This window comes from Kitasatospora sp. NPDC048365, assembly GCF_043200835.1.
GTDB classification, from domain to species: domain Bacteria; phylum Actinomycetota; class Actinomycetes; order Streptomycetales; family Streptomycetaceae; genus Kitasatospora; species Kitasatospora terrestris.
The window spans coordinates 55987-168262 of record NZ_JBICYJ010000010.1 but is presented as its reverse complement, the minus strand read 5'-3'; the positions used below and the strand labels follow the sequence as shown (position 1 = coordinate 168262).

100 protein-coding genes, 1 other RNA gene and 1 riboswitch (1 of these 102 cut by a window edge) are annotated in these 112276 nt (G+C 73.4%); of the genes, 53 read left to right on the top strand and 48 right to left on the bottom strand.

Going from position 1 to position 112276, the window contains the following annotated elements; translation table 11 throughout:
* Positions 1-549, top strand: the end of a protein-coding gene (locus ACGFX4_RS13090) for a serine hydrolase domain-containing protein (RefSeq protein WP_393072681.1). The gene continues 594 nt to the left of window position 1, outside the view; only the last 549 of its 1143 coding nucleotides appear in the window; the start codon falls outside the window, past its left edge; its stop codon occupies positions 547-549.
* A gap of 191 nt (positions 550-740) precedes the next feature.
* Here the strand turns inward: ACGFX4_RS13090 and ACGFX4_RS13085 are convergent, their stop codons facing one another.
* Positions 741-2495: a SpoIIE family protein phosphatase gene (locus ACGFX4_RS13085; protein ID WP_393072679.1), complete on the bottom strand. Its 1755-nt coding sequence runs from the start codon at positions 2493-2495 to the stop codon at positions 741-743.
* A 190-nt stretch (positions 2496-2685) separates the two neighbouring features.
* On the opposite strand from ACGFX4_RS13085, the gene ACGFX4_RS13080 reads away from it, so the two are divergent.
* Entirely contained in the window at positions 2686-3135 is a 450-nt protein-coding gene (locus ACGFX4_RS13080; protein WP_345696812.1) for a hypothetical protein, read from the top strand.
* 71 nt (positions 3136-3206) lie between these two features.
* Here ACGFX4_RS13080 and ACGFX4_RS13075 read toward each other — a convergent pair whose 3' ends face one another.
* A complete protein-coding gene (locus tag ACGFX4_RS13075) occupies positions 3207-3758 on the bottom strand; it encodes a heme-binding protein (RefSeq protein WP_393072677.1) in 552 nt (183 codons plus the stop codon).
* 238 nt (positions 3759-3996) lie between these two features.
* On the opposite strand from ACGFX4_RS13075, the gene ACGFX4_RS13070 reads away from it, so the two are divergent.
* The 3 genes from ACGFX4_RS13070 (at position 3997) to ACGFX4_RS13060 (ending at position 6773) form a co-directional block, all read left to right on the top strand.
* Entirely contained in the window at positions 3997-5415 is a 1419-nt protein-coding gene (locus ACGFX4_RS13070) for a sensor histidine kinase (RefSeq protein ID WP_393072675.1), read from the top strand.
* Complete coding sequence (locus ACGFX4_RS13065) at positions 5412-6041, top strand: response regulator (protein ID WP_393072673.1); 630 nt, start codon at positions 5412-5414, stop codon at positions 6039-6041. Before ACGFX4_RS13070 ends, ACGFX4_RS13065 begins: the two co-directional genes overlap by 4 nt.
* A gap of 228 nt (positions 6042-6269) precedes the next feature.
* Complete coding sequence (locus ACGFX4_RS13060) at positions 6270-6773, top strand: NUDIX domain-containing protein (RefSeq protein WP_393072671.1); 504 nt, start codon at positions 6270-6272, stop codon at positions 6771-6773.
* 302 nt (positions 6774-7075) lie between these two features.
* Here the strand turns inward: ACGFX4_RS13060 and ACGFX4_RS13055 are convergent, their stop codons facing one another.
* The 10 genes from ACGFX4_RS13055 to ACGFX4_RS13010 form a co-directional block, all read right to left on the bottom strand.
* Complete coding sequence (locus ACGFX4_RS13055; protein ID WP_393072669.1) at positions 7076-8194, bottom strand: alpha-hydroxy acid oxidase; 1119 nt, start codon at positions 8192-8194, stop codon at positions 7076-7078.
* Between the two features lie 57 nt (positions 8195-8251).
* The gene (locus ACGFX4_RS13050; RefSeq protein ID WP_393072667.1) at positions 8252-9586 is read right to left on the bottom strand and encodes a PLP-dependent aminotransferase family protein; all 1335 of its coding nucleotides are present in this window, start codon (positions 9584-9586) and stop codon (positions 8252-8254) included.
* A gap of 3 nt (positions 9587-9589) precedes the next feature.
* Positions 9590-10573 carry a prephenate dehydrogenase gene (locus tag ACGFX4_RS13045; protein WP_393072665.1) on the bottom strand — a complete coding sequence of 328 codons (984 nt, stop codon included), beginning with the start codon at positions 10571-10573 and terminating at the stop codon, positions 9590-9592.
* A complete protein-coding gene (locus tag ACGFX4_RS13040; protein ID WP_393072663.1) occupies positions 10573-11490 on the bottom strand; it encodes a phytanoyl-CoA dioxygenase family protein in 918 nt (305 codons plus the stop codon). The genes ACGFX4_RS13045 and ACGFX4_RS13040 overlap by 1 nt, the downstream gene beginning before the upstream one ends.
* Before the next feature lie 66 nt (positions 11491-11556).
* On the bottom strand, positions 11557-12621 hold the full coding sequence (gene hppD, locus ACGFX4_RS13035; protein WP_393072661.1) for a 4-hydroxyphenylpyruvate dioxygenase: 1065 nt from the start codon (positions 12619-12621) through the stop codon (positions 11557-11559).
* A 106-nt stretch (positions 12622-12727) separates the two neighbouring features.
* Positions 12728-13234 (bottom strand): flavin reductase family protein, encoded by a 507-nt coding sequence (locus ACGFX4_RS13030; RefSeq protein ID WP_393072659.1) that lies wholly within the window; start codon positions 13232-13234, stop codon positions 12728-12730.
* Positions 13235-13572: 338 nt separating this feature from the next.
* Entirely contained in the window at positions 13573-14817 is a 1245-nt protein-coding gene (locus ACGFX4_RS13025) for an acetyl-CoA carboxylase biotin carboxylase subunit family protein (protein WP_393072657.1), read from the bottom strand.
* A 142-nt stretch (positions 14818-14959) separates the two neighbouring features.
* Entirely contained in the window at positions 14960-15964 is a 1005-nt protein-coding gene (locus tag ACGFX4_RS13020) for an LLM class flavin-dependent oxidoreductase (RefSeq protein WP_393072655.1), read from the bottom strand.
* A gap of 76 nt (positions 15965-16040) precedes the next feature.
* On the bottom strand, positions 16041-17267 hold the full coding sequence (locus tag ACGFX4_RS13015; protein ID WP_393072653.1) for an ATP-grasp domain-containing protein: 1227 nt from the start codon (positions 17265-17267) through the stop codon (positions 16041-16043).
* A gap of 129 nt (positions 17268-17396) precedes the next feature.
* Positions 17397-17555: a hypothetical protein gene (locus ACGFX4_RS13010; RefSeq protein ID WP_393072651.1), complete on the bottom strand. Its 159-nt coding sequence runs from the start codon at positions 17553-17555 to the stop codon at positions 17397-17399.
* A gap of 501 nt (positions 17556-18056) precedes the next feature.
* On the opposite strand from ACGFX4_RS13010, the gene ACGFX4_RS13005 reads away from it, so the two are divergent.
* Complete coding sequence (locus ACGFX4_RS13005) at positions 18057-18818, top strand: LuxR C-terminal-related transcriptional regulator (protein ID WP_393072649.1); 762 nt, start codon at positions 18057-18059, stop codon at positions 18816-18818.
* A 370-nt stretch (positions 18819-19188) separates the two neighbouring features.
* Here ACGFX4_RS13005 and ACGFX4_RS13000 read toward each other — a convergent pair whose 3' ends face one another.
* Positions 19189-20439, bottom strand: a complete 1251-nt coding sequence (locus tag ACGFX4_RS13000) for an MFS transporter (RefSeq protein WP_393072647.1) — start codon at positions 20437-20439, stop codon at positions 19189-19191.
* Positions 20440-20811: 372 nt separating this feature from the next.
* On the opposite strand from ACGFX4_RS13000, the gene ACGFX4_RS12995 reads away from it, so the two are divergent.
* Positions 20812-21510: an SDR family oxidoreductase gene (locus tag ACGFX4_RS12995; protein ID WP_393072645.1), complete on the top strand. Its 699-nt coding sequence runs from the start codon at positions 20812-20814 to the stop codon at positions 21508-21510.
* A 168-nt stretch (positions 21511-21678) separates the two neighbouring features.
* Here the strand turns inward: ACGFX4_RS12995 and rnpB are convergent.
* The 3 genes from rnpB to ACGFX4_RS12980 all read right to left on the bottom strand — a co-directional run bounded on the left by rnpB (position 21679) and on the right by ACGFX4_RS12980 (position 25071).
* Positions 21679-22080, bottom strand: an RNA gene (gene rnpB / locus ACGFX4_RS12990) — RNase P RNA component class A.
* 13 nt (positions 22081-22093) lie between these two features.
* Positions 22094-23575, bottom strand: a complete 1482-nt coding sequence (locus ACGFX4_RS12985; RefSeq protein WP_393072643.1) for an MFS transporter — start codon at positions 23573-23575, stop codon at positions 22094-22096.
* Positions 23576-23628: 53 nt separating this feature from the next.
* Complete coding sequence (locus ACGFX4_RS12980; RefSeq protein ID WP_393072641.1) at positions 23629-25071, bottom strand: RNB domain-containing ribonuclease; 1443 nt, start codon at positions 25069-25071, stop codon at positions 23629-23631.
* A 204-nt stretch (positions 25072-25275) separates the two neighbouring features.
* Between ACGFX4_RS12980 and yaaA the strand changes: the two genes are divergently transcribed.
* On the top strand, positions 25276-26076 hold the full coding sequence (gene yaaA, locus ACGFX4_RS12975; protein WP_393072639.1) for a peroxide stress protein YaaA: 801 nt from the start codon (positions 25276-25278) through the stop codon (positions 26074-26076).
* Between the two features lie 57 nt (positions 26077-26133).
* Here the strand turns inward: yaaA and ACGFX4_RS12970 are convergent, their stop codons facing one another.
* The 3 genes from ACGFX4_RS12970 to ACGFX4_RS12960 form a co-directional block, all read right to left on the bottom strand.
* Positions 26134-27288: a bifunctional RNase H/acid phosphatase gene (locus ACGFX4_RS12970; RefSeq protein ID WP_393072637.1), complete on the bottom strand. Its 1155-nt coding sequence runs from the start codon at positions 27286-27288 to the stop codon at positions 26134-26136.
* A gap of 4 nt (positions 27289-27292) precedes the next feature.
* Positions 27293-28036 carry a zinc ribbon domain-containing protein gene (locus ACGFX4_RS12965; protein ID WP_393072635.1) on the bottom strand — a complete coding sequence of 248 codons (744 nt, stop codon included), beginning with the start codon at positions 28034-28036 and terminating at the stop codon, positions 27293-27295.
* Positions 28037-28098: 62 nt separating this feature from the next.
* Positions 28099-28965, bottom strand: a complete 867-nt coding sequence (locus ACGFX4_RS12960; RefSeq protein ID WP_393072633.1) for a Nif3-like dinuclear metal center hexameric protein — start codon at positions 28963-28965, stop codon at positions 28099-28101.
* 845 nt (positions 28966-29810) lie between these two features.
* On the opposite strand from ACGFX4_RS12960, the gene ACGFX4_RS12955 reads away from it, so the two are divergent.
* Positions 29811-31043 (top strand): hypothetical protein, encoded by a 1233-nt coding sequence (locus tag ACGFX4_RS12955; protein WP_393072631.1) that lies wholly within the window; start codon positions 29811-29813, stop codon positions 31041-31043.
* Positions 31040-33040 (top strand): alpha/beta hydrolase family protein, encoded by a 2001-nt coding sequence (locus ACGFX4_RS12950; protein WP_393072629.1) that lies wholly within the window; start codon positions 31040-31042, stop codon positions 33038-33040. Before ACGFX4_RS12955 ends, ACGFX4_RS12950 begins: the two co-directional genes overlap by 4 nt.
* 12 nt (positions 33041-33052) lie before the next feature.
* Here ACGFX4_RS12950 and ACGFX4_RS12945 read toward each other — a convergent pair whose 3' ends face one another.
* Entirely contained in the window at positions 33053-34132 is a 1080-nt protein-coding gene (locus ACGFX4_RS12945) for a Zn-dependent alcohol dehydrogenase (RefSeq protein WP_393072627.1), read from the bottom strand.
* Positions 34133-34310: 178 nt separating this feature from the next.
* Between ACGFX4_RS12945 and ACGFX4_RS12940 the strand changes: the two genes are divergently transcribed.
* The 5 genes from ACGFX4_RS12940 to ACGFX4_RS12920 all read left to right on the top strand — a co-directional run bounded on the left by ACGFX4_RS12940 (position 34311) and on the right by ACGFX4_RS12920 (position 41227).
* Positions 34311-35648: a M48 family metallopeptidase gene (locus tag ACGFX4_RS12940; RefSeq protein WP_393072625.1), complete on the top strand. Its 1338-nt coding sequence runs from the start codon at positions 34311-34313 to the stop codon at positions 35646-35648.
* A gap of 136 nt (positions 35649-35784) precedes the next feature.
* A complete protein-coding gene (locus ACGFX4_RS12935; protein ID WP_393072623.1) occupies positions 35785-36444 on the top strand; it encodes a class I SAM-dependent methyltransferase in 660 nt (219 codons plus the stop codon).
* A 703-nt stretch (positions 36445-37147) separates the two neighbouring features.
* On the top strand, positions 37148-39031 hold the full coding sequence (locus ACGFX4_RS12930) for a hypothetical protein (RefSeq protein ID WP_393072621.1): 1884 nt from the start codon (positions 37148-37150) through the stop codon (positions 39029-39031).
* Positions 39032-39038: 7 nt separating this feature from the next.
* On the top strand, positions 39039-40079 hold the full coding sequence (locus ACGFX4_RS12925; RefSeq protein WP_393072619.1) for an N-acetylmuramoyl-L-alanine amidase: 1041 nt from the start codon (positions 39039-39041) through the stop codon (positions 40077-40079).
* Between the two features lie 137 nt (positions 40080-40216).
* Entirely contained in the window at positions 40217-41227 is a 1011-nt protein-coding gene (locus ACGFX4_RS12920) for a hypothetical protein (protein ID WP_393072617.1), read from the top strand.
* A 114-nt stretch (positions 41228-41341) separates the two neighbouring features.
* Here the strand turns inward: ACGFX4_RS12920 and ACGFX4_RS12915 are convergent, their stop codons facing one another.
* The 3 genes from ACGFX4_RS12915 to ACGFX4_RS12905 all read right to left on the bottom strand — a co-directional run bounded on the left by ACGFX4_RS12915 (position 41342) and on the right by ACGFX4_RS12905 (position 44581).
* Positions 41342-42418: a prenyltransferase/squalene oxidase repeat-containing protein gene (locus ACGFX4_RS12915; RefSeq protein WP_345696832.1), complete on the bottom strand. Its 1077-nt coding sequence runs from the start codon at positions 42416-42418 to the stop codon at positions 41342-41344.
* Positions 42415-43146: a class I SAM-dependent methyltransferase gene (locus ACGFX4_RS12910; RefSeq protein WP_393072615.1), complete on the bottom strand. Its 732-nt coding sequence runs from the start codon at positions 43144-43146 to the stop codon at positions 42415-42417. The genes ACGFX4_RS12915 and ACGFX4_RS12910 overlap by 4 nt, the downstream gene beginning before the upstream one ends.
* A gap of 115 nt (positions 43147-43261) precedes the next feature.
* Positions 43262-44581, bottom strand: coding sequence for a glycosyltransferase family 4 protein (locus ACGFX4_RS12905; protein ID WP_393072613.1), 1320 nt, complete (start codon positions 44579-44581; stop codon positions 43262-43264).
* 224 nt (positions 44582-44805) lie between these two features.
* Between ACGFX4_RS12905 and ACGFX4_RS12900 the strand changes: the two genes are divergently transcribed.
* The 6 genes from ACGFX4_RS12900 to ACGFX4_RS12875 all read left to right on the top strand — a co-directional run bounded on the left by ACGFX4_RS12900 (position 44806) and on the right by ACGFX4_RS12875 (position 51545).
* A complete protein-coding gene (locus ACGFX4_RS12900; protein ID WP_393072611.1) occupies positions 44806-45399 on the top strand; it encodes a TetR family transcriptional regulator in 594 nt (197 codons plus the stop codon).
* Between the two features lie 81 nt (positions 45400-45480).
* Positions 45481-45604, top strand: a riboswitch (cobalamin riboswitch).
* Positions 45605-45674: 70 nt separating this feature from the next.
* Positions 45675-47048: a prenyltransferase/squalene oxidase repeat-containing protein gene (locus ACGFX4_RS12895; protein WP_393072609.1), complete on the top strand. Its 1374-nt coding sequence runs from the start codon at positions 45675-45677 to the stop codon at positions 47046-47048.
* Complete coding sequence (locus tag ACGFX4_RS12890; protein WP_393072607.1) at positions 47045-47731, top strand: SCO2322 family protein; 687 nt, start codon at positions 47045-47047, stop codon at positions 47729-47731. The genes ACGFX4_RS12895 and ACGFX4_RS12890 overlap by 4 nt, the downstream gene beginning before the upstream one ends.
* Before the next feature lie 54 nt (positions 47732-47785).
* The gene (locus tag ACGFX4_RS12885) at positions 47786-48886 is read left to right on the top strand and encodes an energy-coupling factor transporter transmembrane protein EcfT (RefSeq protein WP_393072605.1); all 1101 of its coding nucleotides are present in this window, start codon (positions 47786-47788) and stop codon (positions 48884-48886) included.
* Positions 48883-50739 carry an ATP-binding cassette domain-containing protein gene (locus ACGFX4_RS12880; RefSeq protein ID WP_393072603.1) on the top strand — a complete coding sequence of 619 codons (1857 nt, stop codon included), beginning with the start codon at positions 48883-48885 and terminating at the stop codon, positions 50737-50739. The genes ACGFX4_RS12885 and ACGFX4_RS12880 overlap by 4 nt, the downstream gene beginning before the upstream one ends.
* A gap of 5 nt (positions 50740-50744) precedes the next feature.
* Entirely contained in the window at positions 50745-51545 is an 801-nt protein-coding gene (locus ACGFX4_RS12875; protein ID WP_393072810.1) for an ECF transporter S component, read from the top strand.
* A gap of 64 nt (positions 51546-51609) precedes the next feature.
* Here the strand turns inward: ACGFX4_RS12875 and ACGFX4_RS12870 are convergent, their stop codons facing one another.
* Positions 51610-51966 carry an antibiotic biosynthesis monooxygenase family protein gene (locus tag ACGFX4_RS12870; protein WP_393072601.1) on the bottom strand — a complete coding sequence of 119 codons (357 nt, stop codon included), beginning with the start codon at positions 51964-51966 and terminating at the stop codon, positions 51610-51612.
* Positions 51967-51981: 15 nt separating this feature from the next.
* Complete coding sequence (locus tag ACGFX4_RS12865) at positions 51982-52494, bottom strand: DUF1772 domain-containing protein (RefSeq protein ID WP_393072599.1); 513 nt, start codon at positions 52492-52494, stop codon at positions 51982-51984.
* 96 nt (positions 52495-52590) lie between these two features.
* Between ACGFX4_RS12865 and ACGFX4_RS12860 the strand changes: the two genes are divergently transcribed.
* From ACGFX4_RS12860 to ACGFX4_RS12840, 5 genes are all read left to right on the top strand, one after another.
* A complete protein-coding gene (locus tag ACGFX4_RS12860) occupies positions 52591-53529 on the top strand; it encodes an AraC family transcriptional regulator (RefSeq protein ID WP_393072597.1) in 939 nt (312 codons plus the stop codon).
* A gap of 118 nt (positions 53530-53647) precedes the next feature.
* The gene (locus tag ACGFX4_RS12855; RefSeq protein WP_393072595.1) at positions 53648-54538 is read left to right on the top strand and encodes a GNAT family N-acetyltransferase; all 891 of its coding nucleotides are present in this window, start codon (positions 53648-53650) and stop codon (positions 54536-54538) included.
* Positions 54539-54689: 151 nt separating this feature from the next.
* The gene (locus tag ACGFX4_RS12850) at positions 54690-55451 is read left to right on the top strand and encodes a hypothetical protein (RefSeq protein WP_393072593.1); all 762 of its coding nucleotides are present in this window, start codon (positions 54690-54692) and stop codon (positions 55449-55451) included.
* Positions 55452-55542: 91 nt separating this feature from the next.
* Positions 55543-56040: a SigE family RNA polymerase sigma factor gene (locus ACGFX4_RS12845; protein WP_393072591.1), complete on the top strand. Its 498-nt coding sequence runs from the start codon at positions 55543-55545 to the stop codon at positions 56038-56040.
* A gap of 146 nt (positions 56041-56186) precedes the next feature.
* A complete protein-coding gene (locus ACGFX4_RS12840; protein WP_393072589.1) occupies positions 56187-57362 on the top strand; it encodes a peptidoglycan-binding protein in 1176 nt (391 codons plus the stop codon).
* 7 nt (positions 57363-57369) lie between these two features.
* Here ACGFX4_RS12840 and ACGFX4_RS12835 read toward each other — a convergent pair whose 3' ends face one another.
* From ACGFX4_RS12835 to ACGFX4_RS12825, 3 genes are all read right to left on the bottom strand, one after another.
* Positions 57370-57960, bottom strand: coding sequence for a TMEM165/GDT1 family protein (locus ACGFX4_RS12835; protein WP_393072587.1), 591 nt, complete (start codon positions 57958-57960; stop codon positions 57370-57372).
* 214 nt (positions 57961-58174) lie between these two features.
* Positions 58175-58939 carry an ABC transporter permease gene (locus tag ACGFX4_RS12830; RefSeq protein ID WP_393072585.1) on the bottom strand — a complete coding sequence of 255 codons (765 nt, stop codon included), beginning with the start codon at positions 58937-58939 and terminating at the stop codon, positions 58175-58177.
* Between the two features lie 6 nt (positions 58940-58945).
* Positions 58946-60535 (bottom strand): dolichyl-phosphate-mannose--protein mannosyltransferase, encoded by a 1590-nt coding sequence (locus ACGFX4_RS12825; RefSeq protein WP_393072583.1) that lies wholly within the window; start codon positions 60533-60535, stop codon positions 58946-58948.
* Positions 60536-60672: 137 nt separating this feature from the next.
* Between ACGFX4_RS12825 and ACGFX4_RS12820 the strand changes: the two genes are divergently transcribed.
* The gene (locus tag ACGFX4_RS12820) at positions 60673-61659 is read left to right on the top strand and encodes a MerR family transcriptional regulator (protein ID WP_393072581.1); all 987 of its coding nucleotides are present in this window, start codon (positions 60673-60675) and stop codon (positions 61657-61659) included.
* A 12-nt stretch (positions 61660-61671) separates the two neighbouring features.
* Here ACGFX4_RS12820 and ACGFX4_RS12815 read toward each other — a convergent pair whose 3' ends face one another.
* Together ACGFX4_RS12815 and ACGFX4_RS12810 are read right to left on the bottom strand one after the other, a co-directional pair.
* On the bottom strand, positions 61672-63054 hold the full coding sequence (locus ACGFX4_RS12815) for an FAD-binding oxidoreductase (RefSeq protein WP_393072579.1): 1383 nt from the start codon (positions 63052-63054) through the stop codon (positions 61672-61674).
* An 87-nt stretch (positions 63055-63141) separates the two neighbouring features.
* Positions 63142-64419, bottom strand: a complete 1278-nt coding sequence (locus ACGFX4_RS12810; protein WP_393072577.1) for an MFS transporter — start codon at positions 64417-64419, stop codon at positions 63142-63144.
* Positions 64420-64539: 120 nt separating this feature from the next.
* On the opposite strand from ACGFX4_RS12810, the gene ACGFX4_RS12805 reads away from it, so the two are divergent.
* Together ACGFX4_RS12805 and ACGFX4_RS12800 are read left to right on the top strand one after the other, a co-directional pair.
* A complete protein-coding gene (locus ACGFX4_RS12805; protein ID WP_393072575.1) occupies positions 64540-65100 on the top strand; it encodes a MarR family winged helix-turn-helix transcriptional regulator in 561 nt (186 codons plus the stop codon).
* 34 nt (positions 65101-65134) lie between these two features.
* Entirely contained in the window at positions 65135-65659 is a 525-nt protein-coding gene (locus tag ACGFX4_RS12800; RefSeq protein ID WP_393072573.1) for a GNAT family N-acetyltransferase, read from the top strand.
* Here ACGFX4_RS12800 and ACGFX4_RS12795 read toward each other — a convergent pair.
* Genes ACGFX4_RS12795 through ACGFX4_RS12785 form a run of 3 tightly spaced genes read right to left on the bottom strand, consistent with a single transcriptional unit; the run spans position 65625 to position 72618 of the window.
* Positions 65625-66623 carry an ABC transporter ATP-binding protein gene (locus tag ACGFX4_RS12795; RefSeq protein ID WP_393072571.1) on the bottom strand — a complete coding sequence of 333 codons (999 nt, stop codon included), beginning with the start codon at positions 66621-66623 and terminating at the stop codon, positions 65625-65627. The genes ACGFX4_RS12800 and ACGFX4_RS12795 overlap by 35 nt on opposite strands.
* Positions 66620-69343, bottom strand: coding sequence for a hypothetical protein (locus ACGFX4_RS12790; protein ID WP_393072569.1), 2724 nt, complete (start codon positions 69341-69343; stop codon positions 66620-66622). The genes ACGFX4_RS12795 and ACGFX4_RS12790 overlap by 4 nt, the downstream gene beginning before the upstream one ends.
* Positions 69340-72618 (bottom strand): FtsX-like permease family protein, encoded by a 3279-nt coding sequence (locus tag ACGFX4_RS12785; RefSeq protein WP_393072567.1) that lies wholly within the window; start codon positions 72616-72618, stop codon positions 69340-69342. Before ACGFX4_RS12785 ends, ACGFX4_RS12790 begins: the two co-directional genes overlap by 4 nt.
* Positions 72619-72765: 147 nt before the next feature.
* Between ACGFX4_RS12785 and ACGFX4_RS12780 the strand changes: the two genes are divergently transcribed.
* A complete protein-coding gene (locus ACGFX4_RS12780; protein ID WP_393072565.1) occupies positions 72766-73503 on the top strand; it encodes an ABC transporter ATP-binding protein in 738 nt (245 codons plus the stop codon).
* 73 nt (positions 73504-73576) lie between these two features.
* Here the strand turns inward: ACGFX4_RS12780 and ACGFX4_RS12775 are convergent, their stop codons facing one another.
* Both ACGFX4_RS12775 and ACGFX4_RS12770 read right to left on the bottom strand, forming a co-directional pair.
* Positions 73577-75379, bottom strand: a complete 1803-nt coding sequence (locus ACGFX4_RS12775) for a glycosyl hydrolase family 18 protein (protein ID WP_393072563.1) — start codon at positions 75377-75379, stop codon at positions 73577-73579.
* A 267-nt stretch (positions 75380-75646) separates the two neighbouring features.
* Positions 75647-75886, bottom strand: coding sequence for an FxLYD domain-containing protein (locus ACGFX4_RS12770; protein WP_393072561.1), 240 nt, complete (start codon positions 75884-75886; stop codon positions 75647-75649).
* Between ACGFX4_RS12770 and ACGFX4_RS12765 the strand changes: the two genes are divergently transcribed.
* Positions 75879-76208 (top strand): hypothetical protein, encoded by a 330-nt coding sequence (locus tag ACGFX4_RS12765; RefSeq protein WP_393072559.1) that lies wholly within the window; start codon positions 75879-75881, stop codon positions 76206-76208. The genes ACGFX4_RS12770 and ACGFX4_RS12765 overlap by 8 nt on opposite strands.
* A gap of 17 nt (positions 76209-76225) precedes the next feature.
* Here the strand turns inward: ACGFX4_RS12765 and ACGFX4_RS12760 are convergent, their stop codons facing one another.
* Positions 76226-76789 (bottom strand): DoxX family protein, encoded by a 564-nt coding sequence (locus ACGFX4_RS12760; RefSeq protein WP_393072557.1) that lies wholly within the window; start codon positions 76787-76789, stop codon positions 76226-76228.
* A 115-nt stretch (positions 76790-76904) separates the two neighbouring features.
* Here ACGFX4_RS12760 and ACGFX4_RS12755 point away from each other — a divergent pair, with 115 nt between their 5' ends.
* Positions 76905-77234, top strand: coding sequence for a barstar family protein (locus ACGFX4_RS12755; RefSeq protein ID WP_393072555.1), 330 nt, complete (start codon positions 76905-76907; stop codon positions 77232-77234).
* 17 nt (positions 77235-77251) lie between these two features.
* Entirely contained in the window at positions 77252-77884 is a 633-nt protein-coding gene (locus tag ACGFX4_RS12750; RefSeq protein WP_393072553.1) for a MarC family protein, read from the top strand.
* 9 nt (positions 77885-77893) lie between these two features.
* On the opposite strand, the gene ACGFX4_RS12745 is transcribed toward ACGFX4_RS12750, so the two are convergent.
* The gene (locus ACGFX4_RS12745) at positions 77894-78340 is read right to left on the bottom strand and encodes an Lrp/AsnC family transcriptional regulator (protein ID WP_393072551.1); all 447 of its coding nucleotides are present in this window, start codon (positions 78338-78340) and stop codon (positions 77894-77896) included.
* Positions 78341-78501: 161 nt separating this feature from the next.
* Between ACGFX4_RS12745 and ACGFX4_RS12740 the strand changes: the two genes are divergently transcribed.
* Positions 78502-79329: a tryptophan 2,3-dioxygenase gene (locus tag ACGFX4_RS12740; RefSeq protein WP_393072549.1), complete on the top strand. Its 828-nt coding sequence runs from the start codon at positions 78502-78504 to the stop codon at positions 79327-79329.
* Entirely contained in the window at positions 79326-80591 is a 1266-nt protein-coding gene (kynU, locus tag ACGFX4_RS12735) for a kynureninase (RefSeq protein ID WP_393072547.1), read from the top strand. The genes ACGFX4_RS12740 and kynU overlap by 4 nt, the downstream gene beginning before the upstream one ends.
* A gap of 72 nt (positions 80592-80663) precedes the next feature.
* Here the strand turns inward: kynU and ACGFX4_RS12730 are convergent, their stop codons facing one another.
* Positions 80664-81134, bottom strand: coding sequence for a hypothetical protein (locus ACGFX4_RS12730; RefSeq protein WP_393072545.1), 471 nt, complete (start codon positions 81132-81134; stop codon positions 80664-80666).
* A 133-nt stretch (positions 81135-81267) separates the two neighbouring features.
* On the opposite strand from ACGFX4_RS12730, the gene ACGFX4_RS12725 reads away from it, so the two are divergent.
* Positions 81268-81987 carry a 4'-phosphopantetheinyl transferase family protein gene (locus ACGFX4_RS12725; RefSeq protein WP_393072543.1) on the top strand — a complete coding sequence of 240 codons (720 nt, stop codon included), beginning with the start codon at positions 81268-81270 and terminating at the stop codon, positions 81985-81987.
* Between the two features lie 79 nt (positions 81988-82066).
* Complete coding sequence (locus ACGFX4_RS12720) at positions 82067-82555, top strand: DUF2269 family protein (protein ID WP_393072541.1); 489 nt, start codon at positions 82067-82069, stop codon at positions 82553-82555.
* On the opposite strand, the gene ACGFX4_RS12715 is transcribed toward ACGFX4_RS12720, so the two are convergent.
* Both ACGFX4_RS12715 and ACGFX4_RS12710 read right to left on the bottom strand, forming a co-directional pair.
* Complete coding sequence (locus ACGFX4_RS12715) at positions 82524-82763, bottom strand: DUF2277 domain-containing protein (RefSeq protein WP_393072540.1); 240 nt, start codon at positions 82761-82763, stop codon at positions 82524-82526. The two genes, ACGFX4_RS12720 and ACGFX4_RS12715, sit on opposite strands and share 32 nt — an antisense overlap.
* Positions 82727-83746 (bottom strand): Lrp/AsnC family transcriptional regulator, encoded by a 1020-nt coding sequence (locus ACGFX4_RS12710; RefSeq protein WP_393072538.1) that lies wholly within the window; start codon positions 83744-83746, stop codon positions 82727-82729. The genes ACGFX4_RS12715 and ACGFX4_RS12710 overlap by 37 nt, the downstream gene beginning before the upstream one ends.
* Before the next feature lie 95 nt (positions 83747-83841).
* Between ACGFX4_RS12710 and ACGFX4_RS12705 the strand changes: the two genes are divergently transcribed.
* The gene (locus ACGFX4_RS12705) at positions 83842-84627 is read left to right on the top strand and encodes an inositol monophosphatase family protein (RefSeq protein ID WP_393072536.1); all 786 of its coding nucleotides are present in this window, start codon (positions 83842-83844) and stop codon (positions 84625-84627) included.
* On the opposite strand, the gene ACGFX4_RS12700 is transcribed toward ACGFX4_RS12705, so the two are convergent.
* The 4 genes from ACGFX4_RS12700 to ACGFX4_RS12685 all read right to left on the bottom strand — a co-directional run bounded on the left by ACGFX4_RS12700 (position 84556) and on the right by ACGFX4_RS12685 (position 88434).
* Positions 84556-85515, bottom strand: a complete 960-nt coding sequence (locus tag ACGFX4_RS12700) for an amidohydrolase family protein (RefSeq protein ID WP_393072534.1) — start codon at positions 85513-85515, stop codon at positions 84556-84558. The genes ACGFX4_RS12705 and ACGFX4_RS12700 overlap by 72 nt on opposite strands.
* Positions 85512-87137 carry an acyl-CoA dehydrogenase family protein gene (locus ACGFX4_RS12695; protein ID WP_393072532.1) on the bottom strand — a complete coding sequence of 542 codons (1626 nt, stop codon included), beginning with the start codon at positions 87135-87137 and terminating at the stop codon, positions 85512-85514. The genes ACGFX4_RS12700 and ACGFX4_RS12695 overlap by 4 nt, the downstream gene beginning before the upstream one ends.
* Positions 87137-87736, bottom strand: a complete 600-nt coding sequence (locus ACGFX4_RS12690; protein ID WP_393072530.1) for a TetR/AcrR family transcriptional regulator — start codon at positions 87734-87736, stop codon at positions 87137-87139. The genes ACGFX4_RS12695 and ACGFX4_RS12690 overlap by 1 nt, the downstream gene beginning before the upstream one ends.
* Before the next feature lie 65 nt (positions 87737-87801).
* The gene (locus tag ACGFX4_RS12685) at positions 87802-88434 is read right to left on the bottom strand and encodes a TetR family transcriptional regulator (protein WP_393072528.1); all 633 of its coding nucleotides are present in this window, start codon (positions 88432-88434) and stop codon (positions 87802-87804) included.
* A gap of 87 nt (positions 88435-88521) precedes the next feature.
* On the opposite strand from ACGFX4_RS12685, the gene ACGFX4_RS12680 reads away from it, so the two are divergent.
* Both ACGFX4_RS12680 and ACGFX4_RS12675 read left to right on the top strand, forming a co-directional pair.
* A complete protein-coding gene (locus ACGFX4_RS12680; RefSeq protein WP_393072526.1) occupies positions 88522-88668 on the top strand; it encodes a hypothetical protein in 147 nt (48 codons plus the stop codon).
* Between the two features lie 37 nt (positions 88669-88705).
* Positions 88706-88963 carry a DUF4190 domain-containing protein gene (locus ACGFX4_RS12675; protein WP_345696877.1) on the top strand — a complete coding sequence of 86 codons (258 nt, stop codon included), beginning with the start codon at positions 88706-88708 and terminating at the stop codon, positions 88961-88963.
* Positions 88964-88970: 7 nt separating this feature from the next.
* Here the strand turns inward: ACGFX4_RS12675 and ACGFX4_RS12670 are convergent, their stop codons facing one another.
* A complete protein-coding gene (locus tag ACGFX4_RS12670; protein WP_393072524.1) occupies positions 88971-90845 on the bottom strand; it encodes a ricin-type beta-trefoil lectin domain protein in 1875 nt (624 codons plus the stop codon).
* A 153-nt stretch (positions 90846-90998) separates the two neighbouring features.
* On the opposite strand from ACGFX4_RS12670, the gene ACGFX4_RS12665 reads away from it, so the two are divergent.
* The gene (locus tag ACGFX4_RS12665; RefSeq protein WP_393072522.1) at positions 90999-92183 is read left to right on the top strand and encodes an alginate lyase family protein; all 1185 of its coding nucleotides are present in this window, start codon (positions 90999-91001) and stop codon (positions 92181-92183) included.
* Positions 92184-92238: 55 nt separating this feature from the next.
* Here ACGFX4_RS12665 and gcl read toward each other — a convergent pair whose 3' ends face one another.
* Entirely contained in the window at positions 92239-94026 is a 1788-nt protein-coding gene (gene gcl, locus ACGFX4_RS12660; protein WP_393072520.1) for a glyoxylate carboligase, read from the bottom strand.
* 236 nt (positions 94027-94262) lie between these two features.
* Here gcl and ACGFX4_RS12655 point away from each other — a divergent pair, with 236 nt between their 5' ends.
* From ACGFX4_RS12655 to ACGFX4_RS12620, 8 genes are all read left to right on the top strand, one after another.
* On the top strand, positions 94263-94913 hold the full coding sequence (locus tag ACGFX4_RS12655) for an NAD(P)-dependent oxidoreductase (protein ID WP_393072518.1): 651 nt from the start codon (positions 94263-94265) through the stop codon (positions 94911-94913).
* 98 nt (positions 94914-95011) lie between these two features.
* Positions 95012-96880, top strand: a complete 1869-nt coding sequence (gene mutA / locus ACGFX4_RS12650; protein ID WP_393072516.1) for a methylmalonyl-CoA mutase small subunit — start codon at positions 95012-95014, stop codon at positions 96878-96880.
* A complete protein-coding gene (gene scpA / locus ACGFX4_RS12645; protein WP_393072514.1) occupies positions 96877-99078 on the top strand; it encodes a methylmalonyl-CoA mutase in 2202 nt (733 codons plus the stop codon). Before mutA ends, scpA begins: the two co-directional genes overlap by 4 nt.
* Positions 99079-99092: 14 nt before the next feature.
* On the top strand, positions 99093-100094 hold the full coding sequence (meaB, locus tag ACGFX4_RS12640; protein WP_393072512.1) for a methylmalonyl Co-A mutase-associated GTPase MeaB: 1002 nt from the start codon (positions 99093-99095) through the stop codon (positions 100092-100094).
* Between the two features lie 77 nt (positions 100095-100171).
* Complete coding sequence (locus ACGFX4_RS12635; RefSeq protein WP_393072510.1) at positions 100172-100813, top strand: allophanate hydrolase subunit 1; 642 nt, start codon at positions 100172-100174, stop codon at positions 100811-100813.
* A gap of 259 nt (positions 100814-101072) precedes the next feature.
* Positions 101073-101936, top strand: coding sequence for a biotin-dependent carboxyltransferase family protein (locus ACGFX4_RS12630; protein ID WP_393072508.1), 864 nt, complete (start codon positions 101073-101075; stop codon positions 101934-101936).
* 137 nt (positions 101937-102073) lie between these two features.
* Positions 102074-102892 carry a hypothetical protein gene (locus tag ACGFX4_RS12625; RefSeq protein WP_393072506.1) on the top strand — a complete coding sequence of 273 codons (819 nt, stop codon included), beginning with the start codon at positions 102074-102076 and terminating at the stop codon, positions 102890-102892.
* 22 nt (positions 102893-102914) lie between these two features.
* Positions 102915-103658 carry a hypothetical protein gene (locus ACGFX4_RS12620; protein ID WP_393072504.1) on the top strand — a complete coding sequence of 248 codons (744 nt, stop codon included), beginning with the start codon at positions 102915-102917 and terminating at the stop codon, positions 103656-103658.
* Positions 103659-103691: 33 nt separating this feature from the next.
* Here the strand turns inward: ACGFX4_RS12620 and cyaB are convergent, their stop codons facing one another.
* Positions 103692-104255, bottom strand: coding sequence for a class IV adenylate cyclase (gene cyaB, locus ACGFX4_RS12615; protein WP_393072502.1), 564 nt, complete (start codon positions 104253-104255; stop codon positions 103692-103694).
* A 59-nt stretch (positions 104256-104314) separates the two neighbouring features.
* Between cyaB and ACGFX4_RS12610 the strand changes: the two genes are divergently transcribed.
* The 3 genes from ACGFX4_RS12610 (at position 104315) to ACGFX4_RS12600 (ending at position 109437) form a co-directional block, all read left to right on the top strand.
* A complete protein-coding gene (locus tag ACGFX4_RS12610; protein ID WP_393072500.1) occupies positions 104315-105475 on the top strand; it encodes a damage-control phosphatase ARMT1 family protein in 1161 nt (386 codons plus the stop codon).
* Between the two features lie 217 nt (positions 105476-105692).
* Positions 105693-106772, top strand: coding sequence for an ATP-binding protein (locus ACGFX4_RS12605; RefSeq protein WP_393072498.1), 1080 nt, complete (start codon positions 105693-105695; stop codon positions 106770-106772).
* An 85-nt stretch (positions 106773-106857) separates the two neighbouring features.
* Positions 106858-109437 carry a cellulase family glycosylhydrolase gene (locus ACGFX4_RS12600; protein ID WP_393072496.1) on the top strand — a complete coding sequence of 860 codons (2580 nt, stop codon included), beginning with the start codon at positions 106858-106860 and terminating at the stop codon, positions 109435-109437.
* 81 nt (positions 109438-109518) lie between these two features.
* Here ACGFX4_RS12600 and ACGFX4_RS12595 read toward each other — a convergent pair whose 3' ends face one another.
* A complete protein-coding gene (locus tag ACGFX4_RS12595) occupies positions 109519-109821 on the bottom strand; it encodes a dehydrogenase (protein ID WP_393072495.1) in 303 nt (100 codons plus the stop codon).
* A gap of 553 nt (positions 109822-110374) precedes the next feature.
* Between ACGFX4_RS12595 and ACGFX4_RS12590 the strand changes: the two genes are divergently transcribed.
* Positions 110375-112078, top strand: coding sequence for an ATP-dependent endonuclease (locus tag ACGFX4_RS12590; protein ID WP_393072809.1), 1704 nt, complete (start codon positions 110375-110377; stop codon positions 112076-112078).
* Positions 112079-112276: the final 198 nt, after the last annotated feature.

Here is a 112276-nt window from a genome sequence, read left to right as displayed (position 1 = left end):
CGCGGCTTCATCCTGCTCGGACTTCTTCTGCCGATCATCCGCAACCGCCCCCTCCATGAACTCGCCGCCGAGTTCTGGCAGGAACTCGGGCTGGACTCCACCTGCTACGGGCCGCTCGCCCGCTCCGCCCGGGTCGCCCCGACCGAGGCGCGACTGGCGGGCGCCCCCCGCACCTGGGGCATTCCGCACGACCCGTCCGCCGCCCTGCTGGGCGGAGTCGCGGGCCACGCCGGTGTCTTCTCCACCGCCGCCGACCTCGCCACCTTCGCCGAGCACCTCCTGACCCCGGCGAACCCACTGGCGGACTGGTTCGAGTCGAGCCGGCAGCCCGCGATCGCGGTGGAGCCGGGACTCCTCCGTGGACTCGCCTGGATCGTCACCGCCGACGGCACGGCCGCTTACCACCACGGTTACACCGGCACCAGCCTCTACCTGTCACCCCCGACCGGCCGGTACATCGTCCTGTGCACCAACGCCGTCTACCACGGCTGGCAGCGCACCCGCCTGGCCCCCGTCCGCGACCTGGCCCTGCGCACCCTCACGAGCTGAACCGCCCACGCGGCACCTGGCTGCTGTTCAGCACGCTGCGCGCTGCCGTTGCGGTTGCGGTTGCGGTTGCCGCGCGACAGCGCCGGCGGCCGGTGGAGCGGGGGCCGGTCCGCTCCGGCTGGTGGTTTGCGGCCGCGGGGCGGTGGCTGGTGGCCTGCGGTGGCTGGGCGGCGGTCGGCTCGGCTCTCCGCTCAGGGCTGCCGACCACCGTTGCCTGGTATCCGCCCGCCCGCCGTGCCGCCGTGTCCCGGCCCCGGTCGGGCCGCAGCGGTGGTGGCCGCCAGCAGGGCGATGTCGTCCTCCGCCGGACGGGGAGCACCGGCCAGGACCGCGTCCAGCAGGTCGTCCAGCAGGACCGGCGGACCGTCGTCCAGCGGGAGCCGGTGGTCGGTGAGCCGGCTCAGCGAGCGGTCGATGTCCTCTCCGCGGCGCTCCACCAGCCCGTCGGTGAAGAGCAGCAAGGTGTGTCCGTAGGGCAGCTCGGCTGTCCGGGCCCGGTAGCCACCCATGCCGGTGCCGAGCGGTGGCCCCGGCTCCACCGGCATCAGCTCGACCGCGCCGTCCGGCCGCACCACGGCGGGAGGCAGGTGCCCGGCACTCGCGTAGCTGCACTCGCCACGGGCCGGATCCGCGAAGACCACCAGGCAGGTGGCCGGACGGTACTCGTGGACGCGGCTCGCCAGGTCGTCCATCCGTCTGAGCAGGAGGTCGGCGGCAGGCTCCATCAGGGCCATGGCTCTCAACATCGCCTGGTAGTGGCTCATCTCGGCTGCCGCCTCCAGGCCGTGGCCCATCACGTCACCGATCGCCAGTAGCGTCCGCCCGTCGGGCAGCGCCACGGTCTCGTACCAGTCGCCCCCGACCAGGGCGCTGGTACCGGCGGGCCGGTAGCGGAACGACACCGTGAGGTCGGGGTGCGGGGCACCCGGCTCGGCCAGCAGTGCCCGCTGGAGGTCGACCGCCACGGTGTGCTCCCGGGTGTAGCGGCGGGCGTTGTCCAGGCTGATCGCCGCCCGGCGCGCAAGGTCCTCGGCCGCCACCGCGTCGTCCTGCGAGAACATCGGCGACTCGCCGACCCGCATCAGCGTGACCGTGCCGACCCGGTGGCCCCGGGCGGCCAGTGGCACGATCATCCCTGAGTGGATCCCGATCTCCCGGTAGATCGCGACCCGGTCGGTGTTGGGTGCGGAGAGGCCGAGCTCGTCGTCGGACAACCGGTTGTCGATGATCGACTGGCCGCTGGCGAGGCAGCGCGGGATCGCCGAGCTCGGCTGGTAGTCGACGTACTCACCGCGGGTGCCCAGCACCCGGGCCGAATCCAGCAGCTCAGGCCGGGCCGCCATGGCGGCGCGGCGCAGGCGGAGACCGCCGTCGGACCTGCGGCGCGCGTGGGAGCTGTCCGGGTGCGGCAGTACCTCGACGGTCGCGATGTCCGCGAGCTGCGGCACCAGGAAATCCGCGAGCTCGCCGCAGGTGATGTCCATGTCCAGCGTCGTGCCGATCCTGGTGGCGGCGGCGTCGAGCAGGGCGAGGCGGCTCCGGGTCTGCTCCAGCTCGTGCTGCTGCTGGCGCGAGGCGGTGACCTCCAGGACGATCCCGACCAGCCCGATCGGTCGGCCGTCCTGCTCCAGCCGGTGGTAGGCGCCGTGCCAGTAGCGCCGGCTGAGCGGCGAGCTCGCCTGGGTGTGGCCGCTGGAGGTGACCTCGCGCGGACGGCCGTCGGCGATCACCGCTCGCAGAACCTCCTCCCGCGCGTCGATCCCCGGGAGCAGCTCGGCGATGGTGTGGCCGATGTGAGCCTCGGCCGGTACCCCGTTCATCCGGGCCAGCGTCGGGTTCACATAGAGGTAGCGGAGCGAGGTGTCGAGCACGCCGACACCGGCCGGGGTGCCCTCCAACAGCTGGCGGAAGGACATCGGCAGCTGCTCCCACTGGCCGTCGGTCACCGCTGGTTGACCTCCCTGAACCCGTCGGTGCCGTCCGGACCGGCCGGGCTGTGACCAGTAAACACAGCGGTCGGTGGTCCGGCGATCGGGCGAGCCTGAGGGGGTGTCACCCGGATGGCCTCGTCCGATTGCACAGGACCACGCCTGGACCGAGGGTCGAGGGCACAACCGCGATGGTTTAGGAGCGCCCATGAGCACTGCAACAGGCGGCCCGTCCGCACCTCCCCCGTCCGCGAACCGCTCGACCGGCGGAGCCCCGCGCGTCGGGAACAGCGGCTGGGTGACCGGCATGGTGCTGTTCGCCGGTGTGGTCATGATGGTCAACGGAATCCTGGAGATCTTCCAGGGGATCATGGCCATTGCCGAGGACGACGTCTTCGTCAAGACCCCCAAGTACATCTTCCAGTTCGACCTGACAGGCTGGGGCTGGATCCACCTGATCATCGGCGTGCTGGTCGCCGTGACCGGCTTCGGAGTCATCCGCGGCGCATCGTGGGCTCGGATCGTCGGCATCTTCCTGGCCTCCCTCAGCATGATCAGCGCGTTCCTCTCGCTGCCGTACTACCCGCTGTGGTCACTCGTGGTGGTGGCGCTGGACGTGTTCGTGATCTGGGCGCTGTGCATCTACCGGGAGGACTGACCGACCACCGGCTCTCGGCCGGCTGACGTGGCGGGCCCGCTCGACCGAGCGGGCCCGTCCGCGTACCCGCGCTACTTCGCGAGCTCGGCCACACCGGCCTGGGCGAACTGCTCGTCCTGGTCGCCGCTGGGCGCACCGGCGACACCGATGCCCGCGATCGGGGCGCCCTTCAGCTGGACCGGGGCGCCACCGCCGAGGAACAGCGTGCCGGGGATGTCCTTCAGGTTGGGCGCCTGGGCGAGACGCTTGGCCAGCTCCGAGGTCGGGGCGTTCCACGAGACGGCGGTGTAGGCCTTGCGCTGGGCCGACTCGTAGGACTGCGGGCCGGCGCCGTCGCCACGCAGGGTCACGATGGTGTTGCCGTTGCGGTCGACGACCGCCACGGAGACGTGCTGACCGGCCTGCTCCGCGGCGTCCAGCGTGGCCTGGGCCGCCCGGGTGGCGGCGTCGATGGTCAGGTGGCTGGTCTCGGCCGTGTTCTTCTTGGCCGCGTCGACCTTGACCGCCGCAGGCGCCTGGGCCGTCTCGGCGTTGGCCGCGACCGCGCCGAACACGCCCGCACCGACCGCCGCGAGGGTGATACCGCCGGTGAGAACACGGGCCTGGGTGGTCATCTTCTTCATGGGGTGACTCCTGCTCGGATCGAGGGAAGCTCGGCGGCTCCCGCTGTGATTCGATCCTCCGCCCGCCACCGCCACCTGCGGATCGTCGTTCCGGCTGCTCCGCGAAGGCATCATGGATGACAGGCGTGTCAGCCGATCGGTGGATGTGCGCGCCCCGCCGGCGCGTCACCATGCCATCAGAGGCATTGGCGTCACACCGCACCGAAGACGTACGACCCGCAGAGGAGGTGGTGGACGGATGCGTCGCCCCCTGCCCCCAGCCGTCGACCCCGACGCGGGTTGGCTCGCCGCCGTGATGCGGCTGGCCTTCCTGCTGCTCCTCGGTACCGCCCTGCTGCGATACCTCGACCACCACCTGCACAGCGCCCTCACCCCCTGGGTGATCGGCCTGAGCATCGCGCTGGGCATCACCCACCTGTTGGGCCGGGCCGAGCGCCGGCCCGCCTGGCTGGCCGTCCTGCTCGCGCTCTGGGTGGTGCTGGTGCTGATGGCGCCGAGCTTCGCCTGGTGCGCCATCCCCCTGCTCTACACGGTGCTGCGTGCCCTCCCCGCCAAGGCCGCGATCGCCCTGGTCTCCGTCCTCACCGCACTCGTCGTGGTGGCCGAGCTGCGTCTGGCCGACAGCTTCGACCCCACGCTTCCACTCCTCCCACCCGCCGTCGCAGCCCTCGCCACCGCGGTCTTCCTCCACATGGAACGGCAGGGTGCTCGCCAGCGGGCCCTGATCATCGACCTGATCTCCACCCGGCGGGAGCTCGCCGCCACCGAGCGGCGCGAAGGCGCCCTCGCCGAACGGGAGCGGCTGGCCGTGGAGATCCACGACAGCCTGGCGCAGGGTCTCTCCAGCCAGCAGATGCTCCTCCAGGCCGCCGACCGCACCTGGGAGAACGACCCCGGCACCGCCCGCACCCACGTGCGCACCGCCAACTCGATAGCTGCCCGCAACCTCGCCGAGGCCCGCAGGTTCGTCCACGACCTCGCCCCGGCCGACCTCGCCGACCTGGGGACGTTGGACGCCGCGCTCCGAGCGCTGGCCGAGCGCGAGGCCGCCGAGAGCGGCCTGCCCGTCCGCTTCCACCTGGACGGCATGCCCGTCCCGATGTCCACCACCGCCGAGGCCGCACTGCTCCGGATCGCGCAGGGCGCCCTCGCCAACATCCGCGAGCACTCCGACGCCTCCGCCGCCGCGATCACCCTGTCCTACCTCGGTGACCAGGCCGTCCTCGACGTGGCCGACGACGGCCGCGGCTTCAGCCTCGACCAGACCCCAGGGTCCGCGCCCACCTCCTCGTCCTCCGCAGCCCGCGACCTCCGCCATCGCGGCGGCTCCGCCCGCACCGCCCGCATCAGCGGCTCCACCGACTCCGGCCGCTCCAGCGGCCGCTCCGACGATTCCCTCGACCCAAGCGACTCCGGGAGCAACGGCCCGGACGGCGGGCGCGCCTCCACCCGCGCTCGCCGCGAACAGGACAGCCGCGGCCACGGCCTGCCCGCCATGCGGGCCCGGCTGCGCCAGCTCGGCGGCAGCCTGACCATCGAGTCCGTCCAAGGCGAAGGCACCGTCGTCTCGGCCTCGATACCGCTCGCCCCCCGCCCGGGCGTCAACCCACGCCACGTCACGCACCCCACCGCACCGACCACGCTGGAGCGTCGATGAACGACCCGGTTCGCCTGCTCGTCTGTGACGACCACGCCGTGGTCCGCGCCGGGCTGCTGGCGCTGCTCGCCAGCTCCCCGGACATCGAGGTGGTCGGCGAAGCCAGCAGCGGCGAGGAGGCCATCACCCTGACCGACCGCCTCCAGCCCGATGTGGTCCTCATGGATCTCCAGCTCGGCGAGGGCATCGACGGCGTCGAGGCCACCCGCAGGATCGTGGCCGGCCCCGGATCCAGCCACGTCCTCGTCCTGACCACCTACGACACCGACGCCGACATCACGCGGGCGATCGGCGCCGGCGCCACCGGTTACCTGCTCAAGGCCGAGCGGCCGGAGGAGCTGTTCGCCGCGATCCAGGCGGCGGCCCAGGGCCGCTCAGCACTGTCCCCGCCGATCGCGTCCCGGGTGATGGCCCAGATGCGCACCCCGCTCCCCCAGCTGACCGAGCGCGAGCAGGACATCCTCGACCAACTCGGCCAGGGCCTCGGCAACCGGGAGATCGCCCGCGCGCTGTTCATCAGCGAGGCCACGGTGAAAACCCACCTCGGTCGGATCTACGCCAAGCTCGGCGTCGACACCCGCTCCGGCGCCGTCGCCACCGCGAAGGAGCGCCGCCTCCTCCGCTGACCACCTCCGGCTCCGGCTCCACCTCCGCCCCGGCTCCGGCTCCACCCCGGCTCCGACCCCAACGACCACCACCGACCCCAAGAACCGCAGGACGCGGAGCACCGGACACCGACCAGTGAGCACCACCCACTCGTTCGGGTACATTCCGCCCCGAACCCCAGGCCCCCTAACCGAGCTGACGGAGAATGAGGGCGGGTCGGCGGATGCCGTCCCGGAGAGGGGCAGTCCATGACGACCGCAGTTCCGTCGCAGCAGGAGTGGCTGGCCCGGATGGTCCGGGCGTACGCGGGTGCCAGTCTGCTGCTGACGGATCCGGCCGGTCGGGTGCTGCTGCTGAAGCCGACGTACCGGCCCACCTGGCTCTACCCGGGCGGGGTCATCGACCCGGGCGAGAATCCGGCCGAGTGCGCCGTACGGGAACTGCGCGAGGAGACCGGGCTGGAGATCGCCGCCGCCGGCCTCCGGCTGCTGGTGGTCGAGTGGCGCGACCCGATCCCCGAGCAGGGCCACCAGGCGCACCCTGCGGTGTACTTCATGTTCGACGGCGGCACGATCGCCGCCGACAGCACGATCCGACTGCAGGCGGACGAGGTGTCGGAGGCCGGCTTCTTCCCGGTCCAGCAGGCCCTCCCACTGCTCCACGCACAAGCGGCGCACCGCCTGACCCAGGGCCTGCAGGCACGCCGAGACGGCACCACCGCCATGCTCCACACCCCGGGCTACCTGGGCTGACGCGTCCCCGGGCTGACGCGTCACGGGCCGACGACTGACGTGTCCCCGGGCAGCACGACAGGCCAGGTCTGACGACCTGGCCTGTGCAAGGCGGCGGATGAGTCGGCCTGTACGCCGGATTCCGTCCAGCCCTCGAGTCGATCAAGCTCTGACCTGCACGTTTACCGGTGAATGGCCGCGCGGCCGCGCGCCGCCCCTGCCTGCGGCATGAAGTGAGCGGAGGTCCGGGGCGTAGCGGCGGGATCGGAGTGCCCAAGCCATTCGCGAGCGAGACGATCGATCGACTCACCCTGCCCCGAGCATCACGATGCGCAGGTGTGACGGGCCGCAGTCGGAACTGTGCAACAGCCTCGATGGGAGACTCCCGACCGTCCGAAATCGGCGACGGACGGCGCGCCCATCAAGGCCATGACTTCCTCGAACTCGTCAACAAGCAGCCGTAGGACACCTTCGACCCCCTCGGCACCGGAATGTGACAGCCCCCAGAGAGCCGGACGTCCGATCATGACCGCGTCCGCCCCCATGCACAGGGCCTTGGCCACGTCTGCGCCGTGCCGGATCCCCCCGTCGAGGATGACCTGGCATCGTCCGCTCACAGCGTCCACCACCTCGGTGAGGCACTCCGGAGCGCTCCTGGAGAAATCAAGCTGTCGGCCGCCGTGATTGGAGACGACCAGCCCAGAAACGCCGTTCTTGACTGCCAGCTCAGCGTCCTCGCCGGTCAGCACGCCCTTCAGCACCACCGGCAGGGACGTCACTCCGCGCAGCCACGCAAGGTCCTCCCAGGTGATCGAGGCGTCGAACTGCTCCATCGAGTGCCGTGCGACGGCCGATTGCCCGTTCAGGCTCCGGTGGGAAGCGGCCATGACCTCCGGAGCGAGGTTGACCGCTCGCACATCGGGCGATACCACGAACTCGTTGAGGGCATCGCGCGGGCGGAACGCGACTCTGGGTGCGTCGACGGTAAGCACCAGCGCCCGATAGCCGGCGGACTCGGCCCGGCCGATCAGATCCGTCATCGCCCCACGGTTCTTGAGCCAGTAGAGCTGGAGCCACAGGGGGCCGCTGGCCGCCGCGGCGATGTCCTCAAGAGTCCGGCTGGCGAACATGCTCACTGTCAACAGCGCGCCCGCGGCGCCCGCGGCGCGCGCCGTTGCCACCTCGCCCTCAGGGTGGGCGAGCCGATGGTAGGCCATGGGGGCGATACCCAAGGGAGCCGCCAACTCGGCACCCAGGAGGGCGGTCGAGGCGTCGCAGCGGGAGACGTCGACGAGGCAGCGCGGCCGCAACTGAATCCGGTCCAGAGCCTCCCGGCCCGCCGTCAGCATCGACTCGGTGCCGCTGCCGCCTGCAAGGAAGTCCCAGACCGGTCTCGGCAGCCGCTCCTTGGCCGCAGCTTCGTAGGCGTCCAGATTCGGCACCTCGTGTTCTCCATTCTCCGTCCGGTGAGCGGGTCGCTGGCGCGCAGGTGGATGGGCCTAGCCGGCCGTACCGCCTGCCTGCGCGGTGATGAAGTCGGCCAACCTCGCGACGCCCTCGGTGATCTCTTGCGGGCTCTGCGAGCTGCACGACAGACGCAACTGATGTGTGCCCCCGCCGTCCAGATGGAAGTCGCACATCGGGGTCCACAGCACACCGAAGCACCGTGCGGAGAGCTCCAGAGCCCGGTGGTCGGCGACGAAAGGGACGTCGACGACGACGAAGAAGCCGCCGTCGGGGCGATTCCAACGGACTCCGACCTCGGCCCGGCGCTCCGCGGGGAAGTGCCGCTCCAACTCGTCGAGCAGCGTGTCCATGTTGGTGCGGTAGTGGGCGACGGCGCGGGAGTTCGCCGTGCGGAGCCGACAGTCGCTTTCGACCAGCAGTCCGCCGATGACGGCCTGGCTGACGGCCGAGGTGTTCACCGTGGTCATGCTCTTGATCTTCGACAGTTCGTCCGTGAGCATGGTGCGCCGGCCGGATGGGCCCATGACCTCCTGGTCGGCGATGATGTAGCCCACGCGGGCTCCAGGAAGCGCGGTCTTGGCGAAGGAGCCCAAGAAGATCACACGGCGGCTGTGGTCGAGGGCTTTCAGTGTCGGGCGGGCTGATCCGGATCGGACGAAGAACCCGTAGGGGTCGTCCTCTAGGACGAGCAAGTCTTCGTCAGCAGCCAACTCCAGCAGGCGCTTCCGCGCCGCCAGACTCATGCTCGCTCCCGAGGGGTTGCCGAAGTCCGGGACCACGTAGAAGGCCCGGGGGTTTTCGCCCGCCTGCCTGCTGGCGTGGACAGCCGCGAGCAGGGCTTCCGGATCGGGTCCGGCGGGGCCTTCCGGCACGGGGCGCACGCGGATGCCCAGGAGCTGGGCCACGCCGGTGATGCCCACGTAGCAAGGTGAACTGACCAGCAGGGTGTCCTCGGGCCTGGCGAAGAGCGCCCTCAGGGTAAGGAGCAATGCCTCCTGGCAGCCCGTCGTCACCACCATCGCTTCCGGCGGGACCTGGATTCCCTCGTCGTTGGCGACCGTCCTGGCAATCAGTTCTCGGATGATGCCGCTGGTACGGCCGTACTGGAACAACTGGGTCCGCACCTGATCGCGTGACCAGCCGAGTTCCTTCTCGAGGTACGTGGTGTACGTCTGCAGGTGGCGTGCAAGGTCCTCGGGTTCGAAGCCGGCCTCGGTCGGTCGGCCCGGAGCGAAGGAGATCGCGTCCGGGAAACGACCGACGACCTCGTTGAGGAAGGTCATCGCGTCGAGGACCGGGGCTGTGAGCGATCCGTGCAGGTCGGCGAGCAACAGGGCCTGCTCCGGTGGCGCTGCAACGTCAGTCATCTCTCACACCCTTCCCGGTGCGGTCGCATAGTCCGTGCTCAGGCCGGCTCCGCCCGTGCTCAGGCCCGCTCCGTCCGCGTTCAAGCCGGCTCCGCCCGTGCCCAGGCCGGCTCCGCCCGTGCTGCCCGTGCTGCACGCGGGGATCCGAGCCCTTCCCTGCACGCCGCGGAGCAGGACCGACGCGAGCCGGTCCCGGGAGGCACTGCCTTGCTCCGGCTTCCGGGCGGTGCCCATCGTGCGCAACGTGTCGACCATCAGCCCCACGTCGTGGGAGAACTCCGCGAGCACGTCGGCGACGGCCACGGCATTCGTGCCCAGAATGTCGGTCCACAGTTCAGGGCTGCCTCCGGCGAGGCGGGTCACGTCACGGAGTCCCTGTCCCGCGAGCCCGAGCTGGGACTGCTCTCCCTGCAGCAGACGCGCCGCGAGGAGGCTCGACACCAGATGCGGGGTGTGGGAGACCAGCGCGACCGCCTGGTCGTGCTCCGCCTGGGTCATCACGACCGGCCGGGCCCCGCACAGCTCGGCCAGGTTCCGCGCGCGTTCGACCGTCTGCGCCCGGGTCTGCGAGGTCGGAGTGAGTACCCAGGGACGGCCGTGGAACAGGTCGGCGCTCGCGGCCAGCGGACCCGACTGCTCCCGGCCACCCATGGGGTGCCCTCCGACGAAGCGGGTCAGGTCGCAGCCGGCCCGGGCCGCCTCCTGCTGGACCTGTTCCTTGACGCTGGCCACATCGGTGAAGTCATGGGCCAGCACCCGTAGCTGGTGTTCCCTGAGGGTCGCGGCAACGTACCGCGGTGGTACCGCGACGACCGCCAGATCGACCGGTTCACGCGGGCTGCCCGCGATACCGGCCCCGAGTTCGGCGGCCGTGCGCGCCGCCTCCGGATCGATGTCGATCAGGTAGGTGGTCACGCCACGGCCGCGCAGGGCCAGGCCGATCGAGGTGCCGATCAACCCGGTACCGACCACCGCGACACTGCGCATCAGTGTTCGCTCCACAGCAGCGGGAGGTACTCGGGGTCGCTGTAGTCGGGGGTGCCCTCGGCGGTGCGCCGCACCAGCACGTCGTGGTTGTAGCCGACCTGGGTGCCGTCCGAGCGGAAGAAGTCGCGGTACCGGTTCCCGCCGTCCTGCAGGTGGAACGAGATGGCCCGGCGCGGGCGGTCGCTGACGTTGGCACCGCTGCCGTGGTAGGTGCGGCAGTGGTGGAAGTTGACGTGGCCCTTGGGGATGAAGACCGGGATCTTCGTGACCTCGACCCCGTTGAAGGCCGCGTTGTCCTCCAGCATCTGGTCCAGCTCGGAGCGGTCGCGCTCGGCGAAGTGCAGGGAGGTGGCGTCGTTGTCGGCCGTCTCCTTCCACAGGTGGCTGCCGTCGACCATCGTGATGGTGCCCATCTCCTCACCGCAGTCGTGGAAGGGGATGAACGCGGTCAGCATCCGCTCCGAGGTCGACGTGGACCAGTAGTGGCGGTCGAAGTGCCAGGGCACGATGTTCGACTGCTCCTGCGCCGCCGGGGGCTTGTAGATGAGCGTCGACTGGAACACCCGGATCTGCTCGGCCTCGGCCAGGCGCGCGGCGACCGCGCCGAGCAGCGGCTTGCGCAGGATGCGCCCGATGGTGTCGTCCTCGTAGTGGATGTAGTCGTTGTGCCGCTGGACGTCGCCCTTCTCCGGCTCCCAGTAGGCCAGCTTGGGCGGGCGGACCGGCAGGGTGCGGTCGCGGTGGCCGGCGTAGAAGCGCTCGCTGGCGGCCTCCAGCTGCTCGATCTCCGCGTCGGTGAACAGCTTCTTCGACAGGTACCAGCCGTGCTCGGCGTAGAAGGCGACGTCCTCGTCGGTCGGGAGCAGCGCGCGCTCCTCGTCGGTGAGCTCGAAGGTCTGGGCGGCCTCGGTGGTCATGCTCTTCCTTAGAGATCAGTCTTGGAAATCAGTGGTTTCGGTGGAGGAACGGCACACGGAGCCGGGTCAGGAGACGACCTTCTCGCGGGCGACCGCCTCGTAGAGCGCCTTGATGTTGCCGCTGCCGAAGGTGCGGGCGCCGTGCCGGTCGATGACCTCCCAGAAGTACGTCTTCCGCACGTGCTGGGACTGGGTGAAGATCTGGAACACCTGGCCCCAGTGGTCCTGGTCGATGAGGACGTTGGTCCGGCGCAGGTCCTCGACCTGGAGGTCGGGGCTCTCGAAGCGCTCGTTCAGCTGGTCGTAGTAGGCGGCCGGCGTCTGGAGGAAGGTGACGCCCCGCTGCTCCAGGGTCTGCACGGTCTCCACGATGTCCTCGCAGAGCAGGGCCACGTGCTGGACGCCGGCGCCGCCGTGGCGGGCGAGGAAGGTGTCGATCTGGCCCGGCATGCGGTCGGTGACCGGCTCGATCAGGGTGAAGGTCACCTTGCCGGAGGGGCTCTGGACGACCTTGGAGTCCATGGCCTGGGAGCCGACCTCGATGAACTCCTCGAAGATCTGCGAGAAGCCGAAGACGTGCTCGTAGAACGCGACCGTGGGGCGCAGTTGGCCCGCGGGCAGGCAGATCGCCGCGTGGTCCACGGTGTTGAGCAGTTCCTCGCCCGCCTCGGGGTCCGCGGCGATGATGTCCATCACCCCGGGCATGAACTGCTTGCGGTCGCCGGTGCGCTGGACGAACCGGTGGGCGACGTCGCCGAAGCCCAGTACCGCGGCGGTGACCACCTCGGTGCCGTCCTTGCTGTGGACCGTGGGCGGTTCGACGGCGACGGCGCCCCTCTCGACGGCCAGCGCGAAGGCACGGGCCGCGTCGCCGACCTCGAAGGCGATGTTGGCGACGCCGTCACCGTGCTGCATCACGTAGGACGCGGCCGGGTGAGTGGGGTTGAGGGCGGAGGTGAGGACGACCTCGATGCCGCCCTGGCGCAGCAGGAGCGAGCGGTGGTCGGCCTGTCCGGTCTCGGGACCGGCTTGGCCGCAGATACGGAAGCCGAAAGCGGTGCAGAGGTAGAACGCGGACTGCTGGGCGTCTCCGACGTAGAACTCGATGTGGTCCACGGCCCCGATATCCATGTGAAACCCTTCTGCGTCCATGGTCGACAGGAGAAAGTAGAGATGTCGATATATTTCTGGAGAGGCACTGCCCGGCGAACCATGAGGTTCGAGTGCGCACATCGCACTAGACAGTGGAGAACTCGTTCAGCGGCGACCAGACACCGTAGTCGCCCCGACGGTAGAGAAGTGGCTCGCGGGGGAAGGTCTCAGCGCCTTCCACCCGGCCGATGAAGAGCCAATGGTCACTCACCTCGATCGCGTTCTCTACCCTGCATTCCGCGATTCCGAGGGCGATTTCGGTGAGCAGTGGTGCGCCTCCGGCAACGGCCGAGGGGCGCCATTCGACATGCGCGAACTTGTCCGTGGCCTTGCTCGCGAACACCTGCGAGGCGTCACGCCCGGACGAGGAGAGGAAGTTCACCGCAAACGCCTGCGACGACATGATCGCCGGCAGTGTGCGGGACCCCTTGCCGACGGAGACCAGCAGCGTCGACGTCGCCGCCGACACCGAGCAGACGGCGTTGCTGGTGAAGCCGTACGGCTCACCCGCTCCGTCCGTTGCCGTGACGATGGCGATCGGGGTCGGGAACGAGCCAAAGAGTTCGCTGAAGCGTACAGAACCGACGTCCATCAAGTTCCCCCGCAGAGCAGCTCGTGAATGTTTTCTGACAGGCCGAAGCAGCCGACGGCCCGTGATGGTGTGTTGTGACCTCCGCCGCTTCTCGGCGGCGGACGGTCGGCGATCGGTCGACTGTCGGTCGACGGCCGGTCGGCCGGCAGTCGGCTGGCGGTCGGCGGCCGCGCGCACGGCCGAAGGCCCGGATCGACACCGGCAGCACGAGCCCGCCGATGGGCCCGGCCGGCATGGTGAGCAGGTGGAACGGCCCCGTCACCTTCCCGAGGTGCTCCTCGGGAAGGGCCTTGATGCGCTGCGCCCGGTCGGCCGGGCAGGGCCCGGTCCGGGGTTCCTCACTCCGGCAGCGGAGCGGTCTCGATCCGGAACCCGGCGATGATCTTCCGGATGTCCTCCTCCACGGCCGACTCGTCGCCGGTGAGGATGAACCGCCCGCTGTGCACCGCGTCGTAGCTGCCGCCGGGCTGCATCACCTCACCCGGGGTCGGCACCAACTCCCGCCAGACCGTGGCGAAGTGGTCCCGCATCGAGGTCACCGAGACGACCTCGGCCGGCAGTCCGTCGGGCTTCGGGATGATCAGCCAGCCGCCGGACGGGTCGCCCGTCTGCGGCGGGACCGTCGCCCCGCCCTCGCACAGGGCGTCCAGCCAGAGCTCGAAGAGGTTGACCCCGAAGAGCTTGTCCGTGAGGTACGGCACCTCGGCCCCGCCGATGCGGCCCGCGATCTCCAGGAAGACCAGGTCTCCTGCTGCGGTGACGAAGAGTTCGAGGTGGAACGGCATGGAGGCCATGTTCAGGGCCGCGACGCACTTCCGCGCGAACTCCTCCACCCGGCTCCGCAGCGGCGAGGCCTGAACAACGACCGAACCGAGCGGCTGCCCGGCCGCCTCGAAGGACAGGCAGTCATTGATGTAGCGGGACACCGCCATGAACGGGATCTGCGAGTCCTCGCCGACAAACCCGTCCACGTGGTAGATCGGCCCCTCGATGTACTCCTCGAGTTCGTAGTCCCCGGTGTCGATCTGATCCAGCAGCGTCGTGAGCTCGGCTTCGTCCTCGATGCGGTGCACCCCCCTGCTCCCCGCGCCGGACACCGGCTTGAGGATCAGCGGGAACCCGGTCGCCCGCGCGAAGTCCACCGTGGACTCGGCGCTCTCGCAGGACGCGAACCGCGGCGCGCGGATACCGGCCGCCGCCACGGCTTCCTTCATCCGCAGCTTGTTCCGGTAGAGCGCCACGTCCTCGGGTCGCGGACCGGGGATGCCGAGTGCTGCGCGGACTTCGGCCGCGATACCGATCGTGGCCTCCGACACGGCGATGAGCCGGTCGACCGGGCCGACGCGGTCCGTGATCTTCCGAACCGCTCGGCAGAGCGCCTCGAAGTCGTTGAGGTCCTCGACCTCGACCAGGTCGGCGATCTGCTCGGGATCGGCAAGGACTCCGGTGGCGCCGACCGCGTCGACCAGGTAACTGACCTGGTGCCGCTCGTGGTCGATGAGCTCCTCGAAGCGGCCCATCGAGAAGTCCCAGCGCGGCCCCTCCAGGAACCTCGGCCACCGGTTGATGACGACAACGTGCATGGTTACTCCTCCGTAGCTGTTCACGCACCTCGAACGAGCGAACGGCCCAGGTCGGAGCTTGATCGCTGCTGGGGCATTCGTGCACTGAACTGATGGAACCGCGTGACACCGGGCAGCGCGCGCAGGTGGTCGCCCTGCCCGCTCAGGACACCTCTGCTGCCTCAAGGCGACGGATCAGGGGAGCGACGTGGGTGAAGAAGTTCCCCATCTCGTCGCGGGTCGGCCAGCCGGAGAAGATGAACTCGCTGATGCCCGCGGCCTTGTAGCTGTGGAGGTAGCCGGCGACCTCCTCGTGGCTGCCGACCACGCACAGCGCCGGGCCGCCGCGGTAGGCCACGGCACCGGTCCAGATGAAGGGCGAGAGCCACTCGCCCTTGGCCGACTCCGCCAGCCGGAACGAGGACTTGACCGCCTCGGAGTCGGTGCTGTTCACCACCTGGCGGACCCACTCCTTGTGCTCTTCGTTCGGATCGCGCACGAGCTTGGCAAGCTCCGCCACGGCTTCCTCGCGGGTGGGACGGGACAGCACGTGCATGCGGGTGCCCACGCGCCGGCCCGCGTCGAGGAGCGGCTTGGTGGACGCGGCCATGGCCTCGGGGGTGTCGCCGTAGCGCAGCCAGCAGTCGCCGGAGGCGATCGTCGTCTGCTGGGCGACGGCGGAGTTGCCGCTGATGTAGATCTGCGGACGGCCACCGTTCTTGTGGCTGAGGCCGAGCGAGGCGTCCTTGATGGTGTAGTGCCGGCCGTCGTAGCTCAGCGGTGACTCGCCCTCCCAGAAGCCGCGGATGACCTCCAGGAACTCGTTGCACCGGTCGTAGCGCTCGTCGTGGCTGAGGAAGTCGCCGTATCCGGCCTGCTCCGCCGGGGAGATGCCGGAGACGATGTTGAGGGACGTCCGTCCGTCGGTCATCCAGGACAGCGTGTTGACGACCTGCGCGAACAGGGTCGGCGTCATCAGGCCGGGCCGGTAGGCCAGCATGAACTTGATGCGGTCCGTGACCTGCGACAGCGCACCGAGCACCGGCAGCGGGTCGGGAAGGTTCTTGGAGATGCCGAACAGCAGGGTGTCGACGCCGAGTTCCTCGGCCTCCTGGACGAAGTCCTTGACCTCGCCCATGTCGAGCTTGCCGAAGTTGTAGGCATCCATGGGCCTCGCCTGTCCCGTGTCGGGCGGCGAACACCAGTGGAGGCGCAGGGGATTCATCTTCGATCCTTCTTTCGTGTCAGGTGGTGACCACGCGTACGCGGTCACCGATCTCCGACCAGCGGTCGTGCGCCTCTTCCGGGGACTCCGCGGTGAACACGACGGCCGCGATCCGACAGCTGTAGTCCGCCTCGTCGGTCTTGATGGGGGCGTCCGGTTCGATGAGGACGTGGCCCCCCACCACCCACGGCTCGGCCATCAACTCGTCCCAGCCTTCGAGCCGCGCGTACGAACCTGCTCCGCCCGCGGTGAAGAAGCGAATTCCGGCCGCCTTGGCGACCGGCTCGCCGTACACCGCCGCGCTCTCGGGGTCCGCGCCGGTGATGCCCGCGAGAACCATTCCGGGCAACCTGGTGCCGGTGGCCATCTCCATGAGCTCGGTGATCTTTCCGCCGGGCAGGCGTGCGGCCACCTCGATGAGAACGGGGCGCCCCTCGCTGAGGCGCATTTCGCAGTGGAACGGCCCCGTCGTGATCCCCACCGCCTTGACGACATCCACGGCGTACGAGGCCAGTTCGTGGCGGACAACCTCGTCGAGCGGCGCGGGCGTGAGGTGCCCCAGCTCCAGGAACCGCGGCTCGGGACCGAGCAGCTTCCGCGTCACCGCCACAACGGTGACCTCGCCGTTGCCGGCGTAGCCGTCGGCGCTGTACTCCGTTCCGGCCATGTACTGCTCGACCATCGCGTCGGCGGTCAGCGGCCGGTCGAACTCGAGTCCCTGCTCGGCGTGAATCGCCGACAGCGCCCTGCGTGCTTCTTCGAGGGAGTCGACGCGCGACACGTGAACGCTCCCGCCGGAATCGACCGGCTTGACGACCGCGGGGAAGCCCACGTAGGCACATGCCGCATCGAGTTCCGCCGGCTCACGGACCACGGTGAACCTCGGCACGTCCAGGCCGGCCGCAGCCACCGCCTCGCGCATCCTCGCCTTGTGCCGGACCTTGTCGACGGCCGTGCCGGCCAGGCCGGACAGCCCCAGCCGGGCGGACAGCCGGGCGGCCGCCGGAACGTAGTATTCGCCGCCGGCGACAACGGCATGAATGGCGTTCCGCTGGTGGGATCGGACGACGGCAGATTCCAGGACATCGCCGGAGTTGGTATCCGTCGTAATCATCTCGGTCGCGGCAGATCGCACGGATTCGGCGACCTTCCGACCTTCGGCCTCGTGGGAGGCCACCACGACGTCCCAACCGAGAGAACGGGCATGAGTGACATAGGCGATCGCGGAGAAAGCGGGTTGTACCACCAGGACACGATAAGGCACAGAGTTTCCTCGAATTCTAGCTGCGAGCTCGGCCGTGGTGCAGGTGCGAGAAATCAGACTCAGCACATTGAGGACTACCGTCGTTCACGGCCACCACTGATCTCCGCGCCGTCAGGGGGCGGGGACGGGCCCGACGAAGTTCCAGCCGACATCGTCGGTCGCCACCACACTTGAACCGACCTCGGACACCGTGGTGACGGACGGCGAGGACGAACCGAACCCCATGGCTACCGCCACTGCCACACCGGCGATGCCGCCGATGAATGCCACGCGTACGGTGCGGGTCGTACGGGTCAAGATTGAACGAACATGCATGATGGATCTATCCATTCACCGAAGCCCACTGGGCACGAGCGAGAAGGCCGGCCTGGCTCGCGCCGCCTCGACAGCTGTTCACGCACCGGATTCGAGTGAATTGCGCGTCTGACCTGCGGAAAAACTGGCGATCCCGGTCGAGGCAAAACAGCGCATGCCCGTATCGTCCAGCTTTGTCATGTTTCCATCAATTCAGTACACGAATGCCCCGGAAGCGATCAAGCTCCGACCTGGGTCCAATCCTTCCCGCATCACCCCTGCACAGGCCAGGAGCTAAGATGGCTCCGGTTCCTGCATTGCCAATGTTCACGGGGGCTCAATATGGACAAAGACGAAAAATGGGCGGGGCGCACGGCAGAGTCAAACACCGCATGCAACGAGGAGGGCACGAGGAGTCACTGCCCCAGTGCCGCTCCGCCAAACGCTCTGACGGAGTCGGAAGAGTTCGTCCAGGGAATGGCCAAGCACTTGACGGACCTGAGCCGACTCGTCGATGAGCAGGCCAGCCGGCTGCAGGACGTGTCGCTCGCAGCCACCAACAGGAGTTCGGGCATCCGCGAAATTCACGGACTGTCCACCATCGCCCAGGCCATCGATGACGCCCTGTCGGGATCCCGGCGGGAAATTCTCACCGCACAGCCGGACGGTCCTCGCCCGAGGGAAGTTCTTGACGACGCCCTGGAAAGCGTGCGGCGTCACGTAGCCGCAGGCGTCGTCATGCGTACGCTCTATCAGCACACGACGCGTTTCGACGAGGCGACAAAGGAGTACGTCCAGGAGGTGACACGACTCGGAGCTTCGGTCCGTACGCTCGACGAGTTCTTCGACCGCCTGATCATCGTGGACGACGTCGCCTTCATCGCCGCGAACGCAGACCGCACCTCTGCGGTCGCGGTGAGCGAGCCGGCCGTCGTCGGCTTCCTCCGCGACATGTTCAACCGGTCGTGGGATCGGGCAAAGCCCTTCCCGTTCGTCCCGAACTATGCGGCGATGGCGGCAAAGGAGGTCATGCCCGCCATGCGCGACTCGATCAAGCGCCTGCTGGTCAACGGCTACCCGGACAAGCAGATAGCCCGGCGGCTCGGCATCAGCGAGCGGTCGCTGCAGAGCCACATCGCCGGCATGAAGCGAGAGCTCGAGGCACACAACCGGATGCAGATGGGCTACCTCTGGGGCAGAGGCAAAGGTGATGAGGACGGTCCCGGGGCGGCCGGCTGAGCGAACGTCGGGCGTACCCGGGCGACTGCGACCGGCGCCTGCCGGAAGGTGAGTCGAGGCCGGCTCGGCCTGCCGATGACAACGGGTGGCACTACCGCGGTGGTTTGTTCGGTTCCTGGCCGATCCGGCCGGCGACGCTCTGGACCATGGGCACTGCCGGGGGTCCGTCCGCAGATCGACTGGGCGGCCCGGGCGCTGCGGGGACTCCACTCCTCGTCCGGCGATCCGAGGGAGGGCGCCGCGGGAGCGCAGCCATCGCCACAGGCGGTCGTGGTCGTAGCCCTTGCCCCCGTGGAGCCCTCACAGTCGAGCGTGCGCCGCAGCGGGCCACCGCGCAGGAGTTCCTGCCGGCAGGCCCGCTGCCGCGCGGCTACCGGCGGGTCCCGACGTCGATCCAGCGGAGTGAGGTCCCGGCGACGGCGAAGACCCCGCCGAGGGCCAGCCAGCCCCATACCGGGAACGGCAGCACGCCGCTCGTCATCACCACCGGGGCAAGCGATGTCGCTATGGATGTCCCCGATTGGAACAGGCCCTGGTAGGCGCCGGCCTGGCCGTCGGGTGCGAGGTTGTAGCTCAGCGTGGTGCTCGAGGCCGCGAAGTACACCTCGGCGATCGTCATGACCAGGGCCGCGCCCAGGACCAGGACCGTCGCCGCGATCGCCGACCCGAATCGTGACGCGACGAAGACCGCGCAGCCCAGAGCCAACAGCCATCCGGCGCGCTCGCCGACCCGGACCGCGCCGGCATTGTCCTCGCTGCCTCGACTCAGGCGGACCTGGAGCAAGGCGACGAGGGCTGTGTTCATCACGAGCGCGACCGCCACGATCTCCCGCGGTGCGTCCGTGTCGCGGACCACCCACAGCGGGAGGCCGACTTCGAAAATGCCGAACTGCAGCGCCAGGACCGTGCAGATCGCACTGAACAGCACATAACGCCGGTCGCGCAGCACGCCCGTCCGTCGGCGATCCTGCCCGGTGGCCACAGGGGCGGCCGCCACGTCGATCGGCAGGCGGGCCAGCATGGCCGCGGCGACGACGAAGGTCAGGCAGTCGACGACGATGACAGCGAAGTAGGCGGTGGACGTGTTCACCGCGAGCGCAAGGCCGCCGACGCCCGCGCCGAGCCCGACCCCGACATTCGCCAGTGCTCGAAGCTTCGCCCGCGCCTCGACCACACCCTCCTGTGGCAGCGCTGTCGCCAGCAGCGCCCGGTACGCCACCACCGACCCGCGATCCAGCGCGGTGATCGGGCAGATCAGCACGAGGAACAGCCAGAACGAGTGAACTTGCGTATAACCCAGGAGCCCCACGGCCTCCGCGGCCCAGAGGACCATCAGCACACGGCGGGCACCCCAACGGTCGGCAGCCCGGCCGAACGGCACGGACGCGAGGACGCCGAAGACACCGCCGGCAGCCAGTCCGGTGCCGAACTGAGCCGCCGTCATGTCACCGACGTGCGTGAAGAACAACGCACTGTTCACCCGGAACAGGCCGTTGCCGAACGTGTTGACCAGCGTCAGAGGCCAGAGCAGCCTGGCCGCGCGGTTCGCGGGCGCCGCGGGGCCTTCGGCCCGGGGCGCCCGCATCTTGGGTGGCGCAGGCATGAGGGAGCGGATTCCCACAGAGTTTCCTCGAATTTCTAGCTCTGAGCTCGGCTACGGTTCACGTGACGAGAAATCAGACCTCAGTACGTTGAAAAGAACTGGACCCTCGCAGCGATCAAGCTCCGACCCGGGCCGGTTCACTCGGAGAGGCCCTCATGCCCCAGGGCCAATCCTTCCTCCACCACCCCCGCGCAGGCCAGGCCCGAAGACGGCTCCGGTTCCCGCACTTCGCATGCTCGCGGCTCTTCGAACCTGACGGTGCCTCACCTCCGCGACGGTCGCGGCTCGGCGTGGCGGCCGCTTGTCCGGTGCTCTACGGCCCCTCGTACCGCGGTCCGTTGGCCGTTTACGGCCCGGCCGCGACAATCGGCCGTAGTAGCATCAGGCCCCATGGAACGCGTCACGTTGATCACCGGCGGTTCGAGCGGCATCGGCGCAGCAACGGCCAGAGCACTGCTCGAGCAGGGCGACCTGGTGGCGGTCACCGGTCGCGACGCCGGCCGCCTGGCCGCCTTCGCCACCTCGGTCGACGCCGGGAAGCAGCTGCTGACGATCGCCGGTGACGCCGCCGACGAGAACGACGTCGCGTCGGCCGTCCGTCAGGTCGTCGACCGGTGGGGCCGGCTGGACACGGTGATCGCCAACGCCGGCTACTCGCTGCCCGGCACCCTGGAGAACCACGACCCCCAGGCGATGCGCGCGATGGTCCTGACGAACGTCCTCGGCCCGGCGCTGCTGGTGCGCGAGGCGCTGCCGCACCTGCGCGAGTCCAAGGGCCGGATCGTGGTCGTCGGTTCGGTTGCGGGCATCAGGAACACCCCCGGGAACCTGTACTCCGTCACCAAGTGGGCCGCGCACGCGCTGGTCGAGAACGTCCGGCAACTGGTGGCCGAGGACCACGTCGGCGTCACACTGGTCGCGCCGGGCGTGGTGGACACCCCGTTCTGGACCGAGCGTGGCGGCACGCCGCAAGCCGCGCCGACGCTGACCGCCGAGCAGATCGCCACCGTGATCGTGTTCGCCGTCAACCAGCCCGAGGGCGTGGACGTGAACCAGCTCGTCGTACGCCCCTCCGGCCAGGTCGGCTGACAAGGCCCGCCACTGCCGGCTCGGTGACCGTCCGCGTCTCGCGCCTTTCACGCCGCCGAGCTCGGCGAGCACGGCGAGCACGGCGAGCGTCGGTAGGCCCGTGAAAGATCGGAAAGGGCCTCCGACACAGGTCAGAGGCCCTTTCCGGGGCAAAGCCGCTGGTAGCGGCGGACGAGTCGGCCTGTACGCCGGGTTCTGTCTCCCGGGAGCCTTGCGGCGCCCAGGGAGGCGGCCATCCATCTAGGGCTGCCGTTGCCGACAGCCTCGTGCGGTCTACCCGCGAACTCGGGCGAGCAGCCCTCGAACATCCGCGCACGGCGCCCGAGGGCACCGATCTTGACCTTGCTCCGAGTGGGGTTTACCTAGCCGGCCGAGTCACCTCGGTCGCTGGTGGTCTCTTACACCACCGTTTCACCCTTACCTGGTGCCGAAGCCCCAGGCGGTCTGTTTTCTGTGGCACTGTCCCGCGGGTCACCCCGGGTGGGCGTTACCCACCACCCTGCTCTGTGGAGCCCGGACGTTCCTCGGCGAGCTCCCTGGGGAGCCCGACGCGACCGCCCGGCCGGCTCGTCCGCCGTAGTGGTCATCGTAGCCGCTCGGTGGGGGCTCCTTGCACCGCGCCCGCTCCCGCGTCGAAGCGGGCGGCGACCCGGGCGGCGGTGGCGGCGGCCCAGGGGGTGGTGGTGAGCAGGCCGAGGGCGAGGACAGCGAGGCCGAGGGCGGTGATGATCCACCAGCCGATGTGGGTGGCGGTGGTGAAGTCGACCGTTCCGACCACCGCGGTCGTGACGGCGGTGCCGATCACGGCGACGCCGAGGGACTGGCCGATCTGGCGGCTGGTGGAGGCGACGGCCGCGGCGACGCCCGCCTGCGCGAGGGGCATGCCGGAGACGGCGGAGTTGGTGATGGGGGCGTTGACCAGGCCGAAGCCGAGGCCGAAGAGCGCGTAGGCGGCGATCAGCAGGGCAGCGGAGGCGTCGACGGTGAGCCGGGTGAGCAGGAGTCCGCTGGCCGCCATGGCGAGTCCGGCGACGACGAGCGGGAGCCGGGGGCCGCGCAGGCCGACGATCCGGCCGGAGACGGGGGCGGCGACCAGGGTGAGTCCGGCCATCGGGAGGGTCCAGAGTCCGGCTTCGACCGGGCTGTAGTGGCGGACGTTCTGCAGGTAGAGGGTGTTGAGGAAGAGGAATCCGCCCAGGGAGGCGAACGCGCAGACGGCGGTCAGGGTGGCGCCGGTGAACGGCACGCTGTGGAAGAAGCGGGGGTCGATCAGCGGTTCGGCGGTCCGGCGTTCCCAGAACGGGAAGCAGACCAGCGCGGCCCCGGCGAGGGCGGCGAGGGTGAGGATCACCGGGGAGGTCCAGCCGTACCCGGGGCCCTCGATGATCGCGGCGGTTCCGCAGCCGAGCATCACGACCATCAGCAGCTGGCCGACCGGGTCGAGCCGCCGGGGCCGCGGCGCCCGGGACTCGGGGACGTAGCGGAAGGTGAGGGCGAAGGCGCCGAGTCCGACCGGGATGTTGATCAGGAAGACGGCCGGCCATCCCGCGCTGTCGACCAGGAAGCCGCCGATCAGCGGCCCGAGGGCCATGCTGATGCCGATCACACCGCCCCAGACGCCGATCGCCTGGGCGCGTTCGCGCTTGTCGGTGAAGGTGTTGGTGATGATCGACATCGCGACCGGGTTGAGCATCGAGCCGCCGACCGCCTGGAGTGCGCGGAAGGCGATCAGCCAGCCGAGGCCGGGCGCCAGGCTGCACAGCAGCGAGCCGAGCACGAACAGCAGCAGGCCGGCCCGGAAGACGCGGCGGCGGCCGATCCGGTCGGCGACCGAGCCGGAGAGCATCAGCAGGGAGGCGAGCACCAGGGTGTAGGCATCGATGATCCACTGGAGGCCGGACGTGGGGGCGTGCAGGTCCTGCTGGATGGCGGGCAGCGCGACGTTCACCACGGTGTTGTCGAGTCCGACGATGAACAGGCTGAGGCAGCAGATCGCGAGGACCAGCAGCCGGTGGCGACGGTCCGGCGCGGCGGGCGGGGGCGGGACGGTCGGCTGGGTGCTCACCCGATGATCGTCTCAAATGTGATTCGGAGAGTGGATCAGGTGGATCCGGTGGATCAGAGCGAGAAGCGGACCGTGCGGGTGGCCGGGTCGGCGGTGGTGAGCCGGGCGCGGACGCGTTCGCCGAGCGGCAGCGGCTGGGGGCCGTCGCACTTGGCGACCACGGCGGGGTCGGTCAGCTGGACGGTCCCGACGGTGGGCCGGCGGTCGTCCAGGTCGACCACGACCGCGTCGAACTCCTCGCCCTCGCGGCCGCGCAGCAGCTCCGCCTCGACCAGGTCGACCGTGGCGCGTTCGACTTCGTGGGCCCGCCGGTCGCCGCTCTCCATCAGCTCGGGCACGTCGAAGAGCGCCTCCCGGACCCAGTCCGGCACCTCGGTGCCGCCGGCGACCGCCACGCAGATCTCCTGCGCGTACCGGTCGCCGAGCCGGCGCAGCGGCGCGGTGCAGTGGGTGTAGGGGGCGGCGAGCGCCGCGTGGCCGGGGTCGGCGGGCGGGGCGATGCCCCGGGCGGCGTCGAAGGCGTGGTAGCCGGCGCCGCGCAGCAGTCCGGTGCATTCGTTGAGGAAGGCGGCGTGGGCGGTGCGGGCCGGGTCGAGCGAGCGGACCAGTTCGGGGTAGCTCGTCGTCTCCGGCCAGTCCACGTGCAGCGCGGCAGCGACCCGGCGCAGGCGGGCGTACGCGGACTCGGGTGCGGCGGGGAGGGTGCGCAGGATGCCGGTGCCGGCGTCCAGCATCAGTTCGGCGGCGGCCATGCCGGTGAGCAGGGAGATCTGGGCGTTCCAGCCGTCCGCCGGGCGGGGTGCCCGGTAGCCGAGGCGGTAGCCGCCGTCCTCCGCCTCCACTTCCTGCTCCGGGATCGGCAGGCTGATGCCGCCGCGGGCCTGTTCCTGCGCCTCGCGGAGCCTGCCGATCTCGGCGAGCAGTCCGAGCTGCTCGTCGGCGGTGCCGCTGTCGACGGCGTGCTGGACGGTGGCGTAGTCGAGTCGGCGGCGCGAGCGGACCTGGGCGCGGCGGAGGTCGGCGAGGACGACGGCGCCGTCGGCGTCGAGGTCGATCTGCCAGAGCAGGGCGGGGCGGAGTTCGCCGGGGAGCAGGCTGGCGGCGCCCTCGGCGAGCCGGGCGGGGTGCAGGGGGACGTTGCCGTCGGGGAAGTAGAGGGTCTGGACGCGCCGGGCGGCCTCGGCGTCGATCGCACCGCCGGGGGTGACGAAGGCGGCGACGTCGGCGATCGCGTAGTGGACCCGGTAGCCGCCGTCGCGGTGGGCCAGGTGCATCGCCTGGTCGAGGTCGCGGGAGCCGGGCGGGTCGACGGTGAACATCTCGAGGTCGGTGGCGTCGAGGTCGGGGAGGCGCGGCACCGACGCCGCGCGGTCGGCCTCGACCAGCACCTCGGGCGGCCAGTCGGAGCGGATCTCCAGACGGGTGCGCAGGTCCGCGAGCTCGTGGTTGATCCTCGCGGTCTCGGCGGCTCGGACGCTCAGGTGTCGGCGCGGCATGGTCGCAGCGTAAGGCGGGGCGGTGCGGTCGGCGCGTTGGAAGGGGCGCGAAGGGGGGTGTGGCGCACGGCGGTTGACCTGCGTGGCAGCACCGTTGTGGCCGGTGGTGCGGGTGGTGTCCGTGGGGCTGGTGGGACGAGTGGATTCGGTCGGGGGCGGTAGGGTTGGCGAGTCCGCTGCCACAGATTGTTGAGGGGTGTCGCCGTGCTGGTGCTGTTGCCGCCGTCGGAGGGGAAGGCCGCTCCGGAGGCCGGGGCGCCGCTGGAGCCGGACGCGCTGTCGCTGCCCGGGCTGGCCGGCGCGCGGGAGGCGGTGCTGGCCGCGCTGGTCGAGCTGTGCGCGGGCGACGAGGAGCGGGCGGCGGAGGTGCTCGGCCTGAGCAAGGGCCTGCGCGGCGAGGTGGCGAAGAACGCCGCCCTGCGCACCGCGGGTGCCCGCCCGGCGGGCGAGGTGTACACCGGTGTGCTGTTCGACAACCTCGGGCTGGCGAAGCTCGACGAGGCCGCGTACGCGCGGGCGGAGCGTTCGCTGCTGGTCTTCTCGGGTCTGTGGGGCGCGGTGCGGATCGGTGACCGGATCCCGTCGTACCGCTGCTCGATGGGGGTGAAGCTGCCGCCGGTGGGCGCGCTCGGCCCGTACTGGCGCAAGGAGATGGACGCGGTCCTGCCGGAGGCGGCGGGCGACGGGCTGGTGCTGGACCTGCGCAGCTCGGCGTACGCGGCGGCGTGGAAGCCGGCGGGTGCGGTGGTGGCGCGGACGGCGACCGTCCGGGTGCTGCAGGAGCGCGAGGTGGACGGCGTGCTGAAGCGCTCGGTGGTGAGCCACTTCAACAAGGCGACCAAGGGGCGGCTGGTCCGGGACCTGCTGAACGCGGGCGTGGAGCCGGGGTCGCCGGGCGAGCTGGTGGACGCGCTGGCGGGGCTGGGGTACCGGGTCGAGGTCTCGGTGCGGGGCACCGCGCGCAAGGCCTGGCAGCTGGACGTGATCGTGACCGACGTGCACTGAGCCCCGGTGCCGGGCCGCCGAGCCCCGGCAGCGGGCCGGGGGCTCGGCGGACGTCGGCTACCGCAGGTGGCCGGTGTCGTTGAGCAGGCGCAGGGACGCGTTGCCGTCCGCGTAGTACTGGACGGCGCAGAGCGAGGCCGCGGCGAGTTCCATCCGGTGGACGGAGTCCGGCGGGGCGCCGAGCGCGAGCCGGACCAGGGTCTTGATCGGGCTGACGTGCGAGACGACCAGCACGGTCTTGCCGGGGTAGCGGGCGAGGATCTTGTCCCTGGCCACCCCGGCCCGGTGGGTGAGGGTGGTGAAGGACTCGCTGCTGCCGGTGGGCTTGACCTTGGGCGAGCCCAGCCAGGCGGTGAGGTCGTCCGGGTGGCGCTCCATCACCTCGGCGAAGGTGAGCCCCTCCCAGTCGCCGAAGTCGAGCTCGCGCAGGCCCTCCTCGATCCGGACCTCCAGGCCGAGCTTGGTGGCCACGGCCTCGGCGGTCTGCCGGGTGCGGAGCATCGGCGAGGCGACGACGGCCTGGACGGTGCCCCGGGCGGCGAGGGCCTCGGCGGCGCGTTCGGCCTGCCAGCGGCCCTTCTCGGAGAGTCCGGGGTCGCTGCCGCCGCTGCCGGAGAAGCGCTTCTGCGGGGTGAGCGGCGTCTCGCCGTGGCGGAGCAGGACGAGCGTGGTGGGGGTGCCGAGGTCGGCGGGGGCGGCCCAGCCGGCCCGGGGGGCCGGTGCCTCGGGCAGCGGTTCGGTGGCCGGTTCCGCCACCGCGACGGCGGCCGCGCGGGCCTTGGGCTCCCACTGCTTGCCCTGCTTGCCGGCGTCCATCGCCTCGTTGGCGAGCCGGTCGGCGTCCTTGTTCCGCTCGCGGGGGATCCAGCTGTAGCTGACCTGGCCGCGCGGCAGGACGGTGCGGGCCTCGGCGGCGAGCGGCTGCATGTCGGGGTGCTTGATCTTCCAGCGCCCGGACATCTGCTCGACGACCAGCTTGGAGTCCATCCGGACGTCGACCGACGCGTCGGGGTCGAGGTCGCGGGCGGCCTTGAGGCCGGCGATCAGGCCCTTGTACTCGGCGACGTTGTTGGTGGCACGGCCGATGAACTCGGCGGCCTCGGCCAGGATCTGGCCGGTGTCGCCGTCGCGGACCACCGCGCCGTAGCCGGCCGGCCCCGGGTTGCCCCGGGAACCGCCGTCGGCCTCGACGATGAACTTGCGACCGGCCACCGGGTCAGACGCCCGACTCGCCGGTGCGGATCAGGATCCGGCCGCAGTTCTCGCAGCGCAGCACCTTGTCGTTGGGCTCGGCCTTGATGGCGTTGAACTCGGTGATCGAGAACTCGGTGCGGCAGCCCTCGCAGCGGCGCTGGTACAGGCGGGCCGCGCCGACGCCGCCCTGCTGCTCGCGCAGGCGCAGGTAGAGCTTCATCAGGTCGGCGGGGATGACGGCGGCGATGGCCTCGCGGTCGCGCTTGACCTTCTCGGCGTCGGCGTCGAGCTCCGCGAACTGGGCGTCGCGGCGGCCCTCGGCCTCCTTGAGGACGACGGTGGAGTGCTCCAGGCGGGCGGTCAGCTCGGTGACCCGGGTCTCGGCGGACTCCAGGCGCTCCATGACCTCCAGGACGACGTCCTCCAGGTCGGCCTGGCGCTTGGCGAGCGAGCCGATCTCGTGCTGCAGGTTCTCCAGGTCCTTGGGCGAGGTGACCGCGCCGGAGTCCATCCGCTGCTGGTTGCGGGCGGCCCGGGTGCGGACCTGCTCGACGTCCTGCTCGGCCTTGGTCTGCTCGCGCTGGGTGTCGCCGAGCTGGGCCTGGGCGGCGATCACCAGGTCCTTGAGCGCGGTGTGGTCGGCGGCGGCCTTGTCGATCTCGGCGTGCTCGGGCAGGGTGCGGCGCCGGTGGGCCAGCTGGTCCAGGCGGGAGTCGATGGCCTGCAGGTCGAGCAGGCGGATCTGGTCGGCGGGCGCGGCGTTCAAGCGGAAGGCTCCTGTGTGAATCGGAAGGGCGGCGAAGGGTTCGGGGGACGCGCGGCAGCGCGTCAGGGCGCGGACGGCAGCGGCTCGCCCGACGGCGGGGCGTACGGCATCGGGGCGTGCGCCGTCCACGGGTCGGTGACCCGGGTGGACACCCTGGTCTCCAGCTGCCAGCCGCGCTCGGCCGCGACGCCGGTCAGGGCGCGCTCGGCCAGGGGCAGCCAGGGCCACTCGGTGGCCCAGTGGGCGGCGTCGACCAGGGCGACCGGGGCGGCCTCGGTCGCCTCGGAGGCGGGGTGGTGGCGCAGGTCGGCGGTCACGTAGGCGTCGACGCCGGCGGCACGGACCTCGGCGAGGAAGCTGTCGCCGGAGCCGCCGCAGACCGCGACCCGGCTGATCAGGCGGGTCGGGTCGCCGGCCACCCGGACGCCGGTGGCGGTGGCGGGCAGCCCGGCGGCGACCCGGTCGGCGAACGCGGCCAGGATCAGCGGGGGCTCCAGGACGCCGATCCGGCCGGAGCCGCGGCGCCCGGTCGGGTCGGTCGGGTCGGCCACGATCGGACCGGTGACCCGCAGGCCGACCGCCTCGGCGAGGGCGTCGGAGACGCCCGGATCGGCGTGGTCGGCGTTGGTGTGCGCGACGTGCAGGGCGATCCCGGCACGGATCAGCGAGTGCACCACCCGGCCCTTGAAGCCGGTCGCGGCGACGGTGGTGGTGCCGCGCAGGTACAGCGGGTGGTGGGTGACCACGAGGTCGGCGCCCCACTCGGCGGCCTCGTCGACCACCGCCTGCACCGGGTCGACGGCGAACAGCACCCTGGCGACCTCGGCGTCCGGGTCTCCGCAGACCAGGCCGACGGCGTCCCAGGACTCCGCCCACTGCGGCGGGTAGATCTCTTCGAGCGCGGCGATGACGTCGGACAGTTTCGGCACCTGTCGAGACTACCGCGTGGCGTGCCCGGGCCCGTCCCGGGCGGCCCGCGCCCCGACCACCGGGATCCGCACAATTGCACGTCAACCGGCGCGCGGGGTCGCGGAACGGTCTCCGGGGACAGCTCGGGGGCGCCCGGACCGGACGCCGCCCCTCAACGCCCCGGCCACACGCGGGAGGTCGTTCGCATTCGAAAACGAATCGAGATCACCCTTACGGGTGAAGTGACCGGGCGGGTGTTGAGCCACCTCGGATCACGAAAGTAACTTCAGTCCTGCGAACGAGAGTTGCCCGGCCAGGGGGGTCGGATAAAAGGAGCCCGGCCGGTAATCCGGCCGCGGCTCCCGCGATGGGGAAATGGTCCGTTCGGCCCGGGGGAAACCCCGGGCCGAAGGACTGGGGGGCGGCTCTCGTGACTTCCACAGACCGGTAGGCGCAGGCACGCGAGAAGGGGTGTGAGCAGATGGGGACGGGCACACCGCTGCGTCCGGCCCGGGGGTTGGTGCCGGTCGGCGACGGGCCGGGAGCGGACGGCACGTCGGTGGAGGTGGCGGGGGCGGCCGTGGCCGGCAGCAGGGCCCGGGGAGGCGACGGTGGCTGGGGGGTCGCGGTCGAGGGCTTCTGGTGCACGGCCCGGCCGCACGGCCGTGAGGTCCCCGCCCAGGGGCGGAGACTGCATGTCGGCGCCGCCCCCGAAGTGGCGGTGGAGGTCCTCGCGGCGGTTTCCGCGGCGATTGCCGAGGATCCCTGCCCGTTCACGTTCGCCGCCGATCGGGAAAAGCTCCACGCGATCGATTCCCGGAACGGCGACCGCGGCTCGGCCGGGAAATTCATCACCGTTCATCCGGTGGACGACCGGCAATTCCGCCGGCTCGCCGAGGAGCTCGACCGGGCCACCCTCGGCATGCCGGGCCCGGTGGTGCTCTCCGACCGGCCGTACCGTCCGGGCAGCCTGGTGCACTACCGGCGTCCGCCGTGGGCGGTCGACCCCGTCGAGGGGAGGGGGTCGACCGCACCCGCGCCGCCGGGCGGCCGGGGCGCCGGGAGACCGGCCGGGATGCTGATCGGCGGGCGGTACGCGCTGACCGCGACCGTCCGGCACGGCGCCGGGGGCGGGGTCTTTCTGGGGCGGGACACCGACACCGGCTCCGAGGTGGTGGTCAGACAGGCCCGCGCGCACATCGCGGCGGACCGCTCCGGTACCGACGCCCGGGCCGCCCTGCGCCACGAGGCTGCCCTGCGCCACGAGGCCGCCCTGCGCCGGGAGGCGGCGCTGCTGGAGCGGCTCGACGGCCAAGGGCTGACGCCCCGTCCGCTCGACGTGATCGAGCAGCACGGCTCGCTCTTCCTGGTCCAGGAACGGATCGTCGGCCAACCGCTCGGCAGCTGGGTCACCACCCGGCTGCACCGGGACGGCATGCCGGGCGTCGACTGGGCCGAGGCCGGGCCGACGGCGGCCGCCCTGGTGGGGCTGGTCGAGCGGTGCCACCGCCGCGGGCTGGTCCTCCGAGGCCTCTCCCCCGACACCGTCACGGTCCGACCCGACGGAGAACTGCGCCTGGCCGGCCTGGAGTCGGCGGTCGAGGTGGGCACCGTGGCCGGGTCGGCCGGCAGCCCCGGATACCGGGCGCCCGAGCACAGCGGGCCGCACCGGCTCGGCCGGGCCGCCTTCACCACCGACCTCTACGCGCTCGGCGGGCTGCTCTTCCTGCTCGCCACCGGCCACGACCCGCTGCTCCCCGAGGACCTGCCGCAGGCCCGCCCGGTGGCCGAGCGGCTCGGCCGCTGGCTGGCCCTGACCGCCCGCGACGGGGTGACCGCCCGCCGGCTCGCCCCGATCGTCCTCGGGCTGCGCGCCGAGGCGCCCGAGCAGCGCTGGAGCCTCGACCGGGCCCGGGCCGCCCTCACCGTCACCGCAGCGGTCGGCACCGGCCGGGCCGCTGCTCGGGGCGCCGCCCCCGTGGCGCGGCAGCGGACGGGCGGGCCGGACGCAGGCGCGCGCGCAGGGTTGGCGGCGGCGAGCGGTGCGGACGTGCCACACCGGGTGGACGTCGGGCAGCAGGTGGAGGTGGCGCGATGAGTACGGTCACGCGGTCCGGGACGCAGGCGATGCGGCGGCTGAGCTTCACTTTCGCGGCGGACGGCTCGCACGCGGCCTGTCTGGCGGCCGGCACGGACGGCGGCTGGTACGTGGAGAGCTGGCGGCTGGCCGAGGGCGGTCCGGCGGCGCCGACCGGTCTGCGTCCGGCGGCGGGCCGCGCGGCGGAGAGCCTGCGCTCGCAGCTGGTCGCGCTGGCCGACGGCCGGGTGCTGGTCTGTCGGCACGACGGCGACCGGCACGCGCTGGTCCTGCTGGGCCCGGGCGCCGACGGCGGTCCGGTGGAGGAGCTGGCGCTGGCGACGCTCCGGCTGCCGGGTCTGCGCCTGCTGCCGATCCCCCGGGCGGACGGGAGCGGCCCGGGCGGGCCGGTCGCGGTGGCGCTCGGGACGGACACCCGGCCGGTGACCACGGTGTGGCTGGTGACGGCGGAGCCGTCCGAGCCGGTCCGGGTGACGGAGCTGCCCGGGCTGTACGGCGGCGGGGTGTGGCTGGACCGGTCGGGCCGGCTGCTGGCGCTGGACCGGGTGGCCGACGGCGTGGTGAAGACGGTCGTGCTGGACCTCGAACTGGGTTCGGTGACACCGCTGTTGGAGATCGGCGAGCGGAGCAACGACCGGCTGGTGCTGTTCGACCCGGAGACCCGGTTCGGCATGGTGCGCAGTGACGCGCCCGGCACGGACCGGCTCGGCTGGGGCCTGCTGGGCGGCAGCGAGCCGGTGCGTTTCCCCGAGTGCCTGCACATCGCGGGGATGTTCCTGCGGCCGATCGCGCTCGCGCCCGGCGACGGCACGGCGGAGCCGCGGGTCGCGGTGCAGCTCGACCACGGCGCGGGTTCGGCCCTGGCGCTGTGGCAGCCGAGCGGCGGGCGGCTGGATCCGCTGCCCGTCCCGGCCGGGCGGCTGGGTGCGATCGGCCACTGGTCGGCGGCGGGCCTGCGGATGCCGTACTCCGCGCCGGACCGTCCGGCCGCGCTGGCGACGCTGGACGTGGAGGCGTTGCTGGGCCAGGGGCCCGCGAGCGTGCCGAGTGCGGTGCCGTTGCCGCTGCAGCTGGCCCCGCTGGGCGGGGGCGCGGCGGGCGGTCCGGGCCACGGGCCGGCGCCCGCGTGGGCGTCGCCGGCCCGGGCGGTGCGCGGCGTGCCGTCCGGTTGGCGGCTGGACGGCAGTGCGGTGCCCGGCGACGGCGGCAGCTGGCACCCGGCGCAGAGCCTGGAGCTGGCGGGCCCGGCCGGCCCTATCGAGTCGGTGGTGTACGGCGGGGACGCCTGGCTGTCGGCCCCGCACCTGGTGGTGGCACTGCACGGCGGCCCGGCGGACGCCTGGCGACTGGAGTTCGATCCGGCGCTGCAGCGGATGGCGGCCGAGGGGCTGTCGGTGCTGGCGCCGAACCAGCGCGGATCGACCGGCTACGGGCTTGAGCACACGATGGCGATCCGCGGCGCGTGGGGCGGCCCCGACCTGGACGACGTGCTGGCCCTGGTGGAGGGGGTGGCGGGACAGCGGGCGGCGCTCGGCCTGGAGCCGCCGGCCCTGTTCGGGGTGAGCTACGGCGCGTTCCTGGCCCTGCTGGTGGCGGCGCACGCCCCGGTGGAACACGTGGCGCGCTGCGCGGTGGTGGCGCCGTTCCTGTCGGGGGCCCGGCTGGCGGCCGAGGCGTCCGCGCCGGTCCGGGCGCTGACCGATCGGCTCGGCGGCGACCAGCCGATCGAGGACGCCCGGGGCCCGCGGGACGTACTGCAGCTGGCGCACCGCCTGCGGGTGCCGCTGCTGGTGGTGCACGGCGACCGGGACGAGGTGGTGCCGGTGAGTCAGTCGCGGTCGCTGCGGCACGAGTTGATCCGGCTGGGCCGGGTGGAGGGTGAGCACTTCCGGTACGTCGAGGCGTCCGGGGCCGGGCACGAGGTGCTGGCCGAGGAGGGCGCGGCGGTGCTGCACGAACTGCTGGCGGGCTTCCTCCGCACCGGCCGAACCGGCTGACCCGGTCCGGGCTCAGTCCAGGGTCAGCACGGTGCGCAGTGCCTCGCCGCTGCGCATCTGGCCGATCGCCTCGTTGACGCCCTCCAGCGGGAGGCGGTGGGTGATCATCCCGGCGAGGTCGAGCCGCCCGGCCCGCCACAGGTCGACGGCGCGGGCGGCGGTGCGCTGGACGTCGCCGCCGCCGTAGAAGGAGGGCAGCACCCGCTTCTCGTTGAAGAAGAGCTCGGCCATGCTGAACTCGACCTTGTCGTCCTTGGGTCCGGCACCGATCACCACCACCGCGCCGCCGCGCCGGGTGGCGTCGTACGCGGCGCGGACGGTGGCGGACCGGCCGACCGCCTCGAAGACGTAGTCGAAGCCGCCGCCGGCGACACCGCGGGCGGTCGCCTTGAGCTCCTCGGGCGCGACCGCGTCGGTGGCGCCGAAGGCGAGGGCCCGCTCGCGGCGGGAGGCGACCGGGTCGACCACGGTGATCCGGGCGGCGCCGCAGATCCGGGCGCCCTGGACGGCGGCGATGCCGACACCGCCGGCGCCGATCACGGCGACCGAGGAGCCGGGCTCCACCTGTCCGGTGTTGACCGCGGCACCGAGGCCGGTGGTGACGCCGCAGCCGATCAGCGCGGCCAGGTCGTACGGCATGTCGGCGGGCACCTTGAGCACGCTGTCCGCGGCGACCACGACCTCCTCGGCGAAGGTGCCGGTGCTGTAGAAGCCGAACGCGTCGGTGCTGCCGCCGAAGCGGAAGTTCGGGGTGGACAGCCGGCGCAGGCTGGCCACGCACAGGTGGCCCTGGCCGGTGCGGCAGTGCGCGCAGTCGCCGCACGGCGGCATCCAGCAGAGCACCACCCGGTCGCCCTCGGCGACGCCGGTGACGCCCTCGCCGACCGCGACCACGTCGCCCGCGCCCTCGTGGCCGGGGACGAACGGGGCGGGCTGCGGCATGATCCCGGCCATCGCGGACAGGTCCGAGTGGCACAGGCTGGTCGCCCGCAGCCGGACCCGGACCTTTCCGGGGCCGAAGCCGACCGCCTCGACGTCGTCACGGACCTCCAGCTTGTCCTGGCCGGTCTCGTGCAGAATCGCTGCGCGCATGGCTGCTCCCGTGGTCTGGGTCGGATCCGGGCGAGGGCCCCGGATCTAGAACGCGTTCTACTGTCGGGCTGACCCATGTATAGCGCATCCGGCACGCACGGAGAACCCGGCCCCGGAGCAGGTCCGGGATCCGAAATCGCTTCCCCCGCGGCCCGGCGTCCTGGCATCATCCGCCCCCATGATCCCCACCCCGGCCGCGCCGCCGTCCGCCGCCGCGACCACCGCCTGCCCCGAGTGCGCCGCACCGATCGTCGACGACCCGCGCGTCCGCACCTGGTGCCCGGCCTGCGAGTGGAACCTCACCGACCCGTCCCCCGTCGTCGAACACCGCACCGCCCGGGCCCGCCGCCGGGCCGAGCGCGAGGAACGCCGCACCGCGGCCCGCGAACGGGCCGTGCGCGCCCGGGTGGAACACGTCCACGACCTCGTCGCCGCGGACGCCCCCGCCCACCGGGACCTCTCCGCGCTCGGCGCGTACGCACTCGCCGGGCTGGTCCACCTGGTCTCGCTCGGCGTCCTCGCCGGGTCGGTGCTGCTGCTCCTGACCGACGCCTGGCCGGCCCGGGTACTCGGCTCGGTCGGCCTGCTGCTGGCCTTCCTGCTCCGCCCCCGGCTCGGCAGCTTCCGCGCCGAACGGGAGGACGCCGTCACCCGGCCCGAGGCACCCGCGCTGTACGGGCTGGCCGACCGGGTCGCGGTCGCGCTCGGCACCCGGCCGGTGGACGCGATCGTGGTGGACGGCTCGTTCAACGCCTCCTTCGGCAAGCACGGACCGCGCCGGCGCTCCGTCCTCCACCTCGGCCTGCCGCTCTGGTACGCGCTCACCCCGCAGCAGCGGGTCGCCCTGCTCGGCCACGAGTTCGGCCACGGCGTCAACGGGGACAACCGCCGCGGCCTGTGGCTGCACAGCGCCGGGAACGCACTGGTCGAATGGTTCCGGCTCACCCGGCCCGCGCCGCACGACCTCCACCACGAGGGGCTGATGGCCATAGCCATGTGGGTCAGCCGGCTCTTCCTCCGCACGGCCAACCTCGCCGCGTACGGGCTGCTGATCGCTCTGGAGCGGCTCACCGTCCGCGCCGGGCAGGCCGCCGAGTACCGCGCCGACCGGCTCGCCGCCGACACCGCCGGCGCGGGCGCGGCGGCCGGCATGCTGGCGATGCTGCTGAACGGCCCGACCGTGGAGACCGTGGTCCGTCGCCGCCGGGCCGTGCCCCGCCAGGGACGCAACCTGAGCAGCCGCCAGGCCCTCCCCGACCTGGACCTGTGGGCCGAGATCGCCGCCGACTGCTCATCCGTCCCCGCGCAGGAGCGCGAGCGCCGGCTGCGGCTGTCCGCCCGCGAACTCGGCGCCGTCGACAGCACCCACCCGCCCACCCACCTGCGGATCCGACTGCTGGAGCAGCAGCCGGAGGGCGAGCCCACGGTACGGACCGGCGCGGCGGAACTGGACGCGGTCGAGGCCGAGCTGGCCCCGTACCGGAGGCGGATCGAACGCGAGCTGATGGTGGTGTGAGCAGCGCGCGACCGGGCCGGGAACGGTCCGGCGGGGTGCGGGGAAGGACGGAACTACCATCCAGTAGGGTCCGGGCAGGGTACGCCGCACCCCGGGCCGACGGATCGGCCCCGCACCGTGAGCAGGGAGTCTCCCCATGACCGACGCCATCGCGCAGGCCGACGCCCGGCCCGCCCCCGAGGTGCTCGCCGCGTTCGAGGCGGCGACCGGCTTCATGCCGGTCGACGAGGGACTCGCGCTCTACGCGGCCGCCGTCGACGCCGCCACCCGGACCGGCCTGCCCGTCCTGGAGATCGGCACCTACTGCGGACGCTCGGCGATCCTGCTCGCCGACGCCGCCCGGCGCACCGGCACCGTCGCCCTGACCGTCGACCACCACCGCGGCTCCGAGGAGCAGCAGCCCGGCTGGGAGTACCACGACCCGACCCTGGTCGACCCCGCCGTCGGCCTGATGGACACCCTCCCCACCTTCCGCCGCACCCTGCACGCCGCCGGCCTGGAGGACCACCTCGTCGCCCTGGTCGGCCGGTCCCCGCAGGTCGCCGCCGTCTGGGGCGGCCGGCTCGCCCTCGTCTTCATCGACGGCGGGCACACCGACGAGCACGCCACCGGCGACTACGAGGGCTGGGCGCCCCACCTCGCCGAGGACGGGCTGCTCGTCATCCACGACGTCTTCCCCGACCCCGCGGACGGCGGACAGGCCCCGTACCGGGTCCACCAGCGGGCACTGCGTGAGGGCTTCGAGGAGATCTCGGTGACCGGTTCGCTCCGCGTGCTGCGCCGTTCCGGGGGCTGACCGCCCAGTCGCCCCAAGCCTCCTGCGGGCACGATCACCGATGCTCTAACGTCTTCCTCCACGGTGGGGCCGTACGGGTCTGCCGTGGATCGGCATACCCGCGCCCGATACGGTGTCGGCGGCAGCCGAACAGCTGAGCACACCGAGCGGCTCGACCGGGCACGGACGCAGAGGGTCAGTGGGGGCGAGGCAGGACATGACGGAACAGGACAACACCGCCCCGGCGGTCTGGGATCCGACCGCGCGCGGCGGTGCCGGCGGCTGGGTCCGCCGCAAGGCCGAGCCCGCGGGCGGGGCACCCGCCGGCCCGGAGCCCGGCCGGCCGCCGGCCGCGCCGATGCCGCCCGGCGCGACACCGCCCGCCTCACCGTTCGCCCCGCCGAACGCTCCGTCGAGCGCCCAGCCGAACGCCCCGGTGCCGCCGGGCATGACGGCGCCCTCGCCGTTCGCCGCGCCGCCCGCCCCTCCGGGAACCTCCCCGCACGCCCCGGTGCCGCCGGGAGCGACGGCTCCCGGCACGCCCTTCGCCGCTCCTGGCGTCCCCGGGACTCCGGGACCTCCGGGAGCTCCGGGGGCGGCGCCCGCCTCGCCGTTCGGCAGCCGGCCGCCGCAGAGCGGGCCGTGGGCGACGGACGGCGGGCCCGCGACGACGAGCACGCCGGGAGCGCCGGGAGCGCCGGGAGCGGTCGGCGACCAGGGCCCGATGCTGACGCCCCGCCCGTACTTCCCGACCGCCGCCGAACCGGCCGCGACGCCGGGCCCCTTCCCGCCGGCCGGACCGGGCGCACCCGGCGCCCAGCAGCCCACCCCGCCCGCACCCGCGCAGGGCGGTGTCACCAACGTCTTCGCGCCCGCCCAGCGCAGCGCCCAGCAGGCGCCCGGCGGCCCTTCGGTCTTCGCCCCGGCAGAGCGCGGCGGGCAGCCGGGTCCGTTCCCGCCTGCCGAGAGCGGTGCGCAGCCGGGTCCATTCCCGCCCGCACAGGGTGGCGCCACGCCGTACCCGCCGGCAGCGCCCGGGCAGGGTGGCCCGGCCGGCCCGTTCCCGCCCGCCGAGAGCGGCCCGCAGCAGGCGCCCGGCGGCCCCTCGGTCTTCGCCCCCGCGGAGCGCGGTGCGCAGCCGGGTCCGTTCCCGCCCGCGGCGGGTGGCGCAGCCGATGTGTTCACGCCCGCCGACCGCGGTGTCGCACCGCACCCCGCGGCACAGGGTGGTGCACAGGCGACGCCGTTCCCGCCCGCACAGGGCGGGGCCACTCCGTACCCGCCCGCGGCGCCCGGGCAGGGCAGCTCTGCCGGCCCGTTCCCGCCCGCCGAGAGCGGCGCGCAGCAGGCGCCCGGCGGCCCCTCGGTGTTCGCCCCCGCGGAGCGCGGCGGGCAGCCGGGTCCGTTCCCGCCCGGGGCGCCGGTGCAGGGCGAGCAGGCCGGGCCCGGGGCGTTCCCGCCGGGGGGTGCGAGTGAGCAGCCGACGGCGCTGATTCCGCCGGTCGGGCGGGGCGAGCAGCCGTCGGGTCCGTTCCCGCAGGCGCCGGGGGTGGCTGCCGAGCCGTTCGCCCCCGGTGACCGTGGTGACCGTGGTGCGGCGCCGTTCCAGCCCACTCCGGGGCAGGGCGTGCAGCCCGGTCCGTTCCCGTCCGCGCCCGGTGGTGCCGTCGACCCGTTCGCGTCCGCATCGGGGCAGGGCGCCCCTGGTAACCAGTTCCCGCCCGTGCCCGGTGGCGGTGGCGGTGGGGGGCCGTTCGCGGGTGGGCCGGCGTTCGGGCCGCAGGCGTCGCAGGGGGCTCCGCCGTTCGGGGCTCCACCGTTCGGGACTCCGCAGGCGCAGGCGTACCAGCCGCAGCCGAATGCCCAGTACGACTACAACAACGACCTCGCCGACCCGTACGACGACGAGCCGCGCCGCAGCAGGATGCCGCTGCTGGTGGGTGCGGGGGTGGCGCTGCTGGTGCTGATCGGCGTCGGTGTGGTGTTCGCGGTGCAGAACACGAAGGGCGGTGGCTCGCCGGAGGCGAAGGCGCCGGCGTCGTCGGCTCCGCAGCCCGCTCCGGCGCAGAACGGTGGCGGCTCGGCCTCCCCGAACGCGTCCTCCGCGGCGCCGAGCGCGTCGGAGTCGGCGGGCGCCGCGGGGCCGAACGCGGCGGCGCAGGCGAAGGCGCTGGACGAGCTGCTGACCCGGGGCGAGAACGCGAAGGCGCCGATCGGCAGCGCGGTGGCGAAGGTGCGCAGTTGCCCGGCGAAGGCGGAGATCGACAGTGCCGCGGGGGTGTTCGACGAGGGCGCGAAGCAGCGGGACCAGTTGCTGGCGTCGCTGTCCGCGCTGCAGGTGACGGACCTGCCGGGCGGCGCGGAGGCGGTGCAGGTGCTGCGGTCGGCGTGGCAGCAGTCCGGGGACATCGACCGGGCGTACGCGGCGTGGGCGCGGACCGTCAGCAGTCAGGGCTGCGCGGGTGCGACGGCGCCGACCACGCCCGATCTGACCAAGGCCAACGACCTCAACCCGAAGGCCACGCAGTCGAAGAAGGACTTCGTGGAAAAGTGGAAGCCGATCGCGGGTGCCTACAACCTGGCGCCCCGCACCTGGGACAGGATCTGAACCGCTCGTGAGGCCCGAACGACCCGAACAGCACCACCGGAACAACCGGAACAACCAGTACGACCAGCACGACCAGCACGAGGACCCGTTCGCGGAGCGGCCGCGCCGCTCGGCGTGGTTCCGCGTGACCGTCGCCGGGGGTGCGGCGCTGTCGCTCTGCCTGGTGGGGTGGCTGGGCTGGCAGGCGCTGGCCAACAGCAGCTCCGGCCGGGCGGGTGCGGCGGCGCCGCGTTCCTCGGCGGCGTTCAGCGAGGGCGACCTGCTCGACCCGTCGGCGGCCGCGCCCGGCTCGCCGGCGCCGTCCGGCGCGGGTGCCTCCGTGGCGGCGGGGAGTCCGAGTGCGGCACCGTCGGGGTCCTCGTCGCCGGGCGGGCGGCAGCTGGCGGGGCGCACGGTCCTGCTGGACGCGGGCCACAACACCGGCAACGGCCGGCACACGTCCGACATCGCCAAGCAGGTGGACATCGGCAACAGTCGCAAGGAGTGCGACACCACGGGGACGTCGACCGACGCGGGCTACTCGGAGGCGGACTTCACGCTGGACGTGGTGCACCGGGCGCGGCAGATCCTGCGGGACCGGGGTGCCACGGTGGTGCTGACCCAGGACGGGGACCGGGCGTGGGGGCCGTGCATCGACGAGCGGGCGCGGATCGGCAACGAGGCGAAGGCGGACGCGGCGGTGTCGGTGCACGGGGACGGCGCGCCGGGTTCGGCCAGCGGCTTCCACGTGATCATGCCGTCCCGGGTGGTGGCCGGAAAGGCGGACACCTCGGCGATCGTCGATCCCTCGCACCGGCTCGGGGTGCTGCTGCGGGACGGGTTCAAGGCGGCGACGGGCGAGCCGTACGCGGACTACATCGGGCAGCAGGGGCTCGACACCCGGGGCGACCTTGGCGGGCTGAACCTGTCGCGGGTCCCCAAGGTGTTCATCGAGTGCGGCAACATGCGAAACTCGGGCGATGCCAAGCGGATGACGGACCCTCAGTGGCGGCAGCAGGCGGCCCAGGGGATCGCCGATGCCCTGACTTCCTATCTGACCACCAGCTGAACGCCCGTCGGACGATCACTTTACGATCATCTGACGTTCCGACCGGAATGCTGTTTTTCGGAGGGCGCCGTGCGCTCCGGAATGGCATGGCTCTAGGCTTTTGCCCCGACCACGACACACCAACGAGGGGAACGACAGTGAATCTGCGCGCTCTCACCAGGGGAGACGCCGCCGTCGCGGGAGCGGCCGTGCTGCTCCTCATCGCCTCCTTCCTGCCGTACCAGGCGGTCGACACCCGGCTCGGTTCCATCTCCACCAGCGCCTGGTCGACGGCCTTGTTCCCGGTGCTGCCCTCGGTCTTCCTGCTCGGCCTGATCGGGGCCGCACTGATCCTGGTCCAGCGCCTCCAGGGCGAGGCGGTGGCCAACCGCCAGGTCCTCGGCCTGCGTCTCGACCAGTGGGGCATCGCGCTGTCGGTGGCCGCGCTGTGGACCTCGCTGTGGTCCCTGATGGGCGGCGGCGACATCCCCGGCTTCGGCCACAGCTTCGGCGCCTACCTGGCGCTGCTCTCGCTGCTGGCGCTGGCCGGTGCCGCCGCGGCCGGTCCGCTGGTGCCCGCGCTGCAGGCGCCGCTGCTGTCCGACAAGCCGGCCACCCCGCCGGCGGCGCCGGGCTTCCAGTACGCCGGTGTCCCCGGCGGCCAGCCCGGTCAGCCGGGCCAGCCCGACCAGTTCGGCCAGCACGGCGGTCAGCACAGCGGCCAGTACGGCTACCCGGGCGCCCCGGCGGGCCACGCCGACCCGGCCGCCCAGGCCCAGGCTCAGGCCCAGGCGGGCCACCCGCTGGCCCAGACCACGCCGCAGCCGCAGCCGCACCTCGCGACCCAGGTCCAGCCGCAGGTCCCGTACGGCCAGCAGCAGCCGGCCGCCGGCTACGGCTTCCCGGCCCCGGTGGGCGCGCAGCCGCAGGACCACACCCCGGCGCCCGCTCCGGCGGCCGCCGCGGCCCCGTTCGCGCCGTTCTGGTTCGCGGTCCCGGCCGTGCGCCGGCTCGCGCCGAAGGACAACCCGGCCGGCGCCCCGGTCGGCGAGCTGGTCCCGGGCACCTGGTACCTGGCGGTCGACCAGCGCGGCACCGCGCTGGTGGCGCAGCTGCCGGACGGCACCCACGGCCTGCTGAGCGACACCACCGGCATCCAGCGCGGCTGACCGGCCCGGCGGCCGCCGCAGGCACGCACAACGCCCGAGGGGCGCGGAGCTCACGCTCCGCGCCCTCGGGCGTTCCGGGCCCCTGGCGCCCGGCACCGGGCAGCCGGCACCGGGTCAGCAGCAGTCGTCGACGACCAGTCCGCTCGGCAGCTGGTCGCCGCCGAAGACGGTCACCGTGGCGTGGTCCCCGCCGAGCGCGGCGACGGCGAGCAGCAGCGCGCCGGCGGTCCAGGTGGTGCGCTCCTCGGGCCAGATCGCGTCGTCCTCGAAGACGTACCCGGTCCAGTACGAGCCGTCCTCGTGGCGCAGGTGGCGGATCCAGCGCAGGATCTGCACGGCCCGGTCGGACTGGCCGACGGCCCACAGCGCGAGGGCGAGTTCGGCGCTCTCGCCGCCGGTGACCCAGGGCCGGTCGCTGACGCAGCGCACGCCGAGGCCGGGGACGACGAAGCGGTCCCAGTCGCGTTCGATCCGCTCGGCGGCGGCGTCGCCGCGCAGCGCGGTGCCGAGCACCGGGTAGTACCAGTCCATCGAGTAGCGGTCCTTGTCGAGGAACCGCTCGGGGTGGTGGGTGACGGCGTGGCCGAGCCGGCCGGCGGCGAGCTCCCAGTCGGGCTGGGGCTCCTCCAGGTGGTCGGCGATGGCGAGTCCGCAGCGCAGGGCGTGCAGGATCGAGGAGGAGCCGGTGAGCAGCGCCTCCTGGGGCGCGGTGCCGTCCTCGTCCTGGCGCCAGGAGATCGGGCCGTCGGGCAGCCGCAGGCCGACCACGAAGTCCAGCGCGCGGCGGACCGTGGGCCAGATCCATTCGAGGAAGGTGTCGTCGCCGGTGGAGAGGTGGTGGTGCCAGGCGCCGACCGCGACGTACGCGCAGAAGTTGGTCTCCTTGGCGCTGTTGCTGACCACCACCGGGCCGCCGTCGGCGGGGTGGGTGTAGCCGGCGTACCAGGAGCCGTCGGGGTTCTGGTTCTCGGTGAGCCAGCGGTAGGCGGCCTCGGCGGCGTCGTGCCGGCCGGCGGTGTCGAGGGCCATCGCGGCCTCGGTGTGGTCCCAGGGGTCGAGGTGCCCGCCGGTGAACCACGGGATGGCGCCGTCCGGCCGCTGGTCGGCGAGGATGGTGCGCACGGTGGCGGCGGCCTGCTCGGCGTCGAGGACGCCGTCCAGCAGCAGCGCCTCCGGGATCGCGGCCGTCACTCGCCGGTCCGCGGCTTGGAGGCGTACACCACGAAGGACTTGCCGATCACCGGGTTGAGCGCCTTCTCGGCGGCCTTGGTGATCCTGCTGATCACCGGGGTGCCGACGATGTCCCAGACCAGCAGCTGGTGGTAGGCCTTGACCGGCAGTGCCTTGTCGTTGTTGACGCCGACCGCGCACTTGATCCACCAGTACGGGGAGTGCAGGGCGTGCGCGTGGTGGGTGCCGTACGGCTCCAGGCCGGCGCCGCGGACCTTCTCCACCAGCTCGTCGCCCTTGTAGATCCGGATGTGGCCGCCCTCGACCTCGTGGTACTCGTCGGAGAGCGCCCAGCAGATCTTCTCGGGCAGGTAGCGGGGCACGGTGACGGCGAGCAGGCCGCCGGGCTTGAGCACCCGGACCATCTCGGCGAGCACGCCCTTGTCGTCGGGGATGTGCTCCATCACCTCGGAGATGATGATCTTGTCGAAGGTGTCGTCGTCGAACGGCAGGTTGAGCGCGTCGCCCTCCATCGCCACCGCGCTGGCACCGGCCGGGGCCTCGCCGGCCTGCTCCATGGCGGCGAACCACTTGCGGACCTCGGCGATCTCCTCGGCGTTCTGGTCGAGGGCGACCACGTTCGCGCCGCGCCGGTAGCACTCGAACGCGTGCCGGCCGCCGCCGCAGCCCAGGTCGAGCACCCGATCGCCTGGGGCGAGCGGGAAGCGGGAGAAGTCGACGGTCAGCACTGCTGGGCTCCCATTCGTTGCTGCTTCGGGTCCTGCGGAGGGTGGATGACAGAGCGTGGATGACGGAGCGTGGGTGACGGAGCGCGGGTCGACGGCCCGACGGGCGCCGGTCCGCTCAGCCGACGTAGCGCCAGCCGGGGCCGGAGCGGGCGCGCTGCCCGGCGCCGGTGGCGATGGCGGCACGGTAGCGCTCGGCGGTCAGTTCGGCGGCGCGGCGCCAGGTGAACCGGGCGAGCACCCGCTCGCGTCCGGCGGCGCCGAGGCGGGCGCGCAGCTCGGGGTCGTCGAGCAGGCGGCCGAGCGCGCCGGCCAGCGCGCCCGCGTCGCCGGGCGGCACCGCCAGGCAGGTCTCGCCGTCCGGGCCGGCCACCTCGGGGATGGCGCCGCCGGTGGTGGCGACCAGCGGGGTGGCGGTGGCCATCGCCTCGGCGGCGGGCAGCGAGAAGCCCTCGTACAGCGAGGGCACGCAGGCCACCTCGGCGGAGCGGTACAGGTCGACCAGTTCGGTGTCGCTCAGGCCGGTGCGGAACTCGATGTGCGGCTCCAGGCCGAAGCGGCGCACCGCGTCGGCGACCGGGCCCTCGCCGCGCTGCGGCTTGCCGACCACCACCAGGTGCGCGTCCCGCTCGGTGCGGACCTTGGCGAGCGCCTCGACCAGGTGGACCAGGCCCTTCAGCGGGACGTCGGCGCTGGAGGTGGTGACGATCCGTCCGGGGACCACCGCGACCGCGTCCGAGGGGGACCACAGGCGGGTGTCGGCGCCGATCGGCACCACCGAGATCGCGCCGGGCGCGGCGCCGAGGTCCTCGGCGATCTCCGCCTTGGAGCTGGCGGAGACGGTGATGATGTGGTCGAGCCGGCCGGCGACCCGCTTCTGCATCCGGGTGAAGGCGTACCAGCGGCGCTTGCCGAGCCGCTCCAGCCGGGTGCCGGCGGCCGCGATCTCCAGCCGGCGGTCCACGGTGATCGGGTGGTGCACGGTGGTGACCAGCGGGAAGCCGTGGCGCTCCAGGCCGAGCAGGCCGTAGCCGAGGGTCTGGTTGTCGTGGACGACGTCGTAGCGGCCCTTGTGCCGGGCCAGGTAGCGGCGGGCGCGCAGCGAGAAGGTCAGCGGTTCGGGGAAGCCGCCGGTGCGCATGGTGGCGAACTCCAGCAGGTCCACCGGGCCGCGGAACTCGCCGGCGGCCGGGGTGCGGAACGGGTCGTCCGAGCGGTAGAGGTCCAGGCTCGGCAGTTCGACCAGGCGGACCGAGCCGGTGCCCTCGACCGGGTCCAGCACCGGGTACGGCTGGGCGCCGATCACGTCCACGTGGTGGCCGAGGTTCGCGAGCTCCCGGGAGAGGTGGCGGACGTAGACGCCCTGGCCGCCGCAGAACGGGTCGCCGCGGTAGGAGAGCAGGGCGATGCGGAGAGACGGCGGCGGCTGCGCGGTCATCCTGGGGCCCCTTATCCCTACTCACCGGGACCGGCGACGGCCGGTAAAGTAGATCACGTTTCACGGGTGGTGCTGGCCTCCTGTCGTCCACGGGGTGAACGACGAGAGTCCTCGAAGATTACCGGGCCGTAGCTTGCTGTCCCGAGCCAGGGCAGGTGATTCACGCCACGCCGGGAACTCTTCCACAGACCGCTTCGTCCGGACTGCCGTTCCAGGGGGCCGCCTTGACCTCGACCACCGTCGCCGACGGTCCGCTCACTCCGCGTCAGGCGGAGCGGCGGCGCCGGATCCTGCGCGCCTCGACCGCGCTGGCGGCCCGCGGCGGGTACGAGGCGGTCCAGATGCGCGAGGTCGCCGAGGACGCCGAGGTGGCGCTCGGCACGCTGTACCGGTACTTCCCGTCCAAGGTGCACCTGCTGGTCGCGGTGATGCGCGAACAACTGCTCCACCTGCACGAACAGGTCCGCCGCCACCCGCCGACCGGCGAGGACCCGGCCACCCGGGTCGCCGAGGCGCTCACCGCCGCCTTCCACGCGCTGCAGCGCGAGCCGAGGCTGGCGGAGGCGATGGTGCGGGCCCTGTCCTTCGCCGACCGCTCGCTGAGCAGCGAGGTGGACGAGGTGTCCGGGCTGACCTCGGCGATCGTCCTGGAGGCCGCCCGGCTGCCCGGCCCGCCCAGCGCCGACCAGCAGGCCGCGCTGCGGGTGATCGGGCACACCTGGCACGCCACCCTGCTGGCCTGGCTGTGCGGGCGCGCCTCGCTCCAGGAGGTCCGCGCCGACCTGCACACCGCGGCCCGGCTGCTCACGGCCGGCTGACCGCTCCGGGCGGCCGCGGGAACGGACAGGAACAGGTTCCAGTTTCCGGCGGGGGACGGCGGGGCGGTTAGAGTGCCTGGCGCGACAACAACTTCATCCGCTCTCCGCCAGGGGGAAGCCGGTGCGAATCCGGCGCTGACCCGCAACCGTGAGCCGCCCACCCGGCGGCGCAGTCGGACTGCCCGGCGGAGGGCGAGCGGCCGTCTCCGTCGTGGTCTACGGGTGGCCCGGTGCTCCCGGGCCGCTGCCACCGCTCACCGAAAGGCACCCTCTCCATGATCACCCCTGCCCGTCTGGGCTCCGCCGTCCTGGCCGGGCTGCTGCTGGCCGGCACCGCCGCCGCCCCCGCCCTGGCTGAGTCCGCCTCCGCCACGCCGAGTGCCCCCGCCTCCTCCCCGAGCACCGCCCCGAGCACCGCCACCACGCCGGCGCCGGCCGCCGTACCGGCCGGGCTGTACGGCAAGGGCGACCCCGGCTACGACGGCGTGTGGCGGCAGTCGCTGGCCCTGACTGCGCTGAAGCAGAACGAGGTCGTGCCCGCCGAGTCCGCCGTCGGCTGGCTGCTCGGTCAGCAGTGCGCGGACGGCGGCTGGCCGTCCTTCCGGGCCGACACCGCCACCGCCTGCGACCCGAAGACCGAGGACTCCAACGCCACCGCCGTCGCCGTCCAGGCACTCGTCGCCCTCGGCGGCCACACCGAGCCGGTCGCCAAGGCCGTGCAGTGGTTCAAGGCCAACCAGAACACCGACGGCACCTGGTCCTACAACCCGGGCAGCCCCGGCGACACCGACTCCACCGCGCTCGCCGTCTCCGCGCTGCTCGCCGCCGGCGCCGACCCGGCGGGCGTCGCCCGCGACGGCCACAGCGCGTACGACGGCCTGGCCGGCTTCCAGCTCGGCTGCGCCTCCCCCGCCGACCAGCGCGGCGCGTTCGCCTACCAGCCGGTCGCCGGCAGCCCGCTGACCGCCAACGTCCTCGCCTCCTCGCAGGCCGCGCTCGCCGCCGCCGGCGGCCGCCTCCCGGTCACCGCCGACAACCGCGCCGACGCCCCGGCCAAGCCGCTGACCTGCGCCGACGGTGCGGCCGCCGGCACCGTGGCCCGCGCCGACTCGGCGTCGGCCGCGGCCGCGTACCTCACCGCGAAGCTCGCCGCGGGCGGCCAGCGCCTGCTCCTGGACACCCCCGGCGCCACCCCCGGCCCGGACTTCAACGCCACCTCGTGGGCGGTGCTCAGCCTGGTCCAGGCCGGGCACGCCAAGGAGGCCGCCAGCGCCGCCGACTGGCTGGCCGGCAACGGCTACGCCTGGGCCGCGCAGGGCAAGAACGGCACCGACCCGGCCGCCGCCGCGACCCTGCTGCTGGTCGCCCGCGCCACCAAGCTCGACCCGTACAACTTCGGCGGCACCAACATGGTGCAGCTGCTGATCGACGCCGGCCCGAAGCCCGCCTCCGTCCCGGCGGCCGCCGCCGCGAAGGCCGCCAACGAGCCGGACGCCACCAAGGCCCCCGGCTCCGGCATCACCGAGCCCGACGAGAACGGCGGCTTCTCGGCCGGCTGGATGATCGGCGTCGGCCTCCTCGTCGGCGTCGGCGGCGGCCTGCTGCTCAGCCTCAACCGCCGCCGCACCACCCGCAACGGCGCCAAGTGACCGCCCGCACCACCCCGGCGCCGGCCCTCCGGCCGGCGCCGGCGGCCGCGCCGCTCGTCGCCCTGCTTCTCGCGGTGCTCGTCGCGCTGGTGGCCGCGCTGGTCGCCGTCGCGCCCGGCGCGCAGGCGGCCGGGTACCGGTACTGGTCGTTCTGGAAGTGGTCCGGCTCCGCGTGGGCGTACCAGCAGGTCGGTCCGGCCGGGTTCGTCCCGGCCGACGGCGCGGTGGACGGCTGGCGCTTCGCGGTGAGCCCGGACGGTGGCCAGGACGCCGCCCGGCCCACCGCCACCGGCGAGTTCACCGCGATCTGCGCCGACACCCCGCCCGCCGCGGGCCGCAAGCGGGTCGCCGTGGTGCTGGACTTCGGCACCGCCGCCGACGCCCCCGGCGGCGAGCAACCGCCCGCGCCGCGCACCGCGTGCGCCGCCGTCCCGGCCGCCGCCTCCTCCGCCGACGTGCTCGCCGCCGTCGCCCCGCCGCTGCGCTACGACTCCGCGGGCGTGCTCTGCGCCATCGCCGGATACCCCCGCGCGGGCTGCGCCGACACCGTCGCCGCACCGGCGGCCCCGGCAGCCGGCGGCGCACCCGCCGACGACGGCCCGTCGCTCGGCCTGGTGGCGGGCGGCGCGCTGGTCGCGGCACTCGCCGCCGGCGCCGTCTGGCAGGCCCGCCGCCGCCGCTGACCCGGGAAGATCCAGGGAAGAGTCAGGGAAGAGCCAGGGAAGAGACCCACCACCATGCCATCGCCCCCCGCCCGCCGCCTCGGCCCCCGCCTGCTGCACCCCGGTGCGTGGTGGCTGTGGGCGCTCGGGCTGGCCGCCGGCGCGTCCCGCACCACCAATCCGGTGCTGCTGCTCCTGATCGCGGCGGTCGCCGGGTACGTGGTCGCGGCCCGGCGCAGCGACGCGCCGTGGGCCCGCTCCTACGGGGCGTTCCTGCGGATCGGCCTGGTGGTGCTCGGGCTGCGGCTGGCGTTCGCGGTGGTCCTCGGGTCGCCGGTGGGCGGCACCCACGTGCTGGTCACCCTCCCCCATCTCCCGCTCCCCGCCTGGGCGCAGGGCGTGCGGCTCGGCGGACCGGTGGCCGTCGAGGGCGTCCTGTTCGCCTGCTACGAGGGCCTGAAGCTGGCCGTCCTGCTGCTGTGCGTGGGCGCCGCCAACGCCCTCGCCTCCCCGGCCCGGCTGCTGCGCTGCCTGCCCGGGGCGCTCTACGAGGTCGGGGTGGCCGCCGTGGTGGCGACCACTTTCGCGCCGAACCTGGTCGCCGACATCCGCCGGCTGCGGGCCGCCCGCCGGCTGCGCGGCCGCGAGGACCGCGGCGTCCGTGCTGTCCTCGCCGTCGGACTCCCGGTGCTGGAAGGCGCGTTGGAACGCTCGGTCGGCCTCGCCGCGGCGATGGACTCGCGCGGATTCGGCCGCACCGCCGACGTCCCGCGCCGCATCGTCCGCACCGCCGGAGCACTCACCCTGCTCGGCCTGCTCGCCGTGTGCAGCGCCACGTACGGCCTGCTCGGCGCCGGCGGACGGACGGCCTGGGCCGTACCGCTGCTGCTGGCCGGCGTCGCGGCGGCGGCCGGCGGACTGGCACTCGGCGGCCGACGCTCCGTCAGGACCCGCTACCGGCCCGACCCCTGGGCCCTGCCCGAATGGCTGACCGCCGGCTCCGGACTCGCGGTGGCCGGACTGCTGATCCTGCTCGCCGGACGCCACCCCGAGGCGTTCAGCCCGTCCGTGGTGCCGCTCACCGCCCCGCAGCTCCCGCTCCCGGCGGCCGCTGCCGTACTGATCGGGCTGCTGCCCGCCCTCGTCGCCCCCGACCCACCCCGGAGCAGCCGGTGATCGTCTTCGACCAGGTCTCCGTCCAGTACGCCGACGCCGACGCGCCGGCCCTGCGCGACGTCCACTTCACCGTCCCCGAGGGCGAACTGTGCCTGTTGGTCGGCCCGTCCGGCTGCGGCAAGTCCACCCTCCTCGGAACGGTCAACGGGCTGGTCCCGCACTTCACCGGCGGCACCCTGCACGGCCGGGTCACCGTCGACGGCCGCGACACCCGCACCCACCGGCCCCGCGAACTCGCCGACCTGGTCGGCACCGTGGGCCAGGACCCGGCCGCGCACTTCGTCACCGACACCGTCGAGGACGAACTCGCCTACGGCATGGAATCCCTGGGCCTCGCACCGGCCGTGATGCGGCGCCGCGTCGAGGAGACCCTCGACCTGCTCGGCCTCGCCGAACTCCGCGGCCGCGCCCTCAGCACCCTCTCCGGCGGCCAGCGGCAGCGGGTCGCGATCGGCTCGGTGCTCACCGTCCACCCGAAGGTCCTGGTGCTCGACGAGCCGACCTCCGCGCTCGACCCCGGCGCCGCGGAGGAGGTCCTCGCCGTCCTGCAGCGGCTGGTGCACGACCTCGGCACCACCGTGCTGATGTCCGAGCACCGGCTGGAACGCGTCGTCCAGTACGCCGACCAGGTCCTGCTGCTGCCCGGCGACGGCGCCGCACCCCGGCTCGGCGACCCCGCCGAACTGATGGCCCGCTCCCCCGTCCGGCCACCCGTCGTCGACCTCGGCCTGCTCGCCGGCTGGGACCCGCTGCCGCTCACCGTCCGCGACGCCCGCCGGCGGGCCGTGACGCTCCGCGAACGGCTCACCGCCACCGCGCCCCCGTCCACGCCCGATCCTCTTGGCGAGACGCTGGTCACCGTCGCCCGGCTGGCTGTCACCCGGGGCCCCGTCCCGGCGCTGCGCGGCGTCGACCTGGAACTGCGCGCGGGTGGGATCACCGCACTGATGGGACGCAACGGCGCCGGCAAGTCCACCCTGCTCGGCAGCCTCGTCGGCCTGCACGCCCCCACCTCCGGCACGGTCCGGGTCGGCGGGCTCGTCCCGCACCGCACCCGGCCCAAGGACCTGATCCGCCGGGTCGGCCTCGTCCCGCAGGACCCGCGCGACCTGCTCTACGGCGAGAGCGTCGCCGGCGAATGCGCCGCCGCCGACCGGGACGCCGGCGCGGCCCCCGGAACCTGCCGCGAACTCGTCGCCCGGCTGCTGCCCGGCGTCGGCGAGGACACCCACCCGCGCGACCTCTCCGAAGGCCAGCGGCTCACCCTCGCCCTCGCCGTCGTCCTCACCGCCCGGCCGCCCGTCGTCCTCCTCGACGAACCCACCCGCGGCCTCGACTACGCCGCCAAGGCCCGGCTGGTCACCGTCCTGCGAGGGCTCGCCGCCGACGGCCACGCGATCCTGCTCGCCACCCACGACGTCGAACTCGCCGCCGAACTCGCCGACCGCACCGCCGTCCTCGCCGACGGCGAGATCGTCGCCGACGGCCCCACCCCCGAAACCGTCCTCGCCTCCCCCGCCTTCGCCCCCCAGACCGCCAAGATCCTCCCGCCGTACCTGACCGTCCCCCAGGTCGCCGTCGCCCTCGCCGCCCTGCACGCCCAGGCCCCGGCCACGCCACAGACGCCCGCCGTCCCGGCGCAGCCAGGTGTGGGAGGCGTTGCGGCCCAGTCGACCGGCCTGCCGCAGGCCCCGGCGCAGCCGGTCAACCGCCTGGCCTCGGGCACCCCGCAGACACCCGCCGTCCCGGCGCGGCCGGACGCGGAGCGCGCTGCCGCGCAGGACGCCGACGGCTCGAACACCCCAGCGGCCCCGGCCACGCCGCGGGCGTTCGGTGGGGAGGGGGGTCGGTGAGCGGGATGGAGAGGTTGGGGTGGCGGTCCGGGGTGGTGCTCGGATTGGTGTCGGCGGTCGGAGTGGCGGCGTTCGGGTGGCCGCTGCTGGCCTCGCGGAAGTCGGACCTGGTCGGTCACTCCGCCGATGCGCCGTGGCTGTTCGCCCTGCTGCTGCCGCTGCTCCTGGCGGTCGTGGTGGCGCAGCTGTCCGAGGGCGAGCGCGGTCTGGACGCCAAGGCGGTGGCGATGCTCGGGGTGCTGGCGGCGGCCGGTGCGGCGTTGCGGCCGCTGGGCGCGGGGACGGCCGGGCTGGAGCCGATGTTCTTCCTGATGGTGCTGGCCGGGCGGGTGCTGGGTCCGGCGCTGGGGTTCGTGCTGGGGGCGCTGACGCTGTTCGCGTCGGGTCTGCTGACCGGCGGTGTCGGCCCGTGGTTGCCGTTCCAGATGCTGGCGATGGGCTGGGTGTGTCTCGGTGCGGGTCTGCTGCCCGGTGCGACGTCCCTTCGTGGCCGCCGCGAGCAGGTGCTGCTCGCGGGTTACGGCGCGGTGTCCGCCGTGGCGTACGGCACGGCGATGAACCTGCAGGGCTGGCCGTACCTGAGCGGCACGTCCACCGCGGTCTCCTTCGTGCCGGGTGATCCGCTGCCGGCGAACCTCGCCCGGTTCGCGATCTACTGCCTGACCACGTCGCTCGGCTGGGACCTGCCGCGGGCGGCGCTCACCGCCGTCCTGTGCCTGACCGTCGGCGGGCCGCTGCTGCGGACCTTGCGCCGCGCCACCCGCCGTGCGGCGTTCGCCGCGCCGGTGTCGTTCGACCGGTCCTGAACCGGGTGCGGCGACGGGCCGCCCGCACCGGGGTGCGGACGGCCCGTCGCGGACCGCGGTGGGGTCAGCCCTGCTTGGGGCCGGCCGACTGGACGACCTCGAACGACCAGACGGTGGAGCCGGACGCGGCGGGCTTGGGACGCTCGCCGCCCTCGCCACCGCCCGGGCCACCCGCGCCACCCGCGCCGCCGCCCTGGTGCGCCGCCTTCATCGGGCCCTCCATCCAGGCCTGGAAGGAGGCCTCGTCACGCCACCGGGTGTACACCAGGTACTGGTCGGTGCCCTCGACGGGGCGGAGCAGCTCGAACCACTCGAAGCCGTCGGACCCTTCGACCGTGCCGGCCCGCGAGGCGAAGCGCTTCTCCAGCACCTCGCGCTGCTCGGCGGGGACGGTCAGTACATTGATCTTGACTACGCTCATGGTTCCCATCCTGCCTCACGGCGCGCGGTGCAGGGCCCAGGCGAGGGAGGCGAGGGCCGCGGTCGAGGTGAGGGCGCGGACGGTGTTCCAGCGGACCCAGGTGGTCTCGAAGGCGGCGCGGGCGGCTTCGGGCGAGGTCGCCGCCGCCAAGCGGTCGTTGAGCGGGACGTTGACCACGGCGGTGATCGCCAGCATGACGATGTAGCAGACGGCGGCGACGCCGATCCACAGCAGGACACCCCGGTCGGCGCCGCGCAGGTGGAGGGCGCCGGCGGCGAGGATCAGCACCAGCGAGCCGAGGAAGCTCAGCATGAACCACCCGTTGAGGATGGCGACGTTGATCCGCTGCATGGCCTCCACGAAGCCGCGGTCGTCGAGCCGGGCGAGGCCGGGCATCACCGAGCAGGCGTAGGAGTAGAAGAGTCCGGCGCTGAGGCCGGTGGTGAGGGTGGCGGCGAAGAGCACCGCGGTGCGCAGGGTGGACATCCCGGCAACCTCCGTTCGCCCGATGGCGGTTCGCGTGGTCATGGTTCGATTCAACCGGCGGGGCGGGCCGCGATCAATGGTCGAGGCGCTCGACCGCATACGCGGGCGTCCAGGCCCGGGCGGCATAGGGTGGCGGGCATGGACGCTCTCGGTGCCCTGCTGACCGGACCCCGCGCCCAGGGGGCCTTCCTGCTGCGGTCGGTGTTCGACCCGCCGTGGGCGGTGCGGATCGCGGACGAGGCGCCGTTGACGCTGCTCACGATGGTGCGCGGCGAGGGCTGGGTGGTCCCGGACGGCGCGGAGCCGGTCCGGTTGCGGCCGGGTGACCTGGCGGTGGTGCGCGGCCCGGAGCCGTACACGGTGGCGGACCTGCCGTCGACCGCGCCGCAGGTGGTGGTCCACCCCGGCCAGGTGTCGACCGCGCCCGGCGGCGAGGAGCTGTGCGAGGAGCTCGACCGGGGCCTGCGGACCTGGGGCACGGGCGGGCCCGGGGCGGCGGCGGTGCTGCTCAGCGGCACCTACCAGCTGCGCGGGGAGGTGAGCGGGCGGCTGCTGCGGGCGCTGCCGCGGGTGGTCCGGCTGGACGGTGCGGAGTGGGGGTCGCCGCTGCTGCCGATGCTCGCGGAGGAGATCGGCCGGGACGAGCCGGGGCAGGAGGTGGTGCTGGACCGGTTGCTCGACCTGCTGCTGATCAGCGCGCTGCGGGCGTGGTTCGCCCGGCCGTCGGGGGCGGCGCCGGCCTGGTACCGGGCGCAGGCGGACCCGGTGGTGGGTCCGGCGCTGGGCCTGCTGCACGGGGATCCGGCCCGGCCGTGGACGGTGGCGGTGCTGGCCGCCGAGGTCGGGGTGTCGCGGGCGGCGCTGGCCCGCCGTTTCACCGAGCTGGTCGGGGAGCCGCCGATGGCGTACCTGACGGGCTGGCGGCTGGCGCTGGCCGCCGATCTGCTGGCGGAGCCGGACGCCACGCTCGCCGCGGTCGCCCACCGGGTGGGCTACGGCAGCGCGTTCGCGCTGAGTGCCGCGTTCAAGCGGGTCCGGGGGGTCAGCCCGCAGCAGCACCGCGAGGGCGTCGGCTGACGTCGCGTCACCCTCGGGCGGCCGGTCAGTACCCCGCCCTCGCCCCCGCCCACCCCGCCCCTCCCGGCTCGGGGAAAACCGCTTGCCGTGGGCATGCCGTCCGTGCCGAGATAGCGGCGTGACTGAACTGAGCATCCTCACCGACACCACGTCCTGGCGCGAGGGCGCCGAGCAGCGCCGGCTCGCGGCGTACCGGCGGGCGGGTTTCGCCGCCCCGGCGGCGGAGGCGAGCGTGGCCCGCTGGCTGGAACGGTCGGCCGGGGCGACGGTGGCGGAGATCCGGGCCGAGGGCCGGCCGGTGGGCGCGGTGGCCGTGGTGGCGGACGGCGACGAGGGCCGGATCGAGGAGCTGTGGATCGATCCCGCGCACGCCGGCGCCGGCCACGGCGAGGCCGCCCGCGGCTGGGCGGAGCGCTGGTCCGCCGAGCGCGGTGCGACCTCCTGCGGCATCCAACTCTTCGCCCCGGAGCCGCTGTTCGACGCCTACCCGGTGCGCGGCCAGAACCGGGTCAAGTTCATCGGCACCCCGGCCGCCCTGCCCGACGGGGTGACGTACCGTCCGATGACGGAGACGGAGTACCCGGCGTGGCGGCGGGCCGAGGACGAGGCGTACGTGTTCGACATCGTGCGGGCCGGCGGTCTGACGCGGGAACAGGCGCAGGAGAAGTCGGACGCGGACTTCGCCCGGCTGCTGCCGCAGGGCCGGCGGACGCCGGGGCACGCGTTCATGGTGCTGGAGGCCGAGGAGCGGACGATCGGCACCGGCTGGCTGCACCACGGCTTCCTGCCGGGGGTGACGTACGGGTACTCGCTGTTCATCGAGGAGCACGAGCGCGGCAACGGCTACGGCCGGGCGGCGATGGCGATCGGCGAGCAGGCGGCGGTGGCGGCCGGCGACACGGCGCTGATGTTCAACGTGTTCGGCGGCAACGAGGTCGCGATGGGCCTGTACACCAGCGCGGGGTTCGGGGTGCTCTTCGAGTACCGGTCGGTCGAGCTCGGCGGCTGACCGCGGAGCCCGGCAGCCGATCGGCCGCCGGGGAACTTCCTCGTCCCCGGGTGCGACCGAACCGGCCCGCCGACCCGTCCTGGTGGGCAGAGCCCCGCACCGAAGCGGGTCCGCATGGCCGGCGTGCGGGTGAGACCTGAGGACAAGAACGATGGACGATTTCCGTACCGCTCTCTCCGAGGAGCTGTCGGAGCTCAGTGCCCCACCCCTGGCCGGCCTGGTCGAGGCCGCGGCCCGGGACGGGCGGCGGGTGCGCCGCCGCCGGACGGTCGCCGCGGCCGTCGGCTCGGTGACCGCGGTCGCGGCCGCGATCGCGCTGCTGGGCGGCGTGGTCGGGCCGCTCCGGCAGCCGGCCGCCGGCCCGGCCGTGCAGAGCGCGGCCGGCGAGCCCCCGAGCCCGTCGGTGACCGCCCAGACGGTGCCGACCACCCCGCGGGCGCTGCTCGCGGCGGTGGTGCAGGCGCTGCCGGGCACCACGTGGACGGGCAGCGACTACTCCGTCAGCGGGCCCGAGCACGAGGTGTCCGCGATGCTCAACATGACGGAGGGGACGGGCACCGGCGTGGTCCGGGTGACGCTGCTCGACGGCAAGGGCCCCGGCTGCAAGCAGGACGACGTCCGCTTCTGCACGGTCGACAGCCGGAACCAGCTCACCTCGGTGGACTACCTCCAGGCACCGTGCCCGCAGACCGTCGTGGTGACCGTCCTGCGGGCGGACGCCACCCGGGCCCAGGTGCTCTTCGGCAACTGTCGGATCGGGGAGAACGCGTACTACTTCCCACCGGGGGTCAACGCGCTGACGGTCCAGCAGGCGGCCGAGCTGGCCGGCGGACCGACGCTGTCGCTGCACAGCGACCGCCGGGCGGTCGAAGCCGCCGAGCAGCAGTACGGCCAAGCGGCGCCACTGCGCTGACGCGCGCGGCGGTGCGGACGGCCCCCGGGCCGCTCGCACCGCCGCGCCACCGCCCCCACCCTTCCGACCCACAGATCGGGACGACCAAGCAGTGCGCGAGGATGCAGACTTCATAGCGTTCGCCGAGGCCGGCGCGGGCCGGCTGCGCCAGATCGCCTACCTGATGTGCCGGGACTGGCACCTGGCCCAGGACCTCACCCAGACCACGCTGACCAAGATGTACGTCGCGTGGAAGCGGATCAACCGGCGCGACGGCGATCCGTTCGTCTACGCCCGGAAGGTGCTGCTGAACTCCCTGCTGGACCACCGGCGGCTGCGCAGCAGCAGCGAACTGGCGGTGGAGCAGCTTCCGGAGTCCGCCGGGCCCAAGGACACCACCGCGATGCGGCTGACCCTGTTGGAGGCGCTGATGCTGCTGTCCGAGCGGGACCGGGCGATCGTGCTGCTGCGCTACTGGGAGGACCACAGCGTGGAGACCACCGCGGAGATCCTGGGGGTCAGCACGGCGGTGGTGAAGTCGCAGAGCATGCGCGCACTGGCGGTTCTGCGCGGGCGCCTGGGCAGTGACCGCGAGCTGCTCTTCGGCTGACGGGTCGCGTTCACCGAGGGTTCATGCCGTCCGATTCACCACCAAACCGGACAACCGGACCCGGCCGGACCGGCCTTCCCTGTCCGTTCCCAGCCCGCTGCTGCATAATCAGGCCGTTCATTCCGACCCCCGAGGAGGACCGGCCCATGCCGGCAGAGCTCTGCCCCCGCTGCGGCGCGGCACGGACGGCGGGTGGCTGTGTCTGCTTCTCGGACCCGAGTGCCGCCGACACCGCCGTCCTGCCGCACGTGGAGGGCCCGCCGCTGGTGCGCCCGTACGTGGCCGCCGCGCCGGTGGAGCAGCCCGGCCCGGGGCCGGACCCCTTCGCCACCCGGCTGACCCCGCCGACCGGCCTGCCGCCGATGCCGCCCGCACCGCCGGCACCGCCCGTCGCGCCGTACCCGGGCGCCGGTGCCGCCGCGCAGACCACCGTGCTGCCGGGCCCGATCACGCCCGGCCCGGTCACGTCCGGCGCCGTGCCGCTCGGCCCGGTCGCCCCCGCCGCCGCGCAGACCGCGGTGCTGCCGCCGGTGCCCGCGCAGCCGCCCGTCCAGCAGCCCCGGCCGGAGGCGCACACCCAGCTGATACCCCCGCAGGCGCACCCGGCACCCCCGGCCCCGCCTGCCTCCGCGCCTGCCTCCGCACCCGGTCCCGCGCGCTCCTCCGAACCCGCCACCGACCTGGGCATGTTCACCTTCCGCGAGGAGTACGTCCCCGCGCCCGGCTCACGGGCCGAGCGCCGCGTCGAGCAGCAGCAGGCGGCGGGCCGGCGGCGGACGGTGATCGCCGGGGCGATGATCGGCCTGGCGGCGGTCGGCGCGGGCCTGGCGCTGGCCCTCGCGCCCGCCTCGCCCGACCGCGGCGACCAGGCGCTGCCCGCGCCGACCGACAGCGGCATCCCGTACCCGGGCCCGACCCTGCCGACCGTCGAAACGAGCAGCGGCTCGCCCTCCCCGGTCGCGCCGAGCACTACCAAGGCCAAGCCGCCGACCACCAGGGCCGCGGCACCGCAGACCACGGTGGCGGCCCCGCCGAGTCCTTCCCCGTCGGCGTCCGCCAAGCCGAGCCCCTCGGCCTCGCCGAGCCCGTCGGCGACCGTGCGCGACCTGCACCGCGGCGACACCGGCGCCGACGTGGCCGCGATGCAGTCCCGGCTCGTCAACGCCGTGCCGTGGCGGTTCGACGAGGAGGACGTCAACGGCACGTTCGACAAGAACACCGAGCAGGCGCTGCGCAACTTCCAGTCGATGATGGCCATCCACGGCGAGGACGGCTGGTACGGGCCGCAGACCCGTACCAGGCTCTCCTACTACCCCGCCTGACCGCGGCTCAGCCGACGATCGCCTTCCCCAGGCTGAAGGCGGACAGCACCAGCATCACGCAGGCCGCGACCCGCACGATGACCTTCATCGGCACGTGCTTGAGCAGCTTCTGCCCGCCCAGGATGGCGATCCCGCCGACCGCGCACAGCGCCAGCCACGCGCCGAGGCCGACGGCCAGCGGCGAGGCGTACTTGGCGGCCAGGTTGGCGGTCATGATCTGGGTCAGATCGCCGAACTCGGCGACCGCGACCAGGACGAAGCTGGCGCCGGCCACCTTCCAGAAGGAGTTGGACGAGGGCTCCTTCGCGGCGTGCCCCTCGTCCTCCTCGTCGCCCTTGGGCCAGAGCAGCATCACGGCTCCGACCAGGAACAGCAGCCCGGTGACGCCCTCCACCCAGCGCTGCGGCAGCATCGCCAGCAGGCTGCCGGCCACCAGGGCGAGGGCCACCTGGACGGCGAAGGCGGCGGCGATGCCGGCGAAGACGTAGCTCGCCCGGTACTTGGTGCCCAGGACCAGGCTGGCCAGCGCGGTCTTGTCGGGCAGTTCGGCGAGGAAGATGACGCCGAAGGTCAGCGCGGCGATGCTCAGGGGGTTCATCGGATCGGCAGGTCTCTCGGTTCAAGGGCTGCCGGACCGGTGCGTCTTGGGGATGCCTCGGCCCGACAGCACTGGTCAATGGTCACAGCACTGCGGCCGAAGGTCTCGCCGGCACCCGCGTACGGATGCCCCGGGCGCCGGGCCCGCCCACGAGGAGCGGTGCCAGTATGTCGACGGTCCGGTGGAGGGCTACTCCCCTTCAACGCCTCCCAGCCTACCCGACGCCGGCCGGTGCTCCGGGGGCCAGAAGTCCCCGGCCGACCAGTTCCAGCACGACGACGATCGCGGCCGCCTCCACCGCGAGCAGCGCCACCAGGACGAACAGCTGCACCGCGCCGGCCTGGACGGGCGTGGCGCCGCCGAGCAGCATGCCGACGAACGCGCCGGGCAGGGTGACCAGGCCCACGGTCCGGGTCTGGTCGAGCGCCGGGACCAGCGAGGTGGCGGCGGCCGTCCGGGACATCTCCAGCCGGGCGTCGCGCGCCTCGAAGCCGAGCGCCAGCGCCGCCTCGACCTCGCCGCGCCGGGTCCGCAGTTCGTCCAGCGCCCGGCGGCCGGAGAGCGAGGTCGCGGTCAGCGCCCCGCCGATCAGGATCCCGGCGACCGGGATCAGCGACAGACCCTTGGCCGGCAGCAGGCCGGTGGCGAGCAGCAGCACCAGGACCGGCAGCACGCCGGCGGCGATCGGCGCCGCCGCCCACCACCAGCCCGGGCCGTCGGTGATCCGCCGCCCGGCGGTGCGCACCGCGACGGAGAACATCAGCAGCACGAACAGCACCGAGCTCCACAGCGCGCCGACCACCCAGGCGATCACCAGGGCGACCGCGGCGAGCTGCAGCACCGCCCGGACGCCCGCCCGCAGCACCGCCCGCCCGTGGCCGAGCCGGCCCCAGCCGGCCACCGCGACGGCGGCGGCCAGCAGCACCGCGCAGGCCGCGCCGAGCGCGGGGGTGACCGGCAGCAGCTGTCCGGCGGCCATCGGCGGTCAGATCCAGCTGGTGAACCACATCCGGGCGCGCCAGTCGTCCATCGGGATCACCTCCGCCGTGTACAGCGGGTGGAAGAAGGCGAAGCAGCCGACCACGGCCAGCACGATCAGCCCGGCGCCGGCCGCGCCCCAGCGGCGCCGCTGGGGCGGGCAGCCGGGCGGGCCGAGCAGCGCGCCCAGCATCTGGGCGACCGCCAGGCAGAGGAAAGGGACCAGCACCACCATGTAGAAGGAGAAGATCGTCCGTTCCTGGTACTGGAACCAGGGCAGGTAGATGCCGGCCACCCCGGCGAGGATCGCGCCGGCCCGCCAGTCCCGGCGGAAGAACCAGCGCCACAGCGCGTACGCCAGCGCGAAGCAGGCCGCCCACCACAGCAGCGGGGTGCCGAGGGCCAGGATCTGGCTGGCGCAGCCCTCGGACGCGGTGCAGCCCTGCTGGCCCTGCGGCACCTGCTGCCAGTACATCGAGACCGGGCGGCCCTGGACCAGCCAGCTCCACGGGTTGGACTGGTAGGTGTGCGGGGAGGACAGGCCGGTGTTGAAGTCGTACATCTGCGCGTGGTAATGCCACCAGCTGCGCAGCGCGGCGGGCACCCAGGTCATCGACACCTGCGGCAGCGGGATCTCCAGCACCGGGGTGTGCGGCGGGGAGAGGCCGGCCCGGTCGTCCGCCCAGTGCCGGCCGTAGCCCCCGTCGGTGACGAACCAGCCGGTCCAGGCCAGCAGGTAGACCACCGCGGCGACGCCGACCGTGGAGAGGAAGGCGGGCAGCGCGTCGCGGCGCAGCATCGAGCGCCAGGGGTGCCGGGCGCCCGCCCAGCGGCGGCCCGCCTGGTCCCACAGGACGGTGAGCAGGCCGAACACGGCGAGGATCTGGATCCCGTTCCACTTCACCGCGCAGGCACAGCCGAGCAGGACGCCGGCCGCCAGCCGCCAGGGGCGCACCCCGAGGCCGACCTGGTCGCCCGCCGCGCCGCCCTCCGCGCGGGCGGCCCGCAGCAGGGCGCGCGCCCGGTCCCGGTCGACCAGCAGGCAGCCGAACGCGGCCAGCACGAAGAACAGCTGCACGCCGTCCAGCAGGCCGACCCGGCTCATCACGAAGTGCAGCCCGTCCACCGCCATCAGCAGGGCCGCGGTGCAGCCCAGCAGCGTCGAGCCGAACAGCCGCCGGCCGATCCGGGCCAGCATCAGCACCGTCAGGGTGCCCAGCAGCGCCACCACGATCCGCCAGCCGAAGGGGTGCAGGCCGAACGCCCACTCGCCCAGCGAGATCACCCACTTGCCGAGCGGCGGGTGGGCCACGAACTCCGGTGCCGGGGTGAGCGGGACGATCTGCGGGACGCCGAGGATCTGGGCGTTCGCGCCGTCCGGCCAGACGCCCTCGTAGCCCTGCTCCAGCAGCGACCAGGCGTCCTTGGGGTAGTACGTCTCGTCGAAGACGAACGCGTTCGGGTACGGCAGGTTCCAGAACCGCAGCAGCCCGGCGAACGCCGCCACCGCCAGCGGCCCCCACCACCTCCACCGGTCCCGTTCGACCGCCCGCACCGCCGCGGGGGCCGGCCTCTCGGTGACTTGCGCCTGCGCCATGACCCCGCCGTCTGCTCGACCTGACACTATGTCGCCTTTGCCCGAATCCTAGCCTGCCGCCCTGTCGGCGGCGGGGCCTACGGTGGGTTGACCCTCGACCTGGTCGAGGGCACAGAGTCCTCGGTGTGGAGAGCGGAATGCGCAGTATCGGTGAGCTGGCCCGCGAGAGCGGCCTGGGCGTGAGCGCCCTGCGGTTCTACGACGGCGCCGGGGTGTTCGTCCCGGCCCGGGTCGACCCGCGGACCGGCTACCGCTGGTACGCGCCCGAGCAACTCGCCGACGCCCGCCTGCTGGCCCGGCTGCGCCGGGTCGGCATGCCGCTCGCCGGGATCGCCCAGGTCCTGGACGGCGACCCGGCGACCGCCCGGGCCGCGATCGACCGGCACCTGCGGCAGCTGGAGGACGGCCTCGCCGATGCCCGCCGCGAGCTCTCCACGGTCCGTGACCTGATCGACCTGAGGGAGCATCCGATGACCGCACCGACCCGATTCACCGTGCCCGCCCCGGCGCTCGCCGCCGCCCTGGACGCCGTCCGCTTCGCCGCCGGCAGCGACCCGGAGCACCCGGTGGTGCGCGGCGTGCTGTTCGACCCCGAGCCGGAGAACGGCCTGCTGCGCCTGGTCGCCACCGACCGGTACCGGCTGGCCGTCGCCACCGCCCCCGCGACGGTGGAAGGACCCGGCGGCGGGGTGCTGGTGCCGACCGCGCTCGCGGACGCCGCCCGGGCCCTGCTGGACGGCGCCGAGAGCGCCGAACTCACGGTGGACGGGCCGCGGTTGACGCTGCGCGCGGGCGGCCGGGAGCTGACCGGCGAGCGGCTCGACCTGGACTTCCCCGACTACCGGCGCCTGCTGCGGGTGGAGACCACCCAGCGGCTGGAGTTCGCGGCTGACGAGCTGCTGGCCCACCTCGAGTCCGGCCCCGCCGCGGAGGACGGCACGGCGATCCTGGCGGCGGACGGGTTCCAGGTGCTGGTCAACCGCGACTACCTGATGCAGGCCGTCGCGGCCGGCGGCGCCGAGCAGCTCGTCCTGGAACTCGGCGGCCCGATCGCCCCGCTGGCGATCCGCTTCCCGGCCCGCGCGGACACCTTCTCGCTGCTGATGCCGGTCGCCCGCGACTGATCGGGGTGCCGCTCAGGCCGGGCGGATGTTGTGGTTGAGGTGGAAGACGTTGCCCGGGTCGTACTCCGCCTTGACCGCGGCCAGCCGGGCGGCGTTGGCCGTGCCGCGCGCGGCGATGGCGACCTCGTCGTCCTCCTCGCTCATGAAGTTGAGGTAGGAGGCGCCGACCGACCAGGGCGCCATGTCGACCGCCGCCCGGTGGGCCCAGTCGCAGACCCGGGCGTCGTCCGCCGGGTCCTCCCACATGCCGAACGGGTGCACCGCCCACGGCGCGGAGCGCCAGGGCACGGGGTACTCGGTCGGCCCGAGGGCGACCGCCCCGCCCATCGGGAAGAGCGCGTGCTGCGAGGGCGAGGGCACCACCATCTCGCGGGCCGCCTCGCAGAACTTCTCCAGCGCCGGGTCGGGCACCCCGGTCAGGTAGGCGGCCGACCAGTAGTTCCGGAAGCCGGGCGGGTCGTCGATCATGCACTGCAGGTCGGCGTACGGGACGTCCTGGACGACCTCCACCTGGTGCCCGTAGCCGAGCATCGGCGCCACCCAGGGCCTGGCCTGCTCGGCCGTGCCGGCGTACGTGATCAGCACGCCGGCCGCGAACTGCCCGACCAGGTGGTCCGGCACGAAGGGCTCGGGCGGGGCGGTGAAGAAGATCATCGCGCCGCCCGCCTCGTCGGGCGCCGCGTCCATCGCGTCGCGGTAGGCCCGGGCCAGCTCCGGGCCGCCCTCGGCCGGCCACATCAGCAGCGCCATCGAGAACTCCGGCAGCGGGTGCAGTCCGAACACGAAGGCGGTGACCACGCCGAAGTTGCCGCCGCCGCCGTGCAGCGCCCAGAACAGCTCGGGATTCTCGTGCTCGCTGGCCCGCACCCGCCGGCCGTCCGCGGTGACCAGCTCGGCGGCCAGCAGGTTGTCGCACATCAGCCCGAACTTGCGCTCCAGCCAGCCCGATCCCCCGCCCAGCACCAGGCCGCCCACGCCGGTGGTGGACACCCGGCCGCCGGTCACGGCGAGCCCGTGCGCCTGGCAGGCGCGGTCGAGGTCGCCCATCACCGCGCCGCCGCCGACCCGGGCCACCCGGGCCACCGGGTCGATCTCCACCGCGTTCAGCCGGCGCAGATCGACGACCAGGCCGCCCTCGCTGAGCGCGGCCCCGGTGACCCCGTGCCCGCCGCAGCGGACCGCGATCTCCAGGTCGCGCTCGGTGCCGAAGGCCACCGCGGCGGCGACGTCGTCGACCGTCGCGCACTGGGCGATCACCGCCGGGCGCTTGTCGACCATCGCGTTGAAGATCACCCGGGCCTCGTCGTAGGCCGGGCTCCCCGGCGCGATCACCTCACCGGAGAAACGGGACCGCAGTGCGTCCAGTGCCCGGTCGTCCAACAGCTCGGCAGTCATGGGGGCACGCCTTTCTGGGGGCCCGTTCCGACAGGTACGCCAATCGAGCGTAAGCCCGGCCCCTCGGCCGGCGCACCCGCAGCGGCCTCAGGCCGCGGTGCGCAGCTCCCGCACCGGCCGCTGAGCGACCGTCAGCACCCGGACGTTGTCCTGTGCCGGGGTGAGGTGCCCGCGCAGCTTGACCGAGAGCGCCACGATCAGGAGGGTGCACAGCGCCATCGCCGCCAGGTACAGCGGCCAGGTGCCGGCGCCGACCAGCAGCACACCGACCGCCGGGCCGACCGCGACGGCGATCTGCTTCACCAGCGCGTACCCGGCGTTGTAGGTGCCGAGCAGCCGGGTGGGAGCGAGGTCGGCGACGATCGGGCCCAGGGTCGGGGCGAGCAGCGACTCGCCGACGCCGAACAGCGCGTAGATCGCGACCACGGCCACGGTCGCGGCCAGCGCCTCGGAGCGGATCAGGCCGGCGACCAGCGCCATGCCCCAGGCCGCCAGCCAGACCACGCCGGCCGCGGCCATCGCGGTGGTGCGGCGCCGGCGCTCGGTGAGCCGGACCACGAACATCTGCAGCACCACGATGGTCAGCGCGTTGGCGCCGATCGCCAGACCCAGGGTGGAGGGCGCGGTGCCGACGGTGTCGGTGGCGAACGCGGCGACCCCGGACTCGAACTGGCCGTAGCAGGTGAAGAAGATCAGCCCGGCGAGCAGGCAGAGCCGCAGCATCGCCTTGTCGGCGACCAGGGCCCGCAGCCCGCGCCGCTCCCCCGTTCCGGCGGAGCCCGCGACCTCCGGCGGGGCGGCCGGGATCCGGGCGGTGCCGGTGACGGCGGCCAGGCCCAGGAAGGTCAGCGCCTCGATGGTGAACAGCCGGGTCAGGCTGGCCGGGTCGGCGACGTCGACGATCTGGCCGCCGACCAGCGCGCCGAGGCCCATGCCCAGGTTGACCAGGGTGAACTGCAGGGCGAAGGCGCGCGAGCGCTGCTCCTTGCCGGTCAGCCGGACGATCATCGTGGCGAGCGCCGGCTGGCAGGTGGTGACACCGGCGCCGAACAGGAAGGAGGAGATCAGCAGCCCGGGCGTGGTGGCGGCCTGACCGAAGGCGAACGCGCCGACGGAGGCGATCGCGGCGCCGGCCAGCAGCACCGGGCGCGGCCCGTACCGGTCGATGCCGCGGCCGGTGAACGGGAGCACCGCCAGCGCGGCCAGCGCGAACACGGTGAACACCGCGCCCGCCGCCGCACTGCCGAGACCCCGCACCTGGTCCACGTACACGAACATGTACGGCATCGTGAACCCGCTGCCGAAGGCACTGAGCGCGTTCCCGACCTGGACGCGACGCAGCCGACCGCCGCCCCACTGCTTCACTGAACACCCCTTGAGATTCGTAGTCTTTAGTCAGCAAGATTTAAGACCTAAACTCTAAGGGTTGCAAGCCTCAAACGTCAAAGGCTTAAGGACTGCAGGCTGCGTGGAAGAATGACCGGCATGAGCGCACGCAGACCCGAGCCCGCCAACGGCGGCGAGCTGGGCATCGCCGAGCAGGTGGCCGTCTACCAGCGGGAATTCCCCACGGTGGACCCACAGGTGGAGACCATCGTCTCCACCCTCTCCCGGGTGACCCGGCGGATGAACGTCGCCTACGGGCGCCAGCTGGCCGCCCTCGGGATCACCTCCGCCGAGTGGGAGGTGCTCAAGGCCCTGGTGATCGCCGGCAGCCCGTACCGGCTCGGTCCCGGTGAACTGGCCAAGCGGCTCGGGCTGACGCCCGCCGCGATGACCCACCGGATCGACCGGATGGTCACCGAGGGCCTGGTCACCCGGGAGCGCGACGAGAGCAACCGGGTCCGGGTGATCATCGAGCTGACCGAGGACGGCCGCGACAAGTGGCTGGAGCTGATGCGGATGGCCGCCGTCTTCGAGGCGGACATCCTGCAGGACATCACCGGCGAGGACCGGACCGCCTTCGCCGGCATGCTCTCCCGGATGCTGCGCCGGATCGAGGAGAGCCAGCCCGACGCCCTGGGCCGCACCGAGGACCTGGACTGAACCGCACAGGCAACGACAACGAGGGGGGCCGCGGATGACACGCGGAGAACTGATCACACTGCGGGCGATGGGGCCCGAGGACGCCGAGTCGCTGTGGCGCTGGAACCACGACGCCGAGGTGATGCGGTGGATGGACGACACCTACCCGTCCACCGTCGAGCAGGTCCGCGGCTGGCTCGGCGACCGGCCGCGCAACACCTACGCGGACGTGCTGTTCGGCATCGAGGCGACCGAGGACGCCGCGCTGATCGGCCTGGTGATGCTGCACGGCACCGAGCCGGAGAAGGGCATCGCCAAGCTCGACATCTACCTCGGAGAGAAGGACTACTGGGGCCGCGGCTTCGCCACCGACGCGGTGCGCACCGCCTGCCGGTACGGCTTCGAGGAGATGCGCCTGCACAAGGTGACGCTCACCGTGGTCACCGAGAACCACGCCGCCCGCACGGTCTACGAGAAGGTCGGCTTCGTCGAGGAGGGCCGGCTGCGCCAGGTGTTCCGCCGCGACGGCGCGTGGTGGGACATGTTCACGATGGGCCTGCTGGCGGACGAGCTGCGCTGAGCTCGGCCGCCTCGTCCGGCCGGACCTCGATGCGGTCGGCCGCCAGGTCGACCGCCACCCGGTGCTCCATGCCGAGCGCGGCCAGGAAGTGCCGGGGCAGCTGGATCCGGCCGGTGCGGTCGAGCATCGCGTACTCGCGCTCGCTGACCTGCTCCGCGCCGTCCTCGCCGACCACGGTCGAGCGCAGCACCTCGGTGCTGGTCCGGCCGTCCCGGACGGCGACGGTGCGGCGCACCTCGCCGGCCACCATCGGGTCGTGGGTGACGATCACCACGGTCGCGGCCAGCTCCCGGTTGACCGTCCGGAAGGCGTCGAAGATGCCCGCCGCGGTCTCCGAGTCCAGCTCGCCGGTCGGTTCGTCGGCCAGCAGCACGGCCGGGTTGTTGGCCATCGCCACGGCGATCGCCACCCGCTGCTGCTGGCCGCCGGAGAGCTGGGCGGGCAGCCGGTCGGCGAGCGGGCCGATGTCCAGTGCCTCCAGCAGCTCGGCCACCCGGGCGGCGTGCCGCTTGGCGGTGCCCCGGGTGCGGCGGGCGCCGCGCAGCTGCATCGGCAGCGCGACGTTCTGCGCCGCGGTGAGGAAGGGCAGCAGGTTGCGCGCGGTCTGCTGCCAGACGAAGCCGACCACCTCGCGGCGGTAGCGCAGCCGGTCCCTGGCGTTCATGTCGAGCAGGTCGCAGCCGTCCACGGTGGCCCGGCCGGCGGTCGGGCTGTCCAGCCCGGCGAGGATGTTCAGCAGGGTGGACTTGCCGCTGCCGGAGGCGCCGACCAGGGCCACCAGGTCGCCGCGCTCGACGACCAGGTCCAGCCCCTGCAGGGCCTGCACCTCGACCTTCTCGGCGGTGAAGATCCGCACCACCCGGTCGCACACGATGGCCGCGCCTTCGCCGTACCGGGCCGGTTCGGCGGCTGCCAGCGCGGCGCGCTGCAACTCCCGGTAGCTGAGCGCCGGTTCAGTGGTCAACGGTCGTCTCCCGCTCTCAACTCGGTGGTGATCTGGCGCCGGCCGGAGATCGCGGCCTCGGCGAGGACGGTGACCGCGGCGACGGCGGCCAGCAGGCCGGCCTGGGTGAGCACCGGTACGGCGGCCGGGGTCAGGCCGTCGGGCACGACCGCGCCGACCACCGCGGACAGGTCCACGGCCGGGCCGAGCAGCAGTACCGCGAGGACCGCGAACAGCGCGCCGGCCAGGGCCGCGAGCAGCGCCGACGGCAGCGCCTCGGTCAGGATCAGGGCCAGGCCCTCGCGCGGCCGCAGGCCCATGGTGCGCAGCCGGGCGAGCAGCGCGGCGCGCTCCGGTCCGGAGCGGACCAGGGAGATCAGCACCGCCAGCACGGCGAAGCCCGCCGCGGCGGCCACCGCGGCGCGGAACACCTCCCCGGCGGCCCGGCCCAGCGGGTCGGCGGCCAGCCGCCGCACCGTCTCGGCGCTGGTGCGCACCCGCTTCGGGTCGAACGTGTCGCCGAGCAGGGCGCGCAGCGCCGCAGGGTCCGGGTCGCCGTCGGCCAGCCACAGGTTGGCCTTGGCGGTGCCGGGCAGCCGGTCGTGCACCGGGCCGGCCGGCAGCACCACCAGGTCGCGGACGCGCGGCACCGCGGGGGTGGCGCCGACCTGCCCGACCGGGCGGATCAGCACCTCGCGGGTGCCCAGGTGCAGGGCGCGCGGCTCCTCGTCCAGGCGCTCGGCGAGCGAGGGGCTGACCAGGGCCGGCACCGGCCCGTCGGCGGCCACCGGGCCGCTCAGCAGCGCCGGGTCGAAGGCGCCGACGCCGATCCGCTCGGCGAGCGCGGCGTACGCCGCCGGGTCGGCGATCACCACGGTCAGCGAGCCGGCCAGGCTGCGGTCGGCGGTGGCCGTCGAACCGTCCAGGTCGAGCCAGACGCCCTGCGCCGAGCGGACGCCGGGCAGCCGGCCGGCGGCCTCGGCGAAGCCGTCCGGCAGGGCGAGCCCCGGGGCGGCGGCGACCCGGGCGTCCGCGCCGACCTCGGCCCGGGCCGCGCGCAGCCGGCCGTGGTCCACCGCGGCGAGCACGGTGGCGCCGAACCCGGCGGTGGTGACCGCCAGCAGCAGCGCGAACACCGGCAGGACGCTCGGCCGCCGGCCCGTCCCGCGGGCCGCCCGGGCCAGGCCCAGGAAACCGATCGCGCCCGGGCGCCGGGCCGCCGCCCGGGCCGCCCCGCCGATCAGCACCGGGTGCAGCCGGGCCAGCAGCAGCGCGCCGGCCAGCGCGAGCAGCAGCGGCGCGGCCACCAGCAGCAGGTCCACGCCGCCCTCGGCGGGGGCGACCCCGCGGCGGCGGACGGCGGCGACCGCCCCGGCGGCGGCCAGCACCACCGCGAACTCGACGACCGCCCGGCGCCGGCCGGCGTTCCCGCCGGGCCGCAGCACCCGCAGCGCGCCCAGCGGCAGGGCCAGCAGGCCGACCAGGGCCACCGCCGTCCCGGCGAGCACCGCGCCGCCCCAGCGCGGGGTGGGCAGCAGGAGCAGCGCCAGCGCGGTGCCGAGCAGGCCGGCGGGCAGCGCGGTGACCGCGCTCTCGCCGAGCAGCCGGCCCAGCAGCCCGCGGGTGGAGGCGCCGCGGGCCCGCAGCAGGCGCAGTTCGGCGGCCCGCCGGTCGGTGGCGAGCGCGGCGGCCAGCAGCAGCACGGTCAGCGCCACCCCGGCCGCGCCGACCGGGCCGAGCACGGTGAGCGGCGCGGCGGCGGCCTGCCGGCGCTCGGCGGTGGCGATGGTGGCGGGCAACCAGGAGGAGAACCGCAGGTCCTGCCGGAGGGTGCTGTTGGGCAGCTCGGCGGCCTGCGGGCCGGAGATCAGCGAGGCCAGCGCGCGCCGGACCTCGGGCAGCCGGTCGGCGCGGAGCACCGCCTCGTCGATCGGGACCTGGAAGAAGTCCTCGGCCTCGTCGCCCCACAACCCGAGCGACGGCAGGGCGCCGGTCCCGGTGACCGCGCCGGTCTGCCAGTACGGCACCGACTCGCCCGGGGCCACCTCGACCGACTCCAGGCACGGGCCGGTGGTGCACTGCACCCCGGCCCAGAACGCGCCCTCCGGGTCGTCGGGGACGAAGGTGCCGACCACCTCGGCGGTGAACCGCCCGGCCCTGCCCGGGGCCGCGCCGGCGTCCAGCACCTGGCCGACCCGGATCTTCAGCGTGTCGGCGGTGGCCCGGGCGACGGCGATCTCGAAGTGCAGCCCGTTCTGGGCGTCGCCCGGCCAGCGGCCCGCGGTCAGCCGGGCGTGGCCGGCGACGTCGTGCAGGTGGGCGAGGCCCAGCTTGGGCGGCAGGGTGCCGGGACGCGGCAGCTCCGGGTCGAGCAGCGCGCGGGAGGAGCGGGCCCGGGAGCCGTACACCTCGCCGGCGGCGGCCGTCCGCAGTGGGGCGTGCACCTCCTTGGCCAGCAGCGCGGCGATCCGGTCCAGGTCGGCGGCCCGGTCGCCGGAGACCTCGCGGGTCTGCACCGAGGTGGCCAGCAGCACGTTGCCGGTCGGGCCGCTGCCCCGCACCAGCTCGCGCAGCGCGTCGTCGGCCGCGCGGTCCAGCGCCCGCGGCAGCGCGGCGGCGAGGAAGGTCGCCACCAGCACCAGCACCGCGCCGAGCACCGCCGCCCACGGCGCCGCACCCAGCCGGGTCCGCACCCACGGCACCCGCACCGACACCGTCCCCGGACGGTCGAGCCTGCTCACATCTCCTCCACGTGCCGCAGGCGGGAGCCGGGTTCGCGGTGGCGGCGGGCGGCAGGCCGCGCGGACACCAGCAGGACGGCGGCCATCGCGGCCGCGAGCAGCGCGACCTGACCGAGCGGCAGCCGGACCAGCACCTCCGGCACCGGGCGGTGCGCGGTCGGGGTGAGCACCATCAGCGGCACCATCAGGTGCACCAGCAGCGCTCCCAGCCCGAGGCCCACGCCGAGCCCGAGCAGGGCCAGCACGCCCTGCTCCGCGGCGACCGTCCGGGCCAGCCGCCGCCGGGGCGTTCCGAGCGCGACCAGCACCGCGAACTCCGCGGTCCGCTCGGCCGCCGCACCGGCGGAGGCGGCGGCGAAGCCGATCGCGGCGAGCGCGGCGGCGGCCACCGCGAGCGCGGCGAGCGCGCTCTGCGGGGCGGCGCCGAGCGGGTCGGCGCGCAGGTCGGCGGCGAGTTCCTGACGGACCTGCAGGGTCTGCACGGTGGCGCCGGCCCGCAGCCGGTCGGCGGCCTGCCCGGGGACGGGGTCCTCCGGTCCGGTGCCGGGCAGCCACCACTCGGTGGGGCCGAGCCCGTAGTCGCCGTGGGCGGCGAGCACCCGGTCGAGGGTGGCGAGGTCGAGGGCGATCGCCGGGCCGAACGCGGTCGGCAGCGCCTGCACCTCCGCGACGACCTTGACCTTGACCGTGGTGGTGCCGAGCGGCACCCGGACCTCGTCGCCGACCGAGGCGCCGCTGCCCGCCAGGTAGTCGCGGGTGGCGACGGCGGCCGGTTCCGGTGCCACCGCGGCCGCGCCCTTGGCGTCGATCGGCGCGACGGTCATCCGCTGGAGGCCGCGCGGCCCGGGCAGGGTGTGGTAGTCGAGCAGCAGCAGCCCGGTGCCGACGGTGGCGCCGAAGCCGTCCGAGGGCAGCTTGCCGTTGGTCTCCGCGGTGACCTTCCAGCCGAGGCCGTCGGGCGGGGTGACGGGGGCGGGGGTGGCGCCGGGGCCGTCCAGGGCGGTGATCCGGTCGACGGAGAGCTGCCCGGTGACGCCGCTGTCCGGCTGGAGTTCGCTCTCCACCAGCAGCCCGGCGACGGTGAGCGGCCAGGCGGGGGTGCCGGTCGGGGCGCCGTACAGGCCCCCGAGGTCGACGGAGACGTGCTGCGCACCGGACTCGGCGATCGGCGGGGCCTGCACGGTGTACGAGACGCCGAGGCCGTCGCGGAGCAGGATCCGCAGCCGCAGGTCGTGCCGGCAGGCCCCGGGGCAGGCGAACTCGTCCATGTCGGTCAGCGGGTGGGCGGGGGTGGTCACCCGGGTGGTGACGTCCAGGTCGATCCGGGTCGGCCGGCCGGGCAGCGCCAAACCGGCCTTGGCGCCGGTCAGCGGTTCGGCGGGCAGCGCGGCGAACAGCGCCTTCGGGTCGCGGCCGTCCAGCAGGTCGGCGCGGACCGGCAGGTGCGCGGCGGCGGCCCGGGCGTCGAGGGCGAGCACGGTGGCGGCGCGGCCGTCGGTGAGGTGCTGGTCCTTGCGGACCACGGGGATCAGCCGGTCGCCGCCGGGCAGCGCCCGGTACTGGCCGGCCTGGCCGGCGACGGGCACCGCGGAGCCGGATATCCGCAGGCCGCCGGCGGTGGCGAAGTCCGCCTGGTCGGCCTGCGAGGCGGACCAGGAGGCGCGCTGGCCGACCGCCAGCATGCCCATCGAGGTGGCCAGCACCAGCAGCAGGACCGGTCCGGCGCCCCGGCCGGGCCTGCGGGCGAACTGCCAGCCGGCCAGCGCCGGTGCCAGGCCCGCGCCGCGCGCGGCCAGCCGCTCGCCGAGCCGGGCCGCGAACGGCAGCAGCCGCAGCACCAGCACGGTGCCCGCGCACAGCGCCAGCGTCGGCGCGGCGACCAGCAGCGGGTCGACGCCGAGCCGGCCCGCCGCGTCCGCGCTCAGCCCGCCGCCCGCGTAGTGGGTGAGCTGCTGGTACGCCAGCACGGCCAGCACCAGCAGGGCGAGGTCGGCGCCGGAGCGGACCGCCCCGGCGACCGCCGCCCGCCGCCGGCTGGCCCGGCGGAGCACCGCCGTGCCGGCGGAGCGCAGCAGCACCGGGACGACCGCGAGCAGCACGCAGCCGAGCGCGACCGCCGCCGCGACCGGCCAGCTGACCGCGGGCACGCCGGTCGGCAGCGCACCGCCGGTGCCGGGCAGCAGGCGCAGCAGCAGCGGGGTCAGCGGCGGGGCGAGGACGGCGGCGGGCAGTGCCAGCAGCGCGGCCTCGGCGGCGGTGAAGGCGCCGATCCGCCGCCGGGAGGCGCCGCGGGCGGTGAGCAGTTCGTTCTCGGCGGCCTGCCGGTCGGCCAGCAGGTGGACCACCAGCAGCAGCGCGGCGGCGGCCAGCACGGTGAGTTGCAGTGCGCCGACCATCAGGGTGGACCGGGCGACCAGCGCGTCGGTCGCCAACTCGTCGAGCAGGGCGGGCAGGTCGGTGTCGGCGCGCAGCGACTGCTCGCGGCGGATCCGGTCGGCGAGGTCCACCGCCCGCTGCCGCAGCGCCCCGGTCCCGGCGACCGGCAGGGCGGTGAAGTCGGCCTCGACGAGCCAGGAGCGGGCGCCCTGCGCGACCGTCCCGCCGGTGAAGACGGTGTCGTCGGCGAGCAGCGGCCCGTAGCTGGCGAAGCTCAGCAGCTGGGTGCCGCGCCCGGCGAGCGGGTCGAGCCGCCAGTACGGGTCCTCCCGGTCGGCGACCCGGTAGACGCCGGTGGCGAGCACGGTGAGCGGCCGGCCGGTGAAGCGGTCGGTGAGCTTCAGTTCGGCCGGCAGCCGGGCGCCGGCGAGGCCGAGGCCGGCCAGGGCGGGCTCGGGCACCGCCACCTCGACCGGCCCGCCCGGACGCGCGGCGGCCGGCCAGCGGCCGTCGGCGAGCACGGTCCGGGCCCGGTCGAGCGCGGCGATCGTGGTCAGGTCGGGGTCCTTGCCCGGCGCGGCGGTCGCCGCCAGCCCGTACGAGCCGCTGCGTGCCACCGCCTGCACGGTGACCGGCAGCGGGGCGAACAGGTCCTGGGCGAAGCTGCGCACCGCCGCGTCGTCCCCGGCCCGGTCGGCGAGCGTGCGGTCGCCGGAGAGCAGCACGGTGGTCCGGCCGTGGCCGGGGCCCTGCAGGGCGCGGCGGGTACCGGCCTCGTCCGCCGCGCGGTCGAACACCGTGAGCGCGGTCAGGACGGCGGTGGTGATCAGGACGGTGAGCAGCGCGGCGGACGCCAGCGGCAGCCGTCCGCGCAGCCGGCGCACGACGAAGCCGACCATCCCCGTTCCCCCCGTTCCGTCCGGCCGTCACAGGTGACCGGATAGCGGACGATGCTGTCAGATCCGGTCGCGATAAGGAAGGGTCTTGCGCGAATCATGTGACTGGTGAACATATGTGAGCAGTCAGTCGAGCCGTCAGGGGGCGCCATGGCAGGGCAGAGCGCAGCACAGAGCGCGGAGCAGAGCGCGGGGCAGCGCACCGGGTCCACTCCGATGGTGGTGGTGGAGGACGTCCGGCGCAGCTTCGGCAGCGGCGAGCGGACGGTCCACGCGCTGCGCGGGGTCTCGTTCCGGGCCCACCGCGGGCAGCTCACCGCGCTGCGCGGCCGCTCCGGCTCCGGCAAGACCACCCTGCTCAACCTGGTCGGCGGCCTGGACAGCCCGACCTCCGGCCGGATCGAGATCGACGGCACCGACCTCTCCGCCCTGGACGAGGACGGCCGGCTCGCCCTGCGGCGCGACCGGATCGGCTTCGTCTTCCAGTCCTTCGGCCTGCTGCCGATCCTGACCGCGGCGGAGAACGTCGGCGTCCCGATGCGGCTGCGCAAGGTGGCTCCCGCCGAGCGTGAGGAGCGGGTGCGCACCCTGCTCGCCCTGGTCGGCCTCGCCGACCACGCCGACCAGCGTCCCGGCGAGCTCTCCGGCGGACAGCAGCAGCGGGTGGCGATCGCCCGGGCGCTCGCCAACGAGCCGGCCCTGATCATCGCGGACGAGCCGACCGGCCAGCTCGACTCCGAGACCGGCCGTTCGGTGATGGAGCTGCTGCGCGCCGTGGTCCGCAGCGAGGGCGTCACCGCCCTGGTCGCCACCCACGACCCGCAGCTGATGGAACTCGCGGACGAGGTGGTGGAACTGAAGGACGGCCGGATCCTCGACCCGTCCTGACACAAGCGCGCGGGGGCGCGGGGACCGTTGCGGTCCCCGCGCCCCTTTGGCGTACTACCGGTGGACTACCGGATCAGCAGGCGCCGTTGTCGGCCCAGACACCCCACTGACCGCTGAGCGAGGGGTCCTCGTTCGTGGTCCACCACTTGTTGGTGTAGTAGTGGCCCTTCCACGAGACCTTGGTGGCGGTCGCGTAGACGGTGGCGGCGTTCCAGCTCGGGGCGCCCGAGCAGGTGCCGGTCGAGGCGGACGCGGACGGCGAGGCCGACTGCGAGGCGGAGGCCGACGCCGAGGCGGACGGGCTGGCCGACTGCGACGGGGAGGCCGAGGAGGAGGCCGACGCCGACGGGGACGGGGACGGGGCCGGGCAGGACGCGGCGGAGCCGTTGGTCGCGGTCACCATCTTGTCGAACAGGGCGGTCTGGGTGCCCAGGTCGTACATCGAGAAGGCGAACGAGCCACCGAGGCCGTTGCAGTGCGCGTAGTCCAGCTTGGCCTGGATCGACTGGGCGTTCTCGCCGGTCCAGAAGGTGGTGCCGTCGTAGAAGTACGCGGTCTTGGCGACGTCGTCCCAGTAGGTGTAGTTCGGGTTGTCGACGAAGCCGTTGAGCTCCTTGTACATCCGGATGCCGTTGACGTTGCCGGAGTTGGCGGCACCGGTGGCCGGGCCCGTCGCGGTCTGGAACAGGCCGTGGCTGTTGCCGGCGGTCACGCCGGTCCAGCCGCGGTAGTAGAACGGGATGCCGACGTTGATCTTCTTCGCCGGGAAGCCGCCGGGGATGCCGTACTGCGGGTCACCCACGGTGTACGCCTTGATGGCGTTGTCCACCGAGTACTTGCCGTTGCCACCGGGGACCGGGGTCATCGGGTCGTTCGGGTTGGTGTAGATCGGGGCCTGGTGGTTCGTCGGGCCCTTGGCGTCCCACGCACCGTGCATGTCGTAGGTCATGATGTCCAGGAACGTCAGGTACTGGCCGATCTTGTCGGTCTCGACGTTCTTGATCTTGTCCTGACCCGCGCCGACCGCGGCCGCGAGGCCGTAGGTCTTGCCGTCGGTCTTGCCCTGAGCGTCCAGCTGGGCGCGCAGCTCGGCGAGCAGCAGCGTGAAGTTCTGCTTGTCCGCAGCCGAGGAGTGGTTGCCGGTGTGGCCGCCGCCGCCCGGGTACTCCCAGTCGATGTCGAAGCCGTCGAAGACGCCGGCCGCGGAGCCCGGGCCGCCGAAGCCGCCGTCGACGGGCAGGTTGCCCTTGATGAACATGTCGACGCAGGAGGAGACGAACTTCTTGCGCGCCGCGTCCGAGGCGGAGACGTCGGAGAAGTACTTGGAGTAGGTCCAACCGCCGATGGAGAGCAGAACCTTGAGGTTCGGGTTCTTCGCCTTCAGCTTCTTGATCTGGTTGAAGTTGCCGGCCAGCGGCTGGTTCCAGGTGTCGGCGACGCCGTCCACCGAGATGTCCGCGCCGAAGGTCTTGCCGTAGTCGGCGAAGGAGTCGCCGGCGCCGTCACCCGCGTTGGGGTCGTCCTCGTTCTGCGAGGCGGCCTTGTTGGCCTCCATACAGGTGAGGTTGGTCGGGCTGATGTTGGCGAAGTCGTAAATGATGTAGTCGAGCTTCGAGGCGGCGCCGGTGTCCTGAACGGTCTTCAGGTAGTAGGCGTTGCCGTAGATCGACCACTGGTCGAAGTAGGCGACCTTGATGCCACCGCTGGTCGCCGGAGCGCCGGTGGTGTTGGTGGCCGCGGCCTGGGCAGTGGCACCGCCGGTCAGCGCGAGCGCGCCACCGAGCAGCAGGGAGGCGGCAGTGCCCGCGGCGAGCGCGGACAGCCCCTTCGAGCGGCGCCGCGTGCGCGGCTCCTGGGGAACGGAACGACGAAGCATGGCTGCGTGACTCCTGGTCGTGGGGGCCTGCCAAACCCCGGACGACCGCTCGGGGTGGGGCCGGGCAGCCAGGGTCATGACAGGGGAATCGAAGCGTTGGCCTGCGCAAACACAGGATCGGGGATGCGCCGAACCGGCGCCGGAGGTCTGGACCACCGGCGCCGGCCCAGGGGCTCCCTGCACCTGGGGATTAAAATGGACTAGACCAACCTGGCCGTCAAGAGCCTGCCGCGGCGCTTGAGTCGCCCTTAAGGTTCCCCTGTCAGGTCAGTACCGCAGCGCGGCGGCGACCTGTGCCTGCACCGTGCCGGTCAGCGACCGGTTGCTCTTGGCCGTGGCCTGCGCCGTCGCCCCCGCCGCGACCTCCGGGACGTTCACCGCCACCGCGTCCAGAACGTTCCCGGACGCGTCGGTGAAGTTGACCTGAACCGTGTACTCGTTGGCCTGCGACTCATGGTTCGTCACATTGAGCTGCACTTCGGCCTTTCCGTCCGAGGCGATGGTCACCGGCCCCAGCGCGATGTCCCCCTTCGCGTCCAGCCCGCCCTTCACGCTCGCCAGCGCCGACGAGGCGGCCGCCTGCGCCGAAGCGGCGGCCGACCCCACCGCCGAACCCGCGGCCGAAGCAGCCGAAGCGGCCGCCGACGCCGCCCCGCTCGCCACCGACTGCGCCGCGGACTGCGCGGCCGACACCGCCGCGGACGCCGCGGAGGACGCCACCGACGCCGCCTTCCCGTCCGACGAACACCCGCTGACCGCCAGCACGGACACCGCGCCGAGCCCCACTGCCACAACCATCCGACGCATCATCAGCAACCTTCCATCGTGATCAACGGTCCACGGGTCCTACGCGAGGCCGGAGCCCGACTCCTGCGCCGCCTCGTCCGCGGCCCGGGCCTCCCGGCGGCGGAGCTCGTCCTGGCGCTTCGTCACCACCGTCACCGCCCCCAGCGCGCTCGCGGTGAAGGCGAGCACCCCGATCCACGGCCGGTCGAGCGCGTGGCCGAGCGCGTGGTCGAGCGAGTACCGGCCGGCGCCCGCGATGCCGAGGGCCAGCCCGCAGGCGCCGAGTAGCGCCGGGTACTCGTAGCCGCCGCCCTGCGCGAAGAAGCCGGCCGGGGCGTGCACCGAGGTGGCGCCCGCCATCGTCCCGGCAACCATCGCGCCGGCCGCGGGGGTGGCCAGGCCGACGGCGAGCAGCGCCCCGCCGCCCGCCTCGCCGAGGCCCGCGGCGAGCGCGTTGCGCTCACCGGGCGTGAAGCCCATGTGCTCCATCGCCTGCGCGGTGCCCTCCGGCCCCCCGCCGCCGAACCAGCCGAACAGCTTCTGCGCGCCGTGCGCGAACAGGACACCCCCCACGACGGTGCGCAGGGCCAGCAGGCCGAGATCCTTGCGGTGCAGACTGGTCATGGTGAGCCCCTGGGTCCGGGCGGACGGTACGCCCCCCATCCCAGCCCACCGACCGGATCCGTTCGACCCGGGAACGCCATCCGGGCGACCCCGCACCTCCGTCACCAGGAGCGCCATGTCGACCACGCCCGCCGCCCCGCTCCCGTTCCCCGAGTACCACCTGCGCGGGGAGCTGGTCACCGACGAGCCCTCGTTCTACACCCAGCTCGGCCGGATCCTGGACGCCCCGGACGGGTACTACGGCAAGAACCTGGACGCCCTCGCGGACTGCCTGCGCGGCGGCTTCGGCCCGGAGCCGCCGTTCACCCTGGTGTGGCACGAGTCGATGACGTCCGCCCGGGTGCTGACCCGCCGGGTGGCCGGCGGGGAGACCGGCGACCGCAGCTGCTTCGACGCGATCCTCGACGTGCTGCGCCAGGGCGGCGTCACCGTGAAACTGCACTGACCGGCGACGATGAGGGCATGCCCGACCTCACTCTGAGTACCGTCTTCATCACGTTCTTCGCCGTCGTCGGCCCGCCCAAGGTGCTGCTCGCCTTCGCCCACCTGAGCCGGCAGCGCACCCCCGGCGAGATGCGCCGGCTGACCCTGGTCTCCTCGGCCATCGCGGCGGCGGTCGGCCTCACCATGGCCTACGCGGCGGACTTCCTCACCGAGTTCTTCCACATCAGCGACCAGTCGCTGCAGCTCGCCGGCGGGGTGATCTTCTTCATCTACGCGGTGGCGCTGGTGCTCGGCATCCACCTGGGCGGCGGATCGGACGACACCCGGCTGCCCAACCCGCTCGCGGACGGCATCCGCGAGCTGCTGCTGCCGTACGTCGCCAGCCCGCTGGCGGTCACCGCGGTGCTGGTCGAGTCGCTGGACGAGGACACCTGGAGCTGGCACTCCACCGTCGCGGTGATGTACCTGGCGGTGATCGCGATCGACTGCGTCTGCGTGCTGCTGCTCTCGCCGCTGCTGCAGCGCACCGACCGGACCTCGCTGGAGGTGCTCTCCCGGCTGCTGGGGCTGCTGCTCGCCGCGGTCGGGGTGGAGCTGTTCCTCACCGGGCTGGAGAGCGTCGGCGTGCACTTCCCCGAGACCCACCACTGAGCCGGGCGGTCACCGGTCCGGGTTCGGCACGGTGACCGCCCGCCAGGGGACGGGACTGGAGAGCAGCATCGAGCTGCTGGGCCGGCCGTGCGCCGCGAGCCGGTCGATCAGCTGCTCGAAGGCGGTCATCGAGGCGACGCCGACCAGCAGCACGCAGCAGGCGCCGCCGGTCACCCGGTGCAGCTGCAGGACCTCCGGCCAGGCCTCCACCTCGGGGGCGCGCAGGATGCACAGCGGCCCGTAGCACTCCATGGTCACCAGGGCCATCACCGCGAGCCCGGCCCGGGCCGGGTCGACGTGCGCGTGGTAGCCGGTGAGCACGCCGTCCGCCTCCAGCCGGCGGACCCGCTCGGCAACCGCGGGTGCGGAGAGGTTGACCCGGCGGGAGAGTTCGTTGAAGGAGAGGCGGGCGTCGGCCTGCAGTTCGGCGAGCAGCAGCCGGTCGACGGCGTCCATGGGGCGTCCTTTGCGTTCGCAGTCCGGATCCGGCCGCAGACCGTTCGTTCGGAAAGTCGACGGGCCGGATCAGTGTTCGTCGCCCATTCAAGAGCAGGGTTTCGCACCGCACAATGGTGCGCGCCCTGCGAGGAGGCAGGCGGAGCAAGCGGGAGGAACACATGACCGGGGACGCGCAGCGGCCGAATCTCAGCTTCGGCCCGGACGAGGAGCCTGGCGTCGGCACCCCCTACGCCCGCTACGTCCACCTCGACGTGCTGCACAGCCTGCAGCAGCCGCGCTCCAAGGAGCCCGCGGAGCTGTCGTTCATCATCACCACGCAGGTGATGGAGCTGCTCTTCGACCTGCTGTGGCACGAGTGGACCACCGCCCAGCAGGCGCTGCGCGAGGACGACCTGACCGGGGCGCTGGCGGCGCTCAAGCGCGGCGCGCACACCCAGGACGTGCTGGTCTCCTCCTGGGACCTGCTGGCCACCATGACCCCGGCCGAGTTCAACGCCTTCCGCCCGGTGCTCGGCGAGGCCTCCGGCTTCCAGTCCTCGGCGTTCCTGCGGCTGGAGTTCCTGCTCGGCAACAAGAGCGACCGGATGCTGAAGATGTACGAGGACTCCCCCGCCGAGCAGCAGGCGCTGGCCGCCGCGCTGCGCGGGCCGAGCCTCTACGACGACGCGCTGGCGCTGCTGGACCGCCGCGGCGTCCCCGCCCCGCACGAGCCGGTCGCCGCCCGGCACGCCGCCGACCCGGCGGTGGAGGCGGCGTGGCGCACGGTCTACACCGACCCGGCCCACGTCGAGCTGGTCCGCCTCGGCGAGGCGCTGCTGGACACCGCGGACCGGGTGACACGCTGGCGCCAGCGGCACTACTCCTCGGTCAAGCGCACCATGGGCGCCAAGCCGGGCACCGGCGGCTCCAGCGGCCTGACCTGGCTGAAGCACGCCGCCGACCAGGACGTCTTCCCCGAGCTGTGGGCAGTGAGGAACGAGCTGTGACCCAGGCCCCCGGAACCCCGGCCCCCGGATCCCGCGCCCCGCGCACCCGCGAGGAGTGCGCCGCCCTCGACGCCGCCGACCCGCTGGCCGCGCTGCGCGAGGAGTTCACCCTGCCCGCCGGCGTGCTCTACCTCGACGGCAACTCGCTCGGCGCGCTGCCCCGCCACACCCCCGCCCGGGTCGCCCGGATGATCGAGGAGGAGTGGGGCAACGGCCTGATCCGCAGCTGGAACGACGCCGGCTGGTACGAGCTGCCGCGCCGCCTCGGCAACCGGCTCTCCCCGCTGCTGGGCGCCGCGCCCGGCCAGGTGGTGGTCTGCGACTCGACCTCGGTCAACCTGTTCAAGGTGCTCGGCGCGGCCCTGCGGCTGCGGCCCGGGCGGTCCGCGGTGCTCGCCGAGCGGGCGGCCTTCCCGACCGACCTGTACATCACCGAGGGCGTCACCTCGCTCTTCGACGGCGCCCGCGCCGAACTGCTCGGCTCCGCCGCCGAGCTGGACGACCGGCTCGGCCCGGACACCGCCGCCGTGGTGCTCTCGCACGTCGACTACCGCACCGGCGAACTGCTGGACATGGCCGCCGTCACCGCCCGCGTCCACGCCGCCGGCGCACTGATGATCTGGGACGTCTGCCACACCGCCGGCGCCGTGCCGCTCGCCTTCGACGCGTGCGACGTGGACTTCGCCGTCGGCTGCGGCTACAAGTACCTCAACGGCGGCCCCGGCGCGCCCGCCTTCCTGTACGCCGCCGAGCGCCACCACGCCGACGCCCGGCAGCCGCTCAGCGGCTGGTTCGGCCACGCCCGGCCGTTCGCCTTCGAGCCGGGCTACGAGCCGGTCGCGGACATCGGCCGCTTCCTCACCGGCACTCCCCCGCTGCTCGGCATGGCCGCCCTCGACGCCTCGCTGGACGTCTGGGAGAAGGTCGACCCGGCCGAGGTCCGGGCCAAGAGCCTGTCGCTGACCTCGCTGTTCATGGACCTGGTCGAACCGCTCGGCCTCGACGTGGTCACCCCGCGCGAGACCGACCTGCGCGGCAGCCAGGTCGCGCTGCGGCACGAGGACGGCTACGCCGTGGTGCAGGCGCTGATCGAGCGCGGCGTGATCGGCGACTTCCGGGCACCCGACCTGATCCGCTTCGGCTTCACCCCGCTCTACCTCTCGCACACCGACGTCTTCGACGCGGCCCGGCACCTCGCCGAGGTGCTGGAGAGCGGCGAGTGGCGCGAGGAGCGCTTCACCCGCCGGGGCGCCGTCACCTGACGCCCTGCCGGCAGCGGCGGGCCCGGGGTTCCCGCTCCGGGCACGCCGCCGGTCCGGTCCCCGCCGGGACCGTCAGCGCAGCCGGGCGGCCGCCGCCGTGACGAAGGTGCCGAGGGCCGCCTCGAAGTCCCGTTCGACGGCGATGACTTCGGCCCGGTCGGCGGCGCGGTGGATCCGGCCGGTGACCGCCAGGGCCTGGTCGGCCAGGCGGTGCAGCTCCGGGTCGTCCGCGGCCAGCAGCAGCCGGAACCGGGCGGTCTCGGCCGCCGCGCCGAGCCGGTCGCTGTCCGCCTGTGCCGCTCGGTGGGCGTCCTCGTCCCGCGCGCCGTCCCGTCGGCGGAACCACGCGGTGATCAGACCGCGCTTCAACTCGGTGGCCGCCGCCGCGAATTCGCTGCAGGCGGTGAGCCGCTCCTGCCGCCGCAGCTCGGCCCGGGCCGCCTCCTCGCCGTGCCGGGCGGTGCGGCGCTGGAAGAGGTAGGTGCTGAACGAGCCGACGAGGGTGCCGAGCACGGCGACCAGACTTGCCAGGACGGTTTCCACGGACCCGAGTTGACCACGGCGCGGGCCTCCGCCGCGAGGGTCCGGACGGCGCACCGCTCCGCCGCGCCGGACCGCGGCGGCGCCGGGGGCGCACTACCCTGGATCGGGTACCGATCATGAGGGGGCGGCGGGAATGGGGCACGGATCCGAGGCGGCCGCCGGTGGCCCGCCGCTGGCGGTGGTCGCCGCGAGCGAGGAGGTGCTCGCCCTGTCCGAGGCGGACGAGCGGCTGCTGGACCGGGTGGAGCGCGACCGGGCGGCGCTGTTCCGCCGGGAGCGGGACCGGACCGACTTCGTCGCCGCCCACCTGCTGGTACGGCTGTGCGCGGCGCGGCTGCTCGGCATCGAGCCGGCCGAGGTCGCGTTCGGCCAGCTCTGCCCGGGGTGCGGGCAGCGCGGGCACGGGCGGCCGCTGCTCACCGACCGGCCCGGGGTGCACCTGAGCCTGTCCCACTCGGCGGGCATGGTGGCGGCCGCGGCGGGGACGGTCCCGGTCGGGGTGGACGTCGAGCGCCCGGCGGCCACCACCGCGGGGGTCGAGCAGCGGGTGCTGGCCCCCGCCGAGGCGGAGCTGGTGCGGCGGCACCCCGACCCGGCCGCGGCGTTCCTGCGGCTGTGGGTGCGCAAGGAGGCACTGATCAAAATCGGCCGGGTCGACCTGGACACCCTGGCGCAGGTCGACCTGTCGGCGCTGCCGCTGCTCCCCGCGGAGGACGAACCGCTCTCGCACCGGTTCGGCGACCTGCACCTGCTCGACTGGACGGACCGCCGCCGGGGCGTGCTGGTCGCCGCCGCCTCGACCGCGCCGGTCCGGCTCGGGACGGCCGCCGTTCCGCTCACCGACCTGGGCTGACCCGGACGGCGGGGGCGCGATAAGGGGGTGTTAGCGTGCCCCGTCCGCCCCCGTACCCGCGTGAGGAAACCCGTCACCCATGGCCAAGCTCCTGCTGAGTCTGCACGTCCTGGCCGCGGTGCTGTTCATCGGCCCGGTCGCGGTGGCGGTCTCGATGTACCCCCGGCGGGCGAAGGCCGCGCTGGTCGAGGGGCCGGAGCAGGCCACCGCCGCCGCGTCGGTGCGGCTGCTGCACCGGATCACCCAGGTCTACGCCCTGCTCGGCATCGCGGTGCCGATCCTCGGGGTGGTCACCGCGCAGGTGATGGACGTGCTCGGCGACCCGTGGCTGACCGTGTCGATCGTGCTGACCGCGCTCGCCGCCGGCCTGCTGCTGTTCTTCGTGCTGCCCGGTCAGCAGGCGACGGTGGACGCGCTGGACGCCGAGCCCGCGGCGGCCGCCGCGGAGCGCGAGCGGGCCGAGCGCGGACTGCGGCTGCTGCCGATGACCGCCGGCGTGTTCAACCTGCTGTGGGCCGTGGTCACCGTCCTGATGGTCATCCGGCCTGGGTCGACGACCGGGGCGTAGTCACCCCGCGCACCTCGATCCCGGCGAGCAGGTCGGCGGTCGCCGCGGCGACCGCCGCCACCGCGTGCTCGAAAGCCTCCCGGTTGTGCGCCGCCGGGGCGCGGAACCCGGAGATCTTGCGGACGTACTGCAGCGCGGCCGCGTGGATGTCCTCGGCGGTCGCCTCGGGCGTCATCGGCGGGCGGAGCGTCTTGATGGATCGGCACATGCCCCCAGTCTGCCGCGCCCGAGTGACACACCGGCGCGTTTCACCGCCCTCGCGACGATCGCCGTCTCCGCCCGGTTGACCCCCAGCGGGCCGAGCACCTCGGTGGTGAAGCGGTAGAGCGCGGCGTGGTCCTCGCAGAACACGGCGGCCATCAGGTTGGTCGGGCCGCTGGTCGCCAGCACCCCGTGCACCTGCGGCCGGGCGGCGAGCGCGGCGCCGACCTCGGCCAGCCGGCCGGGCGGGACGTCCAGCCACAGGTTGGCGTCCACCGCCATGCCCAGGTGGCGCGGGTCCACGGTGGCGTGGGTGCGCAGCAGGCCGCCGTCGCCGAGCCGGTGCAGCCGGCGGCGGACCGTCGACTCCGGCTCGCCCACCGCCGCCGCCAGCGCGGCCGCCGACTGCCGGGCGTCGAGCGCCAGCAGCTCCAGGAGCCGGCCGTCCAGCGCGTCGGTGGAGGGTGGGCCGGCCCGCGGCGGTGGCGGGGCGAGCGCGGCGGCCTCCTCCGCGGTGAGGTGGCCGGACCGCCAGGCGGCGGCGTCCGCGAACGGGTGCAGCACCGCGTGGACGGCCGTCTCGACCACGGCGTCGGCGGCCGGCAGCTGGCCGTACAGCAGCCGGTCGCGGTGGCCGGCGCCGGCCAGCATCACGGCGCCGACCTCGTGCCCGCCGAGCATCACGTCGACGAACGGGACGTCCGAGCGGGCGGCGAGGGCCTGCGCGATGCCGTCGACCCGCCCGCTGAGCACGCGCACCCGCAGCAGCAGGGCGCCGACCGCCGCGTCCCGCACGTCCGGCATCAGCACGACCTGGACGAGCCGCTCGGCGAACAGGCGGGACAGCCGGCGGTGGACCGTGCGGGCCGACACCCCGAGCACCTCGGCGATCCGGGACGCCTCGGCGCGGCCGTCGACCTGCAGCGCGGTGACGATCCGACGGTCGAGCAGGTCCAGGACGGTGGCGGGATCGCTCGATTCCGGTGGCATGGATGTCCTCGTTCCGCAGGATCCGGCGGCTGGACGGCGCTGTGCGCCGGTCCTCACGGTAGCTGTTGTCCGTCACCACGGACACGGGAGGGCACATGGAGCTGCTGGCGGGAACGGTCGACGCGGTCCGGGAGGTCGCGGCGCAGCTGGTCGCGCGGCACCGGGACGAGCCGGCCCGGGCGGTGACGCTCGCCGAGGCGGCCGAGGTCTTCGACGCGCTGGACGGGCCCGCGTCGGCCCTGCTGCGGGACCGGCTGACGGCGCTGCGGCCAGGCGCGCGCTGGCTGGAGGACGAGCTGGCGGCACGGGTGCCGGCCGACGGCGAGTGGTGGGTGTGCGACGCCACCGACGGGGCGGTCCAGTACCTGCACGGGCTGCCGCACTGGGCGGTCACCGCGACGCTCGTCCGGGACGGCGAGCCGGTGCTCGCGGTGGTGCACGCGCCGTACCTCGACGCGACGTACACCGCGGAACCCGGCGGCGGCGCGCGGCTGAACGGGCGCGGCGTCCGGCCCCGGCGGCGGGAGCTCGCGGCGGCGGTGGCGGCGACCGCGCAGCCCCCGCTGGTCGGGCAGGACCCGGTGGCCGTCCGGCGGGCCGGCGAGTCGCTGGGCGCGGTGCTGCCGTGGGTGCTCGCCGTCCGCAACCTCGGGCCGACGGCGGTGCAGGTGGCCCAGGTGGGGTCGGGACACCTGAGCCTGTTCTGGGAGTACGGCAGCGACGCGGGCAACCTGCTGCCCGGCGCCCTCGTCGCCCGCGAGGCGGGAGCCCTGGTCACCGACGCGACCGGAGCCCCCTGGACGGCGAGCTCACCCTCCTTCGTCGCGGCAGCACCGTCGCTCCACGCGGACCTGCTGGCCCTGCTGCGCGAGATCCCCTAGAGCCCCTGGCGGGGCGCTGAAGAGGCGTTCCGCGTTGCGGTGGCAGACGGCTCGCAGCCAGTCGTCGCCGAGCTCCAGGGTGGTCAGCGCACGCAGCGCGTCCACGTACGGGTACGGGATGTTGGGGTAGTCGGAGCCGAACAGCACGCGGTCGCCCAGGGCTCGCAGGCGGGGCCGCTCTTCCACCGGGAAGGGCGCGGTCCGCTCGGTGAACGGGGTGAAGACCATCGTGGTGTCCAGGTGGACGCCCTCGTACCGTTCGGCGAGGTCGAGGAAGTCGCCGTACTCGGGGAGGCCGAGGTGGGCGACGACCAGGCGCAGCCGGGGGTGGCGGGCGAGGACCGCGGCGATCGGTCCGGGTCCGGTGTGCTTGCCGGGTGCGGGGCCGGACCCGCAGTGGGTGACCACGGGGGTGCCGGTCTCGGCGAGCAGCCCCCAGACTCCGTCCAGCAGCGGGTCGGTGGGGTCGTACGCGCCGACCTGGACGTGCGCCTTGAACACCTTCGCGCCGCGCTCGACCGCCTCGCCCACGTACCGGACGGCGTCCGGCTCGGGGTAGAGGGTCGCGGTGTGCAGGCAGTCGGGGGTGCGGGCGGCGAAGTCGGCGGACCAGGCGTTCAGCCAGGCGGCCATGCCGGGCTTGTGCGGGTAGAGCATCGAGGTGAAGGCGCGGACGCCGAACTCCCGCAGCCGGTCGACGCGTTGCTGTTCCGCGTCGCGGTAGGTGATCGGCCAGGGCTGTCCGGTGAGCGGCCCGGCGGAGTCGAAGTACGCCCAGACCTTGTCCATCACCCGGTCGGGCATGAAGTGGGTGTGCACGTCGATCAGTCCGGGCAGTCCCAACTCCTGCCAGAAGGACCGGACTTCCTCGGCCTCGGCGGCACTCACACCTGCACCCGGGCGAGGATCGCCGCGGTGTCCACGCCGGTCGGCAGGGTGCCGAACGCACCGCCGTGGTCGCCGCCGAGCCGGGAGGCGCAGAACGCGTCGGCGACGGCGGGGTCGCCGTACCGGATCAGCAGCGAGCCCTGGAGGGCGAGCGCCAGCTGTTCGACCAGGCGCCGTGTGCGGTACTCGATCTCGCTCGGGTCGCCGAGCTGCTTCTGCAGGCCGCCGAGATAGGCGTCCAGTCGCCGGTCGACCCCGGCGGCGAGCTGGATCTCGCCCAACAGGGCTTCGACCACCGCGGGTTGGCGGGCCATGGCGCGCAGCGCGTCGAGTGCGGCGACGTTGCCGGAGCCCTCCCAGATGGAGACCAGCGGGGCCTCCCGGTAGAGCCGGGGCATGCCGGACTCCTCGGCGTAGCCGTTGCCGCCGAGGCACTCCAGGGCTTCGGCGGCGTGCATGGGTCCGCGCTTGCAGACCCAGTACTTGGCGACGGCGAGGCCGAGGCGGCGGACCAGGGCGGCGTTCTCGTCGCCGCCGAGGGCCTGGTCGGTGGTCTCGGCGAGCCGCATGGCGACGGCCGTGGCGGCCTCGGACTCGACGACCAGGTCGGCGAGGACGTTGCGCATCAGCGGCTGGTCGACCAGGGCGGCGCCGAACGCCCGCCGGTGGGTGGTGTGCTGGAGCGCGCGGAAGGCGCCGTAGCGCATGCCCGAGGCGGCGCCGATGGTGCAGTCCAGGCGGGTCATGTTGACCATCTCGATGATGGTGCGCACGCCCCGGCCCTCCTCGCCGACCAGCCAGCCGGTGGCGCCGTCGTACTCGATCTCGGAGGAGGCGTTGGACTTGTTGCCGAGCTTGTCCTTGAGCCGCTGGATCAGGATCCGGTTCCGGCTGCCGTCCGGGAGGACGCGGGGCAGCAGGAAGCAGCTGAGGCCGCCGGGTGCCTGGGCGAGGGTGAGGAAGACGTCGGACATCGGCGCCGAGGTGAACCACTTGTGGCCGGTGAGCCGGTAGCTGCCGTCGGGGTCGGGGACGGCGGCGGTGGTGTTGGCGCGGACGTCGGAGCCGCCCTGCTTCTCGGTCATCGACATGCCGGCGATCAGGCCGCGCTTGGTGTGCGGCTCGCGCAGGCCGAAGTCGTACTCCGTGGAGGCGAGCAACGGCTCCAGCCAGGTGGCGAGTTCGGGGGTGGTGCGGAGTGCCGGCACGGCGGCGTAGGTCATCGAGACCGGGCAGGTGTGCCCGGCCTCGACCTGGCCCCAGACGTAGAACTTGGCCGCCCGGGCGGTGTGCGCACCGGGCCGGCCGTCCTGCCAGGGGGCGGCGTGCAGGCCGTGGCCGACGGCGGTCTCCATCAGCGCGTGCCAGTACGGGTGGAACTCGACCTCGTCGATCCGGTGGCCGTAGCGGTCGTGGGTGCGCAGGACGGGCGGGTGCTCGTTGGCCAGCCGGCCCCAGTCCCAGGCCTGTTCGGAGCCGGCGAGGCGGCCGAGGTCGTGCAGTTCGCCCTCGGCCCAGCCGGCGCCGGCCCGGTGCAGGGCGGCGAGCAGGGTGGGGTCCTCGCCGACGTCGTGGCCGAACGGGTCGGGCACCTGGTTGGTGACCTCGTGCGTGGCTGCCATCAGTGCCCTCCCAGGGCGCGCAGGGTGAAATCGACCAGGGCGGGGACGAGGTCCCCGGGGTGGCCGCCGCCTTCGGCGAGCGGGCCGACCAGTGCCTCGCCGACCGCGCCGACCACGGCGGCGGCAGTCAGTTCGGGGTGCTGCGGGGGGATGGTCCCGGCCTCGACGGCCGCGGCGACCTGCACCGCGAAGAGGTCGCGGAACGCCCGGCGGAAGACCAGCCGCTCGGCCTCGACGACCGGGTCGGCGGGTTCGGCGAGCAGGGCGTACGCCAGCCGGGGCGCCTTGAGGGCGCGGACGGCGAAGGTCTCGACGACGGCGGCGATCCGCCGGTGCGGGTCGTCCGCCCGGGCGGCTGCCTCGGTGACGGCCTCGACCTCGCGGCGCACCACGGTGCGGAACAGCTCGACCGACAGCTCCGCCTTGCCGGCGAAGTGCTGGTACATCGTGCCGGTGGCGATCCCGGCCCGCCGGGCGACGGCCGCCATCGAGCAGCCCGCGTAGCCGTCCTCGGCGAGCAGCGCGACGGCCGCTTTCAGGACGGTCTCGCGCTGGGCGTCCAGTCTGGCCTGGACGGCGGGGGTGCGGCGGTAGGCCATGTCAAGGATTGAACCACCGATTCATTCCTTCGGGAAGCCTGTCGCACCCGGGTCGCGCGGGCCCGTCAGCCCTCGGGCCAGTGCCGGCTGCCGAGGCTGATCAGCCGCAGCTGCATCCGGACGGTCCGCTCGATCCGCTCCTGGTCGGCGGGGTCGGCCTCGACCAGCTCGGCGGCGGCGGAGACCATCCGGTCGACGTACAGCTCGGCGAGCATCCGGAGGTCCTCAGCGGGCCAGCCCTCGACGGCCGGCTGGAGGGCGAGCGCCGCGGCGACCTCCTCGGCGAAGCGCCGGAACTCGGTGGCGATCGCCTCGCGCACCTCCCGGACGCCGCCGTGCCGCTCGCGGGCCAGGAAGCGGATGTAGGCGCGGTGTTCGGCGACGTGGGCGGCGATCACCTCGACCGCGCGGTCGATCAGGCGCTCGGGCTCGCCGTACGCGGCGAACACCGCCTTGATCATCTCGTGCAGGTTGGCCAGCGACTCCCGGACGAGCACCACGCCCAGCTCGGAGAGGTCCGGGAAGTGCCGGTAGAAGCCGGCCGGGGACATGCCCGCGGCGCGGGTGACCTCGCGGACGCCGAGGCCGCTGAGGTTCTGCTGCTCCAGCAGGCCGAGGCCCGCGTCCAGCAGGGCGCGGCGGCTCTGCTGCTTCTGCGCCTGGCGGACGCCGGGAGCGGTGGTGGGGGTGTGATTCACGCCATTCAGTAAACAACTGTTTGCCGACTTTGGCCAGCGCCGCTACAGTACTTTCAGCGAACAGTTGTTATCCGAAAGGGCCCGACAGTGTTCCTCGTCGTCCTGCTCCTCATGGCCGCCCTCGCCGGCGCGGCCGTCCACCTCCCGATGCCCGCGCTGCTCGCGCTGACCGCCCTGGTCGCCGGCTGGCTGCTGGCGTTCGGCGCCCGCGAGCGCCTGTCCCGGCGTTCCTGACCCCGATCCGAGCGATCTCCCCGCAAGGAGTCCTGCCGTGAACACCTCCGCACGCCGCGGTGTCGGCGACGCCGACCAGCTGGCCGTCGCGTCCTTCGTCCTGGGCCTGCTCGGCCTGCTGGTCTTCAACCTGGTGCTCGGCCCGCTCGCGCTGGTGCTGGCCGGCCTGGCGCTGCTGCGCGGCACCACGCGCCGAGGCCGAGCCCTGCTCGGGCTCGGCCTCGGGGTCGCCGACCTGGTGGTCCTCACCGCCTCGATCGCCGCGGGTCACGGCACCTTCTGGCAGTTCGGCTGATCCGGGCTCAGCCGGTCGGGGCGGTCCACTTCTGGTTCGCCCCGCCGGTGCAGGTCCAGATCTGCGTCCGGGTGCCGTTGGCGGAGGTGTTGCCGGTGACGTCCAGGCACTTGTCGGCCTGCGGGTTGACCAGATCGCGGCTGCCCGCGGAGTACGTCCACTGCTGCGCGCCGGAGCCGTTGCAGTCCCACAGCTGCGTCTTGGCCCCGTCCGCGGTCGAACCGCCGGACACGTCCAGGCACTTGCCGAGCGCCCGCACGGTGCCGTCGGTGCCCAGCGTCCAGCTCTGCGCCGCGGTGCCGTTGCAGTCGTAGATCTGCACGGCCGTGCCGTTGGCCGTGCCGGCCGCCGCCACGTCCAGGCACTTGCCGGCCAGCCCGGTCACCTGCCCGGTGTGCGAGCCGCCGCCGCTCTGGGTGCCGCCCCAGGTGAAGGTGGCCGAGGTGTGCGCGGGCAGCGCGTACGAGAAGTTCTGGCCGCCCCAGACCACCCGCAGGGTCTGGCCGCTGCCGCTGTCGTTGTACGCGATCAGCGCCTTGGAGCCGTCCGGGTTCTGCCAGGCCACGTTGGGCACGGCCGAGTTGGCGGTGGAGGCGATCCGGTACGCGCCGGGCTTCACGAACTTGGTGAGGTGGCCCATGGTGTAGTACTCGACCGTGTAGTCGACCTGGCCGCTGCGCGCGTCGCCGTTGTGCACGGTGACCAGGCCGGTGCAGGTGCCGCAGCCGCCGTAGTGCGGGCCCATGTTCTGGTCGACCGCCAGGCTCCACTTGGTCACCGACTTACCCCAGTTGCGGGTGTAGTCGATGATGTTGCGCATGTCCTCGCGCTGCTGGTCGGCGATCCAGGTGCCGCCGGAGTGCTCGGTGTCGAAGGCGTCCACGCCCGGGTACTGGTTGTGCACGGTGGTCTGCTGGGTGACGTCGCCGCCGTAGCCGTGCCAGGCCATGCCGCCGAAGTTGGGGTGGGTGCGGATCGCCGCGTCGTCCATCACCGGGGCGGCGTAGCCCGCGTACTGGTCCCAGTTCCAGTCCAGGGCCAGCAGCTTGGTGGACAGGCCGGCGCCGGCCAGGGCGGGCAGCAGGTTGGTCTTGGAGAAGTACGCCAGGCCCGAGCCGTTCCAGCTCATCGAGGGGTAACCGCCGCAGCAGGTGGGCTCGTTCTGCACGGTGACGTAGTTCACCGGGACGCCCTGCGCCTGGTACGCCTGCAGGTACTTGACGAAGTACTGGGCGTAGGCGCCGTAGTACTCGGCCTTCAGCCAGCCGCCGTTGAGGTTGCCGCTGTCCTTCATCCAGGCGGGGGCGGTCCACGGCGAGGCCATCACGGTGAGCGCCGGGTTGAGCTGGCGGGCCTGCCTGGTCAGCGGCAGCACGTCGGCCAGGTCGTGCGCGACGGTGAAGCCGTTCAGCGCCGGGTCGGTGGCGCCGGCCGGCTGGTCGTCGTAGGTGTAGCCGTAGCGGGCCAGGTCGGAGGCGCCCATCGGGTTGCGGACGAAGGACAGGCCGATGCCGTCGGTGGGCGAGAACAGCTTGCGCATGGCGTCGTCGCGGGTGGCCGCGGAGAGCGCCCCGCTGGAGTTCATCAGCCAGGCGGCGGTGTCGGTGAACGAGGCGCCGCCGCCGGTGAACTGCTGGTAGCGGGTGCCCTCGTCGACGGTGACCGCCTGGCCGCCGCTGCCTGCGCCGGCGCCGAAGGCGAGGCCGGCCTGCTGCTGGAGTCCTCGGGTGACGTGCCGGCCGCCGGCGTCGTCGGTGGTGGTTAGCCAGACCTGGACGCTCTCGCCGGCCGCCTGCGCGGTGGGGGCCGCGGTGAGCAGTCCGGTGGCGGCGAGCGCGCCGCAGAGCAGTCCGGCCGCGGTGCGGCGGGTGGGAGAAGGCATGCCGCTTCCTGCCTTTCATGGTGTGGGGGCGGCTTGATTCAACTCCTGTAAAAAGGGGTTGGTCAATGGCTTGGCATAGACCAATCCAGAACTGTTGGGTTTCCTGCCAGTCCTCTTGACGGTCCGTCGGCGACCCTGGTTGACTGCGCGGCCATGCCAAACCCCCACTGGCGCCTGCCCGTTGCGGCAGGCCTCCTCGCCATGCTCGGCTCGCTGCTGTCGGCGGCCCCCGCGGCCGAGGCCGCGCCGACCGCCTTCAGCCACCCCGGCGTGCTGGTCAGCCGGGCCCAACTCGACTTCGTCCGCGGCAAGGTGCAGTCCGGGGCGCAGCCCTGGAAGGCCGCCTACGACCAGATGCACGCCTCCAAGTACGCCTCGCTGACCCGCACGGCCAAGCCCCGCGCGGTGGTCGAGTGCGGCTCGTACTCCAACCCCAACTACGGCTGCACCGACGAGCGCGAGGACGCGCTGGCCGCGTACACCCTGGCGCTGGAGTGGTACATCACCCGCGACACCCGGTACGCCGCCAAGGCCGCCGAGATCATGGACGCCTGGTCGGGCACGATCACCGACCACACCAACTCCAACGCCCCGCTGCAGACCGCCTGGTCGGCCTCGACCTGGCCGCGGGCGGCGGAGATCGTCCGCTACACCTGGGGCGGCTGGGCCTCCGACAAGGTCTCCCGGTTCGGCTCGATGCTGCGCAACGTGTACCTGCCGGAGGTGGTCAACGGCTCGAACTCCAACGGCAACTGGGAGTTGAGCATGAACGAGGCGACCATCGGCATCGCGGTCTTCCTGGACGACCGGACGGTCTACGACAAGGCGGTGGCCCGGTTCCGCAACCGGGTGCCGGCCTACGTCTACCTGGCCTCCGACGGCGCGCTGCCGAAGACCGCGCCCGGCAGCGGGCTGGACACCCGGGCCGAGATCGTCGGCTACTGGCAGGGCCAGTCCACCTTCGTGGACGGCCTCACCCAGGAGACCTGCCGGGACTTCACCCACACCGGCTACGGGCTCGCGGCGATCTCGCACGTCGCCGAGACCTCCCGGATCCAGGGACAGGACCTCTACCCGGAGGTCGCCGACCGGCTGCGGCACGCGCTGGGCTTCCAGTCCAAGTACCAGCTGGGCGAGGCGGTTCCGTCCTGGCTGTGCGGCGGCAGCCTGAAGCTCGGGCTCGGCCCGGTGACCGAGGTCGGCTTCAACGCGCTGCACAACCGGCTGGGCTACGGCATGACCAACACCCAGACGCTGACCGAGCAGCGCCGCCCGGCGGGCACCGACAACCTGTTCACCGCCTGGGAGACGCTCACCCACGCGTCCAACCCGTCCTGAACGCGACCGCCCGCCCCGGAGCGTTTCCGGGGCGGGCGGTCGTGCGGTGCGGGGATCAGGCCTGCAGGGCCCTGATCGCGGTCGGGGCGTGGCCGGGCTCGGTGGCCAGCTCCTCGAACTCGGTGACGTCGCTCATGTCGACCGTCTTGCTCATCGCGATGTTGGTGATCCGCTCCAGGATCGCCTCGACGACGACCGGGACGCGGTACTCGGCGGCCAGCTTCTTGGCCTCCTCGAACGCGGCACCCAGCTCGTTCGGGTCGGTGACCCGGATCGCCTTGACGCCCAGGCCCTCGGCGACCTTGACGTGGTCGACGCCGTAGACGCCGAGCTCCGGGGTGTTGATGTTCTCGAACTCCAGGTTGACCTCGAAGTTGATACCGAGGTTGCCCTGCGCCTGGCGGATCAGGCCCAGGTAGGCGTTGTTGACCAGGACGTGGACGTAGGGGATCCGGTGCTGGGCGGCGACCGCCAGCTCCTCGATCATGAACTGGAAGTCGTAGTCGCCCGAGAGCGCGACGACCGGGGTCTCCGGGTCCGCGGTGGCGGCGCCGATCGCGGCCGGGATGGTCCAGCCGAGCGGGCCGGCCTGGCCGCAGTTGACCCAGTGGCGCGGCTTGTAGACGTGCAGGAACTGCGCGGCGGCGATCTGCGACAGGCCGATGGTGGTGACGTAGCGGGTCTCCGGGCCGAACGCGCGGTTCATCTCCTCGTACACGCGCTGCGGCTTGATCGGGATGTTGTCGAAGCTGGTGCGGCGCTGCAGGGTGGCCTTGCGCTCCTGGGCGGAGGCGGCCCAGGCGGTGAAGTCCGGCAGGGTGCCGGCGGCCTTCAGCTCCTTGGCGACCTCGATGAACAGCTCCAGCGCGGCCTTGGCGTCCGAGGCGATGCCGTAGTCCGGGGCGAAGATCCGGCCGATCTGGGTCGGCTCGATGTCGACGTGGACGAACTTGCGGTCGCCGCGGTACGCGTCCAGGTTGTAGCCGGTGTGGCGGTTGGCCCAGCGGTTGCCGATGCCGAGGACGAAGTCCGACTCCAGGAAGGTCGCGTTGCCGTAGCGGTGCGAGGTCTGGACGCCGACCATGCCGGCCGCCAGCTCGTGGTCGTCCGGGATGGTGCCCCAGCCCATCAGGGTGGAGATGACCGGGACGCCGGTCAGCTCGGCGAACTCGACCAGCAGGTCGGTGGCGTCCGCGTTGATGATGCCGCCGCCGGCCACGATCAGCGGGCGCTCGGAGGCCAGCAGGAACGACAGCGCCTTCTCGACCTGGGCGCGGGTCGCGGCCGGCTTGTAGACCGGCAGCGGCTCGTAGGTCTCCGGGTCGAACTCGATCTCGGTCAGCTGGACGTCGATCGGCAGGTCGATCAGGACCGGGCCCGGACGGCCGGAGCGCATCAGGTGGAAGGCCTGCTGGAAGACGCCGGGCACCTGGGCCGCCTCCAGGACGGTGGTGGCCGCCTTGGTGACCGGCTTGGCGATGGACGCGATGTCGACCGCCTGGAAGTCCTCCTTGTGCAGCTTGGAGACCGGCGCCTGGCCGGTGATGCACAGGATCGGGATCGAGTCGGCGATCGCCGAGTACAGACCGGTGATCATGTCGGTGCCGGCCGGGCCCGAGGTGCCGATGCAGACGCCGATGTTGCCGGCCTTGGCGCGGGTGTAGCCCTCGGCCATGTGCGAGGCGCCCTCGACGTGCCGGGCGAGGGTGTGGCCGATCCCGCCGCCCTCCTTCAGGGCCTTGTAGAAGGGGTTGATCGCGGCGCCCGGCACGCCGAACGCGACGTCGACGCCTTCACGCTTGAGGATCTCAACGGCGGCGCGGGCGGCTGTCATACGGGGCATCGGTCACTCCTGCGGTCGGCAACTACTTCCACAATGCGGAAGAATAGTTTTGGTATGCGAAAAGAACGCTACGGCGGACCCCGAGAGGGCGTCAAGTGGAGTTTCAACAGAACGTTGCAGCGCTCACCGGTTGTCCGTTTTTCACCATGAACGGTCGGCTGCGCACCTCGTTCACGTCGGCAGATGTCCGTACGGTCGGTGGCATCGACGGAAAACGACCCGAGGAGCGGTTCGAGATGGCCACCATCACCCTGTACGGAGCCACCGGCACGATCGGCAGCCGCGTGCTGCGCGAGGCCCTGGAGCGCGGGCACCAGGTCACCGCGGTGCTCCGCGACCCCGCCAGGCTCGACCTCACCCACCCGGGCCTGACCGTCGCCGCCGGCGACGTCCTGGACCCCGCCTCGGTCGCCGAGCAGGCGAAGGGCCGCGACGTGGTGGTCAGCGCGGTCGGCGGCGGCGACGGCCCCGGCCACGTGGCGACCGTCCGGCCGTCCGCCGAGGCGCTGGTCGGCGGGCTGCGGACGCTGGGCCCGGACGCGCCGCGACTGATCGCGGTCGGCGGCGCCGGCTCGCTGCGCACCCCCGACGGCAGGCAGGTCTGGGACGCCGAGGGGCTGCCCGAGTTCCTGCTGCAGATCATGCACGCGCACGGCGACGCCCTCGACCACTACCGCACCGTCGAGGACGTCCGCTGGACCAACCTCAGCCCGGCCGCCCTGATCGAGCCCGGCGAGCGCACCGGCGCCTACCGCGTCGGCCTGGAGGACCTCCTGCTGGACGCCGACGGCAACAGCCGCATCTCGACCGAGGACTACGCCGTCGCCCTCGTCGACGAGATCGAGCAGCCGCAGCACGTCGGCAAGCGCTTCACCGTCGGCTACTGATCCCCTGGTGGCACTGTGCGCGCAACAGGGTGCAGCGAGTGAAAGGTCACACCGGGCGGCTCTGCTGCGACTCGAGTAACCGGCGTTAACCTTCCCTCATGACGGTCCCGCCCGAAGGGCTTCCCCTGGCCGCCGAGTTCCCGGATGCGACCCGCGAGCAGTGGCAGCGCCTTGTCGAAAACGTCCTGCGCAAGTCAGGCGCGCAGGACGTCAGCGGCGTCCTGGCCGAGGACGCGCTCACCACGCGCCTCCCGGACGGCCTGAGCGCCCGACCGCTGTACACCGCGGACGACGCCCCCGCCGGCGCCGGGTACCCCGGCTTCGCGCCGTACGTGCGCGGCGCCCGGCCGCAGGGCTCGGCGGCCGGCGGCTGGGACGTCCGGCAGCGGCACGCCGACCCGGACGCGCGGCGCGCCAACGAGGCCGTCCTCGCGGACCTGGAGAACGGCGTCACCTCCCTCTGGCTGACCGTCGGCGAGTCCGGCCTGCCGGTCGCCTCGCTGCCCGCCGTCCTCGACGGCGTGTACCTGGACCTGGCCGCCGTCGTGCTCGACGCGGGTGCCGGGTTCACGGCCGCCGCGGGCGAGCTGTTCTCCGTCTGGGAGCAGCGCGGGCTGACCGCCGGCGCCGTCTCCGGCAACCTGGGCGCCGACCCGCTCGGCCTGCTCGCCCGGACCGGCGACGACACCCGGACCGACGCGCTGCTGACCGAGGCGGCCGCGCTCGCCGAGCGTTGCGCCACCGGCTTCCCGCAGGTGCGGGCGCTGACCGTGGACGCGCTGGCGTACCACGACGCCGGCGCCTCCCCCGCCCAGGAGCTGGGCTGCGCGCTGGCCACCGGCGTCGCCTACCTGCGGGCGCTGACCGCCGCGGGGCTGGGCGCGCAGGACGCCGCCGGACAGCTGGAGTTCCGCTACGCCGCGACCGAGGACCAGTTCCTCACCATCGCCAAGTTCCGTGCCGCGCGCCGCCTGTGGGCCCGGGTCGCCGAGGTGTCCGGCATCTCGGGCGAGGCCGCCGCGCAGCGCCAGCACGCCGTCACCTCCTCGGTGATGATGACCGCCCGCGACCCGTGGGTGAACATGCTGCGCACCACCGTCGCGTGCCTGGCCGCCGGGGTCGGCGGCGCCGAGTCGGTGACCGTGCTGCCGTTCGACGAGGCGGTCGGCCTGCCGGACGCGTTCGCCCGCCGGATCGCCCGCAACACCCAGTCGATCCTGCTGGAGGAGTCGAACCTGGCGAAGGTGGTCGACCCGGCCGGCGGCTCCTGGTACGTGGAGAAGCTGACCGACGACCTCGCCGAGGCCGCCTGGGCGTGGTTCCAGGAGATCGAGCGGGCCGGCGGCCAGCGCGCGGCGTTCACCGGCGGCCTGGTCGGCGAGCGGATCGCCGCCACCTGGGCGGCGCGCACCGCGCAGCTCGCCAAGCGGCGCGAACCGGTCACCGGCGTCAGCGAGTTCCCCAACCTCGGCGAGCAGCCGCTGGTCCGCGAGGCCGCCCCGGCCCCGCTCGGCGGCGGCCTGCCCCGGGTGCGCCGCGGCGAGGCGTACGAGGCGCTGCGCGACCGCTCGGACGCGCACCTGGCGGCGACCGGTGCCCGGCCGAAGCTGTTCCTGGCCGGGATCGGCGGTGCGGCGGCGCACAGCGCGCGCTCCACCTTCGCGGCCAACCTGTTCCAGGCGGGCGGCATCGAGACGGTGCTCGGCGAGTCCGCCGACCCGGCGGTGCTGGCCGAGGCGTTCGCCGCCTCCGGCGCGACCGTCGCCTGCCTGTGCTCCAGCGACAAGGTGTACGCCGAGCAGGGTGAGGCCGTCGCGGCCGCCCTGGCCGCGGCCGGCGCCGCGAAGGTGCTGCTGGCCGGCCGGCCGGGCACCGTGCAGACGGGAGTGGACGAGCACGTCTTCGTCGGCTGCGACGTGGTCGCGGTGCTGACCTCCCTCCTCGACCAGATCGGAGTGGCGCGATGATCCCCGACTTCACCACCGTCGGCCTGTCCGGCGACGCGGGCGCGTCCGCCACCCCCGAACAGTGGCGCGAGGCCTGGCAGCAGGCCACCGGCAAGGACGTCGACGAGCAGATCTGGGAGACCCCGGAGGGCATCGGCGTCAAGCCGCTGTACACCGCCGAGGACCTGGCCGGGCTGGACTTCCTCGCCACCTACCCGGGCGTCGCGCCGTACCTGCGCGGCCCGTACCCGACCATGTACGTCAACCAGCCGTGGACGGTCCGCCAGTACGCGGGCTTCTCCACCGCCGAGGAGTCGAACGCCTTCTACCGCCGCAACCTCGCGGCCGGCCAGAAGGGCCTGTCGGTCGCCTTCGACCTGCCCACCCACCGCGGCTACGACTCCGACCACCCCCGGGTGACCGGCGACGTCGGCATGGCCGGTGTGGCGATCGACTCGATCTACGACATGCGCCAGCTCTTCGACGGCATCCCGCTGGACAAGATGTCGGTGTCGATGACCATGAACGGCGCGGTGCTGCCGATCCTGGCGCTGTACATCGTGGCCGCCGAGGAACAGGGCGTCGCGCCCGCGCAGTTGGCCGGGACCATCCAGAACGACATCCTCAAGGAGTTCATGGTCCGCAACACGTACATCTACCCGCCGCAGCCCTCGATGCGGATCATCTCGGACATCTTCGCGTACACCTCGCAGAAGATGCCCCGGTACAACTCGATCTCCATCTCGGGCTACCACATCCAGGAGGCCGGGGCCACGGCCGACCTGGAGCTGGCGTACACCCTCGCGGACGGTGTGGAGTACCTGCGGGCCGGCCTCGGCGCCGGGCTGGACGTGGACGCGTTCGCGCCGCGGCTGTCGTTCTTCTGGGCGATCGGTATGAACTTCTTCATGGAGGTCGCCAAGCTGCGCGCGGCCCGCCTGCTGTGGGCCAAGCTGGTCAAGCAGTTCGACCCGCAGAACGCCAAGTCCCTGTCGCTGCGCACCCATTCGCAGACCTCCGGCTGGTCGCTGACCGCGCAGGACGTGTTCAACAACGTCACCCGCACCTGCGTGGAGGCGATGGCCGCGACCCAGGGCCACACCCAGTCGCTGCACACCAACGCCCTCGACGAGGCGCTGGCGCTGCCCACCGACTTCTCCGCCCGGATCGCCCGCAACACCCAGCTGATGCTCCAGCAGGAGTCCGGCACCTGCCGGGTCATCGACCCGTGGGGCGGCTCGGCGTACGTCGAGAAGCTCACCCACGACCTGGCCCGCCGCGCCTGGCAGCACATCCAGGAGGTCGAGGCGGCCGGCGGCATGGCCAAGGCGATCGACGCCGGCATCCCCAAGCTGCGCGTGGAGGAGGCCGCCGCCCGCACCCAGGCGCGGATCGACTCCGGCCGCCAGCCGGTGATCGGCGTCAACAAGTACCGGGTCGCCAACGACGAGCAGATCGACGTGCTCAAGGTCGACAACTCCTCGGTCCGCGCCCAGCAGATCGAGAAGCTGCGCCGGCTGCGCGCCGAGCGCGACGAGCAGGCCTGCCAGGACGCCCTGCACGCGCTCACCCGCGCCGCCGAGGCGGGCTCGCAGGGGTCGTCGCTGGACGGCAACCTGCTGGCCCTCGCGGTGAACGCGGCCCGGGCCAAGGCCACCGTCGGCGAGATCTCCGACGCCCTGGAGAAGGTGTACGGCCGGCACGCCGGGCAGATCCGCACCATCTCCGGTGTGTACCGGGACGAGGCAGGAGCATCCGTGGGCGTCGAGCGCACCCGTGAGCTGGTCGAGCGCTTCGAGGAGGCCGAGGGCCGCCGCCCGCGCATCCTGGTCGCCAAGATGGGCCAGGACGGCCACGACCGCGGCCAGAAGGTGATCGCCACCGCCTTCGCCGACCTCGGCTTCACCGTGGACGTCGGCCCGCTCTTCCAGACCCCGGCCGAGGTGGCCCGCCAGGCCGTCGAGGCGGACGTGCACATCGTCGGCGTCTCCTCGCTCGCCGCCGGCCACCTCACCCTGGTGCCCGCGCTGCGCGAGGAGCTGGCCGCGGCCGGCCGAGGCGACATCACCATCGTGGTCGGCGGCGTCATCCCGCCGCAGGACGTCCCCACGCTCCTGGAGATGGGCGCCGCGGCGGTCTTCCCGCCCGGCACGGTCATCCCGGACGCGGCGTACGACCTGCTCAAGACGCTCGCCGCCGACCTCGGCCACGAACTGTGAGGCACTGACCGCCGATGCCGCCCCGGACGATCGACCTCGACCAGTACCGGCAGGGTGTGCTCGAAGGCTCGCGCGCGTGGATCGCGCGGGCCATCACCCTCGTCGAGTCCACCCGGCCCGACCACCGCGAACTCGCCCAGCGGCTGCTGGTCGACCTGCTGCCGCACTCCGGCAAGGCGGTCCGGGTCGGCATCACCGGCGTGCCCGGGGTCGGCAAGTCGACGTTCATCGAGGCCCTCGGCACCATGCTCACCGGCCGGGGCCACCGGGTCGCCGTCCTCGCCGTCGACCCGACCTCCAGCCTGACCGGCGGCTCCATCCTCGGCGACAAGACGAGGATGGAGAAGCTCTCCGCCGACCCGAACGCCTTCGTCCGGCCGTCCCCCACCTCGGGGACGCTCGGCGGGGTCGCCCGCGCCACCCGCGAGTCGATGGTGGTGATGGAGGCCGCCGGGTACGACGTCGTCCTGGTCGAGACGGTCGGCGTCGGCCAGTCCGAGACCACGGTCGCCGGGATGGTCGACTCCTTCCTGCTGCTCACCCTCGCCCGGACCGGCGACCAGCTGCAGGGCATCAAGAAGGGCGTGCTCGAACTCGCCGACCTGGTCGCCGTCAACAAGGCCGACGGCCCGTTCGAACGCGACGCCAAGGCCGCCGCCCGGGAGTTGGCGAGCGCCCTGCGGCTGCTCCAGCCGCCGGACGCCGCCTGGACGCCGCCCGTCCTCACCTGCAGCGGACAGGACGGCACCGGCCTCGACGTGCTCTGGGAGCGCCTCGAACAGCACCGCCGCACCCTGGACGCCACCGGCTCGCTCGCCGCCAAGCGCCGCGACCAGCAGGTCGAGTGGACCTGGGCGATGGTCCACGACCAGCTGCTCGCCCAGCTCCGCGAGAACCCCGAAGTCCGGCGCATCACACCCGGGTTGGAGCAGCAGGTGCGCGAGGGCACGCTGACCGCGACGCTCGCCGCGCAGCGCATCCTGGCCGGCTTCCGCTCCCCGGTGGACGGCTCCTGAGCCGGTAGGCTCGTCCCCCACGGGTCCACTCCTGCGGGTCCACTCCCGCAGGTCCACTCCTGCGGGGGAGCGAGGCGATGAACGAGACGTCCGCCGTCCGGGTGCTGCGCTGCGGCACCCGCGCCGTGCTGGTGGAGGTCGACGGCCTCGACACCGTCGCCCGGCTGCACGCCGCCCTGCGCGACCACCCGCTGCCCGGAATCACCGAACTCGTCCCCGCCGCCCGCACCCTGCTGGTCCACTACGACCCCGCCGCCACCGACCACGCCCGGCTCGCGGCCACCCTCCCCCGGGTGCCGCTCGGCACGCCCTCCACCACCGCCGGCGACGTGCTGACCGTCCCCGTCCACTACGACGGGGCCGACCTCGCCGCCGTCGCCGAACTCACCGGCGTCGGCGTCGCCGAGGTGATCGCCCGACACACCGCGCCGCTGTACCGCGTCGCCTTCTGCGGCTTCGCACCCGGCTTCGCGTACCTCACCGGCCTCGACCCGCTGCTGCACCTCCCCCGCCACGCCACCCCGCGCACCCGCGTCCCGAGCGGATCGGTCGCCGTGGCGGGCGAGTTCACCGGCGTCTACCCGCGCGAGTCCCCCGGCGGCTGGCAGCTCCTCGGCCGCACCGACCTGACGCTGTGGAACCCGGACGCCACCCCGCCCACCCCGCTCACCCCAGGCACCGGCGTCCGCTTCACCGCCGTCGACACCCCACCGCGATGACCACCCGGCCCACCGGCCCCGCCCCCGCCGCCCGGCCCGCGCCCGCGCCCGCCGGGCCGGAGGCCGTCGCTCGGACGCCGCTGTCCGTCGTGGCCCGGCCGTCGCCGCCCCCACCCCCACCTCCCGGCCTGCTCCCGCCGAGCCTGCTCCCGCCATGCCGGAGGCCGTCGTCCGCAACGCCGTCGTCCGTCGCGGCCTGGCCCGCCGGTCCCCGCCCCACTCTCGCCCCTTCCTCCCTCTCGCCGAAGGCGCCGACACCGTGACCGCACCCCGCACAGTCCGCGTGCTCTCCCCCGGCTACGGCACCACCGTGCAGGACCTCGGCCGACCCGGCTGGGCCGCGCTCGGCGTCAGCCCGTCCGGCGCCGCCGACCGCCCCGCGCTCCGCCTCGCCAACCGCCTGGTCGGCAACGACGAGGACGCCGCCGGTCTCGAATGCCTGCTCGGCGGACTCGTCCTCGCCTTCGACCACCACACCACCGTCGCCCTCGCCGGTGCCCCCTGCCCCGCCCGCGCGGGTGGCCGTGAGGCCGGCCCGTACGCGCCGATCCGGCTCGCTCCCGGCGAGGAGTTGCACCTGGGCACCGCACCGGCCGGCCTGCGCGTCTACCTCGCCGTCCGCGGCGGCCTGGACGTCGCACCGGTGCTCGGCTCGCGCTCCACCGACACCCTCTCCGGCCTCGGCCCGGCGCGGCTCGGCACCGGTGACGTCCTCCCGGTCGGCCGTCCGCCCGCCGCTCCGCCCGCCGCCGACCTCGCCCCGCAGCGCCCGCTGCCGGCCGAACCGGTCCTGCGCGTCGTCCCCGGCCCCCGCGACGACTGGTTCACGCCCGACGCCCTGGCCCGGCTCTGCGCCGAACCCTGGACCGTCACCGACCGGAGCGACCGCATCGGCATGCGCCTCGCCGGCCCGGTGCTCGAACGCTCCCGCCCCGGCGAACTGCTGTCCGAGGGCACCGTCGCCGGAGCCCTCCAGGTGCCGCCCGCCGGCCGGCCCATCCTCTTCCTCGCCGACCACCCGGTCACCGGTGGCTATCCGGTCATCGCGGTCGTGCACCAGGACGACCTCCCGCTCGCCGCCCAGGTCAGGCCGGGCAACACCCTCCGCTTCCAAGCTATTTGATCATCAGTCACTCACCTTCCGCACCACCCCAGTTCAGTCTCTTCAGGAACCGTCAGGAGCGCACCGGCCCGCCCGCGCCCCGCCCCCAGGTGTACGTTCGACGCCGATGGCAGACCGGCGCCGGGGAGTTGGAACGCATGAAGGACGACATCGGGGCCCTGCTGACCCGAGCCTCGCTGGCCGTCGCGGCCACCGTCGCGGTGGCGGTCCCCGTCATCGACATGGTCGGCGGCACCGGCGCCCTGCCCTCCTGGATATCGGTGCCCAACCTGACGCTGCTCGTCCTGGGCACCGCCATGGTTCCCCTGCTGCTGGAGCTGCACCGGCTGCGCAAGCTCGACACCGTCGACGAGCGGCTGGCCAGGATGGAGCGCCTGCAGCGCGAGCGCTTCTGCGGGCTGGTCCGGGTGCACAGCCACTTCCCGGAGCGCGAGTTCACCGCGTACGCGGAGGGCAGCCGCACCGAGATCACCATCCTCCAGACCTGGATCCCCGACCTGCACCGGCTCACCAAGTCCCTGCGGATCGCCGTCGCCGACCGCGGCGTCCCGCTGCGCATCCTGCTGCTGCACCCCGACTCGGAGGTCGTCCAACTGCGCGACCGGGCGCTGCGCCGCGACCCGGCCGTGCACGCCAACGTGAAGCTGAGCGTCCAGGAGAGCCTCGGGCTGCTGGCCGAACTCCACGGCGAGCTCCCCGAGTCCAGCCGCCACCTGCTGGAGGTCCGGCTGTTCGAGTCGCTGCCGTCGGTCGCCATCTACCGGGCCGACGAGCACTACCTGGTGAGCTCCTTCCTGCACGGCCGGCGGGCCGTCGACTCCACCCAGGACGAGATCGACGGCGACGACACCGTCATGGGCGAGCAGGCCCGCCGGGAGTTCGACCTCCTCTGGGGCAACAGCCACCCCGTGCGGTTCCCCGACTGGCGTGCGTCGATCGCCCCGATCAACCCGTGAGAACCCCAGGAAAGGTACGACCATGCACGACGTGGACAGCTACGAGGACGCCCTGATCGACCGCTTCCGGTCGCACCCGGTGCTGGCGAACATCACCCACCTGCCCGCACCGGACTTCGCCGAGGTCCTGCTCCAGCGACGCTTCGTCTCGCTCGCTTTCACCCCGGCGTACGACCTCGCCATCGACCTGCTGGAGGACGAGGCCGCGCGGCAGATCGCCCGGGTCATCCTGCGCGAGGAGTACCCCGGCTCGCACGGACGCACCCGCTCCCACCGCGAGGACATGGTCGAGGACATGCTCCGGCTCGGCATCTCCCGCCGCCAGGTGGTCACCTCCCGTCCCACCCCGGCGACGCTGCGCGCCGTCGAGGACACCTTCGCCCTGATCGCCTCCGCCGGCGGCCGACCCGACAGCGACCTGCGGGTGCTCACCGTCCTGCGGTTCTGGGGCGAGGTGCTGGTCGCCGCCGAGTACGAGCGGCTGTGGGAGCGGATGTCGACCGTCCTCGCCACCAGCGGCGACAACCGCTCGGTCTTCTACCACCCGCACCTGCTGCACGACGCCAAGACGCTCCCGCTGGCCGGCGCGGCCGAGCAGTCCGGGACGCACGCCGACGCGCTCGCCTCCCGGATCGCCGCGCTGCTCGCCGAGCAGCCCTCCCCCGCCGTCTTCAAGTCCCTGGAACGGCAGGCCCTGCAGCTCAAGACGGCGTTCTACGACCAGTTCCTGCCCGCCCTGGACCGCCTCCCGGCCACCAGCCGCTGACCCCGGCCCGCCCCGCGGCGTCAGCGCGGCCGGTCAGCGCGCGGCGGCGACCGCGTCGGTGTACAGCTCGGTGGTCAGGTCGCCGTCCGCGACCCCGAGCCGCCCGAGCACCGCCCGGACCGCCTCCAGGCCCGCCGCGAGCCCCTCCGCATCCGCCACCACCGTCTCCACCTCCAGGAACGTCCCGTCCAGCTCCGGCACCCGCACCACGGTGGCCAGCAGCTCGCGTCCGTCCGCCGTCAGCGCGTAGGTGCGGCAGTGCTTCTCGAACGCGATCCGGGGCACGTACCCGAGCCCCCGCAGGATCGCGTGCACCGCCTCCGCGTCCGCCACCGCGGTCTCGTACTCAGGCTTCGAACCGGACGCCTCGTCCACCCGCGCACCCTTGTACGTCAGCACGGTCCGGCCGCCATCGACCGTCCTGACCCTCAGCTCGCGGTCCCCGCCCGTCAGTTCACCGGCCGGGTCGTCGTAGTACGTGTCCCGGTACAGCTCCGCCCGCCCCGGCCCGTACGCCGCCTCCAGCCGCGCCACCACGGCCTCCGGATCACGCAGGCGCGCCTTCAGCTCCGCCTCGATGCCGCCACCGTCCGCCACCGACGTCCTCCGTCCCGTGCCTCGCACCGCCCTGCCGGCGCGCCCTCTACCATCAGGCCATGATCCGCAGCGACGTTCCCGGGTCCTTCGCCTGGGGTGTGTTCCACGAGCGCCACCCGAAACTCGTCCGGCAGGTCCTCGACGCCCTGCCGTACGGCCCCGCCGAGCGGGCGGCGGTGGAGCGGCTCCTCGCGGAGAGCACCGGCGGCGTCCTGGAACCGCCCGCGGGCGACCTCCACGACCGCGCCGAGTGGCTGGCGTGGGGCGACGGCCTGTGGGGGCTCCCCTGGGGCGAGGCGCCGTTCCTGTGGGCGGAGAGCTGGTTCTACCGGCGGCTGCTCGACGCCACCGGCTACTTCCGGCCCGGCACCTGGCAGGGCATCGACCCGTTCGCGCCGATGAAGAACGCCGAACTGGCCGGGGCGGTGGTGGACGAGGAGCTGGCCGCCCTGGACGGCCTCGCCGCCCTGCCGGACACGCAGCGCGCCCGGGCCCTGCTGACGTCCGCGCTGTGGGGCAACCGCGCCGACCTCAGCTTCGGGCTCACCGCCGACACCGGCGAACCGGCCGCCACCGACCTGGTCGCCGACGACAGCGCACGGTTCTGGGCCGAGCTGGAGCGCACCCGGGGCGGCCGGGTCTGCGTCGTCGCCGACAACGCCGGACGCGAGCTGCTGCCCGACCTGGTGCTGATCGACCACCTCCTGCGGACGGGCCTGGCGGCCCGGGTCGACCTGTACGTGAAGCCGCAGCCGTACTTCGTGTCCGACGCGACGGCGGCCGACGTCCTCGCCGCGCTCGACCGCCTGCGGGCCGCGCCCTGGACCGCCGCCGCGGAGGTCGGCCAGCGGCTCTGGCAGGCGATGACCGACGAGGTGCTGACGGTCCGTACGCACCCGTTCTTCTGCGCGCCGCTGCCCTTCCCCGACATGCCCGACGACCTCCGGGCCGAGTTCACCGGCGCGGCGATGACCGTCCTCAAGGGCGACCTCAACTACCGCCGCCTGGTCGGCGACTTCCTCCGGCCGCCGACCACCACGTTCGGCGAGACGGTCGGCCACTTCCCGACCTCGGTCACCGCCCTGCGGACGCTGAAGTCGGAGGTGATCGTCGGCCTCGACGCCGCCACCCTGGCCCGGCTCGACGGCTCCGGCACCGCCTGGCGCACCGACGGCCGCCAGGCCCTCGTCCAGGTGGAGCTGCGCCGGGAAAACTCGTGAAACTCGTGGCTCCGCAAGCGCCCTGAACGGCCCCGGGAGCGCCCTCCGCAGGCCCGCGACACCCCTCCGGGCACACCGTCGACCTGCACCGGCCGGGCCTTCCCGACGGCCCGTCAGCGACCCGCACAGAGCCTCGCAACACATGCTCTGACCTGGTGTTTTACCGAAAATCCCCTAGGCTGGGGGCACTCTGTCGGACACCCTCGGAGGGGGCATCATGAGCGGGGAACCCACGGCGTACGACGCCAGCACGATCAAGATCCTGGAAGGCCCCGACATCGTCCGGAAGCGGCCCGGGATGTACATCGGCTCGACCGGCGAGCGGGGCCTGCACCACCTGGTGCACGAGCTCGCCGAACCGGCCCTGGAGGAGAACCTCGACGGCCACGCCCGTCGCGTCGAGATCACCCTCACGCCCGAGGGCAGCGTCCGAGTCGCAGACGACGGCCGCGGCATTCCCGTCGAGCAGGACGGTCGACCGACCACGCTCGAAGCGCGCCTGACCCAACTCTGGTACGGCGGGCGCCCCTTCGACCGGCAGTCCCTGTCGGTCGGCCACTTCTGGGTAGGACCGGCCATCGTCAACGCCCTGTCGATCCGACTGACGGCCGAGGTGCGCCGCGACGGCTTCCACTGGGTGCAGGAGTACGAGCGCGGCATCGCCCTCGCACCGCCCGTCCGCACCGGGCCGACCGACCGCACCGGGACGACGATCACCTTCCGGCCCGACCCGGAGATCTTCGAGACGCTCGACTTCTCCTTCGCCATGCTGGCCGACCGCTTCCGGGAACTGGCCTTCCTGAACCGCAGGTTGGACATCACCCTGACCGACGAACGCGACCCGGCCGCACCCGCCTCCCGGCACTTCCGCTTCCCCGGCGGCCTGGCCGACCACCTCGCCCACCCGGACCTGATCGCCTTCGAGCGCGAGTGTCCCGAGATGCAGGGAACCGTCGAGGTGGCCCTCCACTGGAGCGACTCCCCCGACGAGCGGGTCACCGGCTACGCCAACAGCCGGCCCACCCCCGGCGGCGGCACGCACGAGCTCGGCCTCCGCGACGGCCTGGCGGCGGCGCTCCCCGGTTACTCCCCCGACCGGGCCTGCCCCGGTCTCACCGCGATCGTGTCGGTCAAGCTCGACGAGCCGGTCTTCGAGGGTTCCATCCGTGACCGGCTCGGCAACGGACCGGTCCGCGCCTGCGTCGCCCGCGCGGTCGAGGAGCACCTCACCGCCTGGCTCGACGCCGACCCGGACCGGGCCGCCGCCGTCCTCGCCCGGATCGCCGGAGCCCGCTGACGCGATCCCTGGTCGCACCGGACAACGTGAGCTAGTCTCACGTTCAATTTCGTCCGGTGCGACCATCACGCGAGCAGGACTCGACATGCCACAAACCCCCCGAGCCCGGCTCGCCGCAACGGTCACCGCCGCCGGTCTGGTCGCCGTCTGCGCGGCAGCCGCATTCCTCGACCCCACCTCCCTGTTCACCCCACTGGCCAGGTCCGCGTTCCGGGTGGCACCCGTGCGCGGACTGTGGTCGCTGGCCGGGGTGGGCGTCTTCCTGCCCGTCCTGGCACTGGTCACCGGGTGGGGCGCGGCGGTCTCGTTCCGGTGCGCGGCGCCGGGCACCGGGCGGGGCGGGCTGGTGCTCCGGCTCTGGGGCGTGACCGTCCTGGCCACCGCGCTCGCGCGGATCGCACAGCTGGTCGCGGCGACGGCCGGGGTCGCCGTGCACGGCGACGTGCGGACGATGCCCACCACCGTGCTCTGGGACAGCGGACTGCCCGCCTCCCGGGTCGCGCTGCTCGGCTGGCTCCCGGCCCTGCTCGGCACCTTCGTGTACCGGTACCGCCACGACCGCGCACAGTCGGCGGCGCCGGCGGGCATCACCCGGCGCCGGTCCCTGGCCGCCACCGCCCTGCCGCTCGCCCTGCTCGGGCCGCTGCTCGGCCCGGTGCTGTGGGAGCGGTCCCCGGCCGCCTCCTTCTACGGCGAACACCTCAGCCTGCGCCAGGCGCCGTTCGGGATCGACCTCGGGCCGGCCCGCTTCGCGGTGGAACTGGCCACCGCCGCGCTCGTCGGCGCACTCCTGCTCGCCCGCTCATCTCACCGATTCGACTGCACCCGGCCCGCCGGGCTGCTGCTCGGCGGCTGGCTCGCCGCCCTCGGCGGGGGCGCGGCGGCCGGCGCCGTACAGGCACTGCTCGCCCTGCCGCGCGACCTGGACGGCACCGACCTGTTCTGGGTCCCCGACGCCGGCCTGCGGATCGGCACCGGCCTCTCCCTCGGCGTCGCCACCGGCTGGGCCGTCGCCCCGACGCTGCTGCTGATCGGCCGTCTCCTCGATGCCGCCTCCGGGCGCCGCAGCCGTACGCTCACCGCGCTCGCCTCCGCGACCGCGCTCTCCCTCCTCTCCTGGCTGCTCGGCGGAGCCGCCCTCGGCGCGTCGGCGCCCGCGCCGACGATCGGCGCGGCAGCCCGTGCCACCGCGGGCGCGGAGCTCCCCGCGCTCACCGTCCGTGCCCCGGGCGGCGGGTCCGACGATGCCGTCATCAGCGACGTGAACGGCCGCCAGGTGCTGCTGCGCGGCGTCAACGTGAACCAGCTCGTGGACTACTACGCGCCGACACCCGGCCGGGAGACCGTACGCCCGCTCGGCGACGACGACTTCGCGGCCATGGCCGCGCTCGGCTTCAACGTCGTCCGGCTCAGCGTCTCCTGGTCGGCGCTGGAGCCGAGCCGCGGACAGTTCGACCACGCCTACCTGGACCGGATCCGGGCGACCGTCGACACGGCCGCCCGCCACGGCCTCTACACCGACATCGACATGCACGAGGACGCCTGGGGCAAGGCACTCGCCGCGCCCGCCGGAACGGACTGCCCCGCCGGCAGCACCCCCGCCCTCGGCTACGACGGCGCCCCCGCCTGGGCCACCCTGGACGACGGCGCCTCCCGCTGCCAGGAGCTGAGCCGCGACCTGCTCCCCGCCACCACCCGCGCGTTCACCGCGTTCTACCACGACAGCGCCGGCATCCAGACCGAACTCGTCCGCACCTGGGAGCTGTTGGCGCGCACCTTCGCCGACAACCCGGCGGTCGCCGGGTACGGACTGCTCAACGAACCGGGCGTCGGCGAGGACGCGCCCGCCACCTCCTCCGTCCTGCTCGGGGCCTACCAGGACCGGGCGGTCCGGGCCATCCGCGCGGCCGAACGGCAGAGCCCCGGCGGCTTCCCGCACCTGGTCTTCCTCGAACCGAGCGTGCTCTGGTCCGGCCTCGGCTTCGACGCGGTGCCGGCACCCGGCTTCAGCGACGACCCGTACCTGGTGTTCGCCCCGCACCTGTACAGCTCGTCGATCACCATGGACACCTCGCTCGGACTCACCCTGGTCTCCGTCGAGCGCGGCTTCGCCCTCGCCCAGCAGCAGGCCCGGGCCTACCGCATGCCGCTGTGGACCGGCGAATGGGGCTGGTTCGGCTCCACCACCGGCGCGAACCCCGACCCGTCCGGCGATCCGACGATGCTGCGCCGCTTCGCCGCCGCCGAGGACCGGGCCCGGATCGGCGACGCCTTCTGGGCCTGGAAGCAGGCCTGCGGCAGCCCCGAGAGCGACCAGACCGCCACCCTCGTCGGCAACCTGATCCCCGTCGACTGCGCCACCGGCCACGACGCGCCGCCCTCGCCCGCGACCACCGCCGTCCTCAGCCGCGCCTACCCCCGGGCAGCCCCGGGCACCCTCACCTCCCTGACCTCCGACCCCGCCACCGGCAGCTTCTCCCTCACCGGCACCACCCCCACCACCCCCGCCACCGGCCCGTCCTGCACCCTCGACATCTGGTACCCCGGCCCCAACGAGCCCTCCCCCGCCACCGAAGGCCTCACCGCCGTCACCATCCGCCAGGTCCCCGGCGGCCACCGCATCACCGCCTGCGCCACCGGCCCCTACCGCCTGTCCGTCCGCTGACCCCGAAAAGCACCGAGGCCCAGGCAGGAGACGATCTCCTGCCTGGGCCTCTCGTTCCGGCACCTCTGCGGCACGGGCAGGTCAGCCCGTGAAGAGATCCGGGTACGGGCAGATCTCCAACGGATCAGCCGGCCGGTCTGCCCACTTCCACCAGACGTGCCTCTGATCGCAGCCCCACACGCCTCGGCACACGCGCTGCCCGTCCTCAGCACGCTTGCTCAAGGCCATCGCTCGGAGCGCCAGGGGCTCCTTGCATTCCGGACAGCGCGGACGGTCGTCGTCGAGTGCCATGGCACGCACCGTATCGCGCGGCGAACGAACGGATGCCTGAAGGCTTTCCGGGAGGCCCTCGGGACCATGGATCGCCTGCTCAAGCGCCGTCACCGATGTCAGGGTGAGATGTCGAAGGCCCCGGACCGTGATCGGTCCGGGGCCTTCGGGCTGGTGGGCGCAGACGGTTTCGAACCGCCGACATCTGCTTTGTAAGCTCGTTCAGTCGTTCGAATGTCCTCGGTGCCTCGGCTCACGGCGCTCACGACCCGCGCGCGGAGAGGCTCGCCTGTCGTCTCACGTCCGCTCTTGTTGCCGTCACGACCTGCCGTCAACGGCGCCTTGGCACAACCAGCCTGCTCGGCAATGACGAAGGACGTCCATCAGGCGCAGGTCCGTTCCGCTGCACCTAGAGCAGCTTGTCTGCCCAGCGCTCCGCATTCATGCCACCCGACGGCCGCTCAACAGGGCCTTCCGGCGCGATCGGGCACGGCTGGGGCACGTCGCACCGCTCCACTCAACCATTCGGGCACCGGTTTCGACGGCACTCTCCGTTCATCCTGACCAGAGTCGATGCCGATCTTTGCCCAAGGTGGCCGCGTTGCAGCAGGCATCCGAGTAACGTTCAACAGGCGGCGCGGCTGGCGCGGAGAGGCGGAACGTGACGATGGGATTTTCCTTTCGTGTGGAGGGGCTGCGGCTGACGGACGGCACAGTGGTCAATCCGCCCGCTGACGGGCTGACCGTGTTCATCGGTCCGAACAACAGCGGCAAGTCGGTACTGCTGCGCGAGCTGGCCACGCTGGTATCCAGCTATCCCGGTGTCCTCAATAATCGGCGCTGGGTAGCCGAGGTGGACATCAAGAACGAGGGGAGCGCCGCAGAGTTCCTCGAATGGCTCCACGAACGAGGAACCAGGCCGACTGTTCACCCGGACCACGGGCACGTTCTCTACCCCGGGGAGGGCGACAACCGGATCATGAAGGATCAGGTTGTGAACTCATGGAACGGACGCGGCTTCGGCCACATCGCCCGTTTCCTAGTGGCCCAGCAGTGGACTCAGGACCGGCTACTCAACCAATCCGATTCGCAACAGTGGGACTTCGACTTCCCTCCCAGCCACCCCACCCAGTACCTCTTCGATGACCTGGGTGCCCACAAAGCGTTCTCCGCACTCGTCCAAGAGGCATTCGGCGAGCCAGTCGCGATCGACCGGTACCAACAACAGATCCGGCTGCAGGTCGGCGATCCCGGCATGGATGATACCAAGCCGCCCGCCTCTCCCAAACTACGCGCCGCCTATCGCAAGCTCGCAACGGTGAACGAGCAGGGCGACGGATTCCGAAGCTTCGTCAACCTCTTGCTGCACACCCTGGTACGCCCCCGCCCAGTCATCGTGATTGATGAGCCAGAGGCGTTTCTTCATCCCCCTCAGGCCCAACTACTCGGCCGGTACCTGGCCGAACGCGCCCCATCACCGTGCCAGATCCTGGTCGCCACCCACAGCGCCGACTTCCTCCGCGGCGTCCTGGAAGTGAACAGCAAGCCCGTCTCTCTGGTCCGCATCGCACGTACCGGCGACGTCCCAAAGGCCCGGGTACTGGAGCCCGCGGCCGTAACGGACATCCTCCGCACCCCGGCACTCCGGTACTCAAACATCATCTCCGGCCTCTTCCACGATGGCGCCGTGCTCGGTGAATCCGAGGGCGACTGCCAGTTCTACGCCGCTACCTTCGATGTCCTGCGCAAGGACAAGCCGAACGACAACCTGGCCTTCCTGCACACCAGTGGCAAGGCCAAGCTGGCCGACACTGCCCAGCGCCTGCGGGACTGCGGGATACCTACCGCCGTCATCGCTGATCTCGACCTCCTCAACAACCGACACCTACTTCGCCGCGTTCTCCAACGATTGGGTGGCAACTTCGCCGACATCGAGCCGGATGTCGAGATCCTCGAGCAAACGGTCTCCTCCACCGTCACCGAGCTCAGCGCCCAGGAAATCAAGAAGAAGATCAGCATTATCCTGGGCGATCCGCTCAAGGGAGCGGCGCTGACGGACGACCAGAGCAAGCAAATCAAAGACCTACTCAAGTCCTCTAGCGGGTGGCGACACCTGAAGCAATCCGGCCTAAACGCCCTCGGGGGCAGCGACGCTTACGCCGCTACGGAGAGGCTGCTGGAGTACTTCGCCGAGCGGGGGGTCTTCTTGGTGCCGGTTGGAGAACTTGAGGGCTGGGTGCCTAAGGTCCCGTCAGGCAACAAGAGCGCATGGCTCAGCAAAGTCTTCGAAGAGGAACATCATCGCTCGCCAACAGCCGAACTCACCTCGCTCTGCGAGAAGGTGAGCGCCTACCTTGCCTCTGGCCGGTAGGCGTGAGCGGTCCTCGCCATGCCGCCGGCCCTGCGCCGACAGGCGGGGGCCGCCTGCTCCGGCGCCAAGTGTTCGATCGGCTACGGGCCAGCGCCATGTCGACCGACGGGGCGTGCCGGGCGCTTCCCCACCGATGCCCGCCGACAGGGAACGCTGACCTGTACGGTGTGCCAACGCATAGTGGGTGGCACCGCCAGC

What these genes read in the sequence shown, in the direction of transcription:
- ACGFX4_RS13080 (WP_345696812.1), top strand. Translation starts at nt 2,686, where the DNA reads ATGAGCACTGCAACAGGCGGCCCGTCCGCACCTCCCCCGTCCGCGAAC.
- ACGFX4_RS13075 (WP_393072677.1), bottom strand. Translation starts at nt 3,758, where the DNA reads ATGAAGAAGATGACCACCCAGGCCCGTGTTCTCACCGGCGGTATCACC.
- ACGFX4_RS13070 (WP_393072675.1), top strand. Translation starts at nt 3,997, where the DNA reads ATGCGTCGCCCCCTGCCCCCAGCCGTCGACCCCGACGCGGGTTGGCTC.
- ACGFX4_RS13065 (WP_393072673.1), top strand. Translation starts at nt 5,412, where the DNA reads ATGAACGACCCGGTTCGCCTGCTCGTCTGTGACGACCACGCCGTGGTC.
- ACGFX4_RS13060 (WP_393072671.1), top strand. Translation starts at nt 6,270, where the DNA reads ATGACGACCGCAGTTCCGTCGCAGCAGGAGTGGCTGGCCCGGATGGTC.
- ACGFX4_RS13050 (WP_393072667.1), bottom strand. Translation starts at nt 9,586, where the DNA reads ATGACTGACGTTGCAGCGCCACCGGAGCAGGCCCTGTTGCTCGCCGAC.
- ACGFX4_RS13045 (WP_393072665.1), bottom strand. Translation starts at nt 10,573, where the DNA reads ATGCGCAGTGTCGCGGTGGTCGGTACCGGGTTGATCGGCACCTCGATC.
- ACGFX4_RS13040 (WP_393072663.1), bottom strand. Translation starts at nt 11,490, where the DNA reads ATGACCACCGAGGCCGCCCAGACCTTCGAGCTCACCGACGAGGAGCGC.
- hppD (WP_393072661.1), bottom strand. Translation starts at nt 12,621, where the DNA reads ATGGATATCGGGGCCGTGGACCACATCGAGTTCTACGTCGGAGACGCC.
- ACGFX4_RS13030 (WP_393072659.1), bottom strand. Translation starts at nt 13,234, where the DNA reads ATGGACGTCGGTTCTGTACGCTTCAGCGAACTCTTTGGCTCGTTCCCG.
- ACGFX4_RS13025 (WP_393072657.1), bottom strand. Translation starts at nt 14,817, where the DNA reads ATGCACGTTGTCGTCATCAACCGGTGGCCGAGGTTCCTGGAGGGGCCG.
- ACGFX4_RS13020 (WP_393072655.1), bottom strand. Translation starts at nt 15,964, where the DNA reads ATGGATGCCTACAACTTCGGCAAGCTCGACATGGGCGAGGTCAAGGAC.
- ACGFX4_RS13005 (WP_393072649.1), top strand. Translation starts at nt 18,057, where the DNA reads ATGGCCAAGCACTTGACGGACCTGAGCCGACTCGTCGATGAGCAGGCC.
- ACGFX4_RS12995 (WP_393072645.1), top strand. Translation starts at nt 20,812, where the DNA reads ATGGAACGCGTCACGTTGATCACCGGCGGTTCGAGCGGCATCGGCGCA.
- ACGFX4_RS12980 (WP_393072641.1), bottom strand. Translation starts at nt 25,071, where the DNA reads ATGCCGCGCCGACACCTGAGCGTCCGAGCCGCCGAGACCGCGAGGATC.
- ACGFX4_RS12950 (WP_393072629.1), top strand. Translation starts at nt 31,040, where the DNA reads ATGAGTACGGTCACGCGGTCCGGGACGCAGGCGATGCGGCGGCTGAGC.
- ACGFX4_RS12945 (WP_393072627.1), bottom strand. Translation starts at nt 34,132, where the DNA reads ATGCGCGCAGCGATTCTGCACGAGACCGGCCAGGACAAGCTGGAGGTC.
- ACGFX4_RS12940 (WP_393072625.1), top strand. Translation starts at nt 34,311, where the DNA reads ATGATCCCCACCCCGGCCGCGCCGCCGTCCGCCGCCGCGACCACCGCC.
- ACGFX4_RS12935 (WP_393072623.1), top strand. Translation starts at nt 35,785, where the DNA reads ATGACCGACGCCATCGCGCAGGCCGACGCCCGGCCCGCCCCCGAGGTG.
- ACGFX4_RS12930 (WP_393072621.1), top strand. Translation starts at nt 37,148, where the DNA reads ATGCTGACGCCCCGCCCGTACTTCCCGACCGCCGCCGAACCGGCCGCG.
- ACGFX4_RS12905 (WP_393072613.1), bottom strand. Translation starts at nt 44,581, where the DNA reads ATGACCGCGCAGCCGCCGCCGTCTCTCCGCATCGCCCTGCTCTCCTAC.
- ACGFX4_RS12895 (WP_393072609.1), top strand. Translation starts at nt 45,675, where the DNA reads ATGATCACCCCTGCCCGTCTGGGCTCCGCCGTCCTGGCCGGGCTGCTG.
- ACGFX4_RS12885 (WP_393072605.1), top strand. Translation starts at nt 47,786, where the DNA reads ATGCCATCGCCCCCCGCCCGCCGCCTCGGCCCCCGCCTGCTGCACCCC.
- ACGFX4_RS12875 (WP_393072810.1), top strand. Translation starts at nt 50,745, where the DNA reads ATGGAGAGGTTGGGGTGGCGGTCCGGGGTGGTGCTCGGATTGGTGTCG.
- ACGFX4_RS12870 (WP_393072601.1), bottom strand. Translation starts at nt 51,966, where the DNA reads ATGAGCGTAGTCAAGATCAATGTACTGACCGTCCCCGCCGAGCAGCGC.
- ACGFX4_RS12865 (WP_393072599.1), bottom strand. Translation starts at nt 52,494, where the DNA reads ATGACCACGCGAACCGCCATCGGGCGAACGGAGGTTGCCGGGATGTCC.
- ACGFX4_RS12860 (WP_393072597.1), top strand. Translation starts at nt 52,591, where the DNA reads ATGGACGCTCTCGGTGCCCTGCTGACCGGACCCCGCGCCCAGGGGGCC.
- ACGFX4_RS12850 (WP_393072593.1), top strand. Translation starts at nt 54,690, where the DNA reads ATGGACGATTTCCGTACCGCTCTCTCCGAGGAGCTGTCGGAGCTCAGT.
- ACGFX4_RS12840 (WP_393072589.1), top strand. Translation starts at nt 56,187, where the DNA reads ATGCCGGCAGAGCTCTGCCCCCGCTGCGGCGCGGCACGGACGGCGGGT.
- ACGFX4_RS12835 (WP_393072587.1), bottom strand. Translation starts at nt 57,960, where the DNA reads ATGAACCCCCTGAGCATCGCCGCGCTGACCTTCGGCGTCATCTTCCTC.
- ACGFX4_RS12830 (WP_393072585.1), bottom strand. Translation starts at nt 58,939, where the DNA reads ATGGCCGCCGGACAGCTGCTGCCGGTCACCCCCGCGCTCGGCGCGGCC.
- ACGFX4_RS12825 (WP_393072583.1), bottom strand. Translation starts at nt 60,535, where the DNA reads ATGGCGCAGGCGCAAGTCACCGAGAGGCCGGCCCCCGCGGCGGTGCGG.
- ACGFX4_RS12820 (WP_393072581.1), top strand. Translation starts at nt 60,673, where the DNA reads ATGCGCAGTATCGGTGAGCTGGCCCGCGAGAGCGGCCTGGGCGTGAGC.
- ACGFX4_RS12815 (WP_393072579.1), bottom strand. Translation starts at nt 63,054, where the DNA reads ATGACTGCCGAGCTGTTGGACGACCGGGCACTGGACGCACTGCGGTCC.
- ACGFX4_RS12805 (WP_393072575.1), top strand. Translation starts at nt 64,540, where the DNA reads ATGAGCGCACGCAGACCCGAGCCCGCCAACGGCGGCGAGCTGGGCATC.
- ACGFX4_RS12800 (WP_393072573.1), top strand. Translation starts at nt 65,135, where the DNA reads ATGACACGCGGAGAACTGATCACACTGCGGGCGATGGGGCCCGAGGAC.
- ACGFX4_RS12785 (WP_393072567.1), bottom strand. Translation starts at nt 72,618, where the DNA reads ATGGTCGGCTTCGTCGTGCGCCGGCTGCGCGGACGGCTGCCGCTGGCG.
- ACGFX4_RS12780 (WP_393072565.1), top strand. Translation starts at nt 72,766, where the DNA reads ATGGCAGGGCAGAGCGCAGCACAGAGCGCGGAGCAGAGCGCGGGGCAG.
- ACGFX4_RS12775 (WP_393072563.1), bottom strand. Translation starts at nt 75,379, where the DNA reads ATGCTTCGTCGTTCCGTTCCCCAGGAGCCGCGCACGCGGCGCCGCTCG.
- ACGFX4_RS12765 (WP_393072559.1), top strand. Translation starts at nt 75,879, where the DNA reads ATGGTCACCGGCCCCAGCGCGATGTCCCCCTTCGCGTCCAGCCCGCCC.
- ACGFX4_RS12760 (WP_393072557.1), bottom strand. Translation starts at nt 76,789, where the DNA reads ATGACCAGTCTGCACCGCAAGGATCTCGGCCTGCTGGCCCTGCGCACC.
- ACGFX4_RS12755 (WP_393072555.1), top strand. Translation starts at nt 76,905, where the DNA reads ATGTCGACCACGCCCGCCGCCCCGCTCCCGTTCCCCGAGTACCACCTG.
- ACGFX4_RS12750 (WP_393072553.1), top strand. Translation starts at nt 77,252, where the DNA reads ATGCCCGACCTCACTCTGAGTACCGTCTTCATCACGTTCTTCGCCGTC.
- ACGFX4_RS12745 (WP_393072551.1), bottom strand. Translation starts at nt 78,340, where the DNA reads ATGGACGCCGTCGACCGGCTGCTGCTCGCCGAACTGCAGGCCGACGCC.
- ACGFX4_RS12740 (WP_393072549.1), top strand. Translation starts at nt 78,502, where the DNA reads ATGACCGGGGACGCGCAGCGGCCGAATCTCAGCTTCGGCCCGGACGAG.
- ACGFX4_RS12725 (WP_393072543.1), top strand. Translation starts at nt 81,268, where the DNA reads ATGGGGCACGGATCCGAGGCGGCCGCCGGTGGCCCGCCGCTGGCGGTG.
- ACGFX4_RS12720 (WP_393072541.1), top strand. Translation starts at nt 82,067, where the DNA reads ATGGCCAAGCTCCTGCTGAGTCTGCACGTCCTGGCCGCGGTGCTGTTC.
- ACGFX4_RS12715 (WP_393072540.1), bottom strand. Translation starts at nt 82,763, where the DNA reads ATGTGCCGATCCATCAAGACGCTCCGCCCGCCGATGACGCCCGAGGCG.
- ACGFX4_RS12710 (WP_393072538.1), bottom strand. Translation starts at nt 83,746, where the DNA reads ATGCCACCGGAATCGAGCGATCCCGCCACCGTCCTGGACCTGCTCGAC.
- ACGFX4_RS12705 (WP_393072536.1), top strand. Translation starts at nt 83,842, where the DNA reads ATGGAGCTGCTGGCGGGAACGGTCGACGCGGTCCGGGAGGTCGCGGCG.
- ACGFX4_RS12695 (WP_393072532.1), bottom strand. Translation starts at nt 87,137, where the DNA reads ATGGCAGCCACGCACGAGGTCACCAACCAGGTGCCCGACCCGTTCGGC.
- ACGFX4_RS12690 (WP_393072530.1), bottom strand. Translation starts at nt 87,736, where the DNA reads ATGGCCTACCGCCGCACCCCCGCCGTCCAGGCCAGACTGGACGCCCAG.
- ACGFX4_RS12670 (WP_393072524.1), bottom strand. Translation starts at nt 90,845, where the DNA reads ATGCCTTCTCCCACCCGCCGCACCGCGGCCGGACTGCTCTGCGGCGCG.
- ACGFX4_RS12665 (WP_393072522.1), top strand. Translation starts at nt 90,999, where the DNA reads ATGCCAAACCCCCACTGGCGCCTGCCCGTTGCGGCAGGCCTCCTCGCC.
- gcl (WP_393072520.1), bottom strand. Translation starts at nt 94,026, where the DNA reads ATGCCCCGTATGACAGCCGCCCGCGCCGCCGTTGAGATCCTCAAGCGT.
- ACGFX4_RS12655 (WP_393072518.1), top strand. Translation starts at nt 94,263, where the DNA reads ATGGCCACCATCACCCTGTACGGAGCCACCGGCACGATCGGCAGCCGC.
- mutA (WP_393072516.1), top strand. Translation starts at nt 95,012, where the DNA reads ATGACGGTCCCGCCCGAAGGGCTTCCCCTGGCCGCCGAGTTCCCGGAT.
- scpA (WP_393072514.1), top strand. Translation starts at nt 96,877, where the DNA reads ATGATCCCCGACTTCACCACCGTCGGCCTGTCCGGCGACGCGGGCGCG.
- meaB (WP_393072512.1), top strand. Translation starts at nt 99,093, where the DNA reads ATGCCGCCCCGGACGATCGACCTCGACCAGTACCGGCAGGGTGTGCTC.
- ACGFX4_RS12635 (WP_393072510.1), top strand. Translation starts at nt 100,172, where the DNA reads ATGAACGAGACGTCCGCCGTCCGGGTGCTGCGCTGCGGCACCCGCGCC.
- ACGFX4_RS12625 (WP_393072506.1), top strand. Translation starts at nt 102,074, where the DNA reads ATGAAGGACGACATCGGGGCCCTGCTGACCCGAGCCTCGCTGGCCGTC.
- ACGFX4_RS12620 (WP_393072504.1), top strand. Translation starts at nt 102,915, where the DNA reads ATGCACGACGTGGACAGCTACGAGGACGCCCTGATCGACCGCTTCCGG.
- ACGFX4_RS12610 (WP_393072500.1), top strand. Translation starts at nt 104,315, where the DNA reads ATGATCCGCAGCGACGTTCCCGGGTCCTTCGCCTGGGGTGTGTTCCAC.
- ACGFX4_RS12605 (WP_393072498.1), top strand. Translation starts at nt 105,693, where the DNA reads ATGAGCGGGGAACCCACGGCGTACGACGCCAGCACGATCAAGATCCTG.
- ACGFX4_RS12600 (WP_393072496.1), top strand. Translation starts at nt 106,858, where the DNA reads ATGCCACAAACCCCCCGAGCCCGGCTCGCCGCAACGGTCACCGCCGCC.
- ACGFX4_RS12590 (WP_393072809.1), top strand. Translation starts at nt 110,375, where the DNA reads ATGGGATTTTCCTTTCGTGTGGAGGGGCTGCGGCTGACGGACGGCACA.